This is a genomic window from Geomonas terrae (assembly GCF_004791675.1).
Lineage (GTDB): Bacteria > Desulfobacterota > Desulfuromonadia > Geobacterales > Geobacteraceae > Geomonas > Geomonas edaphica.
The window spans coordinates 863,817-979,159 of sequence record NZ_SRSC01000001.1; the positions used below are offsets into that span (position 1 = coordinate 863,817).

General features: G+C 59.3%; 97 protein-coding genes, 1 tRNA gene and 1 pseudogene (2 of these 99 cut by a window edge). 37 read left to right on the forward strand and 62 right to left on the reverse strand.

The window, feature by feature from the left end; translation table 11 throughout:
• The 3 genes from E4633_RS03615 to E4633_RS03625 form a co-directional block, all read right to left on the reverse strand.
• On the reverse strand, positions 1-210 hold the 5' end (the start) of the coding sequence (locus tag E4633_RS03615; RefSeq protein ID WP_135868890.1) for a GTP-binding protein. The gene continues 378 nt to the left of window position 1, outside the view; the window shows 210 of its 588 coding nt (coding positions 1-210); it begins with the start codon at positions 208-210; the stop codon falls past the left edge of the window.
• Positions 211-236: 26 nt separating this feature from the next.
• On the reverse strand, positions 237-728 hold the full coding sequence (locus E4633_RS03620; RefSeq protein ID WP_135868891.1) for a roadblock/LC7 domain-containing protein: 492 nt from the start codon (positions 726-728) through the stop codon (positions 237-239).
• 95 nt (positions 729-823) lie between these two features.
• Positions 824-2,233: a phosphoglucomutase/phosphomannomutase family protein gene (locus E4633_RS03625; RefSeq protein ID WP_135868892.1), complete on the reverse strand. Its 1,410-nt coding sequence runs from the start codon at positions 2,231-2,233 to the stop codon at positions 824-826.
• Between the two features lie 159 nt (positions 2,234-2,392).
• On the opposite strand from E4633_RS03625, the gene E4633_RS03630 reads away from it, so the two are divergent.
• Positions 2,393-2,974 carry a peptidylprolyl isomerase gene (locus E4633_RS03630; protein ID WP_135868893.1) on the forward strand — a complete coding sequence of 194 codons (582 nt, stop codon included), beginning with the start codon at positions 2,393-2,395 and terminating at the stop codon, positions 2,972-2,974.
• A 34-nt stretch (positions 2,975-3,008) separates the two neighbouring features.
• Here E4633_RS03630 and E4633_RS03635 read toward each other — a convergent pair whose 3' ends face one another.
• From E4633_RS03635 to E4633_RS03740, 23 genes and pseudogenes are all read right to left on the reverse strand, one after another.
• Positions 3,009-3,686: a cytochrome c biogenesis protein ResB gene (locus E4633_RS03635; RefSeq protein WP_135868894.1), complete on the reverse strand. Its 678-nt coding sequence runs from the start codon at positions 3,684-3,686 to the stop codon at positions 3,009-3,011.
• A gap of 47 nt (positions 3,687-3,733) precedes the next feature.
• Positions 3,734-4,450 (reverse strand): cytochrome c biogenesis protein, encoded by a 717-nt coding sequence (locus E4633_RS03640; RefSeq protein WP_135868895.1) that lies wholly within the window; start codon positions 4,448-4,450, stop codon positions 3,734-3,736.
• 68 nt (positions 4,451-4,518) lie between these two features.
• Positions 4,519-5,025, reverse strand: coding sequence for a peptide deformylase (gene def / locus E4633_RS03645; RefSeq protein ID WP_135868896.1), 507 nt, complete (start codon positions 5,023-5,025; stop codon positions 4,519-4,521).
• A 7-nt stretch (positions 5,026-5,032) separates the two neighbouring features.
• On the reverse strand, positions 5,033-5,599 hold the full coding sequence (locus tag E4633_RS03650; RefSeq protein WP_135868897.1) for a glycine cleavage system protein R: 567 nt from the start codon (positions 5,597-5,599) through the stop codon (positions 5,033-5,035).
• Between the two features lie 47 nt (positions 5,600-5,646).
• Positions 5,647-7,968 carry a DNA translocase FtsK gene (locus E4633_RS03655; protein ID WP_135868898.1) on the reverse strand — a complete coding sequence of 774 codons (2,322 nt, stop codon included), beginning with the start codon at positions 7,966-7,968 and terminating at the stop codon, positions 5,647-5,649.
• 197 nt (positions 7,969-8,165) lie between these two features.
• Positions 8,166-9,842, reverse strand: coding sequence for a ribonuclease J (locus E4633_RS03660; protein WP_135868899.1), 1,677 nt, complete (start codon positions 9,840-9,842; stop codon positions 8,166-8,168).
• A 293-nt stretch (positions 9,843-10,135) separates the two neighbouring features.
• Complete coding sequence (locus E4633_RS03665; RefSeq protein ID WP_135868900.1) at positions 10,136-10,552, reverse strand: hypothetical protein; 417 nt, start codon at positions 10,550-10,552, stop codon at positions 10,136-10,138.
• A 26-nt stretch (positions 10,553-10,578) separates the two neighbouring features.
• Positions 10,579-10,761 carry a hypothetical protein gene (locus E4633_RS03670; protein WP_135868901.1) on the reverse strand — a complete coding sequence of 61 codons (183 nt, stop codon included), beginning with the start codon at positions 10,759-10,761 and terminating at the stop codon, positions 10,579-10,581.
• Positions 10,762-11,457 carry a lysophospholipid acyltransferase family protein gene (locus E4633_RS03675; RefSeq protein WP_135868902.1) on the reverse strand — a complete coding sequence of 232 codons (696 nt, stop codon included), beginning with the start codon at positions 11,455-11,457 and terminating at the stop codon, positions 10,762-10,764.
• 500 nt (positions 11,458-11,957) lie between these two features.
• Positions 11,958-14,195 (reverse strand): ATP-binding protein, encoded by a 2,238-nt coding sequence (locus tag E4633_RS03680; RefSeq protein WP_135868903.1) that lies wholly within the window; start codon positions 14,193-14,195, stop codon positions 11,958-11,960.
• Positions 14,192-15,610, reverse strand: coding sequence for an SIR2 family protein (locus E4633_RS03685; RefSeq protein WP_135868904.1), 1,419 nt, complete (start codon positions 15,608-15,610; stop codon positions 14,192-14,194). The genes E4633_RS03680 and E4633_RS03685 overlap by 4 nt, the downstream gene beginning before the upstream one ends.
• A 276-nt stretch (positions 15,611-15,886) precedes the next feature.
• Positions 15,887-16,729, reverse strand: coding sequence for a hypothetical protein (locus tag E4633_RS03690; protein ID WP_135868905.1), 843 nt, complete (start codon positions 16,727-16,729; stop codon positions 15,887-15,889).
• Between the two features lie 95 nt (positions 16,730-16,824).
• Positions 16,825-17,262, reverse strand: a complete 438-nt coding sequence (locus E4633_RS03695; protein ID WP_135868906.1) for a hypothetical protein — start codon at positions 17,260-17,262, stop codon at positions 16,825-16,827.
• A gap of 20 nt (positions 17,263-17,282) precedes the next feature.
• The gene (locus E4633_RS03700; RefSeq protein WP_135868907.1) at positions 17,283-17,858 is read right to left on the reverse strand and encodes a hypothetical protein; all 576 of its coding nucleotides are present in this window, start codon (positions 17,856-17,858) and stop codon (positions 17,283-17,285) included.
• Positions 17,859-18,470: 612 nt separating this feature from the next.
• Positions 18,471-19,223 (reverse strand): metallophosphoesterase, encoded by a 753-nt coding sequence (locus E4633_RS03705; protein ID WP_135868908.1) that lies wholly within the window; start codon positions 19,221-19,223, stop codon positions 18,471-18,473.
• Positions 19,224-19,497: 274 nt separating this feature from the next.
• Entirely contained in the window at positions 19,498-20,868 is a 1,371-nt protein-coding gene (locus E4633_RS03710; RefSeq protein ID WP_246037885.1) for a TnsD family Tn7-like transposition protein, read from the reverse strand.
• Between the two features lie 66 nt (positions 20,869-20,934).
• Positions 20,935-21,444 (reverse strand): annotated as a pseudogene (locus tag E4633_RS20970) (TniQ family protein); the annotation flags it as partial.
• Positions 21,441-22,895 carry an ATP-binding protein gene (locus E4633_RS03715; protein ID WP_135868910.1) on the reverse strand — a complete coding sequence of 485 codons (1,455 nt, stop codon included), beginning with the start codon at positions 22,893-22,895 and terminating at the stop codon, positions 21,441-21,443. The pseudogene E4633_RS20970 and the gene E4633_RS03715, both read right to left, overlap by 4 nt.
• Positions 22,892-25,132 carry a DDE-type integrase/transposase/recombinase gene (locus E4633_RS03720; RefSeq protein ID WP_162604932.1) on the reverse strand — a complete coding sequence of 747 codons (2,241 nt, stop codon included), beginning with the start codon at positions 25,130-25,132 and terminating at the stop codon, positions 22,892-22,894. The genes E4633_RS03715 and E4633_RS03720 overlap by 4 nt, the downstream gene beginning before the upstream one ends.
• Entirely contained in the window at positions 25,125-25,958 is an 834-nt protein-coding gene (locus E4633_RS03725) for a TnsA endonuclease N-terminal domain-containing protein (RefSeq protein WP_135868912.1), read from the reverse strand. Before E4633_RS03725 ends, E4633_RS03720 begins: the two co-directional genes overlap by 8 nt.
• A gap of 148 nt (positions 25,959-26,106) precedes the next feature.
• Positions 26,107-27,798 (reverse strand): chemotaxis protein, encoded by a 1,692-nt coding sequence (locus E4633_RS03730; protein WP_135868913.1) that lies wholly within the window; start codon positions 27,796-27,798, stop codon positions 26,107-26,109.
• Positions 27,795-29,516 (reverse strand): hypothetical protein, encoded by a 1,722-nt coding sequence (locus E4633_RS03735; RefSeq protein ID WP_135868914.1) that lies wholly within the window; start codon positions 29,514-29,516, stop codon positions 27,795-27,797. Before E4633_RS03735 ends, E4633_RS03730 begins: the two co-directional genes overlap by 4 nt.
• Before the next feature lie 57 nt (positions 29,517-29,573).
• A complete protein-coding gene (locus E4633_RS03740) occupies positions 29,574-34,199 on the reverse strand; it encodes a hypothetical protein (protein WP_135868915.1) in 4,626 nt (1,541 codons plus the stop codon).
• A 571-nt stretch (positions 34,200-34,770) separates the two neighbouring features.
• On the opposite strand from E4633_RS03740, the gene E4633_RS03745 reads away from it, so the two are divergent.
• Positions 34,771-35,211, forward strand: a complete 441-nt coding sequence (locus tag E4633_RS03745) for a single-stranded DNA-binding protein (protein ID WP_135868916.1) — start codon at positions 34,771-34,773, stop codon at positions 35,209-35,211.
• 115 nt (positions 35,212-35,326) lie between these two features.
• Here the strand turns inward: E4633_RS03745 and E4633_RS03750 are convergent, their stop codons facing one another.
• The 6 genes from E4633_RS03750 to E4633_RS03775 form a co-directional block, all read right to left on the reverse strand.
• On the reverse strand, positions 35,327-36,922 hold the full coding sequence (locus E4633_RS03750) for an acetyl-CoA hydrolase/transferase C-terminal domain-containing protein (protein ID WP_135868917.1): 1,596 nt from the start codon (positions 36,920-36,922) through the stop codon (positions 35,327-35,329).
• A 55-nt stretch (positions 36,923-36,977) separates the two neighbouring features.
• Complete coding sequence (locus E4633_RS03755) at positions 36,978-38,294, reverse strand: citrate (Si)-synthase (RefSeq protein WP_135868918.1); 1,317 nt, start codon at positions 38,292-38,294, stop codon at positions 36,978-36,980.
• A gap of 66 nt (positions 38,295-38,360) precedes the next feature.
• Positions 38,361-39,821, reverse strand: a complete 1,461-nt coding sequence (locus E4633_RS03760) for a bifunctional 2-methylcitrate dehydratase/aconitate hydratase (protein ID WP_135868919.1) — start codon at positions 39,819-39,821, stop codon at positions 38,361-38,363.
• A complete protein-coding gene (gene prpB, locus E4633_RS03765; RefSeq protein WP_135868920.1) occupies positions 39,808-40,704 on the reverse strand; it encodes a methylisocitrate lyase in 897 nt (298 codons plus the stop codon). The genes E4633_RS03760 and prpB overlap by 14 nt, the downstream gene beginning before the upstream one ends.
• 3 nt (positions 40,705-40,707) lie before the next feature.
• Positions 40,708-41,403 carry a GntR family transcriptional regulator gene (locus tag E4633_RS03770; protein WP_135868921.1) on the reverse strand — a complete coding sequence of 232 codons (696 nt, stop codon included), beginning with the start codon at positions 41,401-41,403 and terminating at the stop codon, positions 40,708-40,710.
• A 276-nt stretch (positions 41,404-41,679) separates the two neighbouring features.
• Positions 41,680-42,978: an ATP-binding protein gene (locus E4633_RS03775; RefSeq protein WP_135868922.1), complete on the reverse strand. Its 1,299-nt coding sequence runs from the start codon at positions 42,976-42,978 to the stop codon at positions 41,680-41,682.
• Between the two features lie 280 nt (positions 42,979-43,258).
• Between E4633_RS03775 and E4633_RS03780 the strand changes: the two genes are divergently transcribed.
• From E4633_RS03780 to E4633_RS03795, 4 genes are all read left to right on the forward strand, one after another.
• A complete protein-coding gene (locus E4633_RS03780) occupies positions 43,259-43,633 on the forward strand; it encodes a hypothetical protein (protein WP_135868923.1) in 375 nt (124 codons plus the stop codon).
• A 104-nt stretch (positions 43,634-43,737) separates the two neighbouring features.
• Positions 43,738-43,992: a GSU3128 family (seleno)protein gene (locus E4633_RS20860; protein ID WP_281275009.1), complete on the forward strand. Its 255-nt coding sequence runs from the start codon at positions 43,738-43,740 to the stop codon at positions 43,990-43,992.
• 67 nt (positions 43,993-44,059) lie between these two features.
• Entirely contained in the window at positions 44,060-45,403 is a 1,344-nt protein-coding gene (locus tag E4633_RS03790) for an MATE family efflux transporter (RefSeq protein WP_135868924.1), read from the forward strand.
• A gap of 3 nt (positions 45,404-45,406) precedes the next feature.
• Complete coding sequence (locus E4633_RS03795) at positions 45,407-46,453, forward strand: methyltransferase domain-containing protein (protein ID WP_135868925.1); 1,047 nt, start codon at positions 45,407-45,409, stop codon at positions 46,451-46,453.
• 84 nt (positions 46,454-46,537) lie between these two features.
• Here the strand turns inward: E4633_RS03795 and E4633_RS03800 are convergent, their stop codons facing one another.
• Both E4633_RS03800 and E4633_RS03805 read right to left on the reverse strand, forming a co-directional pair.
• Complete coding sequence (locus tag E4633_RS03800; RefSeq protein WP_135868926.1) at positions 46,538-47,518, reverse strand: beta-ketoacyl-ACP synthase III; 981 nt, start codon at positions 47,516-47,518, stop codon at positions 46,538-46,540.
• A gap of 78 nt (positions 47,519-47,596) precedes the next feature.
• A complete protein-coding gene (locus E4633_RS03805) occupies positions 47,597-47,911 on the reverse strand; it encodes a hypothetical protein (RefSeq protein ID WP_135868927.1) in 315 nt (104 codons plus the stop codon).
• 140 nt (positions 47,912-48,051) lie between these two features.
• Here E4633_RS03805 and E4633_RS03810 point away from each other — a divergent pair, with 140 nt between their 5' ends.
• The 7 genes from E4633_RS03810 to E4633_RS03840 all read left to right on the forward strand — a co-directional run bounded on the left by E4633_RS03810 (position 48,052) and on the right by E4633_RS03840 (position 55,172).
• A complete protein-coding gene (locus E4633_RS03810) occupies positions 48,052-48,588 on the forward strand; it encodes a HEAT repeat domain-containing protein (RefSeq protein WP_246037888.1) in 537 nt (178 codons plus the stop codon).
• Positions 48,589-48,794: 206 nt separating this feature from the next.
• On the forward strand, positions 48,795-50,156 hold the full coding sequence (gene radA / locus E4633_RS03815) for a DNA repair protein RadA (protein ID WP_135868929.1): 1,362 nt from the start codon (positions 48,795-48,797) through the stop codon (positions 50,154-50,156).
• A gap of 125 nt (positions 50,157-50,281) precedes the next feature.
• Positions 50,282-50,638 (forward strand): RNA polymerase-binding protein DksA, encoded by a 357-nt coding sequence (dksA, locus tag E4633_RS03820; RefSeq protein WP_135868930.1) that lies wholly within the window; start codon positions 50,282-50,284, stop codon positions 50,636-50,638.
• A gap of 34 nt (positions 50,639-50,672) precedes the next feature.
• Complete coding sequence (locus E4633_RS03825; protein ID WP_135868931.1) at positions 50,673-52,976, forward strand: ATP-binding protein; 2,304 nt, start codon at positions 50,673-50,675, stop codon at positions 52,974-52,976.
• Between the two features lie 59 nt (positions 52,977-53,035).
• Positions 53,036-53,111, forward strand: a tRNA-Ala gene (locus E4633_RS03830).
• A 217-nt stretch (positions 53,112-53,328) separates the two neighbouring features.
• On the forward strand, positions 53,329-53,940 hold the full coding sequence (locus tag E4633_RS03835; RefSeq protein WP_135868932.1) for a hypothetical protein: 612 nt from the start codon (positions 53,329-53,331) through the stop codon (positions 53,938-53,940).
• Between the two features lie 584 nt (positions 53,941-54,524).
• Positions 54,525-55,172, forward strand: a complete 648-nt coding sequence (locus tag E4633_RS03840; RefSeq protein WP_135868933.1) for a flavodoxin family protein — start codon at positions 54,525-54,527, stop codon at positions 55,170-55,172.
• Positions 55,173-55,287: 115 nt separating this feature from the next.
• Here the strand turns inward: E4633_RS03840 and E4633_RS03845 are convergent, their stop codons facing one another.
• Complete coding sequence (locus tag E4633_RS03845; protein WP_135868934.1) at positions 55,288-56,370, reverse strand: fibronectin type III domain-containing protein; 1,083 nt, start codon at positions 56,368-56,370, stop codon at positions 55,288-55,290.
• A 281-nt stretch (positions 56,371-56,651) separates the two neighbouring features.
• On the opposite strand from E4633_RS03845, the gene E4633_RS03850 reads away from it, so the two are divergent.
• The 6 genes from E4633_RS03850 to E4633_RS03875 all read left to right on the forward strand — a co-directional run bounded on the left by E4633_RS03850 (position 56,652) and on the right by E4633_RS03875 (position 63,991).
• Positions 56,652-57,080, forward strand: coding sequence for a bacteriohemerythrin (locus E4633_RS03850; protein ID WP_162604933.1), 429 nt, complete (start codon positions 56,652-56,654; stop codon positions 57,078-57,080).
• Positions 57,081-57,338: 258 nt separating this feature from the next.
• Positions 57,339-60,167 (forward strand): response regulator, encoded by a 2,829-nt coding sequence (locus E4633_RS03855; protein ID WP_135868936.1) that lies wholly within the window; start codon positions 57,339-57,341, stop codon positions 60,165-60,167.
• A 1-nt stretch (position 60,168) separates the two neighbouring features.
• A complete protein-coding gene (locus E4633_RS03860) occupies positions 60,169-60,540 on the forward strand; it encodes a response regulator (protein WP_135868937.1) in 372 nt (123 codons plus the stop codon).
• Between the two features lie 185 nt (positions 60,541-60,725).
• Positions 60,726-61,229, forward strand: coding sequence for a thiol peroxidase (tpx, locus tag E4633_RS03865; protein ID WP_135868938.1), 504 nt, complete (start codon positions 60,726-60,728; stop codon positions 61,227-61,229).
• 392 nt (positions 61,230-61,621) lie between these two features.
• On the forward strand, positions 61,622-62,611 hold the full coding sequence (locus E4633_RS03870; RefSeq protein WP_246037891.1) for an AI-2E family transporter: 990 nt from the start codon (positions 61,622-61,624) through the stop codon (positions 62,609-62,611).
• A 45-nt stretch (positions 62,612-62,656) separates the two neighbouring features.
• A complete protein-coding gene (locus E4633_RS03875) occupies positions 62,657-63,991 on the forward strand; it encodes a thioredoxin family protein (protein WP_246037894.1) in 1,335 nt (444 codons plus the stop codon).
• On the opposite strand, the gene E4633_RS03880 is transcribed toward E4633_RS03875, so the two are convergent.
• From E4633_RS03880 to E4633_RS03890, 3 genes are read right to left on the reverse strand one after another with little or no spacing between them, the layout of a single operon-like run.
• On the reverse strand, positions 63,988-66,501 hold the full coding sequence (locus E4633_RS03880) for an ATP-binding protein (RefSeq protein ID WP_135868940.1): 2,514 nt from the start codon (positions 66,499-66,501) through the stop codon (positions 63,988-63,990). The genes E4633_RS03875 and E4633_RS03880 overlap by 4 nt on opposite strands.
• A gap of 2 nt (positions 66,502-66,503) precedes the next feature.
• Positions 66,504-67,529 carry a uroporphyrinogen decarboxylase family protein gene (locus E4633_RS03885; protein WP_135869570.1) on the reverse strand — a complete coding sequence of 342 codons (1,026 nt, stop codon included), beginning with the start codon at positions 67,527-67,529 and terminating at the stop codon, positions 66,504-66,506.
• Between the two features lie 5 nt (positions 67,530-67,534).
• On the reverse strand, positions 67,535-68,203 hold the full coding sequence (locus tag E4633_RS03890; protein WP_135868941.1) for a cobalamin B12-binding domain-containing protein: 669 nt from the start codon (positions 68,201-68,203) through the stop codon (positions 67,535-67,537).
• A 439-nt stretch (positions 68,204-68,642) separates the two neighbouring features.
• On the opposite strand from E4633_RS03890, the gene E4633_RS03895 reads away from it, so the two are divergent.
• On the forward strand, positions 68,643-69,758 hold the full coding sequence (locus tag E4633_RS03895; RefSeq protein ID WP_135868942.1) for a methyl-accepting chemotaxis protein: 1,116 nt from the start codon (positions 68,643-68,645) through the stop codon (positions 69,756-69,758).
• Between the two features lie 222 nt (positions 69,759-69,980).
• On the opposite strand, the gene extS is transcribed toward E4633_RS03895, so the two are convergent.
• The 10 genes from extS to extH form a co-directional block, all read right to left on the reverse strand.
• A complete protein-coding gene (gene extS, locus E4633_RS03900) occupies positions 69,981-70,787 on the reverse strand; it encodes a selenite/tellurite reduction operon c-type cytochrome lipoprotein ExtS (protein WP_135868943.1) in 807 nt (268 codons plus the stop codon).
• A complete protein-coding gene (gene extQ / locus E4633_RS03905) occupies positions 70,763-71,179 on the reverse strand; it encodes a selenite/tellurite reduction operon b-type cytochrome membrane protein ExtQ (protein ID WP_135868944.1) in 417 nt (138 codons plus the stop codon). Before extQ ends, extS begins: the two co-directional genes overlap by 25 nt.
• Entirely contained in the window at positions 71,176-71,796 is a 621-nt protein-coding gene (locus tag E4633_RS03910; RefSeq protein WP_135868945.1) for a cytochrome b N-terminal domain-containing protein, read from the reverse strand. The genes extQ and E4633_RS03910 overlap by 4 nt, the downstream gene beginning before the upstream one ends.
• A gap of 8 nt (positions 71,797-71,804) precedes the next feature.
• Positions 71,805-72,197, reverse strand: a complete 393-nt coding sequence (locus tag E4633_RS03915) for a QcrA and Rieske domain-containing protein (protein ID WP_135868946.1) — start codon at positions 72,195-72,197, stop codon at positions 71,805-71,807.
• Entirely contained in the window at positions 72,152-73,411 is a 1,260-nt protein-coding gene (gene extO, locus E4633_RS03920; RefSeq protein WP_135869571.1) for a selenite/tellurite reduction operon b-type cytochrome iron-sulfur cluster-binding subunit ExtO, read from the reverse strand. The genes E4633_RS03915 and extO overlap by 46 nt, the downstream gene beginning before the upstream one ends.
• Positions 73,365-75,380, reverse strand: coding sequence for a selenite/tellurite reduction operon c-type cytochrome ExtM (gene extM, locus E4633_RS03925; RefSeq protein ID WP_407925445.1), 2,016 nt, complete (start codon positions 75,378-75,380; stop codon positions 73,365-73,367). The genes extO and extM overlap by 47 nt, the downstream gene beginning before the upstream one ends.
• Positions 75,381-75,529: 149 nt before the next feature.
• Positions 75,530-76,882: a multiheme c-type cytochrome (seleno)protein ExtKL gene (extKL, locus tag E4633_RS03935; RefSeq protein WP_281276728.1), complete on the reverse strand. Its 1,353-nt coding sequence runs from the start codon at positions 76,880-76,882 to the stop codon at positions 75,530-75,532.
• 69 nt (positions 76,883-76,951) lie between these two features.
• Entirely contained in the window at positions 76,952-77,272 is a 321-nt protein-coding gene (gene extJ / locus E4633_RS03940) for a selenite/tellurite reduction operon protein ExtJ (RefSeq protein WP_135868949.1), read from the reverse strand.
• A gap of 78 nt (positions 77,273-77,350) precedes the next feature.
• Entirely contained in the window at positions 77,351-78,556 is a 1,206-nt protein-coding gene (extI, locus tag E4633_RS03945; RefSeq protein WP_135868950.1) for a selenite/tellurite reduction operon porin ExtI, read from the reverse strand.
• Positions 78,557-78,613: 57 nt separating this feature from the next.
• Positions 78,614-80,014, reverse strand: a complete 1,401-nt coding sequence (gene extH / locus E4633_RS03950) for a selenite/tellurite reduction operon rhodanese-like protein ExtH (protein ID WP_135868951.1) — start codon at positions 80,012-80,014, stop codon at positions 78,614-78,616.
• A 573-nt stretch (positions 80,015-80,587) separates the two neighbouring features.
• On the opposite strand from extH, the gene E4633_RS03955 reads away from it, so the two are divergent.
• Positions 80,588-81,511, forward strand: a complete 924-nt coding sequence (locus E4633_RS03955; protein WP_135868952.1) for a LysR family transcriptional regulator — start codon at positions 80,588-80,590, stop codon at positions 81,509-81,511.
• Positions 81,512-81,744: 233 nt separating this feature from the next.
• The gene (gene nifJ / locus E4633_RS03960; RefSeq protein WP_135868953.1) at positions 81,745-85,461 is read left to right on the forward strand and encodes a pyruvate:ferredoxin (flavodoxin) oxidoreductase; all 3,717 of its coding nucleotides are present in this window, start codon (positions 81,745-81,747) and stop codon (positions 85,459-85,461) included.
• 158 nt (positions 85,462-85,619) lie between these two features.
• Here nifJ and E4633_RS03965 read toward each other — a convergent pair whose 3' ends face one another.
• The 5 genes from E4633_RS03965 to E4633_RS03985 form a co-directional block, all read right to left on the reverse strand.
• Positions 85,620-86,840: an MFS transporter gene (locus E4633_RS03965; protein WP_135868954.1), complete on the reverse strand. Its 1,221-nt coding sequence runs from the start codon at positions 86,838-86,840 to the stop codon at positions 85,620-85,622.
• 127 nt (positions 86,841-86,967) lie between these two features.
• Positions 86,968-88,764: a flavocytochrome c gene (locus E4633_RS03970; protein WP_135868955.1), complete on the reverse strand. Its 1,797-nt coding sequence runs from the start codon at positions 88,762-88,764 to the stop codon at positions 86,968-86,970.
• Positions 88,765-88,806: 42 nt separating this feature from the next.
• Positions 88,807-90,087 carry a porin gene (locus E4633_RS03975; protein ID WP_135868956.1) on the reverse strand — a complete coding sequence of 427 codons (1,281 nt, stop codon included), beginning with the start codon at positions 90,085-90,087 and terminating at the stop codon, positions 88,807-88,809.
• 263 nt (positions 90,088-90,350) lie between these two features.
• On the reverse strand, positions 90,351-91,754 hold the full coding sequence (locus E4633_RS03980; RefSeq protein WP_135868957.1) for a sigma-54-dependent transcriptional regulator: 1,404 nt from the start codon (positions 91,752-91,754) through the stop codon (positions 90,351-90,353).
• The gene (locus tag E4633_RS03985) at positions 91,744-93,462 is read right to left on the reverse strand and encodes a transporter substrate-binding domain-containing protein (RefSeq protein WP_135868958.1); all 1,719 of its coding nucleotides are present in this window, start codon (positions 93,460-93,462) and stop codon (positions 91,744-91,746) included. The genes E4633_RS03980 and E4633_RS03985 overlap by 11 nt, the downstream gene beginning before the upstream one ends.
• Positions 93,463-93,737: 275 nt before the next feature.
• On the opposite strand from E4633_RS03985, the gene E4633_RS03990 reads away from it, so the two are divergent.
• The 8 genes from E4633_RS03990 (at position 93,738) to E4633_RS04025 (ending at position 99,542) form a co-directional block, all read left to right on the forward strand.
• Positions 93,738-94,118, forward strand: a complete 381-nt coding sequence (locus tag E4633_RS03990; protein WP_135868959.1) for a NifB/NifX family molybdenum-iron cluster-binding protein — start codon at positions 93,738-93,740, stop codon at positions 94,116-94,118.
• Positions 94,119-94,120: 2 nt separating this feature from the next.
• A complete protein-coding gene (locus tag E4633_RS03995; protein WP_135868960.1) occupies positions 94,121-94,447 on the forward strand; it encodes a DUF134 domain-containing protein in 327 nt (108 codons plus the stop codon).
• 10 nt (positions 94,448-94,457) lie between these two features.
• Complete coding sequence (locus E4633_RS04000) at positions 94,458-94,709, forward strand: GSU3529 family protein (protein WP_135868961.1); 252 nt, start codon at positions 94,458-94,460, stop codon at positions 94,707-94,709.
• 86 nt (positions 94,710-94,795) lie between these two features.
• Positions 94,796-95,059, forward strand: a complete 264-nt coding sequence (locus E4633_RS04005) for a hypothetical protein (protein WP_135868962.1) — start codon at positions 94,796-94,798, stop codon at positions 95,057-95,059.
• A 41-nt stretch (positions 95,060-95,100) separates the two neighbouring features.
• On the forward strand, positions 95,101-96,576 hold the full coding sequence (locus E4633_RS04010) for a cytochrome c family protein (RefSeq protein ID WP_135868963.1): 1,476 nt from the start codon (positions 95,101-95,103) through the stop codon (positions 96,574-96,576).
• Positions 96,577-96,924: 348 nt separating this feature from the next.
• Entirely contained in the window at positions 96,925-98,217 is a 1,293-nt protein-coding gene (locus tag E4633_RS04015) for a double-cubane-cluster-containing anaerobic reductase (protein WP_135868964.1), read from the forward strand.
• A 3-nt stretch (positions 98,218-98,220) separates the two neighbouring features.
• A complete protein-coding gene (locus tag E4633_RS04020; RefSeq protein WP_135868965.1) occupies positions 98,221-98,964 on the forward strand; it encodes an acyl-CoA dehydratase activase in 744 nt (247 codons plus the stop codon).
• A gap of 131 nt (positions 98,965-99,095) precedes the next feature.
• The gene (locus E4633_RS04025; protein WP_246037896.1) at positions 99,096-99,542 is read left to right on the forward strand and encodes a rhodanese-like domain-containing protein; all 447 of its coding nucleotides are present in this window, start codon (positions 99,096-99,098) and stop codon (positions 99,540-99,542) included.
• Between the two features lie 431 nt (positions 99,543-99,973).
• Here the strand turns inward: E4633_RS04025 and E4633_RS04030 are convergent, their stop codons facing one another.
• Positions 99,974-102,382, reverse strand: a complete 2,409-nt coding sequence (locus E4633_RS04030) for an ATP-dependent DNA helicase (protein ID WP_135868966.1) — start codon at positions 102,380-102,382, stop codon at positions 99,974-99,976.
• 147 nt (positions 102,383-102,529) lie between these two features.
• Here E4633_RS04030 and E4633_RS04035 point away from each other — a divergent pair, with 147 nt between their 5' ends.
• The 4 genes from E4633_RS04035 to E4633_RS04050 all read left to right on the forward strand — a co-directional run bounded on the left by E4633_RS04035 (position 102,530) and on the right by E4633_RS04050 (position 105,450).
• Complete coding sequence (locus E4633_RS04035) at positions 102,530-102,814, forward strand: cytochrome c7 (RefSeq protein ID WP_135868967.1); 285 nt, start codon at positions 102,530-102,532, stop codon at positions 102,812-102,814.
• 265 nt (positions 102,815-103,079) lie between these two features.
• Positions 103,080-103,502 carry a hypothetical protein gene (locus E4633_RS04040; protein ID WP_135868968.1) on the forward strand — a complete coding sequence of 141 codons (423 nt, stop codon included), beginning with the start codon at positions 103,080-103,082 and terminating at the stop codon, positions 103,500-103,502.
• An 89-nt stretch (positions 103,503-103,591) separates the two neighbouring features.
• Entirely contained in the window at positions 103,592-104,014 is a 423-nt protein-coding gene (locus E4633_RS04045; RefSeq protein WP_135868969.1) for a hypothetical protein, read from the forward strand.
• Positions 104,015-104,040: 26 nt separating this feature from the next.
• Entirely contained in the window at positions 104,041-105,450 is a 1,410-nt protein-coding gene (locus E4633_RS04050) for a radical SAM/SPASM domain-containing protein (protein ID WP_135868970.1), read from the forward strand.
• A gap of 32 nt (positions 105,451-105,482) precedes the next feature.
• On the opposite strand, the gene trhA is transcribed toward E4633_RS04050, so the two are convergent.
• Complete coding sequence (gene trhA / locus E4633_RS04055) at positions 105,483-106,151, reverse strand: PAQR family membrane homeostasis protein TrhA (protein WP_135868971.1); 669 nt, start codon at positions 106,149-106,151, stop codon at positions 105,483-105,485.
• A 167-nt stretch (positions 106,152-106,318) separates the two neighbouring features.
• On the opposite strand from trhA, the gene E4633_RS04060 reads away from it, so the two are divergent.
• The gene (locus E4633_RS04060; RefSeq protein WP_135868972.1) at positions 106,319-107,416 is read left to right on the forward strand and encodes a phosphotransacetylase family protein; all 1,098 of its coding nucleotides are present in this window, start codon (positions 106,319-106,321) and stop codon (positions 107,414-107,416) included.
• A gap of 73 nt (positions 107,417-107,489) precedes the next feature.
• On the opposite strand, the gene E4633_RS04065 is transcribed toward E4633_RS04060, so the two are convergent.
• On the reverse strand, positions 107,490-107,762 hold the full coding sequence (locus tag E4633_RS04065; RefSeq protein ID WP_135868973.1) for a cytochrome c7: 273 nt from the start codon (positions 107,760-107,762) through the stop codon (positions 107,490-107,492).
• A gap of 170 nt (positions 107,763-107,932) precedes the next feature.
• Here E4633_RS04065 and E4633_RS04070 point away from each other — a divergent pair, with 170 nt between their 5' ends.
• Together E4633_RS04070 and E4633_RS04075 are read left to right on the forward strand one after the other, a co-directional pair.
• On the forward strand, positions 107,933-108,847 hold the full coding sequence (locus E4633_RS04070; RefSeq protein WP_135868974.1) for a helix-turn-helix transcriptional regulator: 915 nt from the start codon (positions 107,933-107,935) through the stop codon (positions 108,845-108,847).
• A gap of 194 nt (positions 108,848-109,041) precedes the next feature.
• On the forward strand, positions 109,042-109,551 hold the full coding sequence (locus E4633_RS04075; RefSeq protein ID WP_135868975.1) for a type 1 glutamine amidotransferase domain-containing protein: 510 nt from the start codon (positions 109,042-109,044) through the stop codon (positions 109,549-109,551).
• A 75-nt stretch (positions 109,552-109,626) separates the two neighbouring features.
• On the opposite strand, the gene E4633_RS04080 is transcribed toward E4633_RS04075, so the two are convergent.
• From E4633_RS04080 to mnmG, 6 genes are all read right to left on the reverse strand, one after another.
• Entirely contained in the window at positions 109,627-110,859 is a 1,233-nt protein-coding gene (locus E4633_RS04080; protein WP_135868976.1) for an LL-diaminopimelate aminotransferase, read from the reverse strand.
• 51 nt (positions 110,860-110,910) lie between these two features.
• Complete coding sequence (gene dapB / locus E4633_RS04085; RefSeq protein WP_135868977.1) at positions 110,911-111,714, reverse strand: 4-hydroxy-tetrahydrodipicolinate reductase; 804 nt, start codon at positions 111,712-111,714, stop codon at positions 110,911-110,913.
• A gap of 178 nt (positions 111,715-111,892) precedes the next feature.
• The gene (gene dapA, locus E4633_RS04090) at positions 111,893-112,765 is read right to left on the reverse strand and encodes a 4-hydroxy-tetrahydrodipicolinate synthase (protein WP_135868978.1); all 873 of its coding nucleotides are present in this window, start codon (positions 112,763-112,765) and stop codon (positions 111,893-111,895) included.
• Between the two features lie 41 nt (positions 112,766-112,806).
• Positions 112,807-114,060: a diaminopimelate decarboxylase gene (lysA, locus tag E4633_RS04095; RefSeq protein ID WP_135868979.1), complete on the reverse strand. Its 1,254-nt coding sequence runs from the start codon at positions 114,058-114,060 to the stop codon at positions 112,807-112,809.
• Positions 114,061-114,559: 499 nt separating this feature from the next.
• Positions 114,560-115,213 carry a 16S rRNA (guanine(527)-N(7))-methyltransferase RsmG gene (rsmG, locus tag E4633_RS04100; RefSeq protein ID WP_135868980.1) on the reverse strand — a complete coding sequence of 218 codons (654 nt, stop codon included), beginning with the start codon at positions 115,211-115,213 and terminating at the stop codon, positions 114,560-114,562.
• A protein-coding gene (gene mnmG / locus E4633_RS04105) for a tRNA uridine-5-carboxymethylaminomethyl(34) synthesis enzyme MnmG (RefSeq protein WP_135868981.1) crosses the window boundary here: on the reverse strand, positions 115,210-115,343 show its end. It continues 1,741 nt past the right edge of the window; only the last 134 of its 1,875 coding nucleotides appear in the window; its start codon lies off the right edge, out of view; its stop codon occupies positions 115,210-115,212. Before mnmG ends, rsmG begins: the two co-directional genes overlap by 4 nt.

Consider the following 115,343-nt stretch of genomic DNA (forward strand, 5'->3'; position numbering starts at 1 on the left):
GAAACCGCGGATCTCGCCCAGGGCGAGGGGAAGAAAATCGAAGAAAAGGGTGCGCTCGGTCTCGGTCGCAAGACTGATCATCTTCCCTTTCGCGTCGGCGGCGGTCTTCTGGTAAACGTACTGCAGGTTCGTCGTCTTGCCGCAGAGACCCGGGCCGTAATAGACGATCTTGCAGTTGATTTCTCGAGAAGCGTAGTTGATGAAAGACATCCGGCTTTACCTCTTATAGTTACTGCCTAGCTAAACAGGTTGTCGATATCGTCGTCGGTGATTTCGGCGAAGGGGAACTCGCTGTCGCCGCTCTTCTCCTTCTCCTCGCTCTTCTCCAAAAGCTTGGTGAAGATAGAGGTCAGTTCCTCCGACGCCTTCTTCACCCTCAGCCTGACGAGCCCCAGAGAGGATCTGGTATCGAAGAGCACCACCAGGATCACCCTTCCCGCCACGATGGAGATGTGCAGGTTGTCCTTCTCACCCTCGTGGAAGAGGATGGAGAACTCCTTCTCGCCGATCAGCTTGGCGAGGCCACCGGTCGCCGCTATGTTGCCTGCGGTGAGCGAAGCGAGCGAGGTAGTGTCAAAGCGCTCTGTCTCACCGCAGCCGGTAATCAACTGGCCGTTCTTGTCGACCAGGAAGATGACTTTGGCGTTGGCTTCGCGCAGCAGCTTCTCAAGCACTACGTTTATCTGTTTGAATTCCTCATCGTACATAATCAACTGAGGATTCGACATGAATGGCTCCTTGGTCAGGTACTGTTGATGCGAAGCTTATCTATAACAGAAGCGTTCAGCCATTTCAAGGTAATTGCCTGAGCGATAACCGCCCCTTACACGCTCGCAATACCTTTCGCCGCGTCCAGAAGCAGCGCCACCTTGGCGGGATCACCCGCCTCGCTGTAGAGCCTAAGCACCGGCTCGGTCCCGGAAGGACGGATGAGCAGCCAGGCGCCGTCCTCGAAGATGAACTTGAAACCGTCGCTGAAATTGCGCCCTGCCACGTCGAAACCGGCGATGCTGGTGATCTCTCCCGTCTGCATCTTCTGCAGCAGCGCCTGCTTCGCCGCGGCCTCGATCGGTAGATCGATGCGCGAGTAGTGGAAGTGCCCGATCTCGTTCATCGTCTCCTCGAGGAGCGCACGCAGCCCCTTGCCGCTCATCGCCATCGCCTCGAGCAGCAGAAGCGCCATCAGGATGCCGTCACGCTCCGGTATGTGCCCTTTCACGCCGAGGCCGCCGGACTCCTCGCCCCCCATCAGGATGTCGTTGTCGAGCATCATCTCGCAGATGTGCTTGAAGCCGATCTGGGTTTCGAAGAGCTGCAGGTCGTATTTCCGGGCCAAAAGGTCGATCATCTGCGTCGTGGATACCGTCTTCACCACGCCGCCGCGCAGCCCTTTCCTCTCGTAGAGGTGGCGCAGCAAAACGGTGAAGATGCGGTGCGACGAGAAGAATTCTCCGGTCTCGTCGACGGCGCCGATCCGGTCCGCGTCGCCGTCCAGCGCGAGGCCGACCTGGAAGGCGCCTCCCTGCACCAGCGCGGCCAGTTCGCCCAGGTGCTCGGCGATCGGTTCGGGGGGGTGTCCACCGAAGGAGGGGTTCTCGATGCCGTGGATTTCTTCAACGCCCGGGACGAGGATGGGGAGCACGCCGCATCCCGCGCCGAACATGGGGTCGACCACGGCCTTGATGCCGGAGGAGCGGATCAGTTCCAGGTCGACGTAGCGCCCGAGTTGGACAAGGTAAGGGGCGACGGCATCGAACTGCTCCACCTGTCCCGCAGCCAGCGCCTCGGCAAGCGTCGTTGCCCGCACCGGGCGCGCCGCGGCGAGGTTTTCCGCAACCATCTGTTCCAGAACCTTGGTGGTCGAGGGACGTGCGGAGCCGCCGAACGACTCTTTAACCTTGAAGCCGTTGTAACGCGGGGGATTGTGGCTCGCGGTGATCATGACCCCTACGCCGGCTTTTTTCTCGTGCACGGCCCAGGAAAGTGCGGGGGTGGGTGTGTAGCCTTGGGCAAGCCAGGTCTTGATGCCGTTGCCGGCGGCTATCGCCGCTACGCGCTCGGCAAACTCCCTGGAGAGGAAACGGCGGTCGTAGCCGATCACCAGCCCCTTCTCGGCAAGCCCCTCCCGGTGCATGTAGTCCATGGTCGCCTGCGCCACCAGTGACAGGTTTTCGAAGGTGAAGGTGTCCGCGATCACGCCGCGCCAACCGTCAGTGCCGAATTGTATCTGCAAGAGAATCCTCCCTTTATATTAATGACTGCGCATTTTCCATGGCGCCGCCCGATCTGTCAACATTTAACTTGTCCTAATCAACCGGGAAGGGTTGACCGGCGCCGGTTATTGGCTTATAAGGATGCCACCATTTTCCAATCCCAGAGGAGGTACGAAAACATGCTGAAGAGATTCATCCATGCGTTGGTGCTCGGGCTTTTTCTCGCCGGCGGTGCCATGGCAGCTGAAGCGAAGAACCCCGTAGTGCTCATCGAGACCAACCAGGGGAACGTGAAGGTCGAGCTGTTCCAGAAAGAGGCGCCGATCTCCGTCAAGAACTTCCTCGACTACGCGAAGAGCGGCTTCTACAAGGGGACCATCTTCCACCGCGTCATCCCCGGGTTCATGATCCAGGGGGGCGGCTTCACCCAGGACCTCGAGCAGAAGCAGACCAAGGCGCCGATCAAGAACGAGGCCGCCAACGGGCTCAAGAACGAGCGCGGCACCCTCGCCATGGCGCGCACCAACGTGGTCGATTCGGCCACCGCCCAGTTCTTCATCAACGTGGTGAACAACGACTTCCTGAACCACCGCCCCATGGCCGGCCCGATGGGTTACGGCTACGCCGTCTTCGGCAAGGTCGTCGAGGGGATGGACGTGGTCGACAAGATCGCCGCGACGAGGACCGGAATCGGTTCGAACGGCATGCCGGACGTCCCTGTGCAACCGATGGTGATCAAGGACATGAAGGTGGTCAAGTAATCAAAAGGGGCGCCGCAAGGCGCCCCTTTCCGTTTCATCTCCCCCTGCGCTGCGCGAGCAGCATCAAGTTCCCCACGGTAAAAAGCAAAGCCCCCACGAATGCAGCCAGCGCCCCGGGCTCCCGGTGCACCTCGAAGAGCGCCACCGGCACAGGGCTTAGCGCCACGTCCTTTATGTAGATGCCGTATCCCTTGTGGAAAAGGGGCTGATTCGGCTGCACGCCGTGCACCCCGTCCGCCGTCCGCAGGTCGGCGCGGTAGCCGCTCATCATCCCCATCGGCCCGACCTCGCCGGTGATCCGCTCCACCACGACCCGCTCGCCGTCCGGGAACCCGAAGGAATCCCCCTGGGGGAGCTGCAGCTGTTGCTTGAAACCGCCGTAGGCAGAGAGCAGGTGGGCAAGGACGATGAGCAGGAAGCCCGCGTGCATGAGGTGCGGCGCCACGCTGCGCCCCTTTTTCCTGAGGGCGTCGATGGAGCAGACGAGCGCGTTCACGAAAAGGACCGCGATGCAGGCGATGCAGAGCCAGAGCCACCAGGAGTAGCCAAGCGGTGCCCTCTGCAGCCAGAAAAGAAGCGGCATGTCGTTCAATCCGCCCCCCTCGGAACTCGCCTTCGAGAAGGAGCCTATGGCCAGCGTGACCATGACGCCGGTCATGAGCCAGAGGCCTAAGTTCAGCGAGCAGAAGGTGGCGTAGAGTTTTTTCAGCAAGGCTATTTCCCTCTTTGTCTGACCAGTCCGACTGGTCCGACGTCCGACTAAAAGCTGTGCGAGCTCCGCATGAGCATGCTGACGCCGAGGTAGGTGAAGAGCGTGATGGCGAAGCCCGCGATCCCGAGCCAGGCAAAGCCGCGCTCCCATGCCGGTCCCTTCAGGCGCAGGTGCAGGTAGAGCGAGTAGAACATCCAGAGAATCGAGGTCCAGAGTTCCTTCGCGGTCCAGAGCCAGTAGGTGCCCCAGGCGTAATACCCCCAGATGCCGCCGCAGACCATGGATAGCGAGAAAAAGCTGTACCCGACCAGCGCCGCCCGGTACTGCAGATCGAGCACCGGCCTCCCAGCGCCGCGCAGAAACAGCCCCCCAAGCAGCGCCGCAATGCCGAACAGGGCATAGGCGAAGAAGGCGAGCGCCACGTGCAGCTCAAACCAGTAGGTATCGAGTACGGGGGGAAGCGGCATGTTCAGTGTCGGGAAGGGAAGTGCCAGTACGGCGAAGAGCGCCGCGAGCCCCCCGCATCCCCAGCAAAACCAGCGCACTCCGGAGAGCCGGCGGTCATAGATGAAGGGGAGCGCCATGAGGCCGACCGAGCCGGAGAAGAAGGCAAGGGTGTCCTGCGGCCCGATGAGCGGCAGACGCCCGAGCGCCACGCCGCGCGATGCAAGATAAGCGAGGCTGCAGGCAAGCGCCGCCACGAAGACCGGGCGCCGGACCGACGCGGCGAAGAGCAGCGCCGATGTTATGAGAAGCGGTTTCATAGAAGATCCAGAAGCTGGCCGTTAACATCCCCTCCCCCGGAGGGGGAGGGTTAGGGAGGGGGCGCGCTCTATTTGTAATTCTTGCGTCTGAACAGGCCGGTCTTCAGCGAGGCGATGCGGTCCAGGAACAAAAAGCCGTCCAGGTGATCCATCTCGTGCTGGATGGCGACCGCCTCGAAACCGGAGGCGTCGAATTCGCGCACGTTGCCGTCAGGCTCGGTGAAACGCAAGGTGAGCTCGGTGGCGCGCTCGACGTCGCCGGTGTAGTCCGGGACGCTCATGCACCCTTCCCTCATCACGGCGGCGCCGCTTTTCGCGACGATCTCCGGGTTGATCATCAGCAACAGGCCGTGGTTGTTCTCCTTGCCGTGCCGGTTCTTGGAGACGTCGATCACGCAGACCCGCATCGACACGCCGATCTGCGGCGCGGCGACGCCGACCGAACCGGGTCCGGCGTGCATGGTGTCCACCAGGTCTTCGATGAGCTTTTTGACCTCATCGTCTATGGCCTGCACCGGGGCGCAGACCTGCTTCAGAATGGGATCGGGGTAGGTTACTATCTCTTTGACTGCCATATAAAGATCAGAGGGAGACCGGTGTTATGAGACGGACCGAGATCTCTACGCTCAACTCCTTTTTCAGTTTTTCCAGGAGGGCGGAAGCATCCTCCACCGTGAGCCCCTGCGGGAGCGCGGCCTCGAGCACGAGCACGTAGACCGGGTCCGTGGGCTTGCCGATCAACTTCGTGTTGAGGTCGGTGATGCTCACGCCACGGTCGGCAAGTTCGCGGGTGACGCGGTAGACGATGCCCGTCTTGTCCGAGCCGTAGACCGAGATGAGGCAGAGCTCCCCTTCCGGCCCCTGGTAGCAGACCTCGTCATCCTTCAGCGCGCGGACGAAGGCGGAAAGGCCGGTTCCCGCGGTCTTGAGGGCGAACTCCTCCTCGAGCTTCTTCTTGGAGAAGGGCTTCTCGTGGGCGACGATCAGGATCATGGCAAACTCGCCCCCCAGCATGGTGCAGCTGGAGTCCTCGACATTGCAGCCGAGCTTGTACAACACCTCGGAGGTGTCCGCCACGATGCCGGTGCGGTCCTTGCCGATGATGGTGATGGCGAAATGAGCCAGGTTGGGCTTGCGACAAAGGTTCATTGGGCCTCCTTGTTAGGGGGACAGGCACCTGCGGAGCCGGTCCCCTGCTAAATCTTGTTGATGAAAACTTCGCGGGGCTTGCTGGTGCCGTCGGAGGGGCCGATCACCCCTTCCTGCTCCATCTTCTCGATGATGCGGGCGGCGCGGTTGTAGCCGATCCTCAGGCGGCGCTGGATCATGGAGATCGAGGCCTGCTTCGCCTCGGCCACCAGGGCCAGGGCGTCGTCGTAGCGCTCGTCGATATCCTCGTCCTCGTCGCCCCCTCCCTTCTCGTCGCTAGCCTTCATCTCCAGGATCGACTTCTCGTAGACCGGTTTCCCCTGCTTCTTCAGGAACTCGACCACGCGTTGCACCTCGGCGTCGGAGACGAAGGCGCCGTGGGAGCGGATCATCTTCGAGGTCCCCGGCGGGAGGAAGAGCATGTCGCCCGCGCCCAGAAGCGACTCGGCGCCGTTGCAGTCCAGGATGGTGCGAGAGTCGATCTTGGAGGAGACCTGGAAGGAGATCCTGGCCGGGAAGTTTGCCTTGATGAGGCCGGTGATGACATCGACCGACGGGCGCTGGGTGGCGAGGATCAGGTGGATGCCGGCGGCACGTGCCATCTGGGCCAGACGGGCAATGGACTCCTCGATCTCGCGGCCGGCCACCATCATCAGGTCGGCAAGCTCGTCGACGATGACCACGATGTAGGGGAGGTGGCCGTGTTCCAGCTGCTCTTCCTTGGCCAGGAAAGCCTGGATCGCCGCCTCGCGCGCCTCCATGTCCTCCGGGTCATCCAGGTGATCGGCCTCCTCGATCTCCTCGACCACGACGGTCTCGCGCGCGCGGTTCTCGGCCTCTTCCTTCTCCTGCCGCTCCAGCTCGCGGTTGTAGGAATCGATATTCCTGACCCCCTTGTCCGACATGAGGCGGTAGCGCCGCCCCATCTCCTCGACGGCCCACTTGAGCGCGAGAGCCGCCTTCTTGGGGTTGGTGACCACCGGGAGCAGGAGGTGCGGGATACCCTCGTAGACCGAGAGTTCCAGCATCTTCGGATCGACCATGATGATCCTGACGTCGTTGGGAGTCGAGGTGTACAGAAGCGACAGGATCATGGTGTTGATGGCGACCGATTTACCGGAACCGGTGGCGCCGGCGACCAGGAGGTGCGGCATCTTGGCCAAGTCGGTAACGAGCGGCGTGCCGGCGATGTCCTTGCCGAGCGCCATCGGGAGCTTCATCTTCCCTTTGTGGAACTGCTCCGAGTTGAAGATCTCGCGCAGCGACACCATATCGCGCTCCCGGTTCGGGAGCTCGATGCCGACGACCCCCTTGCCCGGGATCGGGGCCACGATGCGGATAGAGTGCGCCTGCAGCGCCATGGTCAGGTCGTCCTGCAGGCCGGCGATGCGGCTCACCTTGATGCCGGGGCCGGGGGAGAATTCGTACATGGTGATGACCGGGCCGGGGCAGATCTCCACCACCTCCCCTTCCACGCCGAAGTCCTTCAGCTTCTTCTCCATGAGCCGCGCGTTCATGGTGAGGGTTTCCTTGTCCTGGCGCTTCGCCCCCTCGGGCGGAGGATCGAGCAGGGAAAGCGGCGGGGTCTTGAAGTCCCCTTCGGCCTTGATGAAATCGAAGGCCTCCTGCACCGGCTCGCTCTTCTTCTCGTCCCTCTTCTTTTCCTTCTTGGCCACCGGCGCGGGAACCGGCGGCGGCACCACGGCGGGCTTGATGACCGGTGCCGCGTGCTGCCTGGGCTTTTCGTCCTTTTCCTTCTCCGAGGCGAGCTCGCGCGCGAGTGCCCGGCGCTGCTTGCTCTTTTCCCAGCTATCCTTCAGCGCCGTCATCCACCAGTTGGCGAAGAGGACGAAGGAGAAGCGCGAAAGTAACATGGCGCTCGCCGCCAGCATCGGGAGGAGGATGAGGAGCGCGCCGACCGTGCCGAAGGCACGCTTCAAAAGGGCGGTACTCTGGAAGCCGATGAAGCCGCCGGTCGGAACGCGCTGCCCCAGGAACTCGGTGAACTGCAGGTTGAAGGCGAAAAGCCCCGCGACCGAGACCACCAGCAGGACGAAGCCTACGGCCTTGTAGCGCCGCCAGCGGACCGGGTCCGAGGTGAAGGAGCGGTAGGCGAGGTAGATCAGGTTGCAGGGGAAGATGTAGGAGGCAAGGCCGAAGAGCTGCAGGAAGCAGTCCGCCAGCTCGGCCCCGAAGCGCCCCCCGAGGTTCCGGGTCTGGGTGAGCGTGGAGACGCTGTTGAAGGAGAGGTCCTCGCCGTGGTAGGAGGCGAGCGCCACGAACAGGAAGATCCCGGCGGCGCCGAAGGCCATCCCCTTCACTTCCTTGGTAACCTTTTCCTTCTTTTCGATCTTCTCTTCAGTCGTCATAGTCAAAACCTATTTGTCATGGAGGCACGGAGAAAATCGGAGAAACTGTTCACGAAACTACCGGCAGTCTATCCCTTCTCCCCACGGGAGAAGGTGCCCCGAAGGGGCGGATGAGGGAGTTGCCACGAAGGGGTGGCATTGCCCGTGGCGACGCCCTCACCCCTGCCCCTCTCCCAGAGGGCGAGGGGAAAGACTCCTTACATCTCCAGAACAAGCGGCAGGATCACCGGCCGCCTCTCTATGGTCTTGTTGAAGAAACGGCGCAGCACACGGCGCACCTCGAGTTTCACCTCGCTCCAGTCGGTGAGCGCCTCGCTGCTCACCAGGGCGAGCGTGTCCAGCACCACCTTCTTCGCCTCGTCCAGGTACTGCTGGCTCTCATCCTCAAAGATGAAGCCACGCGACACGATGTCCGGGCCGTAGATGATCTCGCCGCTCACCTGGTTGATGCCGACGATGACCACCACCATGCCGTCCTCGGAGAGATGCTTCCTGTCCTTCAAGACCACGTTGCCGACGTCGCCGACCCCCTTGCCGTCCACGAAAACACGGCCCGTGTTCACGTGGTCCACGACCGCCGCCTCGTCACCCGAGAAGAGCACCACGTCGCCGTTCACGGCGAGGATGCAGCGCTCCTCCGGGGTGCCGACCTTTTGGGCCAGCTGGGCGTGCTTCACGAGATGTCGGTACTCGCCGTGCACCGGCACGAAGAAGCGGGGCTTCACCAGGTTGTGCAGAAGCTTCAGCTCCTCCTGGCTTGCGTGCCCCGAGACGTGCACCTCGGAGACCTTCTCGTGGATCACCTCGGCGCCGCGCCGGTACAGGTGGTTCATCAGGTCCGAGATGGTCTTCTCGTTCCCCGGGATGAAGCGCGAGGAGAGGATGACCGTGTCGCCCCGCTCCAGCTTGATCTGCTTGTGGTCGTCCATCGCGATGCGGATGAGCGAGCTCCTTGGCTCCCCCTGGCTCCCGGTGGTGATCATGCAGACCTGCTCCTTAGGGAGCCTCGGGAGCTCCTTCAGATCCATCAGGACGTCGTCGGGGACTCTCAGGTAGCCGAGCTCGCGTGCGATCTGCACGTTGGCGATCATGGAACGGCCGTTCAAAAGCACCTTCCGGCCGCTCTTTCGTGCCGCGTCCACCACCTGCTGCACGCGGTGGATGTTGCTCGAGAAGGCCGCGACGATCACGCGACCCGCGCAGCTCGGGAAGATCTCGTCGAAGGCCTCACCCACCACCCGCTCGGAGAGCGTGTACCCCTCGCGCTCGATGTTGGTGGAGTCGGCGAAGAGGGCCAAGACCCCGGCCTGCCCGTAACGGGCGAAGGTGGGGAGATCGGTCAGCTCGCCATCCACCGGGGTCTGGTCGAGCTTGAAGTCGCCGGTGTGGATCACCACCCCCTCGGGACAGGTAAGGGCCAGGGCGCAGCCGTCCACCGTGGAGTGGGCGACGCGGATGAACTCGACGATGAAATCTCCAAGTTCGATCACGTCCCTGGGCTTCACCACGCGAAGGTCGACCTTCTCGTCCAGCTCGAACTCCTTGAGCTTTTCCTTCACGAAGCCGAGGGTGAGGGCGGTGCCGTAGATGGGGGGATTGATGTCCCTCAGCACGTAGGGGAGCGCGCCGATGTGGTCCTCGTGGCCGTGCGTGAGCAGGATGGCCCGGATGCGGTCGGCCCGCTCCATGAGGTAGCCGATGTCCGGGATGACGACGTCGATCCCCAGCATGTACGGCTCCGGGAACATGAGGCCGCAGTCGACGATGACGATGTCCTCGCCGTACTCGAAGGCCGCCATGTTCAGGCCGATCTCGCCGAGTCCTCCGAGCGCCACGAACTTCAGGCCGGTACTCTCGATACTGGTTGCTTCCAAAGTACTCCCTTGCCGGGGACGCCTGTCCCCGCTGATCCGTCTGCCGTCCGCTGTCCGTTCTTCACGACCGCCCAGCGCCCTTGCAGGGATTGATATCGGAAAGATCTCTTATTCCCGCCCCTCGCGAAGGTTTTTCAGAGCCGGGGAACTTGAGTACATCTGCCACGAAGCGCTGCGTGAGCCCAAACGTCCCCCCCTTTGCGAAGGGGGAGCCTGCCCCCCGTAGCGCTTTTGCGAAGGGGGGACAGGGGGGATTTAGCCGTGGTAGCCGCTTCGGTTACCTAAACCCGTTATTAATTCCCAGAAGGCCCCGGCCGCCCCTTCTGCTGCAGCACGAGGTCCGCGATGCGGGCATCGCAGCGCGCGATCCAGTCCTGTCCCGGAGCGTAGGAGCCGGCCACGGCGTAAAAAGAGCTCCTCAGGGCGCGGTAGGCGATGAGCGCCCGCGCCGTGTCGTGACGTCCCTCGGCCATCTGGCCGAGATCCCACAGTTTCTGCGCGGCACGCGGCACCACCGAGCTTCCCGGGGTGTACATGTGGATGGCCGCCTCGTACCCGGCCACCGCGGCGGTGAAGTCCCCGGCGAGCAGAGCCTTTTCCCCCTTGTCAAACTGCACGTACTGCCGGTACAGGGTGTTCCCCCAGAGGAGGGCAAGGGAGATGGCGACGACTACCGCTACGTTTATTGCTATGGTCTTGACCTTATCCATGTCGTTCCTGTTACGTCCCTATCGCGTCATGCACGGAAGAAGTTCGGGGCCACGGTGAGGAGCGTCCCCAGAAGGAGGAGCGCCACGCCCAAAAGCACGGCCGCCGCCGCGAGGACGTTCAAGGGGGAGCGCAGCCGGTGTGCGGCCGGCAGTCCCCAGAAGATGAGCGCGACGCCGAAGAGGGCCGGTAAGAGGTAAACGATCGACATCTAGTCAACCTCCAGCTTTGCCGCGATCGCCGCGCGCACCCGTTCCAGGAGCTCGGCCTCGGCGACGCCGGCGACCTCGATCGGTGCGCCGAAGCTGACCCTGATGGTGCCGGGGCGCAGCTCGATCCGGTTGCGCGGGTTGATGGCCCTGCTGCCATTGATGGTGAAGGGGACGATGGGAACCCCGGCGCGCACCGCCAGCATGAAGGCGCCGCGTTTGAAGGGAAGGAGCGCACCGTCCTTCGTGCGGGTCCCCTCCGGGAAGATGACAACACTTGCACCCGAGGCGATGCGCTGCGCCGCCTGTTTCATGCTCTTCAGCGCCTTCCTGCCGTCGCTGCGGTCAAGCGGGATGTACCCGGCCCGGCGCATCGCGGCGCCGAAGACCGGCACCCGGAAGAGTTCCTCCTTGGCGACCCAGGAGAACAGGCGCGGGATGGCGCGGGTCAGGGCGAGGATGTCGAAGTTGCCCTGGTGGTTCCCCATGTAGATGACCGGCCCCTCGGTCGGGACCATTTCCAGCCCCTCCACTTCGACCTTGATCCCGGCCATCGGGAGCGAGACCAGGCTCCAGACCCTCGCGCAGGCGTGACCCACCCGGCCGGAAGCATCGAACAGGCCGCCGATCACGGCAGCGAGGCTGCATAACAACGTGTACGGAACGAAGAAAAGAAGGTAGATACGGGCTCTCAGCATGACCGGTTACGTTACTTTTTTTTACGATGAGAGTCAAACAATATCGCTTGCCATGAGGGCGTGATTTCTATACACTTCCCCAATTCAAAACGCAAATGTGAACTGCTAAAAGTTTTTGTCGCTCTGCAGTGTCCAATTTCAATACGTTAGCAAAAGGTAATTTGTTAAAAGTGTTTGTCGCTCTCGGCAACTCACCACGACAGTGACAAACATTTTTCGCAGCGGCAGACTTTTTGGCAACTTTTTACATAGGTAATTTTTATTAAGAAAGCCCCGCTGGGTATCAGACCCGCGGGGCTTTTTTCACAATAGATTGTGTTGCTAATGTCACTCGGAATTCATGGTAAAGGCATTTTGAGCCCCCCGAAATTTTGGACGACTCAATATTCCGCAGGGGGTGGGTCACCCTTGGACGCCGAACTGGAGCAAAATTCGAAACCGATCCACACCGCGTCAGGGCCCCTGAACCATTCACCGCTCTTTTTACTGTCCAAGACCTCTTAACCTCTGCAATTATCGCACTTGTCGGTATTTTGGGTTTTACAACCACAATTAGGACAATCCGAGTAGTCTCCTAAGCACGTCTTGCATATAAAATCGCCCCCCTCAACCTTTTCATAGCTAAAGGAGGCTTCACCTTCAGTAAGGTAGCAATCGCAATGTATACATTTCTTCCTTGTCAACTTTTCTTCTTGCCACTCCGCAGCTACTTCTTTCCAATCTACATTTCTAGGTGGCTTACTTGCCCCTGACCATGTGTCCCAGAAATCTGGATCATCAGAGTGTGGTCGGTGCTTTTGGGGAAGCTCATTCATCTTAACCATCACGGGCAGTTCTGACGCCCAGCCGAGTAGTATGGCATTTTGCGAGGGAAGAGATGGCAATTCGCGCAGCAACCCTTTTAAGTTGTCAGGAACAAAGCGATGCACCAAATCTTGATCCCGGTCATTGCTAATACGGTGTAGGAGGAACGAGTTGCATTGGGAGAGAACGGTCTGAGACAGTTCGGAAGGTCGTTGGGAGGATAATACTAGTCCTAGACCGAATTTCCTTCCCTCACGAGCGATTCGTTCAAAAACCTGGCAGCATACGGATGCTGCATCCTGGCTTTCTGAGTATTCTTTATATTGTTTAATAAAGGTATGGGCTTCTTCCATCACCAAAACTGTTGGCAAGGCAACTCCATTTATCTTGCGATAACGTTGTAACGCCTCAAAAGTCATTCGCGCAATAACTGCAGTTGTAATATGAATAACTTCAGATGGAACAAGTGAAAGATCAATGATTGTGATACAACCATTCTCCGCCTTGTTTGATCCAATATAATTGTTTAACCACTCTACCAAGGTAATGCCAGGATCACCTCCCATAATAGTGCCCATGCGAGTATCCGTAAGCATTGTCCTGATTCTGGCCAAAAAGAAATCGAACCATTGACGATTGCCACTGTTAGTGGCAAGAAAATCAAGATCAATAAGGAAATCATCCTCCGAAAATGGGATCGGAACATCCTCGTTGATATACAAGCAGTTTGTCTTATGTCCTCCTAGTCTTTCTATTTGTTCCTTTACAACCAGTATCACATCCTCTATATCTCCGTACTGAAAAGGCTTATTGTATCCTCTGTCATTTTTACACTTGTTATCGATCAAGTCCTTGACAATATCAGATACCGGAGTGATGAATTCTGACAGTGCTGGTGTTTTGGCGACCAAACCTGCTAATGATCCAGATATACATTTCAACAACTCTAAAAAAGACCAATATTTACCATCTTTTGTTGTAGCAAAGGGCGCATTATTGGCTACTTCCTGGGTCAGCGAGGACTGCACTCCTTGTAAATAGATAACCAAGCTATTATTTGGGGTACTATTGCCTCCTGATGGGGCAGCATTGCGACGCATTCTAAGCGCCTGCTGAAGTACTGGACGCTGAGCTTTCGCGCTAGCTTGAGTAAAGGAGCACCACTCTGAACTGTTCCAAAACCAGAGTGGGACCTGTAATTGAAATTCCCCCTCACTTGGAGAAACCCTGAAAACTCTTGCCTTGATTGTTGGATCAGTAAATGCTCGGGTGTACTCCCCGTTTGGGTCTAAGACAACAAAGCGGGCATTGGGTCTTGAGGCTGCATGGACCTGAGCTTCCTCCAGCGACCACCGGATAAGGCCAGCCACAGAACATGATTTGCCACTGCCAGTGTTCCCGAGGACGGCTAGATGACGCCCGAAAAGCCGATCAGGGTCAATGCGAACTTCTGCATTGCCTGCAAGCGGGCTAGTTCCGATTTTGATGTACCGTTTATCACCAGACTCGACTATCGACCTTAGTTGCTTGTCTGTTGGAAGGAAAACTCCATCACCGATGGTCGGAAAAGCCTCTGCCCCACGCTGAAATTTGTACAGGTCTTTTTTCCCGCGCCTTAAAGTACCGAGAGGATTTAGGCTCATCTTTCGTAACGGATAAGGCAAATCAATAAGGCCGAAATCCTGCAGACCTCTGCGTTTAGGGAACGCAGATCGTTCCACTGTCAGCCACTCGACTTGTCCCACAAGGTATCCAGTGTCATTAGGAATCAGTACATAGCTATTGACACGAGGAAAAGCCCGTGGAGTCCCGGCATTCATGGCCATAGAATCCGGTGTCTCAATGTCCAGCCCAACCTTGATCTCGTCTGGCGAGACGAACTCCACGGAACCGATGCGAAGCCCTTCGGCATTCTCGAAAGGCGTGAGGCTCATGATTTCACCTCAGAAGGCTCCGAATTAGAAGGTTTGCCATCCTTGGGCTCAAAACCATAACGAGATTTAAGAAGATCTGCCATGCGGATGGTTGTTCGGTCAATAGCTGACTTCGGCAGATAATTATCCACTAACGTTTGAAAATCACCAAAGTGAGAGCCGATCAGAAGTGTAATTTGGTCGGGCCTGGACAGCTTATTGTATGTCTTCATAATGCGCCCGAGCGGATCACTACGAGAAATTATTACCAGATGGGTGGATGGAATCGTGAGCATGTCTTCAATTACTCTGTTTATATGCTCATCACCGAAACTGTAGCCGTAAGTTACGACCGTGCTGTTGGGGCGACAAACCGCAACAGCAAAATCCCGGAATAGCTCAACATACGGATATGCAGAGGTTTCCCTATCCTTAGCGGAGTTGGGGTAGATCATCAACTGCATCGGACCAGCCTCGCCCAAACTTGGCACCTTTAGGTATTGTCCAATACCATCGGCTCCAAACGGGACGCCCATGCGACGAATCTCGTTAGCGGCATAGACCCAATCCAATGATCCATGTAACTTGGTGAAACGAGCTACGCCCTCTAAATAACGCGGTTCACCACGTATGCCGGGCGGACAATAGTGCATATCGATGTCCAAGCGGGAAGAACGGAAGATGGGGGTCAGCGATCCGACAAAACGATCCAACAGGTGTAATCCTGCCACATCGGCACCGGCCTCGATAACACGATCATAGTTGGTGGTGAAGATTTGTAGTCTGTCCCGTATACCTGAGCGACTAGCAAAGCTCATTATAAAATTTACCAAATAGCTGAACGCTTTTTCTCGACCGGCCTTATCTACGGTAACCAAGCCCCTTTCACCTTTAAGAATGTCAGCGGCAAATTCGCCCAGGACTTTCGCGATTTCAGCCTTTAGAACAGCCATTGAGGAGCGTAACGCTTCAGCATGCGCCCAAGTAGAACCTTCGGGGCAAAAATGCTCAAGTCCTACCAGCAACTCATTCGCAGTACGGATCTGGTCTTCGATGTTCCAATCATCACGTCCAGCAGCTTCCGCAGACCGCCCGGCAGCCGCCTTAATTTCGTCATTAAATACAGCGAACTCAGCTTCGGCCATTCCAGGAAGAGCTTTGCCCGTAGCGAGATGATGGACAGCGTGCGTCAGACCAGAGCCAATCAGTAAAGAAAAATGTTCAGACTGGAACAAGGCCGTCAGCCACGGTTCGATCCGTGAATGGAACTGATCTATGCCAACTTTGTCAGAGTTTTTCAACCAGGAGCATTTGGACTTGTCAAATAACTGATATGCTTTGCCATCTCCCTCAGCGTCTGCAATCTCTTTGAAATAAAGTGGAACATGATCCTCTCGGCATTTTAAGATTTGGTCTGTTTTGCCAAGCACACTCATTTCTGCCTCCTCTTGCGTAAAACACATAAAACTAGGCCATCACAGCATCAAAGTTTCACTGCTGCAGCAGAGGACATACTCGCCAGCTGTCTGCCCTTAAATTCATACTTATTTCAACTCTTTAGCAAGTCAATCCAGTTATTTCTCGCTGAACTTATGACCTCGGTTGCGAATCTGCGTTCAATATTTACCCACCTCTCAGCCACAGCCTGCTGTTATCACGACATCGAAGGGGCAAATTCCGGATTCCAGATTAAAGTATGTATCCTACCAAGATCAGGCAGCACCAGCGCCTGTAGCGGTGCGACTATGTAGAGGATGCTCAACGTCTAAAGTGTCTGGATTTAGCTGCCAAAAATCGATATTTTTTTCCTCTAAGAGGAGTTGTCTGCCTAACAAATAGACTCGTTCTGCTGCACGATCTGGCCAGAAGATTCCCACTGGACGTGCATTTGGGTAGCAATAGACCTTAACCATTTGAGGTGCTCCACCAACGGTATCATGTCGTTTGCCTGCCCTTAAAATATTACGTAAAACTTCAAAAGGCTCCATATCCAAGCAGCCTTCTTTCAAAATGCGGATATCACCGTATCGGTCTGTCATCAACCGATATAGTTGTTTTTCGGCTTCCCTAGCCCAGTCGCCGGCAAAGGCAATTGATTTGAAAGGACCATGCCAAACACTACATGGCTTTAATTCAAAGAGGTTTACCCCTTTGTTATATATTACACGCCAGATTTTAAAGGATTTCTGCTGCCATGAATATCCTGCCAAAATAAATTCAGTTTTGGGAACATGCTGTCCTTTAACATATGGATCAATTTCCTTGAGCATTTGATTAAAGGTTCGAATTGTGAACCCGGCAATCTTCGTCATGTCTACTGCACGGCTAACGGCTGGAAAATGACCTTCAATTGCTAATGACAACTGAAGCATTAGTGGATATGCAAAATCTGTCTCTCCAGCAAAACAGATAATACTATCATTACGTTTTAAGGGTAAAATTTTAGGGACACAGTCAAAATTACGACCACCACCATTTAATCTGCTATCCGAAACGGTTACGAGCTCATCAACCCCACCTGCGCCCTTTCTAACCCAAGCCATTGCTAATGTCAAACCTAACCCCTTGTCAAATTATTGAGTTTAGCATGATAATGCTACACTGTTATTTCACTAATCAAATAACACGTGGTTCACCTCATATATATTATTCAGATGTCAACATGCTCATATTCTTTTCCTGCAAGCACGGTTTTGGCACAGTAGTATCCGCTGCTTCGTTTCATATCCGCTTCAACCTCTGCTGCAGTAAATCTGTAAAAATGAAAAGTGAAGCTACGACTGCCGGGTCGTAGCCGACTGCGGGGGCCAAGGATGACAATAAGCTCGTCATACTTTTCTGGATCTCCAACGTTAAGGTTTGTGCCCTCGGGAGAGTTATGGACCTTGACCTGGACTCGTCGATTACCAATTAAGCCGTCATAGCCAGGATGCCTACCACTTTGCTCTAGAACTAAACCATAACGTTTTACACACAGCCACTCCCCTATATCACCTAGGAGTTTGTCGGAGCGCACGATGTTTGCTTCATAAAGTTTTTCTGCGCTGTGGAAGAATGCCCTCATCAACGTCTTTTCTGAATCAGTCATAGTTTAGTTCATTCCCTATTCTATTTCCCTTTCTTGTTGATGGCTGAGTCAAACTTATTTTTCAGACATTCGACAACATCCCAGGAAAATTCTTTTGGATCGTGCTGAGGGAACTGGTATCGTTCTCGAAGTGCCTCAGCAATTCCCCAAGCGCGATAGCCGCAAATCCCCAATTGATCAAGACATGCGTCAGGACCGCACTCAGGATCAATGTCGTACGTCCCACCAATAACCTGTTGTGCAAGTGCTAAATCGTTGTGAAAACTCAACACCTTGGTGGAAAGTGATGGATCTAGAACTCGCCAATCAATGTCAGCAGGAAATTGGTCGAGAAGAGGAAGCTTCCTCGATTTTCTTCCGACCTCACCACCAAAGTGACGATACATGTCCATCTCTGCAATATCATCTGCACAACTTATTGCAAATCCTTCTAGAATCACAGCAAGGCGCAGTGCTGAATACCTTGAACAACGGGTGTTAACACCTTTTTCTTTATAGTATTCACGAACCCAATTAATAGCCTGGTTTATGATTGCCGTAATGACGCCAGTTGTTAAAGCTAGTTTTAACAGCGGCCATCCATTTAGGTCTATCAATGGCACTTCCTCCACTCTAAATCCTCAGGCCAACGTGCCCGGAGTTGGCCCGGTAAGGTTTTGAAGCCGGTCCGACTACCATATTTAGGCCTATACAAGCAAATACGTCATCGTTATGAGCATTTACGCACCGAAGGTATAACCTTTTTTAATTGTGGTCAATGGCTAAAATTTCATCTAGCCATATAGTAGGAAGAGGAATTCTCACCTTCTAGGTAGTGCGTCTATTGTGGCTCCCACACTCTAAAATCCCAACTGCGTCACTGTAAAATAGAGCAGTTGCAGTATGGAAAGCGTTCAAACCAGGCGCATAAGAGATGGCAAATATCTCGGTTTTGGTAACAAAATGTGAATCGGATTGCAACATCAACACACCAGTGACATTGGTTTTCACCGCCTGCAGCTCTTAACTGCTTGATATCAAGTTGCAACGGGCAACTTTCGACGCCGACAAGGGTCATTCTTGGAAGCCGATTGACTAAGAAGTTCGGACACTTTCCGCGTAACATTTGTGTGGGGGGGGGCAATAGGCTACTAGTTAATGAAGAATGTAAGGCTTAATTATCTCAAGAAAGGTGCCGGGTTGCTGCAACCGCACGACGGTCCTGTACATTATGTGGAGATTAGTTCGATGAACTCATCATGTCGGGTATCGTAAATCCAATGGCCCTCTATGGCGTTAAGATTAATCCAGGAAACTGGAGGACCGTCCGCAAAGGCAGCGCTAGTTCCTCTCTCTGGATAGGGTACTGGAGTGTGACCAAAAATCTGCCGACCAACTGCAGGACTTGGTTGGGTTTGTTCACCATATGCATCAAACCAGAATATCCCTCCATACTCATCCGTTCCACCACGACATACTGGGATTTTGAACAAAGGCCCGTGCCCATATCGCAGTTCGTCCGGACCATGGATAGGAAGCCGGGTTTGGAGCTCCCTTTTAAACTCCGTGTTGATCCAATCCGCAACGGTTGCCTGGTCGGTTGTCCCTACCTCTTTGACAAGAAAGCGGCCAACCTTTGGTGAGACGCCTGCATGAGTACAAAGCCACCCGTCGATGGAATAGGCTGCCAGGAGGCGGTCCCGGGCCGCGTCGAACTGTTTCTGGAAAGCTACTTCCCCGAAACTACCATAACACTTCCAAGGACGCTCCGGAAGGTAAGCCAAGTCATGATTGCCCCACAAAAGAATAGAGTCAGACTTGAGAAGAAGGTCAAGGCATTCTGCTTCTTTTTCAAAGGAGGGGCGGTGAATTCTGCTATCCACAACGTCCCCTAGGCAGATATGCAACTCAGTTGGCCGGAAGCTGAGGAACAATCTGGCTACAGTGGGGTCACCATGTATGTCAGTCGTGATTATAGCCATATCTTTTGTGCAGGTTTGTACCAACCTTTAGCACTTTCATTATTAGGTAAATGTCTCATTAGGCATGAGAATGTCGATTAACAGCTGCACTAGCTCTCAGAACAGGACAGCACGAGATTCTTTGCAGTGTGCTTCGTCAGGCTGTGAGAGCCCTCGTCGTAACGCTTGGGAGCATTTCGAAAGTGCTGGCTATTTTGTTGAAAATACATGCTATTTTTCCCACTGATTGGCAGTCAATGCTGAAACTGACTGCCTCATTGGTCATCTTTTTAAATCACTGTGAAAAAAATGACCTGCCGTTGATTATGGCACTCAACCCACCGGCGACGTCTATCACCAACTGCTTATGCTTTCTCACAATGTGCGCAGGAACCCCTGCAAGCCTGCGGAGTTTGTTGACAGAAATAGGTTCGGCTTTAGAAGCCATCTGTCCAACCGCCCAAGCAACACGACGTTGCAGAAATTCGGAGTGCCCTTCACAGCGGGTCTGGAGAACCTGTCGTACAAGTTCGAATTTACGTGGGTTATTGTTGTACTTTGATAGTAACTGTGCCTTCTTCAATACTGCTGTCGCTGTCACTTGCACAGGCTTAGCACCTGTTGCCAACATCTGTTCGATAATGTTTTGAACCTCTAACTGTTTCTGGTTATCTAGCGCGTCCCAGTCAACCCTGGCTTTGCAGCACACGGTCCGTGTAACGCTTTTTTTGGGAATGTGCTCAAAAAACCATTCTTTATCATTGGTAACTAATGCGTCATACACCCCCGAAAGGTCTCTCAAGATATCGGACCTCGTCGCCGACGGATGAATTGCAAGGTATTCCCGTAAGCGACGGCGATTCTTTTCTCTAGTTCGCATCCTAGCAGAATTCCAATAGCGGTCGTTGAGCCCGGGCTCATCCAACTCGATCAGGGTCAGGGCCCACTCGCTGCAACCATATCGCCGCATGATGGTTATCTTCTCAATTCCTTGTCGCAGATCCTCTTTTACGGCGATTACGGTTTGATCACCGACCTTCTTCCTAGTCTGCCGTGAAAGAATGACGCGCCAGTGACGTCGACGTGCTTCTTCAACAAGTTTATACACCGGCACGCCGATACGTTTTGAAATTCCCGGCAGACCGCATTCTGCCGACTTCAGTAGACGAAAAAATTCTTCACCCCACGGAGGGTAAGCAGACCCCGAGATGGAGGGTGACGTGAACGTACGTGAAGTAGCACCATAGAGGATGCTTTGCTCAAAGATTTCGACAGATTCGTATAATGCCCCCAAGACAAGCAGGAAATGAATGGACGGGCTTCGTTTCTGACCTTGCAGTTGGCCGTTAAGGAGTCGACGAATCCATACCGCCGGCTGTCCGTCGGTCCACACGGGCACCCCTAACCATTCAAGAGCTTCACGCCCAAAGCGGTTTTCGACTCCGTGCGCAAGCTTTATATGATCCAGCAGGCACCCCCGCCCCCATCCCCGCTCCAATGAAGCCTGACGCAAACTTTCCCTGATATTCCTGCAGGCGGTGCCAGAGGAGTTGACCATGAAAGCACTCTGCTGTGCTAACCAGACGAGGGGTTCCTTTACTACCGGCAGCTTCGTATCTGCACGCAACGGCAATATGCCTTCGTCACAGAGGCATCGGCCGGCCATCAATAAGGGAACTCCTTTAAGCGGATAGAATCCACATCGGCTACATCCTTCTGAGAGCTCTGTTGTGTGCTTCCAACAAACCGCAACGCCTGGCAATTGATGCTCCCGCTTGAACAACGAGAACCCTAGCGCCTGCCTGTCTTCCTCTGCGCAGGTGAGGCAATAACGCGGATGGGGCGCTGAAGCTCGACATTGATTGCGAGATAGCCCAAGTGCCATTGAAAAAGGATGGGATGACATTGAGACACTAAGCCTGACAACACATTCGTCCCGCTCCCTAGCGTCGTCAAAATAAGTAAAATAAGGTAGAGAAGTATGCTCACGAACGATCAGTGTCGCGTCGCGCCAAGGGTGACCATGCGGCATTCTCGATGCTATTTTTGGCAGATACCCCGGAAGAGCCGCCAAGAGTGGAGTGTTACGACGTTGTCCGGTTAGCTCCTGTAACAGTTGGCCGCCAGTAGCGGCCATTCGCGCGTTACACCGACAAAAGAGAGAATAAACTGTTTCACCTTTTGCCGGGTGAGGAAAGAATGGAAACGGCGAAGCGTTGTGGTTGGCAGACCTGTCGTTCATGGAGTCCCATCTTCGAAAAGAGACGTGTAGCAACCAGCTTTATGGAGCGCCTCGTGTATCACCTCTGCGGACACCTTTTTTTTATCCTTCTGAGACCTCACTTTCTTACCGCTCTGTCCAGCCCGATGAAGGCCTGCAGTTAATTCCTCCTGCTTGAGAGTTAGAGCTGAACGGACTCGTTCTAGCCGATTCTGCAGCGGGTCTCTCTTAAACCCCGACATCGCGTCAAAATACAGATCATCATATTGCGCAAGTTCCTCCTCATCATTTCTACTGAGGATTTGAATCATCGGGTGCAGCGGCCGGAAACGGTTCTGATACACGTCCTCAATCATGGCTGGAGTTACAGTCTCCATCCCTTCCTCAATCGCAAATGTCTGCGCAGTGACGAAAAGGTTCAGCATTATTCCCGTGACCCCTTGACTGCATCTGTATAGGACTTCCACCACCTCGTCGTCCAACGGCTGCGGATTTCGCACCCACTGAAACCACCAGACTACATTACACAGCGATCGCCAATCTTTATCCTCATGGCTACTTGGTCTCTTTAACTCGTGAAATCCCCCTTCTACGAGACGCCGGGCTATACTGTCATCTTCCCGTAAGACAGTCGCTGCCCGATACGTCCCTACAAGTATAATAGGCACGCCCAGTTCTTCACGTAGGTTTAGGATCAGGGCAAGAAACTCCTTCTTCCCACCTGACTTGGCGAGGGATATGTTCTGAAACTCGTCAACGACTAATGCTCCGATGTGGTGATTGACGACTATTTTTCTGAGAGCAGAGACATAGTGCGTTCTCGTCATGGACTTGTCTGCAAACATCTTCGCATATAATTTCATGCCGAGCAAATCGTCGGCGCGATCACCAAAACTCTTGCACACCGCCTTCGCGCTGCACTGGTCCGGGACATTTCGCATCATGTACAGTATCTGGCTTTCGCAGAAGGGAGCACCTCTATAGTAGGAGTGCCTGATGACCGGCTTTCCCATTGAGCGCATTACCGCACGAATAAGAGTGGACTTCCCCATTCCTGAAAGACCAGTCAAGAAGGAGATGGTGGCTGGCACCTGCGGAACGAATTGCCCTCGGATGCTAGAATCTAGCGCCTCACGAGCTGGAATCTCCCCATGAAGGAACTGTTGGCCTGTGACCGTAGTCGGATTGCGCCACCGATACCCGCTCATAACCTGACCGTAAATTCTCCCTTGTAACCGGGCATGTTGGGTTGTCGGAAACATGAAATTCAGTAAACGGGCAGGGAGTAACGCTCTGTAGCAAGAAGGGAGGTCTCGTTCGCTCTCGTCAAATTCTGGGATTCGGGAAAGACTACTAATTGCTTCTTCCGAGCAATTGGGTGGCGGCAACAGTGCCTCTACGAGGGGATTACCTTCGAAATCTTTTACTGGCAGTGCATGGTAAACTGGATTTTCGTTTATGAAGCCTGTCATCTCCGACTCCTCCACATTTGCATGGCCAGTTCACCGATTGTAAGGTCAGATTTGTTTACTTCCGGCGGTGGGTGCTGCTGGTCCGGCAGCGGAGCAATCGGAGGCGACATGCCTTCAGCCGCTGGAGTTAGGTCATTGCCCTGGCAGATCTCCTGCAACTCAGAACCTATTTGTACAGGTGTCGCAGGCATCACAGGTGGCACAGGCATCATTAATAGCGGCGTTGGCGCTTTCGCTGCTTCGATTTCCAGTTCAGTGCTGCCCCTCATGTCCTTCCTCCGGGTCGCTTTGGATACTCCCCTTCTGTCCTCCCGAGCCTCCTCCTCTGCTTGCTTCACTATCTGCCTGATGCCCTTATCTCTTTCACTTTTGCGGTGCAGGCTTTCATCCTTTGCGTCTCTACGCAGTCGCTTCACCTCATTTCGGAAGATTTCCAGCTCGAAGAAAGCGGCTTTTCTGCGGATAACCGCCTCATCTTTGTTCAGGGCTTGGACCCACTTTTTCGCTTTTCTGTCGAAAAACCAGATGCGGTCAGCGCGGTGCTCGTCATAGCGAATGTCTACGAGTAATCCGTTTTTCCCGGATGCTCGCTTGTAAGTCACCGCGTTCACCACGGTTGGTGAGACGAAGGTCTGCGATTTGAAGTAGAGGCCCCTCGGCGTCAACGACGCTACCCCTTTCATCATTAGATTTTCATAAATCTCAGTATCGGCCAACTTGCGAGTGTGCCCACAGTAATGCTGAAGCCCCCACCGGTACAGGCCGATGTGCGTAACATCTTCCTCACCATCTTCGATCATCTCAGGAGGTATGTAATCACTAGGGACAGGATCGTGATTCAGACCAATGATTATCTCGACGATAATCTGCTCCAACTCGTAGATTGTTAAAGCAGCAGAATCGGTCCCGTCATTCTCTCTTCGCATGCGCACCTTTGGATGCCGACCGGGCAGGCGATGTGAATGACCGTGCTTCACGTCCTTTATAGCTGACTCAACCTTGCCCTTCCGTTCTGGGCACATAGGTGGCATTATCTCGACCACAATGCCGATTCCAGGAACAAGCCCTGCTTTGTCGCTAACAAACTCACCTCTATCCGCTGCTAGACGGCTAGGAAGATGGTGACAGGGCCAATCGTCACTGGTGTAGTTGAGACCCAGACGATCGAATACCGCTTGTTTATCCGTAAAGCAGTTATGAAGCGCCTGGGACGCTAGGGCCCAGCTCGCGTTGTGAAGTGAAAGAGCATACCCAACTATCGCCCCGGACCAGACGTCGATAATAATGTACAGGGTTGCTTCCTTAAGCACCTTCGCTCGGTTGAAACGCGAGACCAACCTAACCTGCACCTTTGTTGCGTCGATCTCGAACCGGAACCCCGGCCCAGGAACTTGATCGCGGCTCCACCCCCTAAAGTCCCAGTTAGGACGTTTCTGCCGGATCCTGCGCGCCACCTTCCGCACTTTGATTCCCAATTCTTTCTTTAGTTGTTCACAGACGTAGCGAAACTGTCCGAGCGATGGTAACTTCTCTGGTGGAAGAAGATTCTCTTTGATTTTCCCCTTGCTCTCGATGAGGGTTCCCTTCTTGTAGTACATCTTCTTTGTTTCCATGAAGGCTTCCTCCAGAGTTCGAGCTCCCTGCAGGAAGAACATCTTTGCCCCTTTCTCCAACTGTTCACGTACGGCCGGCAAAGGGACCTGGCTTGCCGTCGTTTTATCATTTGCCTTGCGGCCCCTCCTTTTTGAACCAGCTGCTTGCTGTAGTCCGAGACCACCACTTTTGAAATAGCGCGGGACGAGAGCACGATCGCTTTTCCCACCCCAAAGATACAGGTAAAAGAGGCGCCGAACCATACGAGGAGAGACGTTGCACTCCTTTGCCCGCTTCTGGAACAGTTTTCCTCTTAATTCTGAGTCAAAGAGGGCTTCGTCGGTTTCAAAAAGGGGAGCAATGATGCTGACAGCCTTTTCCTTCTTCATTTCTTCCACAGGAGTCAGTTGTTGCGTGGTCGGAACCAACTCAAGCTCGACTTCCTGGCCTAGAAGAATTTCCCCTGCTTCGATTGCTGCTCTGAATTCTGACGACGGAACCGGGAATGGCGCCGTAAGCGGGAAAATATCGAGCCGGATCAGGTAGATATCTCCGGCCGGACCTATTCCAACAACTCGAGCGAATCCCTCTACGAAAGTAGAGGTATCCGGCGCTGCAGATACGATGTCGTTTATCTCAAACAAAATGCGCCTCCCGTCTCTGCGCTCTCGGCACCGGCATATCATGGTGGATTACTCGCGCATCTAGGTCCACGTCCAGAAGCCGCAACCATACTGCCCTTCCAAAAAGATATGAACATTCATCTTTGGAGAGACCGGTTCTTCCAGCAACGCGACTTAAAATGGTGAGAAAAGAGCTGTCATTGCCCCAACTGGAGTTAAACTCCTCCAGAAAAGATTCCATGTGATCGTCCAGCCAATTGAGTTCTGCAGCTACCATGTGCACTCGGAGCCGGTCGAGGTTCTGAGCTCGAACTAAAGGAATTTCCTTCTCCGTAAGTAACTGCCATGGGATTCCTCGTTTCTCCCAGTACACCTTCTCTATAAACAGCTTTTCTCTCGTTCTGCTATTTTTCGGGTTTACAGGGTCTACTTGCGAAAACGGCTTAACACAGACGACTGCCACGCTGGGACGCTTTTCCTTTACTAGGCTTAGAACCAGATCGGATGTCATCACTGTAGGTGTGGCGGTTCCCGGGTAGATTGGATGACGGATGCCGAAGCGATCGGCAATTTCCTGCGTCTCCTCCCACTCTAACAAAGCAAACTGTTCGCGTATGCCTGCGACCGAAGGCTCATACTCCGCAAGAAGATGGCAGGCATATTCGAGGTCGGACAGATAGTGGTGAACGCGGCCGGTCTTCAATCCGAGCACCATGCGTGAACGGCCGCGGGAAGGGACGTCCCTGACATAGAAAAATGGGCGATAAAGGGATCCTTCCCCCTGTCCCAACCCCTGAGCAATCCATCTTTGGACATCTTGCATTGTCACATTTTTTCTTTTCTTCAAGCGTCTTCCTCCCGGACGCCAGCAAGAAACCTGCTGTTTTCACCCACCCCTCGATGATGGCGTTTCCCCGTCAATGGGAGTATCTGAAAGGTTTGTGATGCACTCGATGCTGGTCGCATGTCAAATCGCGGCATGTTCAAAACCACCGCTAACGGTTCTGTGGAATCAGCGACTCAATCCAGAACCCAGGTGGAACCGGTAGCTGGTGATGCCGGCAGGCCACGAGCAGGATGGGCCAGAAGTTAGTTTTGATGGGTGACAGGTCCTTGAACCCTGTGCTCTTGCGAGCACCTTCCGATATTGTGGCAAGTAGTTGTGCCCCCCCTTCGGCCAAAGGTATATCCGAAAGAGCGCAGCCATGGATATTGTCCCCGAGGTACAATTGCGATTCTGAGGAGGCATCTGGCGTCCAAAGCTGCAGCGTACAGTGCGCCAAATCCTCCCGGATGAGAGTACTCAACGCCTCGACGGTGTCTCCGTGGCCAAGAGCTTGCAACCAAGCTGCGATCAGCGGGATAAGTGTGCTGCCAGCGGTCGCTTCTTTGAAGTATTCGTCTGATCGATCACGCGGGTGATCCACAAGTTCGCGATAATCAGAGGATGACGTGGGGTAGCGACCACGTATGTGGATGGTGAAGATAAGTCGGCCCGCCATCTCCTGAAGCCACGACGATATTCCCACCGGATCCAGCTCGCTTGCTAGCCAAAGCTGAAGGAAAAGGGCGACGTCGGTTGCCTGCCGATCGCATACAGGCAGGAACATGGACGGGTTATTGTTGATCAACGCCAGTCCCGCTTGAATAAGGTGCACCACCCGAGCATGGGCAGCGTCCTTGTTCATTTGGTCTCCGTGCTGGCCGAGCCAGTAAATCCAGAGCCCCGTCAGGCTGATTCGGCCCAACGCCTCAAAGAGGGCAAGGTTTACATCCAGTGAAGCCTGTGTGCGAATCGACATTGAGAAGCCGTGGCGAACCTGGGCATACGGCAGGACCTTCCGCTCTAGAAATTCCGATGAAATGTTAAGGTGTAATTCGATCAACTGTTGAAGGACGGTGTTGAGGGCTTTTGCTTCATGGTTTTTGCGGTCAATTGTGGGGCGTAGAAGCTCCCATACGTTGAGCAACACTAACTCGCTTGCGCGGTATGGCGCTTCCAGGTTGTCGATGTCACGAGCCCAAACGAATAGAATCCACAGGCAGATGTTAAGTTGCCGAGCTGCACGGACCCGTGCCTTGCCTGATGTTTCACCAAATTCACGTAGGTCGTGGGTTAACCGGGCGAAGTGTTGGTATGCAATGTCAGGCTCATCGATCATAGCAACTGCTTTCTGGAAGCTGCTGCGCATTGGTTTTGGAAGAATCTCCTCGCGGAGAATTCCCTTCAGGAGCAATCCAGCGATCTTGTCGCCATTCCATTCATCAAAGGATATTCTTTCCGTGGTGTTCTCGGCGATGTAGCCGGTAAGGGATTCTCGTACTTGTTCGTGGACATCGCCGCCAAAAGCGAGGCAGATGACAACCTTCAGGTCTTTGTACTTCACAGGGATCCTGTTTCTGACGTATACATCCCGGATCTCATTGAGTGAAGACCGTAGTGCCTGCGGAGTCCCATCCCAGTCCTGCCTAGTAAGATCCCCCTGCTTTACAGAAAAAAGGAATATCTTTCGATCACCGTCGTTGTCCTCACCGACAGCAGCAATGTCGACACCACGTTGCAGGGTACCCCGTCGTGGTCGGGAATAAACAGTGAAGCCAAGTTCGCTCAGGAGGTCGGGGAGAATGGCATCAAGTTCTTCACGTTCTTTGAGTGAGGCGAGATAATCACGTATGAGCAGTTTCATGACGACAGCCTTTCGCCTCGGAAGACCCGGATGGTGTAATCAAGACCTACCGGGTCAACTATGTCCATACGAGGCATCTCAAAAGAAATGCTATAGGGCTTCAGGTCCATCTCAAATGGTCTAAGAGTATCGCTCCCATCATTTAAGAAACTGAGGGAACGGTTGCCATATAGAAGTACGGAACGTTTTATCATACTCAATAGCGGAGACTGGCTTTCCGCTGCCTTCTGGGCGTCTCGCATCTGGTCGAAAGTGCGTAGCCTTTGGATGCTTCGTTTGTGTTCAGAGGGACCAAGCTCCTTTATAAGAGGAAGATCCTGTATTGCTGCGAGGTAGCGATCATTCTCAGTCAGGCAGTTATCCACGCGACTTTTTGCAGCATCTTCAGCCGTGAGGTTTCCAAGATAGTCTCGTACGCCTACGTAATTAATCAGGAGCGGGTCGGTTAAGAGCTTCTGTACCTGGACAGCAGTCTCTTCCTCGCAAACTCTTAGCACAGAGACCACAATTGACGCGGCAGTGATCGGTTTAAAGAAGAACCATCCGATCGCTTTTCTGCATAGAAAGATCTGTGCAGCAGAAGTAATTGCCAGATCGCCAGAGCGGATCTCAAGAACTGGGCCAGCCATCCCACCAGTCTTTAGTGAATTAAGAAGACCATTGCAAAGGCTTCGGGTGCCAAGCAAAAGCCACTTGACTACAGCACGACTGAGACGCTCTTTCGGCCCTGAGAGCAAGGTGTTCATGAAACTTTGGAGTTCATCGAGCTGAAGGTGGTTATCTTCTCGGGAAAGTAAATCCGTAACATAATTGATGGGGGCATCGTCATACCCGTGTTCGAGCAATGACTGCAACCCTAGATCCAGGTCATTTATTACGGCTTCGCTTGCAGGTTGGAGATGGGCTAACCCCTTTAGTAGACATTCAACAATCTCCGGGATAAGAGCTTTTGGGTAGGCCGAGAGTATATAAGCTGACTGTTGCATCGTAAACGTGCCCGCACCTTCAACCAAACGGGTGATCAAGGCTATTGCCTCAGAGGGGGCGACATCGGTGCCGCGCTCAAGAATGGCTGCCGTGGCATTGAGCATCATTGCACGCTGCTTATCGTCAGGCTTGGATTCTGTTAACTCGCTAAAAACGGCAAGGGTCGCGGCGCGGGAGGCATCGTCTTTGTCATCAATGCGCCCGAGCGCTGTGATAGCTGAAAGGCGGCGCTCATCACAGTATTCGAGCGCGATCTCACGGGCTTCCGCGAAAGCCTTTGTCGCTTCCAAGGCGAAGGTGAGATGGTGAACGGCGAGTTGATCACCGGCACGCGCTGCGGCAATAACGCTGCAGGCTCGTTCAGGCATTTTTTCACACCAGGCGCGGAAAGCTGCGTTTGGTTGGTTTGCCGCCAGATCCTTGCCGCCGCGAGCCACCAAGGCATTGATGCACGCCATCATGCGTGCTGGTGTTGTTTCAAGCTCTGGAATTATATGGCAATAGAAGTTACTCGCGCTGAAGAAATGGTGACCTTCTAACCCCAAGAGGGAATCGCCTTCTATAAGCTGTAGCAGGTCGATCGTGCCAGCATTGTGCAACGCAGCACAACGGCCTTCGACCACTTCGAGATTTGCCTTATCCGTTAAGCCAAACCTCCGCGCCATTTCAAGTGCCAGAGTCCCTTCGTGGAAAGAAGCAACCAGCTCTTCAGATGTTGGTACCGTGTCCATTGCTACCTCACGTCAATTACCTCAGAAGCTTTCCGAAATTTTCTTTACCCGGCCAACCTACCTCACCCAAGGACCAAGATTATCGGTGATATCGCGCTTCAAGAATTTTTTGTCAAAGCCGTCCTCATGCTTTTTCATCCATCTCTCAACCTTGCGCTTGTTCAGCGTGGCGTGCTTCATCTTTAGCTGAAAAAGATCACTCCCATCGTCTGCCGCGGCTACGTCAGCGCCTAGCCAGATCCAAGCACGCCTATCAGCTGATCGCAGAAACAATACCCATGCAGCATAGCCGTCGGTCGCGGTGGAACTACTTAAGTACTTTTTCCACCAATGGTGTGAAGAGCCTTCCCGGGAACGCTGACAGCATGAGTCGTGGTAAAGGCCTTCGTGCCCCGTCTTCAGCTCGTAGTCGGGCCATGCATCAGGAATCGGCAGATCATTGTGAGCTGTAAATCCTTCCAATACTACGCCCCGCTTTCGGCGCCAGGGTAAACGTGAGGATTTATCCTCTGCAATGAGGTTGGATAGCCATTCGCCTTTTCCATTGCATGTCGCTGCAATTGCAATCTCCAACAACTCCTTGTCCGTTGAACATTCCTTAATTATTTCCTTACGGAGTTCCGAAATTTCCGGTTTGTCGGGTGCCCGAAAAGCCATATGGACAAGGTCATCGATATCAGCCCGGCCCACGTACCGGGTTCTTAGAGCCTGCCGCAGGCTTCTCCAAAGCGTAACCCCGCGAACTGTGTCATGCTTGAGTAACGCTTCACAAAGCGAAAGATATACAGATTCCGCTAGCAGAACCCGCCGCCTAAAATCAGTGGTAAAGGTTTCCGATCCCTCCAGCCATCCCTCCAAAAATTCCGGGATATGAACCACTACAGCTTCGAGATCTTCTACATGAACGTTAGTGAGATACAGCTTTGCTCCATTTGCTCGTGCGGACCGTATTCGCTCAATCGCGGTCTTGGCTGCCCGCTGGAGCGCGTTCATTTGAGCTTCGTGTTCGAATGCTTGAAGTAAGGCAGTAATTGAATCCGCGGTCGATTCTTTAGCCATTACGGATAGGGAAAGCTGCCCATCTTCACCTTCAGGACGGTCGGCTACAACAGTCACGCCGGGATCAGGAACTTCCGCATGCTCTGTCCTAAGGATCTCGCCAAGAATGGTCGCGGCCAGCCGCAGTTCCGCTATGTGGCTTCCACGTCGGCACGCTGCTTCAAGAAGACGCCAAGGTGCCAGTCGTGGGGCCACTTGATCGAACGGAACGGCTATCGTTCCTGCTATGAGGGCACCACTCCCGTAGTGGTTTATCCAAAACTCTGTACTAGGAGACCATGTCCAGTCACGCAGAAAGAGCTCGTTGCCAAACCGGGCTGAGTCCATGTTTCGCAAAGCAAAATACGCAAGCCCTTGGAGGCTGACGTCACTGCCGAATGCAATTTGGGTCAGCCAGGCCCACGCTGTGTCACTGTTGGTTATGCGAGTATGGGAAAGTAAGGTGAGAAGAGCTCGCCGTTCAGCTTCTGATCCATTGCTAAAACGGCAGATGAGTGCGTCAGTTTCGTCGGCATGAGATTTCTGAAAAATCTCTAAAAGGTCAGTATAGAGGTGTTCCAAATCAGCTTCGATAATAACTTCGATCTGGCGAGTGAAACTTTTGTTGTGAAGTTCTATGATGAGTAAGTTCGTAACTGCCGTCAGTTCATTGCGCTCCGACTCCAATGTTGCACTGGATCGGAGTATTCTGGCAGCTTCGCTTTCGGCATCACCTGCGATGAGAAGGGATTCGGGGGCATGGATTGCAGCCCAGTAGCGAGATTCTGGAGGACAAGCTCGAAGGCTTTGCATCTTACGTCGAATGAGATCTGTGAGAAGATTGGGATCGCATCTAGCGAGGACAGGCTCTAAATCCTCGAACTCAAGATCCTCAGCTGTTTTTGTGGTACGCGTCCCCACACATTCAACGGCAAATTGCAGGGCATATTCTCGAACTTCATTTATGAATGCTGCAGGTGGCTCGAAATGGGGATCTAACCAGAATTCCCGAGTCCGCTGGATCCGCACGCGAATCGGCACCTCAATATTATGGAGAACAGCTTCAACGTGACGGCGTTCCAATCGAAACCAGCTCCGGCACGGATCGGGAAGGTAATCTTTTTGGTAAAATAGGTGGCGATCAAGGCCTGAATCAATAGCGGCGGCTTCGCTCTCGTCAACTTCTTCACCAGTCATCCACAGCAGGAGGGCTGCCGCGCGTGCAGGTAAGCCTTGGTGCACTCCAGGTTCGGGGTGCCGTTTAAGCACCGCACCAGATACTGCACGTAAGGCATCTGTCGTCTCAAGAGGATCGACCTCGTTCAGCAGGCAAAGCCACTTCAGTCTATCCCACATACTTCCGCTTTGCCACTTAATAGCCATAACAACAGCAGCAGTTTCGAAGATACTCACGGCTGGTGCTAGTGGAAAACCCTCCAGAATTGAGGGTAGAGTCGCGCCAAGCGCCCGGCTATCGTGGTCAACAAATCGAAGGTCGAGACCAAGGACGCGAATTGGGCCAGAAGCATCGACACCAATGCGGGCGGCAAAGTGCTCAGAACGTCTTTTTTCAATCTCTGAATTGGACTCGTTCGGCTCAACCTCACGTGAGACTACGGAGAGCCACTGGCATGCCCGTCCTACAATTGCCGCCAGGGCGGTAAAATCTGTCCGGGGGATTGCGCGCAAAGCATTAACGGACCAGCCACGTGCAGAGGCGTTTGCATATTCCGTAGAGTGCTCTATGCAACATAGCAGTGGTTCACAGAGCTCTGTTGCTAGCGCGACTACTTCAAGCCGGTGCTCGTCTGGAACATTCTGGGTTTGTAGCCATGCTGTTACTAGAACGCCGGCAACAGGGGAGGTGGCTACGCCACGTTCGACAATAATTGATACGGCAGCCCGCAATACGTCCGCTCGCTGCTCCAGACCTCCTAGTGGATCTAACCAACGTGTGAGCTCGTTGTTGACGGAATCAAAAGACGGCGACGCAATCCCCTCCAATTCAGCAACTAATGCTACTCCTAACGCATGAGCCACGATATCGGGGGTCAGCCGTATGTTGCCCGAAGTGTCACGTATGGCGAAGCGGCCATCGATGATGTCACTGAGTCGGGCATATATTTCTTTTCCTGATAAATCTGCCCGAGCAGCCGTGTCGCTAAGCTCCTTCAGTGAAAACGACTGTATTCCATCCCGATAGAGACCTGCAATCTCTTGTAACCACTCCAGCCATTCCGCTTCGCTGAAAGACTTACCGTCGCGGTATCCAAGAGTATCCCGTCCATATTCCCAAAGCAGGCGATGGATAGTGACTTGCCCGGCTTCGACAAGGCGGTCCTTCAGGTGCATGACTAAACGAAAAAGGCGCGGATTCTGCGCAAGGCGAAGGACTCCAGGATGGAGATCGGCTTGGGTAAGCCCCTCAAATGCTAGGAGTCGGTCGAGTTCACCGCCAGGCTGCCTATCAAAGGGACCAACGGCAACTTGGACAGCAGTTACCACAAGACCTCGCAACCCGTGGAGTCGGTCTCCAAAATGATGGGGTCGGGTGCTTATGAGGACTCGGACGCGGCCCTGAAATGCCTCCCCCTGCAAAGTCTTGAGCAACTGGACCCAAGGCACTGACGGCTCTTGATTCAGCCCGTCGAGCAAAAGAGTGAGAACCGGACCTTCATCGGCTGGTCGTCGCAGTAGATTATTCAGACGGCGCAACCAGTGCTGACTGTCGCGAAGTCCCGTGATCTCATACAGGCAATTTGCAAGAAAGCACTTAAGCTCCGTCTCGGCTCCAGATCTTAGGACGGCTGCAGCTGAAGAGGGGATAACCATCACAGCCGGCAGTACTTCATGACTATCCACCAACCAATCCAGCGTTGCCCATGTTTTACCAACGCCGTCCCACCCGATGACGGCTGCAGGTGCATCATCGTGGGCAGCGCCATGCCACCAGACATCGAGCGCATCATGAACCTGGCGCCGGCGAATTTTCTTACTCTCTGCGCCGCCAGCTGCGTTTTGCCCGAGAGCGGCGTTAGAGGCACGAGGAGATTCCCAAATGCTCAGGATCTTTTTCCAGCAGAGCGACTTCAGAGATTCAAAGCCCAAGCACCATGACTGAAGATCACGCTGGAGGCGCTCGGTTGTTTCCGCTGAGATCGGTCCAATCCTGCGTGCAAGTTCTCCAGCTTTCGCAGAAAAAATATGCTCGACGATATCAGGAGCATGGGCACACAGGGCGGCCAATGCAGGCACTCCGTCCTTTTTCCAATCCAGTATGACTACCGGCACTCCAATACTTTCACCCTTCAGGTTCAGGCTCTGCTCAAGCTGTTCCGGAACTTCGCGTGTCGCAACAAGGATCCATGCTTCAAGGGCGGGGTCGCGTGACAAGGCATGATCTATTTCCCCTAAAAGTTCCCGATCACTCAATGGCGTCTTGTCACCATACCTCTTGCACTCAATGCGGAAGTGCCTGCCTTGGCGCCCGCTGGGTCCAGCGTCCCCTCCATGTTGGAACCCACTTTTGGCTACTGCTATGGTGAGGCCTAGCAACTGTCCGAGGAGCGCCGCAGCTAGCCTCTCCAACGTTCCAGGCTCTGCCTCATTTTGTAGGAGAGCTTTTAGCATCGCCAATTCTTGCATCCATTACTCCAAGAAAGGTACGGGTTCCCTCACGTAGCATCAGGCGATGATGGCACACTGCGCCACCATGGCGCCGCGCGCGAACGAGCATCCGTTGAAAGGCCCAAGAGAAGCAGAACCCGCTGGGAAGAACTAATTTAATAGGAACCCTCTGCGTGCTCAGGAGCGCACGAATGTTATCACAAGTCATTATTAATATGAAGCTGGTAGTGTGAGGATTTTAAGCCGCTATCCCCAAGTGTGGGGGAGGCGAAGAGAGGTGGCTCATAGTTTCCTCGGGATAGACGCTCTGGAAAGAGGAGGTGCGTAAAAAAATCCAACGATGGAGTAGGTAGCATGGCGAAAACGCCTTCTTCCACTTATATCCCCATTTGTATTGCGCGTGGTAGGTCTTCGTGTTATTTTCGAGCCTAAACTCTACACTTTTGGGCGCTGAAGTACGTTGGTCCCTCGAGGCATTTACGGCAGTGACAAAGTCTTTCATCAAGTGACAAACTCTTTTCACTTATGACAAAGTCTTTTAGCTAGTGCCAAAAACTTTTAACATTCCACACAAAAGGAGAACACCCCCATGGCAAGTCTGAACAAGGTGATGCTCATAGGCAACCTGGGCAAGGACCCCGAGGTCCGTTACACCGCCGGCGGCACCGCCGTAGCCTCCTTCTCCCTGGCCACCACCGACCGGATCAAGGGCAAGGACGGCAACTGGGAAGACAAGACCGAATGGCACAACGTCACCCTCTGGGCGCGTCTCGCCGAGATCGCCGGCGAGTACCTCGCCAAGGGGAAGACGGTATATATCGAGGGACGCCTGCAGACCCGCAAGTGGACCGACAAGGAAGGCAAGGACCGCTACACCACCGAGATCGTGGGTGAGAAGATGCAGATGCTCTCCGCGAAGGGTGAGGGTGGCGCACCGCGCCAGGGCGGCGGCCGTCCCCAGCAGGACTACAACCAGGGCGGCGGTTACGAGGAGCCGGTATTCAACCCGGACGACGAGATCCCGTTCTAGTCGGACCCCACACCTCATCGTGAACGAAAACGCCGTAGATCTCCTGATCTACGGCGTTTTTCTTTTTTCACGTCTTGACTGATGCTTCCGTCCCCAAAGGGGGGACATGTTGCTCCTATGCGCAGAGATCGATCTTTATGTCCCAGTTCTTTATCTTCATGGTCCCGTTCTGGGCGAGGTTCAGCTGCATCTTGAAGGCACGGTCCCACATCTGGGGCTCGTGCCCAACCTTCCGGGCAAGACACTCCTTGCTCGCCATCTCCAGGTACTCGGTGAGGATCGGCTTGTAGTCCGGATGGGCGCATTTCTCGATGATCTTCTTCGCGCGTTCCTTCGGAGCAAGCCCCCTCAGGTCCGCGAGCCCCTGCTCGGTGACCACGCAATCGAGGTCGTGCTCGGTATGGTCGATGTGCGAGCAATGCGGCACGACGCAGGTGATGCCGGTCGGGTCGGTCTTCGAGGGGCGGCTCGACGGCGTGTGCATGATCTTCAGGAAGCCGTTACGCAGGAAATCGCCGGAACCGCCGATCCCGTTGATCATGCGGGTCCCCCCGACGAGGGTCGAGTTTGCGTGGGCGTAGATGTCGATCTCGACCGGCGTGTTCATCGCGATCACCCCGAGGCGCCGGATCGGTTCCGGGGCGTTCGAGATGGATAGCGGACGCAGCAGGATCTTGTCGGAGTACTTGTCCATGTTCGCAAAGAAGCGCGGGAACCCTTCATCCTTCGAAAGCGACAGGGAGCAGGACGACGCGCAGTTCAGCTTGCCGGAATCGATCAGGTCGAGCATGGTGTCCTGCAGGACCTCGGTGTAGACGCTCAGGTCGCTGAAGGGCCCCTTGGCGAGCCCGCCGATGACCGCGTTGGCGATGGAACCGACCCCGGACTGCAGCGGCAGGAGGTTTTTCGGAAGGCGCCCCGCCTTCACCTCGTGGCTAAAGAAGTCGATGATGTTCTGCGCGATCGCCTCGGAGGTCTCGTCCTGTTCGGAGAAGGCCCTGCCGTTGTCGCGATGACGCGACTCGACGACGGCGACGATCTTCGCGGGGTCGCACGGAACGTACGTGGTCCCGATCCTCGAATCGGCGCGGGTGATGTCGAGGCTCTGCCGATTGGGAGGGTTCATGCAGGAGATGTTGTCGTGCATCCCCTCGAAGGAAGGCTGCCCCACGTTCACCTCGACGATGATCTTGTCGCACACCATGAGGATCTCAGGGATGACTCCGCACGACGAGGTGGGAACGAGGCCGCCGTCCTCGGTGATCGCCGACACCTCGATGATGGCGATGTCTAGCCTGCCGGTCGCAGTGTCCTTGGTGTAAAAGCCGTAACCCAGGTCCTGGGCGAAGAGGGATAGGTGCTTGTCACCCATCCTTATCCTCCCCTCGTTTATGCCGGCCGCGATGTTCTTTCCGGTCTGGTAGGGCCAGCGGCGATCCAGCATGTCGAGGCTCGCCCAGCGGTCCTCGGTCTCGGCTCCGACGGAGGCGCCGGTGAAAAGGTTGAAACGCATCTTCCCCTGGAGGTTGTTCTTCTCCACGTGATCGGCCAGGGCGATCGGCACCGCCTTCGGGTAGCCGGCCGGGGTGAAGCCCGACCAGCCGAGGTTCATACCGGGCTTGAAAAACTGGATGGTCTGCTCCGGCGTCATCACCTTTTTTAAGAGCGACTTGCAGCGGACGCGGTCCTGCAGGGTTCCATATTCAGACATGACGTTTTCTCCTTGTTTTATTTTGTCGTATACGTTGGCACGTTAAAAAAAAGGGCTAACTGCGGCCGCCTTCCGCGGCCCACTTCTCAAGCATCGAGGTGGTCACCGACTTCGGCCGCTCTATGGCGTATCCGAGCCCGCGATCCCAGGTGAGGTTGGCCATGCACCCGAGCGCGCGCCCTACTCCGAAGAGCACGGTATAGAAGTCCCACTCCTTCACCCCGTAATGCCACTGGATGACGCCGGACTGTGCGTCCACGTTGGGCCAGGGGTTCTTGGTCTTGCCGTGCTCGGCGAGCACGCCCGGGGCCACCTCGAAGATCATGGAAACCAGTTTGAAAAGCGGGTCGCCCGGGAGGTGTTTCTGGCAGAACTCCCGCTGCGAGGTGTAGCGCGGGTCGGTTTTTCTGAGCACCGCGTGGCCGTACCCCGGGATGACCTGGCCGGAGTTCAGGGTGTCCCAGAGCGCCTTGGTGATGAGCTCGCGGGTCGGCTCCTCGTTGCTGCAGTATTTCTTTTGGAACTTCAGGGTCCAGTCGAGCACCTCCTGGTTGGCGCGGCCGTGGAGCGGACCTGCCAGTCCGTTCAGCCCGGCGGCATAGGAGAGGTACGGGTCGGAGAGCGCCGAGTGCACGAGATGGGTGGCATGAGCGGAGACGTTGCCGGACTCGTGGTCGGAGTGGAGGATGAAGTACATGCGTGCCACATCCATATACTCGTCACCCTGGCCGATCATGCGGGCGAAGTTCGCACCCATGTCGAGCGCCGGGTCGATCGCGAGCGGTGCGTCGTCACGGTACTTCAGGTTGTAGATGAAGGCAGCCAGCACCGGGATGCGGGCCACGATGTCGCAGGCGTCCTCGTAGACGTACTCCCACGCGCCGAGCTTGTTGAAACTCCCCGAGGTGTAGTAGGCGGCGAACTTCGATTCCCGCTGCATGGCACCGATACCGGTGGAAAGCATGGTCATCGGGTGGCTGTCGCGCGGCATGGCCCTGATGATGTCGAAGACGTAACCCGGCACCTCCTGGCGCTTCTTCCAATCCACGAGCACCTCGTCCACCTGTGCCTGCGTCGGCACCTCGCCGGTCAGCAGGAAGTACCAAAACGATTCCACCGTCGGGTACTCGGAACCGGGGGCCTTGGGGAGGGCCGCGAAGGTCTCCGGAATGGTCTTGCCGCGGAAACGGATCCCTTCCTGCGGGTCGAGATATGAAATGTCGGTTACCAGGCAGCGGATGTCCCGCGCCCCGCCGATGCACTGTTCGATGGTCACTTCATCGATCTTCACCTTGCCGTACTCTTTCGCCAGCCGGGTAGTCCTCGGCCTGAACTCGTCGAGCTTTCGCCTGACGGCTTCCTTTAGAGCCATGTTCATCTCCTTGTGGTTGTTGTTAAGCTGCGGACGAGTGCAAGCGCTTGCGGTTTCTGCAGCTGGTCAAACGGTAAAAAGTGACATGAAGTCGTTGACTGGGGTCTCCTCGAGGCGCTGCCGGTCGCGGCCGAGCTCCATGATGCGTGTCGCCCCTTCCACGGAAAGGGTGGCGAGGTTCTCACCGAGTTTTTTGAAGATGAGCGGCAGGGCTTCGGCGCGCCGGCGCCGGTGACCGAGGGGGTACTCGACTTCCACCTCCTCGCTTTGCCCTCCCCCACCATAAAAGATCTGCACCGAGCTCGCGATCGAGCGCTTGTCCGGGTCCAGATAGTCGAGGCTGTAACGCTCCTCCTCGGTGACCGCCATCTTCCGCCTGAGGTCGTCGATGCGAGGATCGGCGGCCCTTTCGTCCAGGTAGTCGGTCGCCGTGAGTCCGCCGAAGATGAGGCCGACCGCGGTGATGTACTGGAGGCAGTGGTCTCGGTCGGCGGGGTTATGCAGCTCTCCCGTCTTGCTGATGATCCGGAGCGCCGCGCGATGGGTGCGGATCTCCACCCGCTCGATCTCGGAGAGCCGCCCCTTCACCTCAGGGTGCAGCCTGATCGCCGCCTCGAGCGCGCTCTGGGCATGGAACTCCGCGGGGTAGGCCACCTTGAAAAGGACGTTTTCCATCACGTAGCTTTCGTACGGGCGTTGGAAACGGAAAGGTTCTCCTTGGAAACATACGTCGTAGAAGCCCCACCCCTTGGCGGAGAGCGCCCCCGGGTACCCGGCTTCACCCCGCATGGTCAGCAGCGCGAGCCACACGCCGCGGCTCGTTGCGTCCCCCGCCCCCCAGGATTTGCGCGATCCCGTGTTGGGCGCCTGGCGGTAGATCCTGAGGCTCTGGCCGTCCACCCACGCCTGGGAAACCGCGTCTACCACCTGTTCGAGCGTTCCTCCCAAGAGATCGGTCACCACCGCGGCGGTCGCCACCTTCACGAGCGCCACGTGGTCGAGCCCGACGGCGTTCAAGCTGTTTTCCAGCGCGAGGCACCCCTGGATTTCATGCGCCTTGATCATCGCGGTCAAGACGTCGCGCATGGTGAGGGGGGCCATCCCTTCGGCTACCCTTCTCCGGCTCAGGTGATCGGCGACGGCCAGGATTCCTCCGAGGTTGTCGGACGGATGCCCCCATTCAGCGGCAAGCCAGGTGTCGTTGTAGTCGAGCCACCTGATCAAGGTACCGATGTTGAAGGCGCCGGTCACGGGATCGAGTTCGAAGCGGGTTCCCGGCACACGGCATCCATGCGGCACCACCGTATCCGGCACCACCGGCCCGAGGAGCTTCGTGCCGTCGGAGAACTTCGACGCGAGGACGGCGCACCCCATGGCGTCCATCAGGCTCAGGGCCGCGGTCCGGTAGGCGTCCTCGCTGGTGACGGTCGCCTCTTTGACGTAGCGGGCGATGGCGATCATTTCCAGGTCGGCGGAAGGCCGTACATTGATCTCAGCGGTGCCGTTGGTTCCCTCAGTTGCCGTCATCTCCCCTCCCCTTCATGAGCCGGTCCAACCTCTCCTCGTACTCCCGGTATCCGAGGACCCGGTACAGCTCATCGCGCGACTGCATCAACCCCAACAGATCACGCTGGGTACCGGTGCACTGGATGGTCTCGTAGACCAGCGAGGCTACTTTGCTCATGGCCCGGAAGGCACTGAGGGGGTAGAGAACCATGGCGATACCGACCGCCGAGAGTTCCTTCGCCGTGAAGAGCGGCGTCCGCCCTCCCTCGGTGATGTTGGCGAGAATGGGCACCGGCACCGCTTCGGTGAACCTCCGGTACTGTTCCAGATCGGTCGCCGCCTCGGCGAAGATCGCGTCCGCGCCTGCCTCCACGTAAAAGGAGGCGCGCTCGATGGCTGAATCGATCCCCTCGCAGGCCAGGGCGTCGGTACGCGCCATGATGATGAAGGAAGCGTCCGTTCGGGCATCCGCCGCCGCCTTGATCCGGTCGGCCATCTTTTCCCTTTCGACCACGCTCTTGTTGGGACGGTGTCCGCAGCGTTTGGGGAAGACCTGGTCCTCGATATGAATTGCGGCGACGCCCGCCCGGGTCATCTCTCTTACCGCGCGAGCTATCGTGAAGGACGACCCCCACCCCGTGTCGATGTCCACCAGCAGCGGGAGTTCGCAGGCGCCGGTGATGCGGCGGGCGTCTTCCAGGACATCATCGAGGCAGGTTATTCCCAGATCGGGACAGCCGTAGGAGGCGTTGGCGACGCCTGCCCCGGAGAGGTAGAGGGCCCGGTGCCCCGCCGCCTCGGCGAGCATGGCGCAGTAGGCGTTGATGGTGCCGACGATCTGCAGCGGCCGCTCCCGCTCTATGGCCGCTCGAAGCTTCGTTCCCGCGGTGACGGATGCCTCCATCAGTTACCCCTTCTGCTCCAGTGACTGTCGGCGCCTTTCTTCGATACTTTTGCGCGCCGCACTGATGTGGCGTCTCATCAGGAGGTCGGCAAGCTCGGCGTCCCGTTCAGCGAGCGCCTCCACGATCCGGCGGTGTTCCTTGAGGGCCAGGAGGGGACGCGGGCTCGACGTGCTGAATTGGTAGCGATACATCCGCATCAATTGGTAAAGCCCCCCTTCGAGGATGCTGATCACCTTGCGGTTGCGGCTCCCGAGGAGAATGCGGTAATGGAAGTCGAACTCCCCCTCCTGCTGGTAGTAGGAAAGCCCCTGGTCTTCCCGGATGCTCTTTTCGTGGTCGTCCAGCAGCCGCCCGAGGTCGGCAATCTCCTCGTCGGTCATGTTCACCGCCGCCAGCCCGCAGGCCATCCCCCCCAGCGCCTCGCGGACCTGGTAGATGTCGATCAGCTCCTCGTACGACAGGGTCACCACCCGAGCCCCCAGGTTCGGAGACCGGACCACCAGGTACCTTTCCTCCAGCCTGCTGAGCGCCTCCCGCAGGGTCCCCCGGCTTATCCCGAACGTCTTTGCCAGTTCCGGTTCCGAAATCTTGCTCCCGGCGGGGATCGCCCCCTTCACGATGGCGGTCTGCAGTTGCTCGAAAATTCGATCCGATAACGAAAGCGACGAAGTTTCCACTTCGGTCAGAGTTTCATTCATTGTCGACACCTTTCATGCTAATGATCCTTGCACGTGTCAAAATACGCCGATTGCTACTCATGTCAACACAAAAGTGTCGACACTTTTCCCGAAGAGTTTCCTCCAAGCGAGCGCGTTACGATGCCGCTACGTGAAACTCCTCAGCCACTTTGAGTCCCACCAGAGCTCCGTCGGGCGAAGTGCGATCGCCGGATCGCTAAAAAAAGCGGCCGCTGTCCAAGGACAACGGCCGCTTCATTTACCAATCACCGCATCACCGGTTAAAGACCCGACACCTCAAACCACCAAGCGGAACCTCGCACCACCCTCGGTATTCTCGACGGTGAGCGTCCCCTTCATGTTTCTCTCGATGATCATCTTCGCCATGTAAAGCCCGATCCCCGCCCCCTGCGGCCCTTTCGTGGTGAAGTAAGGATCGAATACCTTGTCGAGGATCTCCTCCGGCACCCCACCGGCGTTGTCGGAGACGGTCACCACCGAGCGCCCGTTTTCTTCGCCCACGTGGATCCGGATCGTCGGTTGGGGCGGCTTCGCCGCGATGAAGGCGTCCCGCGCGTTGATGAGAAGGTTCAAGAGCACCTGGGCGTACTCGTTTGGGTACCCGTCGATCTGCGGCTGCGCCGAGGAGGTAACCTCGATCCTGATCTGCACCTCGTGCAGACTGATATCCACCAGGGAAACGGTCTTCTCCACCGCCCCCAGCACGGAGAAACTGGACTTTTCCGTCGCGGGGGTGAAAAAGCTCCTGAACTTGTCGATGGTCTGCGACATATGCACGATGGCATCCATCATCTTCTCCACCTTCGTGTCCAGGTATTCCTCAGTCAGCTCACCAAGCCGCAGGGTGATAGGGAGGTCCTGGGCCAGAAGGGCGAGCACGTTCAGCGGCTGGCGCCACTGGTGCGCGATGTTGCTGATCAACTCTCCCATGGCCGCCAGCCGCCCCTGCTGGATCAGCATGCGATCCATCTGCCTCAGCCGCTCCACGGCCTGCAACCGCTCCGCACTTTCCCGCTCCAGCTTCTCGTAGGCGGTACAGAGTTCGCCGTTTCTCTCCTTCATCTGCCGCTCGGCCAGGCGCCTGGTCACGACCTCCGACCTCAGCTGGATTTCCGTCATCACGGCTGCGGCCAGATCCTCCACCACGGAGATCTGCTCTCCGGTCCACTCTCTGGGCTTCCCGTCGATGACACAGAAAGAGCCGAGGATGTAGCCGTCCGCGCTGGCGAGGGGGATGGCGAGGTTGTCCTTGAAAAGCGGATGCTCCCGCGCGTCCTTAATGACGAGTGGGGTCTTGGCGATGCGGTTGTACTGGCAGAAGGAATGGGAAAGCGGGGTCTCACGCCGTGACTGCCACGGCTCGGGAAGTCCCAGACAGCTTTTGAAGAACTGCCGGTCCGAGTCGATCAGGGAGACGAGTGCCGTCGGGGCGCTGGTGAAGCGTGCCGCGAGCCGGGTCAGCCTGTCAAACGCCTCCTCCGCGGGTGTGTCGAGCAGGGCGACGGCGCGCAAGGCCGCGAGCCTCGTGGGGTCCGCTACATGTTCCAGAACTTCCCTCGCTTCTTTACCGTTCATCGTTCCCTCTTCCATAAAGGCCGTACACCGGCCGCCTTGGTCACCTCGGACACAAGGGGATAAAGTATCAGATTTTCCGACACTTTCAAGCCGTCCCCGCCGGCGCCACGGCTTGGACACCACTGCACGATTCGTGAGTTTTTCCTTTTCATTTAGGCGTTTACACGACTGGCGCAAATAAAATAAGATATCAATGCCTCGCTGACAGAAACGTCAACCGATGCGGCTTGAAGGAATGGGGTTCGTCGCCCCTCGTGAAACACGTGCTGAAGGAACAGGTATGGCCAAGATCATTTCGTTCGAGAAGATGCAGCTGGCGATCAGGAAAAGAAGAGAAGCGGAAGCACACCTGCAGAGCACCGAAGATGACATCACCGCGATCCTCAACGACTACTCCCTCACCCCGGCTAACCGCCGCTGGAAACTGGAAAACATGCTGATGGACGTAGACGAGCAGCTGGAACAGTACCGCAAGGAGCTCGAAGCTGCGGAAAGGAAGCTGAACGCGCTGGTGGCGAGCGCCGAGGGGGAGATTGCCCGCGCTTACGGCGAGTTCGAGGCGAAGGTGCGCGGCATGACGGTCGCGGTGCACAAGCTGACCGGCGGCGGCACCGCCTGCATGGCAGCGGGAGGCGCAACGCACGGCGAACCCTGAGCGTCCGCCCTTCCTTCTTTTTTCAGGTTATGGTTTTCAGCACCACCTGTTTGTGCTAGTTATGTAGACGTTCAACGTCACAGCACCGCACAGGGGGGTTGACCATGAAGATCCGCAAGAAGATTCTCGATTTCGAGTACGAGGAAGTCCTCGAGGAGAAGTACCGCGAGCTGATCCGCGTGGCATGCGCCGTAGCGGTCGGCTGCCCGGACTGACTGAAGAAGCATTTCGCGGTCGCGAAAAACGCAGGTGCCACCGAGGCGGAGCTGAACGAGGCCATGGCCTACGGCATCATCGCCCCTTCCGGAAGGGCGAAGAACTTCGTGCGCAGCCAGGAAGAAGCCCTGAAGGAACTGTAACCTCCACCCATCCTCGCCGGGACCGTACTGGTCCCGGCTTTTGTCTTTTTAAGGAACACCTGCGGTCTTGAAACGTCTTCTTTCTTCCAAAAACAGCAAGCGCATCTCGATCCGTCGTGATGTCGCCGCCCTCTCCATGCCGGTGCTTTTGTCCTCGCTTTTCCAGCGCCTGGTCTCCATCGTGGACATCTTCATGGTGGGGGGGCTCGGTGCCGCGGCGATTGCCGCCACCGGTCTCGGACAGCTCCTCATCTTCGTCACCATGACGGTCTTCTGGGGGCTTTCCACGGGAACGAACGTGGTGACCGCACACCTCTGGGGCGCGGGAAGGCGCGTCGAGGCGAAGAGAGCCGCCTTCGCGTCGCTTCTCTTCTGCGTCCTTCTCGCCGTTGCGGCGAGTCTCCTCGGCATGTCCTTCGGCAAGGAGATCGCCGTCTTCATGGGGGCGCAGCCCGAGGTGCTCTCCTACGCCTCCGAGTACATCCGCCTCGTCTTTTTATACTTCGGCTTCACCGCCGGGCTGAACATCCTCTCCGCCATCATGCAGGGAACCGGCAACACGCGCACCCCGATGGAGGGGATACTCCTGGTGAACGTCCTGCACGTGGCGATCGCCTACCCCCTCATCTACGGCCACTTCGGCTTCCCCCGCTTCGGCGTCGTCGGCGCGGCCTACGCCATCAACCTCTCCGAGGCGGCGGGCTTTTGCTACCTCCTCGTCCAGGCGTTCCGCGGTGGTTACCTGAAGGTCGGGAAACCGGACCTGGTGCTGCTGAAGAAGGTGCTCGGCATCGGCTACCCGGTCGCCCTTGAGCGCATCGCCCAGCAGTCTGGCCAGCTCTTCTATTCCAAGTTCATCATAGGCTTTGGTACCGCCGCGTACGCCGCGCACCAGATCGGTCTCTCCATCGAGTCGCTCTCCTTCATGCCCGGCGCCGGGATGGGCATCGCTGCGGCGACCCTCATGGGGCAGGCGCTCGGGGCGAGGAAGCTGAGGCGGGCCCACATGAGCCACACCGAGGCGCTCAGGCTCGCCGTCCTGGTCATGGCCTTCATGGCGCTGCTCTTTTTCTTCCTGCCGCACCAGTTGATCGCCCTCTTCACCTCCGACCCGGACGTCATCGAGAAAGGGAGCGTCTTCCTTAGACTGGTCGCCTTCGCTCAGGTACCGCTCGCGCTATCCTTTGTCTATGCCGGGAGCCTGCGCGGCACCGGCGACACCCACTTCGTCTTCCTGGTCACCCTCGCCTCCATGTGGGGAATCCGGGTGCTCCTCTCCTACATCGCCGCCGTCCCGCTCAAGCTCTCGCTTTATGCGGTCTGGAGCGTCTTCGTCATCGACTGGATCGTCCGCGCCGGTGCCTTCTGGTGGCGCTACCAGCGACGTGACCTGCACCAGGTGATCATCTAGCCGATGCGGCTTTCATTCACACCAACCACAGAGCCATACGAGATCCGGGAGCGCCTGGGGCGGCTTCTTGCGCCCGGCTCCCTCCTCGACGACCGGCTCGAACGGCGTATCGCGCGCCTGGGAGATCGCTTCGTAAGTTACGCGGCAAGCTATCCCCTACCCCTTTGGGCACCCGGCCTCGAGATCACCCCCGAGATGCGCGGCATGACCGAGGCGCTCTTTCCGCTCGCCGAACCGCGCGCCCTGTTCGAAAAGGTGCTGCGGCGCGGCTGCCGGTTCGCCCCATTGCTCTCCGGCACCTACCTTGAAAGCTCAGCGAGCTGGCTCGACCTGCTGCAGAGGCTCTCGCCGCAGCTTCCCTGCGCCGATCCCACGCCGTCCCTGCGCCGGCTCGCCTGCGACGACGCCGCACGCACCGCGTTTCTTTTCGCGCTCATGCTTCCGCAGCATTTCGGCGGCGGCTTCGACCGCTATCCGCGTCAGCTCTCGTGGATTTCGATGTGGATGAAAGGGTCGCGCCGTGCAGACGGCATACGCGTGCTGGACGCCGCCTGCGGCAGCGGTGAAGGGACCTACCAGGTGGCGCAACTCCTAGTAGAGGCCGGGATGGGTAAGGGAAGCGCCGTGCACGGCTCCACGCTGGAACCGATCGAGCTCTTCGCCGGCGCCCACATGTACTTCCCGCACGCCTCAGAACGCGAACGGGAGTACCGTAACCGGGCGGGGTCGCTCCTCGGGCCGGGTGCCAACGCCCCGGCGCTGGAATTCTACCTGGACCGCGTCGACGCCCCGCCGCAGCGCGAGCCTTACGACCTGGTCCTTTGCAACGGGCTTCTGGGCGGTCCCTTGCTGCACGACCCGGCTGAGCTCGCCTCCGCCTTCGCCGGGCTTTCCGCGCGGCTTGCCCCCGGCGGGTTGTTGCTCGCCGCCGACCGTTTCCACGCCGGTTGGCGTCAACGCGTTCCCGAGGAATATCTTATCGCCCTGATGCGGGCCCACGGCCTCACCCCGGTCGAGGTCCCCGAAGGGATCGCGGGGAAAAAGGGATAGCACTCATCAACCAGCAAAGAAAAAGGGGACGGAGCCTTATGGCCCCATCCCCTTTCTTATTGCCCCACCATGCCGAACAGGCTTTTACGCCTTCAGCAGCACCCCGCCCCAGGAAAGCCCGCCGCCAAAGCCCATCATGAGCACCAGCTCGCCCGGCTTGATCTTTCCGTTTCTGCGATTCTCGTCCAAGGCAAGCCCCACCGAGCCCGCCGCCGTGTTGCCATAGCGGTCCAGGTTGAGCAGGAACTTCTCCTTGGGGATACCGGTCTTCTTGGAGATGAAGTCGATGATACGCACGTTCGCCTGGTGCGGGATGATGTGGTCGATCTCCTCGGGACGCACACCGCCGCGCTCGGCGAGATCGGTGATGATGCGCGGAATGACGTCCACCGCGAAGGTGAAGACGCTTTTACCGGCCATCTTGAAGGTGTTTTCCTTTGCCGCGATGCTCTCGGCGCTGACCGGCTTTCTCGAACCGGAAGACGGGACCTGGATCAGCTCCCATCCGCTGCCGTCGCTCTGCATCATGCTGTGCAGGATGCCCTTGCCGGAAACCCCGGCCCCGAGGATCACCGCTCCGGCGCCGTCGCCGAACAGAGGCGCGGTCCCGCGGTCGTCAAAGTCGAGGATCTTCGAATAGGTGTCGGCCCCGATCAGGAGCACCTTCTTGTACTTCCCCGACCGGATCAGGTTGTCCGCCAGCTCCATGCCGTAGATGTAGCTGCTGCAGACGGCGTTCATATCGAAGGCGAAGGCCCTCGTGGCGCCGATGTTCTTCTGCACCATGCACGCCGTGGCGGGGAGAATCATGTCGGGTGTGGAGGTGGCGACGATGATGCAGTCGATATCTAGAGGGTCTACGTCCCCGTTTTCGAGGGCGAGGAGGGCGGCGCTGGTGGCGAGGTCAGAGGTTGCCTCTTCCGCTGCCGAGAAACGCCGTTCACGGATGCCGGTGCGGGAATGGATCCAGTGATCCGCGTCATCCACGAGGTAGTTGAAATAGGCATTGGGGACAACACGAGCCGGAACGTAGCCACCGGTCCCCAGGATTTCCGAACGTATCATGTAGAGAGCGCCTCCTGGCTTCCCGCGTGGACACAGCAGGAAGCACTCTCTGTATATCTCATAATAAAATACTGTTTGTCAATCGTTCCCTTTATAAAAAACGGCATCCACCACGCCGTAGGCCCAAACGATCATGAATCCACCCAAAAGGTATTTTGCGTAAGGGGCATCCACCTGGATCGCCGACACCACCTGCTCCGGCGTGAGGCCCCCTTCGCGCCCGGCCACCATGAGCTTGCCTGCGCTTCTCAGTGCTACGAACAGCGCGCCGAGGATGAAGATGTTATCCAGCAGGATCATCACCCCACCCTTTAGGCGGCTTCCACGGTAGAGTTGTCCCAGCCCGGGAAGCACCAGGGCGGAAAGTGCCACGGATTTGATCCGGTTCGTCATCGGTTCGTTCTCCTTGTCGGCCACCTGAATGGTGAACCGGTTTTAAGTAATCTGTTGTTTTGTGTTGTACAGCCGACGGTTTTTTGTTAGTTTTCGTCGCTATGGACCGAGCCGAACGCACCAAAAGACGCGACGCCATCATGCCGCTACTAAAGGACCCCGATCCGGAGGTACGACAGGCTGCTTCGCGCGCCCTGGAAGCGCTGGAAGCGGCGGAGAGCCTCGAGGAGGTCTTCGACCGCTTGAAGCGGGGTGACCGGGCCACCAAGGTAGCCGCTATCTACGCTTTGGGGCGGATCCCCGACGACCGCGTGCTGCAGATACTGAACTACTGCGCCGCAAGGCCCGAGGAGGACATCCGGTGCGCCGCGGTCAGCGTTCTCGGCGAACTGGCGCGCCCCGAGGCGCTCCCCACGCTGGTCGAGAAACTTGATGACCCTTCCACCCCGGTGCGCGCCCTTGCCATCGCCGCGCTCTCCCGCTACCGTGATCGCTCGCTCGTCTCGAAGCTCGTGCCGTTTCTGGAGGCGAACGACGGCTTCCTCGACGCCGAGGCTGCCCTCACCTTGGGGCGGATCGGTGACGCCTCGCTGGCCGAAGCCATCACCGGGCTGCTTAGCTCCCCCCACGACAAAACCCGCGCCGCAGCGGCCACCGCACTGGCGCAGCTTCCCTAGCCACCCGCACCGTCTCCCCTCCCACGCAATTCTCCTTTGTTCGGGACGCATCGGACCGAAAACGAGCGACCGATTCTATCTTAGCCAAGGAAAGCTTGTCAAACGCATACCGTGCCGTGCCGGTAAACGCGCCGTTGTTGACACTCTTTGGCAAAAAGCTTAGTATTACGTAGTTTTTCGGCCCGCCGCTGCGCGTCTGGAGTTATATGGCAAAAGTAAAGGTAAAGACCGGGTTCGTCTGCTCCGACTGCGGTGCGACCTACCCGAAATGGCAGGGGCACTGCTCCGCCTGCGACGCCTGGAGCACCATCAAGGAAGTACGCCTGGGGCCGGAACCACGCTCCGGGCGGCGCGACGGTTTCGCCGGGACCACCTCGCCGGTCACCCTCCTTAAAGATGTGCAATTCACCGATGAGCATCGCTTTTCAAGCGGCAGCGAAGAGTTCGACCGGGTGCTCGGGGGAGGCTTCGTCCCCGGCTCGGTGATCCTGATCGGCGGAGACCCCGGCGCGGGGAAAAGCACCATCCTGCTGCAGACCATGTGTCACGCGGCTGCGAGCAGAGAGGTCCTCTACGTCTCCGGCGAAGAGTCCCTGCAACAGATCGCCGGGCGGGCCAGGAGGCTGCAGCTTCCCCTCGACCGGGTCAAGATGCTCGCGGAAAGCTCCGTGGAACGGGTGCTGCAAGCCGCCGAGAGCGAACGCCCCGAGGTGGTGGTGATCGACTCGATCCAGGTGATGCAGTCCGCCGTTGTCGACGCGGCGCCGGGCGGCGTCTCCCAGGTAAGGGAATCGGCCGCCGCCTTCACCTGCTTCGCCAAGACTTCCGGAGTGGTCCTCATCATGGTAGGGCACGTCACCAAAGACCAGTCCCTCGCCGGTCCGATGACGCTCTCCCACATGGTGGACACCCAGGTGATGCTCTCCTCGACCGAGGACGCGCGCTACCGGCTCATGCGCACCACTAAAAACCGCTTCGGCCCGGTTAACGAGCTCGGCGTCTTCGCCATGACCGAGAAGGGGCTGCGGGAGGTGAAGAACCCCTCCGCGATCTTCCTCTCGCGCACCGAGAACGCCGCCCCCGGGAGCCTCATCAGCGTCCTTTGGGAAGGAACGAGGCCGCTTCTGGTGGAGATCCAGTCGCTCGTGGTCTCCGCTCAATACGGCTCCCCCCGGCGCCTCGGGATCGGACTCGACCAGAACCGCATCGCCATGGTCCTCGCCGTCATCAACAAGCACGGCGGCCTCGTGCTCGCGGACCAGGATGTCTTCGTCAACGTCGTCGGCGGCATCCGTGTGCTGGAAACCAGCGCCGACTTGGCGGTAGCCCTCGCCATCGTCTCGAGCTTCAGGAACACGGTCCTGCCGCAGGACCTCCTGGTTTTCGGAGAAGTCGGGCTTTCCGGCGAGATAAGGCCGGTTTCCAACGGTGAATCCAGGCTCAAGGAAGGGGTGAAGCACGGCTTTACCCGTGCCATCGTGCCGAAGGGCAACGCCCCCAAGAAGGAGATACCGGACATGAAGGTGGTGGGAGTGACCTCGCTCTCCGAAGCCCTCGACGCCATCTAAGCGGATAGTAGAGCCCCGGCGGCTGAGATTTCGTCTTACGGATCTTTGGTTAACAGGAAAATTTCACTTTACTAATTTAGAAAAATCCTCTTTAATGTCGTATTGATTAGAAAGGGTAGGTGTTCATGAATTCGGAAAAGCTCGAGTACTTCAGAGGAATCCTGCAGGAAGAGAAACGAACGCTCCTGGAAGAAGCTGGCCGGACCGTTATGGAGATGAACTCCGACACGACCAACTTCCCCGACCCGACCGACCGCGCCACCCAGGAGTCGGACCGCACCTTCGAACTGCGCATCCGTGACCGCGAGCGCAAGCTCATCAACAAGATCCAAGAGGCGCTCAACCGTATCGACAACGGCACCTTCGGGATCTGCGAGGTCTGTGAGGAGGACATCAGCGAAGCGCGCCTGAAGGCCCGCCCGGTGACCACCCTCTGCATCGACTGCAAGATGGAGCAGGAAAAGAAAGAAAGATTCCGCTAGATCTACAATTCACCGCTCGTCTCTCGGAGTTCGCATGGCTGCCCGGAAGGTAGACAACCTGCTGGAGCAAGCGTTGGTCATTGCCCAGTCATCCGGTCGCTCCCACCAGGCCCGACTCGGCAGCTTGCTTCGCCTGGCGGCCCGCTCCCTCGGCCTCGCCTCCGCCTCACTTTTTGTCCCCGACCCCTCGGAACCGATTCTCACTCAGCGTTACCTGGCCGGCGCCTCCGGCATCGCGCAGCGTTGCGCCATTCCTTTCGATATAGGTTGTGCCGGTCGCGCCGCGTCACAGCGGACCGACGTCTTCTGCACCCATGCTGATCTCCATCCAGAGGAACGCGGCGGCGCCGAAGCGATAGGCTATCATTCCCTTCCCGTCCTCGACGGCGACCGACTGGTCGGCGTGCTCGTGCTGGGGAGCGCCGACGCCTCCCTTTCTCCTGCAAGCCTAGCCCTTTGCAGAAAGTTGCTCCCCGTTTTCAGCCTGACGCTCGCCGCCCTCGCCGCCGCCGAACAGGCACAGGCCTCAGGGCGCATCATGTCGCTCCTCTCCGGTCTGGGGCACCTGCTCGGATCCCCCACCGCCGCCGGCACCCTGCTTCCCAAGATCGTCAGGCTCTGCACCGGCTCTGGTTTGGCAGGGTTCGCCGTGATCCGCCTGACCCCAAACGGCAGGAGCAGGGGCAGGGTTTTCAAGAGCTGCCAAAGCAGCTTCCGACAGGATCTCGAGGCATTCCTCGATGTGGAGCAAAAGCTTTCCGCCTGCGCCCTCGCTGCCGGTGCCACCCGCACCGAGCAGGTTGTTCTCGCCGGGTCAGGTTACCGTGCGCTGAGCGCCCCATTGGGCAGCAACGGCAGCACCATGGGTGCGCTCACCCTCTTCGGCGGTCCGGAACTCCTCTCACCTGAGCATATCGATGCGGCGGAGGCGCTCGCCCGCCTTCTCTCCGGCACCCTTGCCGAAGCCATCTGCAAGGAAAGGGTCGCGAGTCTCGACAGCGAAAACGAGAAGAAGCTGAAGGAACTCTCGCTGTTGTACCGGCTCAGCAACACCATGCTTTCCACCATCAAGCTGAACAAGCTGATTCACCTAACACTTACCGCGCTCACCTCCGGCCCGACCCCGTTCTTCGACCGCGCCATGCTCTTTCTAACCAACGAGCGATCCGGTTCGCTGGTCGGCATGCTCGGCGTCACCTCCGAGACGTCCCCTCCCCTCTCGATCCCGCAGGGAGGAAGCGAGGATATCCTTTCCAGCCGTTGGGACATCACCGAAGGTGAGATGGTGGCACAGCGCGACTCCGACTTTTGCCGGAAGGTGCAAGGGAAGCGACTCCAGTTGGACGGCACCCTCAACATCGCCTCCCAGGCCGTCCTGGAAAAGCGCCTGATCTACATTCCAGACGAAGCCGTGATCGGCGCCGATCCCGCCACCGCGCCGCGCACCGCCCTCGCCGCCTCGCCTCTCATCGCCCACGGCCAGACCGTCGGGGTGGTACTCGTCGACAACGCGCTCACCCAGTCACCGATCGCCCAGGAGCACCTCCGCTTTCTGCAACTTTTCACCAACCAGGCAGGCATGGCGATCGAAAACTCGATGCTCTACAACAAGATCGAGGATGCCAACCGCCAGTTGAGCGAGGCGCAGGAGAGCCTGCTCCAGAAGGAGCGTCTGGCCGCCATAGGCGAGATGGCCGCCGGTATCGCCCACGAGCTCAAGGGGCCGCTCGTCTCCATCGGCGGCTTCGCCGGGCGCCTCGCACGTAAACTCCCGAAGGAAAGCACGGAATGGGCCCACGCCGACCTGATTGTGCGCGAGGTGGTTCGCCTGGAAGGTATCCTCTCCGAGATCCTGCTCTTTTCCAAGAAGACGACCATCTGCTATACACGCTGCAACATGGTCGATGTCGTCAAGGAAACGCTGGCGGTGGTCACGCCGCCGCTTGAAGAGAAGCAAATCCGCATCAGCACCAAGTTTCCGCGCCAGAAGCAGGTGCTTCTAGGTGACAGCCAGCAACTGAAGCAGGTGTTTATCAATATCATCCTGAACTCCCTGGACGCCATGGGGACCGGTGGGGAATTGATGATTCAGGTTCTTCCCTGCGATCTCGACGGCAAGGACGCCGTCACGGTGAAGATAGCCGACACCGGTGGCGGCATCCCGCTCGAGCAACTGAACAGTATCTTCACCCCCTTTTTCACCACCAAGGGGAGCGGTACTGGACTCGGGCTTCCCATCGCCAACCGGATCATCACGAACCACGGCGGCAAGATTCAGATCACGAACCAGCCCGGCCAGGGAGTCGAGTTCCGCATCATCCTGCCCAAACACTGGTGAGTGGGTTATAGACAAAATCACCGCCCGCCACATGCGAGCGATCGTTCCTGCGCGATAATGGGGGTGTAGCTCAGCTGGGAGAGCGATGCGTTCGCAACGCATAGGTCGTCGGTTCGATCCCGATCATCTGCACCAATAAGAACAGGCACTTGTGATTTCATCACAGGTGCCTGTTTGGTTTATGCCCGGCGGAATTTGCAGTCTGTCTGCGAACGGCGCGATGGTCGTCGCGCCTCACCACCCAATCGCCTTGCTTTCTCGCCGCCCTCCAGCTCAAAATTTTGTCGGTTGAAGTTTGCGCCACGTACGGGTAGTCTTTGGCAGGCTTAAAAAACTTTAAGGAGGTGCCGCGATGCCGTATGACGACACGAACGATCCCGACTTAATCACCCTGTCTGAAGCAGTGCTGCAGGCGTTCACCCCGGAGATGTACAACCACATGATTTCCCTCTTCCCCACCCCCGAAATCTACGCTGCGACTCACGGCCAGTTCGCCAACGGATATCCCGCTTATTTGAAAGGAGACCCCGACGGAATCAAAGCCTTCGAAGAGGCCCGCAACACCATCAAGCAATTCCTCACGATGCTTTCCGGTTTGTCCAAAACTGCTGCCATCAAAGATCCGACTGTCCCCCAAAGACTGCCTTTGCCTCAAACGCATGCAAAGAGCACCGGCAGCAACACCGCTCTAGACGCCTCCCGCGACCTCAAAGTATATTTTGATCGCCAGGGCAACATGTACGTGACATTCACCAGAATTCCTGGAGCGAAGGGGTATCAGGTATGGGTTTGCGATGGTGACCCCAATGTGGAAAGCAACTGGAGGTTGGCATCATCGTCAAATAACAGCAGGAAAATAGGTATTGGGGGGCTGGATCGATCGAAAAACAACTGGATAAGGGTAAGGGCCATGCGTGGCTCTGAGATAGGGCCTTGGTCTAACTTGGTCTTGATAACCCCTTAACATCTCAATCGGCGGCCCTCCGGGTAACCACGGGGGGCCACCATCTACCGTATCTCCATCGTTAATGCCCCTCTTACTCCTCTTTTGTTAGATTTCTGCGCCTCACCGGGCGAACCGCCCCTCCAATAGGCTAAAAGTTGAACTCCGCCACTTCGGTTCCATGCCTCACGCAGGACGTTTTCTGTTCGGATCCCGAAACCAGCACTTCGCGTGACGAAACTACCACTTCGTTCAACGAAACTACCACTTCGTTCAACGAAACTATCACTTCGCGTAACGAACCTACCACTTCGCGTAACGAACCTACCACTTCGTTCAACGAACCTGCCACTTCGCTTCACGAACCTACCGTTTCGTGCTTCGAACCTGCCACTTCGGATTCGAAACGTATCTCAGGCGCGAAAGTGTTCCCGGCTAAGGACGTCATCTTCCGCATATGCTGAAGCCCTAGGTTTCTTCGCGGGTACTATGGCACCAAAATGTTCGTACTATCCAAGAAAGCCTCCATGTTCTATGCTGCCGGAACCGCTGCCGCGATTACGGCACGCGGTGACTAGCAATCATTTTATGGACAGGAGGCCTTCGTGAAAGTTATCGCAATCAACGGCAGCCCGAGGAAGAACTTCAATACCGCACAGGTGCTGCAAAAGGCGCTGGACGGGGCGGCTGCAAAAGGGGCGGAGACGGAACTGATTCACCTGTACGACCTCGACTTCAAGGGGTGCACGAGCTGCTTTGCCTGCAAGCTGAAAGACGGGAAGAGCTACGGGAAGTGCGCCATGAGGGACGGGCTTACGCCGGTTTTTGAGAGGATCGCACAGGCGGATGCCCTGGTGCTCGGCTCGCCGATCTACTTCGGAAGGGTCACCGGGGAGATGAGCTCTTTCATGGAAAGGCTCCTCTTCCAATACTTCGTTTATTCGCAGCCGCCGGCGTCCCTGTTCGGCAGGAAGATCCGCACCGGGTTCATCTACACCATGAACGTCCCGGAGGAGCTCATGCAGCAGTGGAACTACCAGGTCCACATGTCGGGAAATGAGAACTACCTGCGTGCCATCTTCGGCGAGTGCGAGTCGCTTTGCTGTAACGAGACGCTGCAGTTGGAGGACTACAGCAAATACGTCTTCAGCTACTACGACCCCGAACAGCGGCGGGAAAGGCACAGCGTGCTCTTCCCGGAGAACTGCCGCAAGGCGTTCGAGATGGGAGAGCGGCTGGTAACAAAAGCATAAGAGATTGCCCCCTCCCCCACTCCCACTTCCCGCAAGTCTCCATTAAAAAAAGAAAGGCGTCGGCATTGCCGACGCCTTTCTTTTTCGATGCAGCATGACCTGCGACCGACGCTCGCTAGGGTATCCTCGACGCGAAGGAGACGCCATCGACAAGAAGCGTTTTGTTGTCGTCTGAGACAGCAATACTGCCCGTTCCCGAGTTGACGCCCCAGTCACCGTTGGTATCGACGGTAGCGTTTGTCGTTATGACATGGGTCGCAGGGTTCCAGGTGTAGGTACCGCTCTCCATGCCGGGCCAACCGCCGCCATCTGGCGTCCCGTCGTGGGCGAGCATGAAGGTCGTGTCGTTGATGAGGGTGATGGCGATGGAGCCACCCGGGCCGGGGCGATACCATCCACCGACAAGCGCATTGGTGCCGGAGGGAAGGACGCGGGTCGCGAAGTTCTGCCCGTTTACCTTCAGGGTGTTGTTGTCGGTGGACAACGCGAGGGTGAGCGGTCCCGAGTCGGAGAAGCCCCACTGCCCGTTGGTATCCGCCGTAACCGTGGCGGCGAAGGCACCGGTGGTCTCATTCCAGGTGTAGGTGCCGGACTCCATCCCCGGCGTCCCTGACGGATCGGCTTGCACGTCGCCGTCATGAGCCATCATGAACCTCTGACCGTCGACGAAGTTGATGACGATGGGCCCCTTCGCCTGCCCCCCGTTGGGATATGCGACGTACCAGCTCCCCACGAGCTTCGAGGTGGCGGTGCCGAATTCGGTGACGGCGGTGGCCGTGGCGGTAGCAGGCGACTGGTTCCCGAAGGCGTCATACGCGACCACGGTATAGCTGTACTTGGAACCCGCAGCGAGCCCGGTGTCTGTGAAAGTCGTCCCGGTCACCGTACCGACCTGCGAAGCGCCACGGAAGATTTTGTACGCCGTCACGCCCACGTCGTCGGTCGCGGCGGTCCAGGTGAGTTTTATCTGGGTGGTCGAGGAGGCGATCGCGCTCAGGTTAGTGGGGGCAGTCGGCGGAACGGCATCGGGTGTGACTTTGAGAAATGCATTTATGACGCTCTGAAGTTCAGTGATCGAGACCTCCCCGTCCAGGTTCAGGTCGCCGGGAAGAGCCGGCGCCGCGCTCACCGGAAAGGGCATCAACATGGCCGCCGCAACGGCGGTGAACAGACTTCTCCTCAGATTCTCCTTCAACATGATCCCCTCCCCAGGAACATCATTGCATATGTCTTATTGACCGCCACAAAGAAAACAACCTGCTGATACACTGTTTCAATTCTCATGTCAACACGAATCAAGCCGTTTTTTCAAAGACATAGAGGCGGCAGGAGGGTCCGAACGTATGCCATCCGCCTCCCTTCATAGGTACTTATCCACCCTGACCTTACGCTTTTTCCCTCCGTGTTTACTTAAAGTTTAGCTCCTTAGCTCCCGATGAATGGATCTGCTAGATGTGCAACTGGAAAAAGGGAGGAACCATGCCGATTGTAACCTGGGACGGAAGCTTGGCGGTCGGGCACGAAATGATCGATGAACACCATGAACACCTCGTTGAACTGCTCAATAAAGCGTATGACGAGTTCTGTGAAAAGAAAGCCGCTCAACACATCGCAGCTATACTTGACGAACTGGCGGACTATGCGACGTATCACTTTGCCCAGGAGGAGCTCCTCATGGAGGAGACGGACTACCCCCGCAAGGACGAACACCTGCTTGATCACGCCTATTTCGTTAGAAGGATCGGCGAGATCCAGAGGGATTTTGCCGTCGGCGGGGTGCCCATCTCTCTGGAGATCATCTCATTCCTCAGGGGATGGCTCGTAAGACACATATCGCACAGCGATGCAGATCTCGGGGCACACGCGGCTAAGGTCAACAAAAACCCCGTCATAATCGACCTTCAATAAATATGGCAGCGGCAAGGCATTGGGCACCGCGCGTCCATGCCTTGCCAGAACCATGTCCCACCCCCCTCCCTCACAGCCCCTCTAGAACCGTTTAAGTTCTGCCATATAAAACCGATACCTACGCATAGCGGGCGCCGTTTGTCCAACAAAGCCATCTGAAATGGATATTCACATTTACGACTGTCGATTATATAGTGCGCGTCTAAGTACAGCTCACTCAAGGCAGTCAGAGGATCATTGAATGAAAAGGACGAAACGATGCGCCGGACTCTGATCAACCGGTTGCCGATACGTAAAAAGATGATGCTGATCCTGATGATTACCAGCGGGTTCACGCTCATTCTCGCCTCGCTCACCTTCGTAGCGGGGACCTTCATATGGTCGCGCATAGCGATGCGGCAAGAGCTCACTGCGCTCGCCTCGATCGTCGGGCACAACAGCTCGGCGGCGCTGGCCTTCAGTGACCGGACCGACGCACGGCGCACTCTGCAGTTTCTCGAGGACAGGAAGTACATCCTGGAGGCCCACATCCTCTCAGAGGACTTCCAGCCCTTCGCATCGTACCGCGCTGCCGGGGTGCAATCATCCACGAGGTCAGGAAGGGATCTGGTCAAGGAAGCAGCGCAAGATGGCTTCTGGGATATGAACGGGGACATGGTGGTGGCCCGCAGGATCTCCCTTGAGGGGCAGCCGCTGGGAACCGTGGTGATCAGGGCAGACTACCGGGAACTGAACGCGCAGTTGACCTGGTTCTTTGGCTCCGTCCTCCTCGTGATGCTCGGAAGCCTCGCCTGCTCGTACTTCGTGTCGCTGCGGCTGCAGAGCGTCATCTCGGCCCCCATAGGGGGGCTCGCCCTCACCATGGCGTCGGTCTCCCGGGACCAGAACTACGCGGTCCGCGTGGAGAAGGGGAGCGACGACGAGATCGGGGCGCTCATGGACGGCTTCAACGAGATGCTAGGGCAGATCCAGGGAAGGGACGAGGAGCTTGCCAGCTACCGCAACGAGCTCGAACAGAAGGTCGCCCAGCGCACCAGGGAACTCGACCTCACAGTGGCAGAACTCCAGCACGCCATGGAGGCGGCCCAAGCGGCCAGCCGCGCGAAATCGCAGTTTCTCGCCAACATGAGCCACGAGATCCGTACCCCCATGAACGGGATGCTAGGGATGACCGAGCTCCTCATGGCGACCAAGCTGGACGAGCAGCAGAAACGTTTCGTCTCCTCGGTACGCCGCTCCGGGGAGGCGCTCCTCGCCATCATCAACGACATCCTGGACTTCTCGAAGATCGAGGCCGGAAAGCTCGAGCTCGAGGAGACCACCTTCAGCCTGCAAGATACCATGTCCGACGTGGTCGAGCTCCTTGCGGAGGGGGCGCACCGGAAGGGGTTGGAGATCGCGGCCCTGGTCGAGAAGGACGTCCCAAGCTTGCTTTTGGGAGACCAGGTAAGGGTGCACCAGATCCTCATGAACCTCGTAGGGAACGCGGTGAAGTTCACCGACCGGGGGGAGGTTGTCATCTCCGGCACGCTCCTGGAGGAGAACGGCGACGAGGTGACCGTGCTCGTGAAGGTCACCGACACCGGCATCGGCATCCCCGATGAGGTGAAGGAGCGCATCTTCAGCGGCTTCTCCCAGGCGGACAACTCGACGACACGCAAGTACGGCGGCACCGGTCTCGGGCTCACCATCGCCCGGCAGCTGGTGGAGCTCATGAGGGGAGAAATCGGCGTCGAGAGCGTCCCCGGACGCGGCTCCACCTTCTGGTTCACGCTAAAGCTGCGCACGGAGCCCACAGTACGAAACGGCGCGACCGAACAGAACCCGCTGGCCGGCTACCATGCGCTCATCGTGGACGACAACTCGATCAACCTGAGCATCATGCACCACGAGCTGGCCGGATGGGGGATGACCGCGGACATGGCGGACAACGCCGGGACCGCCCTCGACCTCATGCGTAGCGCGGTCGACGCCGGAGCCCCCTATCAACTCGCGATCCTGGACATGCAGATGCCCGGCATGAACGGGATCCAGTTGGCGCGCGCCATCAAGTCGGAACCCGCCCTGGAGGCGACGCCGCTTCTCATGGTCACCTCGGTCGGGCAGTACGGTGACGAGGAGGAGGCTATCAGGGCCGGAATCGGATGTTATATCAGCAAGCCGGTGCGCCAGTCGCGCCTTTTCAATGCGATCGTAGATCTTCTGGGAGTGGGGATGAGCAGCGCGGCACAGCCGATGCTGACGGCGCAGCCGAGTCCGGCGCAGTTTGGTGCGAGGATACTCCTGGTCGAGGACAACCCTGTGAACCAGGACGTCGCCACCGCGATGCTGGAAAGCTGCGGCTGCCTGGTGAGCGTGGCCAACAACGGCTCCGAAGCGCTCCACGTCGTCGCCCGCGAGGAGTTCGACCTCATCTTCATGGACTGCCAGATGCCGATCATGGACGGCTATGCCGCGACCAGGGTGATCAGGGATAAGGAGCGGGAGGCGGGCCCGGACAGGAAGCGGCGTACCATCATCGCGCTGACCGCACACGCCATGCGCGGCGACCGCGAGCAGTGCTTCGCCGCCGGCATGGACGACTACCTGACCAAACCGTTCACGCAGGCGCAACTGGCGGCGATGCTGCTGCGCTGGCTACCGGAGGCTCAAGTGGTGGCGCCCGGAGTTGCGGAAGCGCCGCAGCGCTCTGGCGACTGGTTCGACCGTTCCGCGCTCGAAGAGATCCGAGCCTTGCAGCAGCCTGGGAAGCCAAGCCTGCTGTGGAAGGTGGTCGGCTCCTTTGAGAAATCGAGCCCGCTGCTCGTCGAGGCCATGCGCGAGGGGCTGCACTGCGACGACCCACAGGAGGTGCACCGTGCGGCACACACGCTTAAATCGAGCAGCGCCTCGCTGGGCTTTATCGCCCTCTCCGATTCCTGTCGCCGCATGGAGGCACTGACGATGGAAGGGGGAGACGCCGACACCGACACCGACGCCGAGGCGCTGCTCCGGCAGATAGAAACACAGCACCGGCAGGCGCTGGAATTTCTCGCAGCACTCAGGGAGGAAGAGGCCCCTCAGCCCTCCACCGAACCAAGGAGCTAACATGGAAAAACAGAGAATCCTTGTCATAGACGACGATGAAACGATCACCACGCTGCTGCAGGGGATCCTGGAATGGGCAGGCTTCGAGGTGTGCATCGCCGGCAACGCGGCCGAGGCAAACCGGCACATATGGGAGGGGGCCAAGCCGTCGCTCATCGTCCTCGACCTCATGATGCCCTTTCTCTCCGGCGACAAGGTGGCGGGGATCTACAAGGGGAACGAGGCGACCCGCGACATCCCGATCCTCTACATCTCCGGCAAGCCCGAAAGCGAGCTGCAGACGATCGTGAGTGAAACGGGCGCCGCCGGGTACCTGCAAAAGCCTTTCGGCGCCTCCAAGGTCGTCGAAGCGGTGCGCGCAGTCCTCGGGTAAACGGTCAGGATCGGCGGGCATGGAACGCAGGTCGAAGCCGTGGTACCTGACCAGGCGCGCCTGCTGGCGGAGGGGCTTGCCATGCCCAGCGCACGGCCGGCCCGATCCCCAGACGCGTCTCTCTCTTGCAATCCGGTCAAAATGTCTTACCCTTACCCCTGAATTCTACTTGCTCAGGAGGAACTATGCCTAAGGTTACATTCAAGGGAAACCCGGTGACATTGGTCGGGCCGGAACTTAAGGTGGGAGACGCTGCTCCCAATTTCGCGGTGGTAGACAACGCTCTCAGCCAGGCAACGCTTGCAACCTATGAGGGTAAGGTGAAGATCATCAGCGCGGTGCCGTCGCTGGATACGCCGGTCTGTGACACGGAAACGAGGCGCTTCAACCAGGAAGCCGCATCGCTTCCAGGGGACGTGGTGGTTCTCACCATCAGCGCCGATCTCCCGTTCGCGCAGAAGAGATGGTGCGGTGCCGCCGGTATCGACAAGGTCGTAACGCTCTCCGACTACCGTGATCGCTCCTTCGGCCTGGCCTACGGCGTCCTCATCGAGGAGCTGAAGCTTCTCTCCCGCTCCATCTTCGTCATCGATAAAAAGAACGTCATCCGCTACATCCAGCACGTCCCCGAGGTGACCCAGGAGCCGGATTACGCGGCGGTGATCGCCGCGGCGCGCGAGCTCGCCTGAGTAGAGATAACTTGATGAAAAAAAAGGCGCCTGCGGGATCTCCGCGGGCGCCTTTTTTATTCTTCGGTAGGCCAAGGGAAGGCCCCCCCCCCTGGCTCCCCTTCGCAAAGGGGAGAACGCCAGGTCAGCTACGACAAGCGGGATGGGCGACGGCAAGGGACAGGACTAAAAGGAGGGGTATCAGGAATGGGCGACGCCGCACCGGCACAAGGACAGGCATAATGGCAGAAATCATCGTTTCCCCCTTTTTGAGGCGACCGCTGAAACCCGTGCCATTAAACAACTACATTCCCGCACAATCGACGTGAAAATGTCGAATCGGTGTGAGGTCCCGTTTTTTCTGGACGAAGAGGCCGTCTGATAGTAAAAATGGTCGCATGGAAGAGAGGATCATGCCCAAAACACAGTTGGCAAGCTACCTGCTCGCGGCACTCGCCGTAGTAACCGTGCTCCATTTCCACCTGATCCCCGCGGTCTTCGCCGGTCTCGCCGTGTACGCGCTCACGGCAAAGCTCGCGCTGCGCCTCCCGGCGAGCTGGGGCGCCCTGACCCAGAAGGTGGCCCTCGCCGGGATCATCCTCTTCGTCATCGCGCTCGTGTCAGGGATCTGCCTCGGGCTCTGGTCGTTTCTGCGCGGGCATCACGGCATGGCGAACCTTTTGGACATGACGGCGGAGACGCTCGACAACCTGAAGAGAAACCTCCCGGAAGAGTTGACCGCGGCGCTGCCGGACACGGTGGACGAGCTGCGTGAACAGATCGTCACCATGCTGCGCGAGCACGGCAAGAACATCTCCTCGGTGGGGATGTCGGGGGTGAAGACATTCGCGCACCTGATCCTCGGCATGGTGGTGGGAAGCCTCGCCGTGCTGCACCGCTTCAACCTGGAGGAGGGCTTTCCCCTGCTCGCCTACCACCTGCACGCCCGGCTATTGAACCTGGCCGACGCCTTCGACAAGGTGGTCTTCGCCCAGGTGAAGATCTCGGCGCTGAACACCGTCCTCACCGCGCTCTACCTTGCCGTGGTCCTTCCGCTCCTGGGGGTCCACCTCCCCATGGTGACCCTGCTGATCCTGCTCACCTTCGTGGCCGGGCTTTTGCCGGTGGTGGGAAACCTCATCTCCAACTTCACCATCGTGCTGATCAGCCTCGGCGTGTCGCCCATGGTGGGCGTGGCCTCCCTCGTCTTCCTGGTGCTGATCCATAAGCTCGAGTACTTCACCAACGCCCGTATCGTCGGGGGCGAGGTGAAGGCGAACGTCTGGGAGCTTTTAACCGCCATGCTGGTCATGGAGGCGATCTTCGGCATCGCCGGCCTGGTCGCCTCCCCGGTGGTCTACGCCTGGCTGAAATCGGAGCTTCGCGCCTACCGTCTTGTCTGATTCATGAATCCTGCGCAACGCGTATTTTCATAGTAGAATGTGCGCATGGCCGCCACCATGCCGACATCCGCTCCCGTTTCTGCGCGCCCCCTTACTCGCCGGGGGCTCCCCTACCCCCTTGGCAACATCCCACCCCTGCCCTCGCGCACCTTGGCGCTTTCGTTCGCGCTGTTCCTCCTGGTGTTTTTTACCTGCCGCTTCGCCTGGGCCGCTCCCGAAGCCACGCTCTACTACTTCTGGGGGGTCGGATGCCCGCACTGCGAGCAGGCGAAGCCTTTTATCGAGGAGCTGAAGCGCAAGTACCCAGACCTGAAGGTCGAGGCGACCGAGGTGCTGCAGCATCGGGAGAACATCCCGCGCCTCATGCTCATGGCGAAGGAAAGGGGCCGGGAAGCGACCGGGGTGCCGGTCTTCATCATCGGACCGCACTACCTGAGCGGCTTTTCGGAACAGACCCGCGCGCAGCTTGAAAACGCGGTCCGCGATGCTCTCATCCCCGCTGGGGGAGCATCGTCCAAAGCACCACCGGCCGCCGCGCCGCAGCCGCCGGTTGCCGTCCCGGGACTTGGTGAGCTCGACCCGCAGCGCTACTCGCTTCCCGTATTCACCCTGGTGATCGCAGCGCTCGACAGCTTCAACCCCTGCGCCTTCTTCGTCCTCTTCTTCCTCTTGAGTCTCCTGATCCACGCCCGGTCGCGGCGTCGCATGCTCCTCATCGGGGGGGTCTTCGTCGTCGCGTCAGGAGTCCTCTACTTCCTTTTCCTCGCGGCCTGGCTGAACCTCTTCCTGATCGTCGGCTCGCTTCCGGCCATCACCGCTGCCGCAGGGCTCCTCGCGCTCTTCATCGCCCTCGTCAACATCAAGGATTTCTTCCTTTTCCACAAGGGGATCTCCCTTTCCATCCCCGAGGACAAAAAGCCCAGGCTCTTTGCCCGCATGAGGCGGCTTTTGAAGGCGGAATCGCTCCCATCCCTGCTCGCCGGAAGCACCGTGCTCGCCGTGGCGGCGAACAGCTACGAGCTTCTGTGCACGGCTGGGTTCCCCATGGTCTTCACCCGCGCGCTCACGCTGCACGAGATGGGCAAGATCGCGTATTACGGTTACCTCGCCCTGTACTGCGCCGTCTATATCGTGCCTCTGGCGGTGATCGTCGTGATCTTCACGGTGACGCTCGGGGGGAGGAAGCTGAGCGAATGGCAGGGGAGAGTGCTGAAGCTGGTATCGGGGGTGATGATGCTCGGGCTTGGGGGGGTTCTCCTCACGCGGCCTGCGCTTTTGAACGACCCGGCGACCTCGCTGCTCCTTCTGCTGGCAACCCTGGCGCTCGCCGGGGGGGTCGCCTGGATGTTCCGCGAGGCGGAGGGAGAGGACCGGGACTAGCCTGTCGCGAAGCTTTCGGAGAGTACGGATTTTATCGTCGCGTTGAGACTCGCCATGTCGAAAGGCTTCTGCAGGAAGTTGACCCGCGCACGGTCCACCCCTTTTTCGCGCAGGGTCTCCGCCGCGTAACCGGACATGTAGATGATCTTAAGCCCCGGACGCAGCGTGAGGATCCTTTCCACCGCCTCCCTGCCGCTCGCCCCGGGGAGCATCACGTCGGAGAGCACCAGGTCGATTGCGGTCTCGCGGTCGCGGCAGAGCTCGATCGCCTGAGCCGAGTTCTCCGCCATAAGCACGCGATACCCCATGTGCTCAAGCATCTTCTCCGTCATTCTCCCCACGATCTCGTCATCCTCGATCACCAGCACGGTCCCCGAGCCATGCGCCGCCGGGAGCGCCCGGTGTTCAGCCACACGGTCCACGTGGCTTGGGAGGTAGATCCTGAAGGTCGTGCCCGCCTCGGGCGCGCTGGTAACGGTCACGAAGCCGCCGTTTTGGGTGACCATGCCGTAGACGGTGGCGAGCCCCAACCCGCTGCCGCTCCCTACCTCGCGCGTGGTGAAAAAGGGTTCGAAGATATGCCGGCAGGTCTCGGCATCCATGCCGTGGCCGGTGTCGGCGATGGCAAGCTCGGCGTAGTCCCCGGGGAGGGCGTCGAGATGGCTGCTGCAGTCATCCTCGCCGAGGGTCACGTTGCGCGTGATGATGGTGAGATCCCCTCCGTCCGGCATGGCCGCGGCGGCGTTGCGCACGATGTTCGATACCACCTGCTCCATCTGGGCCGGGTCGATCTTCACCTTCCACAGGCTCTCGTCCAGGGATAGGGAGACCCGGATCCCTGCGCCCCACATGGTGGACCAGCGGGCCGCCAGCGCGGACACCGCATCGTTTATGTCCAGGGTCTTGGGCGAGATCAGCTGCTGTCGCGAAAAGGAGAGGAGTTGTGCGGTGACGTCGCGGGAATGCTCCGCCGCCTTGCAGATCTCGCGCAGGCACTCCGTGATGCGCCGGTTGCCGTGGAATTCCATGAGGAGCAGCTCGGTGTACCCGATGATCACCGAGAGCATGTTGTTGTAGTCGTGCGCCACCCCCCCCGCCAGGCGTCCCACCGACTCCATCTTCACGGACTCCCTGAGCTTGTCCTCGAGAAGCTTCTGCTTCGTGATGTCGTTGATGATCAGGCCGCAGTAACCCGGCTTCGCCCTAAAGAGCCAGACCTGGCAGCACCGCGCGTCTATCGAGTAACGCTCCAAAGCGATCGGCGTCCCCTCCAGCACCAGCCGACCGAGAGTCTCCAACTGCACCGTGTCGAACCCGGGGAGCACGTCCAACAGGGTGCGCCCCACCAGTTCCTGCGCCTTCTGCCCGGTGAAGGACTCGAAGGCGGGGTTCACCTCCACGAAACGGAAATCCGCGGCCATCCCCTCTGGTCCCAGGAGCATCTGCAAGAGCGCGAAGCCGTTGCCCATGTTCTCGAAGAGCAGACGGTACTTCTCCTCGCGCTCCTTCAGGTCCCGGTGCACCGACCGGGCCGAGGAGATGGCCATGGCGCACACATCGGCCGCCGTGACGGCGAGGTTCAGGTAGCTGCGGGTATGCTCCGGTGTCGCGAAACCGCCGAACCAGAGCCAGCCGACGACGTCGTCGTGAGAAAGACGCACCATGAAGCAGCGGGCGGCCTCCTCGATGTGGAAGCCGGCATCCATACGCTGCGCCAATGCGCGCAGGGTTTCCTCCCCGGTCGCTTGCACCCCGTAACGCCTGAGCGCTTTACCACTGGCCGCGGGTATGTAGGCGAGTTCTTCGGCCCCGAAGAGCAGCGAGAAGAAGGCCAGCATGTCGTCTACGACCCGCTCCTCGCCGTCCGACTTGGCGACGCGGGAAAGCATGTCGAGAAGGAGCGCGTAGTCCGAGGCGGGGGCGGTCCCCCTACCCTCAGTCTCCAGCCGCTGAAGTTCTCCCCGCGCCTTCTCCAGCTGCAGGGCGAGAAGCTCCGGGGGCACAGGCAGTACCTCTACAGGGCGCTGCACGAAGGTACCGAACTCCCGGACCGCCTCTTCCCCCTCAGGGTTGCTTCCGGTATCGAGGAGGGTTATTCCGGCGCAGCTTTCGGCGAAGAAATCGACGGCCGTGGCGCGGTCGAAGCCCCACCCGTCGAGGAAGCCGCGCCAGTTCGCGACCCACCCGGAGGTAACCACGAAACTCCCGGCAGTGGTGAGGCGCTCGAAGGTGCGCTCGCCGCAGACAACTGCGGCACAGTGCTGCTTTTTGAGGACAAGGACCCGGTGCATGTCGTCCGGAACGGAGCCAAGGGAGGCAAGGCACTCGCCGCCGACGAGGATGGCGGGTTGGCCGTCGCAGATGCGCCGGACGTCTTCCCAGTTGAGCGGGGGACGGCCGCAGCAGCCGTGGAAGGTCCGGCAGTCGAACCCGGCGATGCGCCCCTGCACGATGGCGCCTTTCACCTCGGGTCCGAGGGTTTCGCAGCAGCATATCAACATCGGCTCCATGCTCACCCCCTTCCGCCTTGGAGCGGGTAGCGCCCGTACTCCCGCGCCGCCAGTGCTACCTGCTCCAGGGTCCGTTCCGGCACCTGCCAAGGGATCTCTCCGTGCTGGTCCGACAGGATGAAGCCCCCACCTTGCGCCGCGGCGTCGATGGCACCCTTCACCTCGGCTATCGCAGCCGCTTCGTCCCAGGAGCGCATGGTGATGCCGTTCAGGTTCCCGAAAACGGTCAGCCTGCCGCAGCAGCGTCTCTTGACCGCGGCGAGGTCCTCCTCCCCGCCAACGCCTACCATCGCGGTGCCGCTACCCGCGAGGTCCTCCACCACGCCGAGGCATGGCCCGGACGCGAGGTGGGTGGCGGTGGGGCCCTTGATGGCATTGAGGGCCCTGCGCGCTGCAGGCCAGCCGAAGCGACGATAAAGGGAGGGTTCAATCATCTTGGGTGAGGCGAGGGGATCGAAATAACAGATGGCGTGGGCCCCGGCGGCGAGCTGTGCGTTACCCCATTCGGCGCAAAAGGCGGCGTTCACCTCCATGAGACGCTGCATGAGATCGGGGCGGTCGAACATGATGTCCAGGTACGCGTCGAAACCGAGTTGCATGACCGGGAGGGAGAACGGTGACATGACGACCCCGATGATCGGTACGGAATCCCCCACCGCCTGCCTCAATCCGCGCTGCGCCTCGAGGACCCGGACGAGACCCGTGGCAGCGGTCACCCGCGGCGGGGCGAGCGACGCGATGGCGTCCACCTTCAGCGGAGGGGCGCCCGCGTTGGGCGGTCCGTCGTCCCTGAAAATGGTGCTCCCCCCCCAGGCTTCCGCCTCGAGCGAGGCATGGAAGAAGGCATAGATGCAGTCGTGTCCGTAACGCCGGAGCATGGCAAGCTGCCCGCGCACCACGTTTTCCGAGCTGGAGAAGTACTCCTCGATGGAGAGCCCAAGCTCCCTGGCGCCATGCAGGGTGAGGAGCAAAAAGAGCGGGACCCGGTCCGGTTCCCGGTGCGACAGGGCGGTAAGGACGCGTTCCATGCTGGTCACGGCTCACCTCCGGATGCCAGTTTGAGTGCCAGGAGCACCTGGGAAGCGCTGGCGCAGCAGAAATCTGCACCGACCTCGTCGCAAAGCGACGGGTCGAGCCGGAAAGGTGCCCCTCCGACGATGATACGGCAGGGGACTCCTGCCTGGTCCAGCTTGTCGCGCACCTCGCGAACCTTGAGGGCCGAGGGGAGCATGAGCGCCGAGATGAGGAGTACCCGGACCGAGTCATCCTGCACCCGCTGCACCAGTTCCGCGGCGGTCACCGTACCGTAGTCAAGGTACTCGACGCCGCCCCCCCTGAGCACGAACCCTACGAGACGCTTGCCGAGGAGGTGGTAGTCCTCCAAAACCGCGAGAGCGACGCGGTCCTCACTTGCACGACTCGAGGGGGCGCCACGGAAGGATTGTTCCATGAAATCTTCGCACAGCCGCCCGCTCATGTACACGTGGGACAGCGAGAGCTCGCCGCGATCCCATTTCTCGCCGATGCCGGCGAGGGCCGGGGTGATGAATTGTTCGCAGAAAAAAAGGGGGGTAAGACCGGAGGCTGAGTAGATGCGCTGCAGGGCAAGCCGGTCCATGTTGACCAGGGCAAGCTCAAGGAGGTCAGCGGATGGGCCGGCTGATACGTCAGATAGGTGCCCGGTGGGGTACGACACAATCATGTATCACTCCGGATAGCAAATTGCGCAGTAAGAACTCAGTCAACATCTGTCAGAACGTAGGAAGAACGGAAGGTGGTGTGGGATTTTGTAACAAGGTACACCCGCCTCTACCAATAGTCCATCTAAAAATCGTCCAATGTTCCACCTGTCGCCAGTGTTTATCGTGTCACTGCCACTTTTTTTCATTTCCTGTGAGTGGAATCACGATTCTGAGACAGTGACTTCGGGCCGAGACCTCACATTCAGGTCGCGTCGAAGCAGAGAGAAGGGCAGAACCATAGGTAGAAATTCACCCTCGGGTTGCGGGAAAACCTATCCAAAACATTAAAGATAACCGTGCAATGTCCGATAGGGAAAAGGACAGGCGCCGGTTTGGTCATTCCTTGCGGGCGCACCAACTGAAGCGGCGTCGGTTCCCGGCGCGAACGGAGCTTATCACATGAAACTCTTCGGCAACTCCTGCAAGACGCAGGTCGACGATCAGGCTGAAATCGCGAAGCTCACACAGATGCTCGACAACGTCGACAACATCGTCATGCTCTGCGACACCACCAACGACAACAACATCATCTACATGAACCGGCAGGCCCGCGCCCTCATGCAGCAGCATCGCGGTGCGCTGAACGCAGGGCTGCGCGGGGCCGACGTCGCCAACGCGGAGGGGAAGAGTATCCACCAGTACCACAAGGACCCGGGGCGCATCCGCAACATCTTCGGCAACGCCCGCGCCAAGATGCCGCACAAGGCGGAGATCCCCATCGGGGACGTGACGCTGCGCACCACGACCTACCCCATCTGGGACAGCAAGGACCCCTCGAAGGTGCTCTGTTTCATGGCGTGCTGGAACGACATCACCGCGGAGAAGGCGGTGGAGCAGCACCAGCGCGATTCCATAGAGCGCAAGGAGTACCTGGAAAACAGGGTGACCCAGATCGCCACCGCCATGGAGGAGATGAGCATGACGGTGAACGAGGTGGCGCGCAGCACGGTCGACGCCGCCGATTCGGCCACCAAAGTGTTGACTAACGCGCGGGAGGGGCAGGACGTGGTGAACCGTGCCGTCACCGAGATGCGCAAGGTGGCGGAGATCGTCCGGAGTTCGGCGGGGATCGTGGGGAATCTGGGGGACAAGTCGGCGCGCATCGGCGAGTTCGTCGCGGTGATCAACGACATCGCGGACCAGACGAACCTCCTTGCGCTGAACGCCGCCATCGAGGCCGCGCGCGCCGGCGAACAGGGGCGCGGCTTCGCGGTGGTGGCCGACGAGGTGCGCAGCCTCGCCGACCGCACCGTCGCCTCGACTAAGCAGATCCGGCTCATGGTCGACGAGATACAGAAGGAGACCGCCCTGGCGGTCGAGTCGATCGAGAAGGGTAAGAACGAGGCGGAGGTGAGCGAGGCGCTCTCGCACCAGGTGGACGCCTCGCTGTCGAACATCGTGCTTTCCATCGAGGAGATCGAACACGTCATCGCGCAGATCGCGACGGCGTCCGAGGAGCAGGCAGCCACCTCCACCACCATCGCCAGCAACCTCGAGGAGATCGTGCACGGCTAGAACCCACTCCCGCCTCTAACCTCCTTGAGACGGGCTTGGGGAAACCCCGCCGGACCCGGTATCCGGCGGGGTTTCTTTGTCTTTTTTTCTCATCCTTAGCCGGCAGAGACCTTAGGCAAAAGCAAATCCCCCCCGTCCCCCCTTCGCAAAAGGGGGGAGCGCTTGGGCACCTGCGACGCTTCGTGGCAACAGACACCTGGCTTCAAGCGGCAGCAAACTTCCTTACCGCGGGGTGTCGCGCAAAAGGGTGAGAAGCCGCTCCAGATCTGCGGGTTCAAGGGGCACCGGGCGCATCGGGGTGAAGGGACGCTCCCGCCTCGGGTTCTCGATCCATTTTTTCAGCGACCGCTCATCCCAGGCCGCACCGCCTGGGGCCGTCTTCGGGTAGTAACGGGTGAAAAGCCCGGAGAGGTTCGGCGCCACGCTGCCACGCCCCAGTCCCCCACGGGTCGCGGTGAGGGCTCGGTGGCAGGGGCCGCAACGCTTGCCGAAGACGTCATCCTCTTCACGCTCCCGCTTGAAATGCACTACCTGGGGCGGCTCTCCCCTCTTTGCTCCATTTCCCCTCGTCTGGCGCGCTCCCGCGAGTATCGCACTCACCAAGGCCGCTCTCTGCGCCTCATCGAACTGAAACTGCGGCATCATGAGCGCCGGCACCCTAACCGCCTCGGAGATCTCCTGCGCCGTGGTCCCTTCGGGGAGCCGGTCCAGGTTGCTGGCCAGGCGGTTCCCGTCTCCCGCCGAGGTATGACAGCGCCGGCAGGCGAAGGTGTCCATGAGCCGCCGCCCCTTTTCCAGCGGAGCGGAGCCCGGCACGGCGAACCAGGCGAACCGTCCCTCGACCAGGCCGTGGTGCGCGATGCGCGCGCGGTCCGAACGGGGGTCGCCACGGTGACAGTCGACGCATTTACCCAGCTTTTGGTAGTGGGGACGATGGCACTTGAGGCAGGAGATCCCCGCACCTTGGGCAACACCGCTCAGGCACAGAAGAAGTGCGAGCGTGATCAGAAGGGGACGACGAACTGCCAATTGGCACCTCGGAAGTACATGGCGACCGCGGTAAGCACGAGAACTGCGGCAAAGACGGCAAGGGCGAGGATATCGAGGGGGCGCCGATTTTTTGCAAACCACGTGGCTCCCTCAGGCGGTGCGCCGGGCGCGAGCCAGGGAAGGGCAACGAACGAGGCGGCAAGGAGCACCACGAGGTAGATCATGTATTTCGAGTAGCTGACCAGTTCCTGAATCCAGAGGAGAAACCAGGCGGACTTCACCGGATTGGGGACCCGGGCGAGGTTCGCCTGCTCCTGGAGGGGAGCCGGCACCAGAAAGGCAAGCGCCAGGAGGAGCAGGACGGTGAGCGCGAAGGCGACCTTGACCGGCCTGAAAAAATGCGGGGATGACTTTAGGTAGCCTCGTTTCATAGGTAGGGGAGCACCCCCTTGTTTTTCCTGATCCGGTAGAAGTGCAGGGCGCTCAAAAGGAGCAGCGCGCCCGGGATCATGAGGATGTGCAGCACGTAAAAGCGCAAAAGCGACATGGCCTCCCCCACCCCGTCCGGGACCAACACCGAGCGAAGCGCACCTCCAAGTGGCATGATGTGCAAAAGCTCCATTCCGGTCTGGGTGGCCCAGAGGGCGAGCTGGTCCATCGGGAGGAGGTACCCCGTGTACCCCTCGAACACCGCCAGGAAAAAGAGCGCGCAGCCGATCACCCAGTTCATCTGGCGCGGCTTTTCGTAGGCGCCGGTGAGGACGACGCGCAGCGTGTGCAGCATGATGAGCACCAAAAAGGTGTGGCTCGCAAGGCGGTGCAGGCTCCTCAGGTAGCGCCCTCCCCAGACGGACGACTCCAGGAGGAGGATGGAGGGGTAGGCCGCGGGCGGCGTCGGCTGGTAATAGAACAGAAGAAGCCCTCCCGAGCCGACCAGCAGGATGAGGCAGGTGAAGGCGAGCCCTCCCAGGCAAAAGGTGTAGGAAAGGGTCAGGTTCCTCTCAAGCACCGCACGCGGGAATAGATGTTTTAGAAATTCCTTGATCACTTCCCCCCCTACACCTGGACGTGGTAGCTCTCTCCCACTTGCGTCACCTCGTAGCGCTTGAGCGCCCGGTCGGCGGGCCCCTTCAGCACCCTACCCTCCCGGTCGAAGGCCGAGCCGTGGCAGGGACAGACGAGCCTGGTGGGAGTCACGTTGACCGTGCACCCGAGATGGGTGCAGACGAGATCCAGCGCGTAGACCCTCTCGCCGTCGCGCATCACCGCGATACGTGCCTCGCGGTACACGAGTGCTCCGTCCTGCGGCAGCTCTTCCCGCGCCACGGTGAGGATGGTCTTTTTGCGCTTCGCCCGCGGGGTGAGGAACCTCGCGAGGCCCCATCCCCCAACGGCGAGCGCGATCAGGGCGCCGAGGAAGTTTCGACGTGATTGACGAGGCTCTGCCATTTCTCCAGGTATCCCCTTTGGTACGCGGTCGTCTTCCTGCTCATCTCCCGGTAGCGCGCCTGCGGATAGAAGGCGCCGTTTGCCACCTCTTGTCCCGTCGCATCCCAGAAGGAGGGGAGCGTCATCCCCTCGGCGGCCGGGCGGTAGATCCGCTCCTCCTCGCGCTCGAGCATGAAACGGCGCGGGTTGTCGTGGCACCCCTCGCACATGACGCTCCCGCGCCGCACGGTGTGCGGGAAAAACGCCTTCCACTGCGCCGCGAGAAGGCGGTTTTCATCCCAGACGGCCCGGTCGTGCCTGATATCGGTGAAGTACGCGATGAACTGCGGTCGGATGGGGCTCACCCTACCCTGCCGGTTAAGCCCAAGCGGCGGCGCGTCCTGCCTTCTCAGGTAGGCGCTCTTCACGTACTCCTCGGCGGCCTGATCCCGGCGCACCCGGTACCACTCCTTCGAGGGGCTGTCGCCGTCGAAGCGCAGGTAAAAGGTGCCGTACTCCTGGGGCGCCCAGGCGGAGTGGCAGGCGTAACACTCCATTTTCTCCAGGTGGGCCGCGATGCGGTGCTCCGGGATGCTCCGCTTCGGCTCGTGACACTCCCGGCATCCCTTGGCGCTCTTCTTACCGGCGGCGAGGCTCGCCATGGTGTGACAGGCGGCGCAGGCAAGGCCCGCCTCGGCGTGCACGTCCGGGGTCATCTTCAGGTACGCCTCGCCGTAGGCCACCTCGCCGCGCTGGTAGCGCATGCTGTCCTCGCGCGGGGCCATGCCGTAGTAGTCGGTCCCCACGAAGTACCCCTTGTGGCAGGTAAAGCAGTCGCGATCCTTCGGCTTCGCGATCTCGTGCCCCCTGGCGCCGTGGCAGTCGGTGCACCCTTTCAGGTGGCAGGCGTTGCAGTTCTTGTCGAAGAAATCCGGGTCGGCCTTGCCCCAGCTCCGGGCGACGAAGTCGTGCTCCTCCTTGCGGCTCCCCATGGCCTGATCGAAGAGCGCTGCGTATCCCTTGTGGCAGCCGACGCAGCCTGCGGCACCGCTCTCGCGGGAGGCGGGGTCGGCAAGGGTCTTCGCCTCGTCCAGGTGACAGGAGAGGCAGGGAAGACCGCGGTGCGCCCCTTTCACCGTCTTCTTGTGGCAGACGGTGCAGTTCTCGGCAGCGACCGCGGGGAAGGCGCTAAGGAGCAGAGATAAGGCGACGATGCAGCGCATCATGAAGCGCACCATGGTCCAGCTCCTTTCGATAGATGGGATCGGCCGCCTTGTCGTGGCAGACGAGGCAGAGGTTCACCGCCAGGGCGCGCCGCACCTCGGCGCCGTTCAGGGGGCGGGAGCGCTCCCGGGTGATCGCCGAGTAGGCACGCACCTTGCCGTCCTGCAGCGTGAGAAAGCCATCCAGCGGCTTGTCCGCCGACTGCTCGCAGATCATGGTCCCCTCGATGCTGCGGCCCGAGACGACGTGCTGGCCGAAACCGAGGAAGGCGGGGTTGCCGTGGCACTCGCCGCAACGGATCGCTTTCTTGCCGGTGTTGTGGGAGTAGAAGGGGGCGAAGCGGAGCTGCTGCTTTCCCTTGAAGCGCGCCACGTACTCGTTCTTGGAGATGCTGCCGTCCGGCTCCACCACCGATACGAAGGTCTGGCACCCCGGCGTCACCGTCGAGATCTTGCCGCGCTGGTTCAGGGCGAGCGGGAAGGGGTAAAGCATCCGGTAGTCCTCTTTCTCGCTGAAGCGCCCCTGGGTTTCGACCCCCTTCACGAAATCCATGCCGGTCTTGGACTTGTCGTAGGTCGTGTGGCACCCGTAGCACTGGACCACGGTGCGGGAGTGACACGAGTAGCACTCAAGCCGCCCGTGCCCGACGACGGTATGCTCCGGCGTCCCGGTGATGACCCGGCTCTTGAACAGCTTGCCGCTGCGCTTGCCGAGCACCCATACCGCGCCGTCGCGGTAGAAGACGTTCGAGTAGCTCCTCCCCTTCGCGGTGACGATCATCTTCATCCCGGGGCGCATCTGCATCCGGTACCCGGCCGACTCGCGTAGCGCCTCGTCGTGCTCCGAGACGATCTCGCGGTAGCGCGGCGGTTTCGCACCGCCGTGGCAGTCCTCGCAGGCGATCTCGGTCTGCAGGTACATGTTGCGGTAGGAGTAGCCGTCCCCCATCAGGTCGCGCGAGGTGTGGCAGTCGATGCAGTCCATCCCCGCCGTGAAATGCACGTCCTCTGCGATGTGGGTCAGGTTCCTGTTGCCGCTCGCCATTACCGGGCCGGGGCGCCCCCCCCTGGTCGGCACGAGCGAATTGTTGCCGTCGTTCACCCCCTGGTAGGAATAGGCGATGCGGCCGCTGCGGTTGTGGCAGCGCGAGCAGACCTCGTTGCCGGGAAGGCGCTCCATGGCGTGACTCGCCGCGTAAGGTCCCCTACCCTGCACCGTGGCGTCCTTCCCTTCGTACTGCGCCCGCTCGTTGTACGGGAAGTGGCAGGCGGCGCATCCCGAGGCGTGGCTCGCGCCGTAGACCTCGCCGCTCTCCCGGGCCACGTGGCACTGGGAGCAGAACTTCCGGTAGAGCTCGCCGGAGACGTGGTCCAGCTCGGCCACCGGCTTCAGGCGCTGCGCCTTTCCTTCCGGGTCGTAGACCTCGCCGCCGCGGCTGCTGAAGAGTTCCCCGTCCGGTCCTTCCCAGGTGAGGTTTATGTTCCGGATCATCCCGGTGGTCGTGTACATGAGGTTCGACTTGACCCGGTCGAGCTGGTAGAGGTGACAGGAGCCGCAGGTCTTGTCCCAGTGCTCCGGCGCGGAGGGGTTGCCGCGTCCGTGCATGCCGCGGTGCGCCGCCTCCTTGGTCCGGGCGAGCGGGTCGCCGCCGTGACACGGGACGCAATCGGGGTGCGTGGCGGAGACATGCTCGATCTTCGCGTGGCAGGAGAGGCAGTTGTTCGCCGGTGCCCCTTTCCCGGCGCAGCCGGCAAGGGCGAGAAGAATGAGTGGGATGAAGATACGAAACCTTCCGCCGTATCCGTCCACATCCCCTCTCCCCCTGGGAGAGGGCAGGGTGAGGGCGCCGTCAGATGCGACGCCCCCTCTTCGTGGCAACGCCCTCACCCGCCCTTCGGGCACCCTCTCCCGGCGGGAGATGGGAATAACCCTCCCCGACCCCGCCGGGGTCCGATATGTGTCGCTGCCGGTAACCTTCATCTCACCTGCTGTTTCTTCCCTTGAAGTCCCGCGCATTATAGTCAAATCGTGTGAGTTAGCCAAAACCTTTTCATGAGTCGGAGGACAAAAAAAGCCGGCATCGCGGGGATGCCGGCAATCACAACCAGGATCTTTTTAACCACCCTCCCCTATTTGCCGCTCTGGCTGATGCTCACCCTTTTGGTGAACTCTTTCCAGACGAAGGGATCGCTGTTCGGGGTGCCGAACGGGAGGTAGGTCAGTTTCACTTCCACATCGAGGTCGTAGGCGGACGGTTTCTCGACCGTCTTGCCGTTCACTTCAACCTCTTCGAGCGGATAGAAGATTTCGAAGCGCTCCTTCACGAGTTTCCCCGGCGGGAGGCCGGTATCCTCGATGAGACCGCTCTTCTCGTAGGGGCCGCGCCCCATCCTGTCGCCGCGCGCCAGCTGCTGCGGGACCGGCATGTAGATCTTTTCCTGATTGAACACTTCCTTGCCGTCTTTCGTCTTACCGATTACCGACAGAACCAGTCGGTTGGGGGTCGGTCAGCCGTCGGGTATGGAGTGGCCGGCCTTGTTCACCATCTCGACCTTCACGACGGCCCTCGGCCTGATCTTCGCGCCGTCGCGCCAGTAGTAGCCGAACGCCTCGGCCTTGAACTCCACCGCCTTGTCGGTCATGGCGGCATCACGGTACCCCTGGATGTTGTGCCCGAGCTTGGAGTTCTTCATGTGGCAATCCTGGCAGTTTTCCTGCCCGACCTCCGCCTTGTAGGCCCAGAGGTAGCTGCCGTAAGAGGTGCAGCACTGGGTCGGCTCGTCGAGCTCGAGGTTCGGCCCGAGACCGTGGCACTGGCCGCACTGGATCGCCTGGTCCATGATGGGCGAAACCGCCATCTTCGGAAACTTCTGCGAGTCGTGCGCCCCTTCCTTGGAGCCGTACACCACACCAGCCTTCGGATAGCCGTCCTGCCACTTGTGGGTGATGGCGTTACGGTTGTGACAGATAAGACAGTTGATGGAGACGCTTTTCAGCTTTTCCTCCAGTTTCTTGGCAGTCTCCTTGTCTTTCTTCTTGAGGGCGTCCTTCCAGCCGTAAAGGGTGTCGACCAGCTCCTGCGCCACCGAGTCCTCGGCGTCGGCAAGCTGCGGGAGGTGGCACTTGGCGCACCCCATCAGGTGCTCGACCTTCACGTCCTTCCTGCTTTTTACCCCGGAATAAGGTTCCTCCATGAGGCCGTTCTCGATGGTGGTCATTATGGTCATCGCCGTGCGCGCCGTACCGAAGACGGAGCGCGAGTGAATTGATTTCTGAGCCTGGTCGTGCTGCTCCTGGTGGCACTCAACGCAGGAACTCGAGTCGTACATCTTGGCCAGCTCGGCCATGGTCTTAGCCTTGCCCGATTTGGCAGCTATGGTGTCCTGCCAGCCGATCCCCGCCTTCCCAGCGAACGCCGGCACCGCCAGCACTCCGAGGAGCAGGGCAGCCGCCAGGCTTCCTTGCACTGTCAGTCTGTTCATGATTTCCTCTGTGGTTTCCGGTTAACGATACATGGGGGCGCCCCGCCTGGGCGGGGCACCCCTCCCACATCAGCAGCCCTGCAGCTCGTCACCCTCGCACTCGGAGAGGGAGATGGGGGAGTCGACCTTGATCTTCTCCGCCTTGGCCTTACCGAACTTCAGCGTCACCTCGTTACCCTGGACGGCAAGCACCTTCGGGTTTCCCCCAAGCGAGTTCACCATGGCCCCCTTTTTCACGAAGGCAGGAGGAGCGGCTTCGAGGGTCACCGTTACCTGCTCACCTTCCACCTTGGTTACTTTCCCTTTGGCAGGACCGGCCGCGAAGGCCGTCGCAGCAAGGGCGATCGTCATCACGGCCGCAGCCGCGATCTTCATAGCTTTACGAAACATCTTCATCCTCCTTTGTAGTTTCCTTGATTAAGCCCCTCTCTGAAGGAGAAGGGGCTATCAGGTTGCGGCTTTGCGGGGTTAGAAGATGACCTGCAGCTGGGTCACGTAGGTCATGAAATCCTCGGTCTTGTCGGTCGAAGTCCCGGTCCCTTTGTTGAAGGAAGTGGAGTTCGCCTCGAAGGTGAGCTTCAGGTTCTGGTCGCGCAGGTAGTAGTTCACACCGCCGCCGTACCAGTCGATTTTCTGGTTGTAGATGCCGTTCAGGTTGGCGAACTTCCACTTCTCATAGCGCACGAAGAACTGCAGCGGCATATTGGGAAGCATGTAGCCCCCCTTGAAGTAGTAGCCGTTCTTCTGACCGTTGATCCCGACCACGTCCGCGTCCGGGTTGTCCCCCAGGTACGCGTCGTCCAGATCGATCTTCTCGTAGGCACCGGAAGCGGTGAAGGTGCCGAGCCCTTCCACAGGGTACTCGAAGAAGCCGTCGAAGGTGTACGCCTTGTAATCCTTCGCGTCGGTCTTAAGGAGCGTGTTGCCATAGGCGACGTCGGGCTCGAACTGGTAGGCGGCGCCGATGGTAGCGACCTTCTTCTTGCCTAAGTAGGTTCCCTTGTAGCCGTAGTCATTTTCCGGGTCGAGCAGCGTCACGTGGGCGCGTGCTGAGTAGCGGAACTTGGAGCCTGGCGTAGTGTCGCCGGAGAGGGCCTTGCGTCCTTCCATGGCGTCCAGGCGGTACTGGAACATGTCGTTGAAGAGGTTACCCCAGACGGCGACACCGGTATCACGGGTCGTGGTGAAGGGGGCACGGATGAAGAGCGAGCGGTCCAGGGTGAGCGGCATCTCGCACGCCTCAAGGTTCTCACGGGAGAGGTTGTACTTGAACTTGCCGACGTTGACCCGGAAGGCGTTGTCGAGCTTGAAGCGCACCACCGCATCCAGGAGCTGGAAGTTCGAACCCTGGTTCTCGGCGGCGACATCCAGCGGCGTCAGGTTCTGATCATCGGTGTACTCGGTCTGCACGTAGATCGACATCATGTCGCCGTACTTGCCCATGAGGGCGAGACGGTTGCGGCGGAAGTTGAAGTTCGCCGTGGTGTCATCGTTGTTGTCGCCCGAGCCGGTGTCGCGGAAGGTCATCTGGAACTGTCCCTTATAGTCCAGCTGCAGCGCCCCTTCGTCGTTAGGGCCAAAGGTCATTCTCGGGCCGGCGAAGGCGGTGCCGGCCATCAGTACGGTACCCAGGGTCAGGACGGAGAGGGTCGGTATCTTGAGCATTTTCAGCATAAGTTCACTCCTTTTCGTTGTAGGTCAGCCCCCGCAAGGGCGCGAAGCGTGTCCCGGCTAGCAACCGCCGCCACCGGCGGAGCCGCCGCCGCTCGTGCCGCTTACTGCGCTGCGGTACGCCTTGTCCTCGGTCTCGATCTGGTTTCCTTCCGCAAAGGAAGGCTCGACACCGTAGACACGCGAGGCGTAGTTGACGATGGTGCGCTGGGCGAGGTTGGTGGCGCTGACCGTACGGCTCACGTTCCAGGTGAGGTTGTCCATGAGAGAGGTGGTGTCCCAGATGGAACCGACCGCCAGCTTGCCGCCTGCGTTGACCGTAGCGCCGGTGGTATCGAGCGCGGTGTGATCCGAGCTTGCCAGGAGGTTCCACTGCCCGAGCGAGCCGTCGTACCACTTCACGTCCACGGTGGGGTCGTCGTAGTAGGCGATGCCGTCGAGCGCGAAGAAGCCGACCGAGGCGTAGTTGCCTGCGCGGCAGAAGGAGATGAAGGTCTTGGTGGCGTTGCGGGTGTCGTCACCCATCGGGGTGGTGCCGTCGGTGCCGAGCGCAGCGCTCAGATCTGCCTTGATCGTGGCAGCATCCTTGAAGTAGAGGGTGGAAGCCGGCGAGGTCATGCTGGTGGCCACGTAGGAGTATGACCCCTTGATGGCGCCGTCGAACGGGGTGTAACCGGTTGCGAGCAGGTCGGTGGTCGAGGAGATATTGGAAGCACCGCGCACGGTGTCGACCAGGGTCACCTTGTCGAGGTTGCCCGCCTTGATCTTAGTCACGTAGGCGATCATCTCCGGAAGCGAGACGCGCATCTCCGTGTTGACGTTGCTCTTCCCGTTCTGGGCCACACCGTAGGTGGACTTTTTGACGGTCGGCGCCACGGTGGTCAGGTCGTAGGCGAGGTCCCAGGCTGCGTTGCCGCCGTTTAGCACCTTGAGGCGGTTTTTCGGGAAGCCCCAGTAGCGGAAGGTCGTGTAAGCGCGCGTCACGTTGACAAAGCCGGCAGAATTCGCGCTGGTAAGGACGATGGTGGTGTTCTGGTCGATGCCTGCGTTCTGGACGATGGCATCGATGGTGGCACCGTTGCAGACCATGCTGCCGGTGACGCTGAAGGGACCTTCAGGGCGCGTGTTATCCATGAAGGCGCCCGAGCCGCCGGAGATCAGCTGCGCTCCCGGGATGTGCCCCACCGTGTTGTACTTGTTGGAGCCGTCGGTTTCGTTCGCGTTGACGTCGAGGATGACCACGCGGTCGTATCCCCCCTGCTTGTTGACCAGACCGGCATCCATCCAGCCTTTCAGTTCGGCCGCCGTGACGAGAGCGCTCGTAGTCTTAGTCGTCACCGCCTTCTCGACCGGGGTATCGTAGGTGGTCGACCCGCAGCCCCAGATGGTGAGGACCGTGAGGGCAATGCTAAGCAGCCCCACCAGCATCAGTTTGCTTTTCTTCATCATCTTTTCCGACATACAACCTCCTTTGGCTGGTTAGTTTGCAATACAACAACGCTTAGTATCTACCAATCCTCCTTTCTACATAGTTAGCTCGCACATATATTTTCACCGACTAAATTAAAATATTTTTTTGGGTTGTCAAGAATGTGACTTCCTGACATGGAGGGCCACTGAGATTGGAACACAAGGAGGCTCAAGCTCTGAAAGAGAAGTGGCAACAGCTGTGACAAGTCTTGTATTGGCATGATACTTAAGGAAATTTCCTTCATACAACAATTTGACACGCTGAATAGTCGCAATGGATTCCTCTTTCGGAGGCTGGGGTGAATTACTCAAGTGAAAGATACTCATAGCGCCATGCGCAACACGCATGGTAATTAACACACACCAACATTATCGCGTTGAACCGGACTGTCACAGGGAGGCTCCATGGGCGGCAAACCATGCAACCTATGATTTTTAAATCATATGTTTCAGCTAATCCATTTCGTTGTTGCAATGTATAAATGTTTTTTGCAATATGCACAAACGACATATTCTCACACAGTCTATGCGTTTTTCGCATAGCACACGGTACGCGAGTCTTACATGGATTTCGTCACTCTAAAAACCCTCATCGCGTCAGTTGAGTGCGGCAGCTTTTCCAAAGCGGCCGAGATTCTCTGTGTGACGCAGTCAGCGGTATCAAGAAGGATCAAGCTCCTCGAGGACCACTATGAGCAGTTGCTCCTGGACCGGTCCGGAATGTCGTTGCGCCCTACCGCGGCCGGGCAGTTGCTCCTTGACAGGGCCCGCCAGGTCCTGAAGATCGAACAGGACTTCCTGCACGACCTCGAGGTTCTTGCCAGCAAGCGGAAGATCTCCTTCTGCTGTACGCCCCCCTTCGGCATGTCGTACCTTCCCGACGTTTTCACCCGCTTCATGTCCCGTAACTCCGGCACCAGCGACCTGAGCTTCGTGTTCGATATGCCGGAGGGTGCGCTCAAAGGGTTGAGGGGAAACGTCTACGACCTGGTGCTGATCGAGTTCTGCGAGGACCTGAACCTCGACGACTTCGACACCTACGTTCTTCCAGACGACGAGATGGTCTTCGTGAGCGCCCCCGGATTCGGCATAGAGGACAAGGTGGTGGGAATTGAGAGGGTCTTGAGCGAACGGCTTTACTGCAAGAAGAGCGGCTGCTGCGCACGCCGCTTCCTTGAAAAGAGTATGACCGACCTCGGCAGGGATGCCGCTGAATTCAACAACACGATATTTTTCGACGATATTCCCTTCATCATCAGGGCGGTCATGTCAGGAGAGGGCATCACTTTCATCTCGCGCAGCCTGGTGGCCGAGCACCTCGCCAACGGCTCCCTCATCAGTCACCACGTCGAAGGATTCGCGGCAGCGCGCCCACGACGCCTGGTCTTGCAGAAAAACAAGAACCTCGACCCGTCCATGTTCGACCTGATCGCGGGTATCTTCCTCAGGTTCTCCATCACCCCTCCCGCGTCCCTCTTCATCCGTTAGAATCCACACGCCATAGGGGCTCCGCCGTTCCCCTTTCCGCGAGCCCCCATATTTCCTTTCTTCGTTTCTGCTCCACTTGCCTCCCGCGTCAAAAGCACCTCCCGCTCCTTCCCTTCAAACGAAACGATGGTAGCATATTAAACTTCGTTAATACCACCTACCCTCGGCTCACATTGGTACGGGCGGTGCCGACGGGCGCGGGTTTCCATCTCTTTACAAGGGGGACTGTTCACATGAGCGGATCCAGGAAAACGATGGACGGCAACACGGCTGCGGCGCACGTCGCCTACGCGCTGAGCGAGACGGCGGCGATCTACCCCATCACCCCTTCCTCGACGATGGGGGAAGTGGCCGACGAATGGGCCGCGCAGGGGCGCAAGAACATCTTCGGGCAGGTGCTGAACATCAAGGAGCTGCAGTCCGAGGCGGGTGCCGCCGGGGCCGTACACGGCTCGCTCGTGGCGGGGGCCCTCACCACCACCTTCACTGCCTCCCAGGGGCTTTTGCTCATGCTCCCCAACATGTACAAGATCGCGGGCGAGCAGCTCCCCGGCGTGTTTCACGTCTCGGCACGCGCCATCGCAACGCATGCCCTCTCCATCTTCGGCGACCACCAAGATGTCATGGCGGCCCGGCCGACCGGCTTCGCCATGCTCTGCTCCTCCTCGGTGCAGGAGGTGATGGACCTGGCCCTCGTGGCTCATTTGGCGGCCCTGGAGGGGAGCATCCCCTTCCTGCACTTCTTCGATGGCTTCCGGACCTCGCACGAGGTGCAGAAGATCGAGGTGATCCCCTACGATGAGATGGCGCGCCTGGTGAACTACGAAAAGCTCGCCAGCTTCCGCAGGAAGGCGATGAACCCCGAGCATCCTGACCTGCGCGGCACGGCGCAAAACCCCGACATCTACTTCCAGGGACGCGAGCGGGCGAACCCCTTCTACCAGGCCTTCCCCGAGATCGTCACCGCCACCATGGAACGGGTCGGCGTACTCACCGGGCGCCATTACCGGCTCTTCGACTACGTGGGGCACGCCGAGGCGGACAGGATCGTCATCACCATGGGTTCTTCCTGCGAGTGCGCCGAGGAGGTGGTGCGCCACCTGAACGGCTCGGGGGAAAGGGTGGGGCTTGTTAAAGTACGCCTGTACCGCCCCTTCGACGCCGGGGCCCTGCTGGGCGTCATCCCTGAGACCGCTCAAAAGATCACCGTGCTCGACCGCACCAAGGAGCCCGGCGCCCAGGGGGACCCGCTCTACCAGGATGTCTGCACCGCATTCATGGAGCGCGGCGGAAGCGTTCCCGAACTCTACGCCGGGCGCTACGGCCTGGGCTCGAAGGAGTTTCGCCCGGTGCACGTGAAGAGCGTCTTCGACAACATGAACGGCAACCCCGGCAAGCGCCATTTCACCGTCGGCATCGAAGACGACGTGACCGGCAGCTCGCTTCCGGCGCAGGGGACCCTCTTAACGACGCCCGAGGGGACCATCCAGTGCCGTTTCTGGGGGATGGGGGCGGACGGCACCGTCGGGGCGAACAAGGCGGCGATAAAGATCATCGGCGACAACACCGACCTCTACGTCCAGGCCTACTTCTCCTACGATTCGAAGAAATCCGGGGGGATCACCGTCTCGCACCTGCGCTTCGGCGAAAGCCCGATCCAGTCCACCTATCTCGTCGACGCGGCCGACTTCATCTCCTGCCAAAAGGCGCCTTACGTGCAGATATACGACCTTTTGGAGGGGATCAAAGAGGGTGGGACCTTCCTCCTGAACTCACCGTGGAACACGGCCGAGGCGATGGAAGAGCACCTGCCGGCGACGATGCGCCGGGCCATCGCGGCGAAGAAGATCCGTTTCTACAACGTCGATGCGATCAGCATCGCGCAGTCGGCAGGGCTTGGCGGGCGCATCAACATGATCATGCAGACCGCCTTCTTCAAGCTCTCCGGGGTGCTTCCCTTCGAGCGGGCCGTGGAACTTCTGAAGGACTCGATCCGCAAGGAGTACGGCAGGAAGGGAGAGCAGGTGGTGGAGATGAACCTCGCCGCGGTGGATCTGGCGGTGCAAAGCCTCGTGGAGATCGGTTATCCTGAATCCTGGCGCGACGCCGACGACGAGCGCGGCACCGACTTCCGGCTGCATCAAGAGATGCCCGGCTACATGCGCGACATGGTCTTCCCGATCCTGCGCCAGAAGGGGGACGAGCTGCCGGTCTCCTCGTTCGCGCCGGACGGCGTCTTCCCCTTCTCCACCGCGCGCTACGAAAAGCGGGGCGTCGCGATCAACGTACCGGAGTGGATCAAGGAGAACTGCATCCAGTGCAACCAGTGCTCCTACATCTGCCCGCACGCAACGATCCGCCCCTTCCTCGCCACCGACGAGGAGATGGCGGGGGCGCCGGAAAGCTACGAGACGATTCCCGCCCAGGCCCGCGAGGTGAAGGGGCACCGCTTCCGCATCCAGGTCTACACCATGGACTGCATGGGGTGCGGCAACTGCGCCGACATCTGCCCGGCCAAGGTCCCGGCCCTCGTCATGAAACCGATCGACACCCAGTCCGCGGTGCAGGAGGAGAACCGCAAGTTCGCCGAGACCCACGCGCCGAAGGGGCACCTGGTGAAGCGCAATACGGTGATCGGAAGCCAGTTCCAAAAACCGCATCTCGAGTTCTCCGGGGCCTGCTCCGGCTGCGGCGAGACGCCGTACGCAAGGATCATCACCCAGCTCTTCGGCGAACGGATGATGATCGCCAACGCAACCGGCTGCAGCTCGATCTGGGGCGCCTCGGCGCCGGTTTCCCCTTACTGCGCCAACGCCGACGGGCACGGGCCGGCCTGGAACAACTCGCTTTTCGAGGACGCCGCCGAGTTCGGCTTCGGCTACCACATGGCGGTCACGCAGAGAAGGGAACTTCTGGCCGACCAGGTGCGCCACGCCGTGCAGAGCCTTCCGGAAGGGGAGTTGAGAAGCGAGCTCGACGCTTGGCTTTCCGGGATGATGGATCCCGAGCTCTCGCGGCGCCACGGCGACCGGCTGAGGGAGCTTTTGCCGAAAGCCGGCAACAACGAGCTTTTGCAGCAGATCGCCGGTTGCGCAGATCTCTTCACCAAGAAGTCGATCTGGATCTACGGCGGTGACGGCTGGGCCTACGACATAGGTTTTGGCGGCCTGGACCACGTAATCGCCGCGGGGGAGGACGTGAACCTCCTCGTTATGGACACGGAGCTCTACTCGAACACCGGGGGGCAGTGCTCCAAGGCGACCCAGTTAGGCGCCATCGCGCGCTTCGCCGCCGCAGGAAAGCGGACCTCGAAGAAGGACCTCGGGCGCATGGCGATGACCTACGGCTACGTCTACGTCGCCTCGGTCGCCATCGGGGCCGACAAGAACCAGACCATGAGGGCGATCGCCGAGGCGGAGGCGTACCCGGGGCCGTCGCTCATCATCGCCTACTCAACCTGCATCAACCAGGGGATCAGGAAGGGGATGGGTAAATCGATCGAGGAGAGCCAGCTGGCGGTCAAATCCGGCTACTGGCCGCTTTACCGCTACAACCCGCTGTTGAAGCGGGAAGGGAAGAACCCGTTCATACTGGAGTCGAAGAAGCCGGACGGCTCGCTCGCCGAGTTCCTCTCCGGCGAGGTCCGTTTCCAGGCCCTCGAGAAGCAGAACCCGGAGGTGGCGAAGATGTTGCGCGAGCAGATGGAACAGGAGGCGCTGGAGCGCTTCCGCACCCTGCGCGACATGGCCGACTGGCAGCCTACCAAGGGGGATGTGCCGAAGGACGGGGGGAGAAACCGCGACCACGTCCCGGCCGCCGCTGGCGCCGTCGAGGAGCCGTCACCGGTCTGCGTGAGTGCCACCAGCGACCCGCGCTACAGCCGCCCCGGTGAACCCGAGGAGGAATGCGACGACGGCCGTGCTGGGATCGACAAGAAGATAGAGGAGTGAGGAAAACCAGGAATCCCGTCCTGCAAAGAGTGCTTAGGGGACAAAAGCAAATCCCCCCTGTCCCCCCTTCGCAAAGGGGGGGACGTGAGGGGACCTGCGACGCTTCGTGGCCACGGTTTTCCGGTGCTCCCAGGAACTTACTGAAAGAGAGGCGGGCTTTAGACTACGGCAACATCCTGGCTGGAGGTCGCCGGTTGGCGCGCATCGGCCCTCTCGCGCACCAAGGCGCTTGCCGCGAAGAGTCCTGCTGCAGCCAAGCCGATCCAGCCCGCGGCGTAGAAGACGGAAGTAAGCCCGAAACGACTCTGCAGCCATCCCCCGAAGAGCGGCCCCACCAGGAAACCTAAGTTCAACGCCGAATTGAAGACCCCGACGGCAAGACCCGTCCCGTGACGCTCCCCCTGCTCAAGGAGAAGGGCGGTGCTGGCAGGCTGCGAAAGTACGCTGCATAGCCCGATCCCGCCGCCCAGCACGAGTACCTGCTGGAACCCCTGAGCCACGGGTATCAGGAAGTAGAGAAGCGACACCGAGATCCCACCCAGGAGCACCAGGGATTTCCGCGAGTGGCAGTCGGAGAGCCTGCCGACCGGACGCAGAAGCGTCGTGATGACAAGCGTGCTTGAGGCGAGCACCAGGCCGGTCTGGGTGCCGGTGAGCCCCAACCGCGCGTTCAGGAGGATGGGAAGAAATCCCGCCAACAGCGAAATCCCGCACCCCCGGCCAAAGATGAAGAACAGGAGCCCACCCATGGTACCGTGGCGCGCCACCTTGAGGGCCGCTGGGAGCGTGAGGCAGACCTTTTCTTGTTTGCACGAGGTTCTTTCGCCCGAGTGGGCAGGGATGCTCCGCAGCGCGACGGCGAGTGAGAGGAGGCATAAAGAGGCAAGGCTTGCGAAGATGCCGTAAAAGCCCCAGAAGTCGTGCAGTACCCCACCCAGGACCGGCCCGACGCCGATGGCAAGATAGAAAGAGATGTCGAAGGTCCCGACCGCCCGCCCCTCCCCGTTGGTGCCGCTCGCCGCACCGACGAGGGAGAGCATCACCGGCCGGAACATCGCGCAGGCCACCCCCTGGACCAGGCGCAGCGCCATGATGAGGGTGAGGTCGGAACTGAAGAGGTAACCAAGGGAAACGAGAAGATAGAGGGTAAGACTGAAGGTCACCGCGCCCCTAGCGCCGAAGCGATCGACGCAGGCACCCATCACCGGGCTGAAGAGGATCTTCGAGAGGGAGAAAAGGAGCAGCGGCAGCCCGAGCAGGATGCCGCGCCCACCGAGGCTGAAGAGGTAGGTGGAGAAGAAGGCGTCGGCGATCCCGAAGCCCAGGCTCGTTGCGAAGTTGATCAGAAACAGCGACTTGAAAAGTTTTCCGTTCTTCATGCCGGGTTCCTTGCGGGCTCGCCCTTTCGGCTGTTTCTGCCTGCGCCGGAGGCGTAGGCCATGCTTCAGAGCTGAGCGCCCCGCGTCTTTCCCGACGCGGGGCGCTCGTTTTGTTCCAGGTGCAGCCTTACTTCGCGTCCTTCACGAAACGCGCCGCGTTGGCGCCGGCGATCCGGCCGAAGACGACCGTGTCGGTGATGGCGTTGCCGCCCAGACGGTTCCAGCCATGCACCCCGCCGGTGACTTCGCCGGCCGCGTAGAAGCCGGTCATCGCTTTGCCGTCCTTACCGATGACCTGTGCCTCGGTGTTGATCTTCACGCCACCCATGGTGTGATGGCGCCCCGGTTTCACCCAGATGGAGTAGTACTTCGGCCCGTTCACCGGCCTCGGGATGTCCTGGCGCTGGAACTCGGGGTCTTTCTTGGCCGCGAAGGCCTTGTTGTAGCTCTCCACGGTGGCGGTCAGCGCATCGGCGGGGACGCCCATCTTGGCGGCAAGCTCGGCCACGCTGTCGGCCTGCTGCACCAGACCGAGCACGATGTAGCCGTCGATCTGGACGTTGCTCTTGCGGATATCCTCGCCCAGCACCAGGAAGGCGGATTTTTCAGGCTGGGCCAGGATGGCGGCGGAGGCCTTGTCGCGGGTGGTCAGCTCGTTCACGAAGCGCTTGCCGGCGTGGTTCACCAGGATGGCCCCGCTGCCGCGTACCGTCTCGGAGATGAGGACCTTGGTCTCTCCCCCCATGGTCGGATGGATCTGGATCTGCTCCATGTCGATCACGTTAGCACCGATCTTCTGCGCCAGTGCGACACCCTCGCCGGTAGCGCCCGGCTGGTTCGATGAGGCGGTCTCCTTGAACTGCGGCTTATAGAAGCCGACCAGCTCGTTGTTGGCCGCGAAGCCGCCGGCCGTATCGATCACCGCCTTGGCCTTGATGGTGTAGAGCCCGCTGTGCTTTCCCCTGACCTGGACGCCGGTAACGCGCCCGTTGCCGTCGGAGAGGATCTGCACTACCTCGGAGTTCACCCGGACGTCGAGGTTACGCTTGGCGGCGTTCTCACGGTACACCTTTATGAGATGCGGACCTACCGCCGCGCCGCCTACCGGGCGATGGGTACGGTCCACGGCAACGCCGCCGGAGCGCACCAGGTCGGTCATGTCGGCGCCCAGGGAGACCAGGAAATCGACCGCGTCAGCAGATTTGTACGCCAGCACCTTCACGAGTTCAGGATCGTTCTTGTCCCTCCCCCCCTTCATGGTCTCCTTCACCATATCGGCCGGGTCGTCGTGCATCCCGAGCCTCTCCTGGTAGCGGGTCCTGGCCGCGTTGATCCCGCCGGCCGCCAGCATGCTGTTGCCACCGGTTATGGGCATCTTCTCCAGGAGGATCACCTTCGCCCCCGCGTCATGGGCGGTGATGGAAGCCACGTAGCCCGAACCCCCTGCACCGATCACCACGACATCGGCAGATTCGGTCCGCGCAGACTTCTGATCCTTTGCCCCCTTGGAGGTTTCCTGCACCCACTTCTTGTCGCTCGACTCTTTTTCCGTTCCCATGGCCGGGATCTTCATGGCGAAGCTGTGGCAGTAGTTGCAGTATGCCTTGGAGGCGACATGCCCCTTGTGGCAGGCGGTACAGTTGGTCTCGCCCAGGTGCGATTTGTGCGGGTTGATGTGCTCCTTGGTTTTCGTCGCCAGATCGGCGAAGCCGCCATGGCACCCTTTGCAGTTCTTGTTCAGCGCCGTCTCGTTGTCATCAACCGCGATGGATTTCCCGTGACAATCGGCACAGCTCACGTTGTTCTTCTTGTGCACCCCCGAAAGGAATGCGCTCTTGGAGGAGTCCGCTCCCCAGGCCAGGGAGGCCGCCACCAGCAGGACCGCCGACATCATCAGCGCGAGTATCGTTCTTTTGTTTCTCATTTTTCTCTCCTGTAACTCCGTCGTCCTTGTCATCGCTACCCCTTAGAAGAGGAGCTGTACCTGTGCGCGCGCCACGAGGTCGTCGGTCTTATCCTTGTAGGTGTGGCGGTTGCCGACGTCGCCCTGGATCTTCAGGTTGTTGCCGTAGAGGAAATAGTTCACCGCCCCCTGGATTTCAGAGATGGAATCGTTGGAAATCGCGCGGTTCGGGTCCATCCAGGCGTAGCGCAGCGCAAGCTCAAGACGCTTCGGGATCACGAAGTAACCGGCCTGCAGGTACCCGCCCCTGGCGATCAGCTCCTTGTCCGAGATGTCGCCCTCCGCTTTGCCCCAGAAGTACTCGCCCTGCATCGAGGCGCCCAGCCATTTGAACGCGAAGTCCGCTTCCCAGGAGTCGACGCTGATCTCTTCGGCAGCCGCAGTTCCGAAGTATTTCCCCTTCACCGCTTTGCCGAGCCAGCCGTTGGTGTCGGTCACGAAGTTCGAGTTGTTGTTGTCGATGGCCGAGGTCGCCGTGGTGCCGGTGCCGGAAACGGTCTTCCTCAAGGTGTTCAGGTAGTAGCTGCTCCCAAGCGATACCAGGGGTTTCTCGGAATACTCGAGGTCACCCTCGCCGTACTTCATGTCGCCCAGGGGATTGACCGCCACCCTGAAGTTGTACGCGTTGTCGTTGGTCTTGTTCTTCGTGTTCTGGCCGGCGCCTCCGAAAAGGCCCGCGTCGTACTTCACTACGCCGGACCAGAGGTCGCCGTGCAGGTTGATGCCGGTGTCGTACCCCTGCATGAAGGCGTTCCGCACGAAGGAGCCGTCCACGAACTGCTGGGCGGTGTTGGAGGTGATCCACTGCCTCGAATACTGGATCTTCTCCTGTCCCAGCATGATCTGCAGCTCGTCGGCAACGCGGTACTTCAGGTTCACCTCTTCCATCGCCTTGGTGTTCTCCTTCACCACGTTGGCCCAGTTGTAGGTCGCCTTGTAGGTGAGGTCCTTGGTGAACGCGTAACCGCTGAGAAGGGTCTTCACGCGCCGCAGGTTGAACTGGCTCACGTCCTGTTTGCTGGCCAGGTCATAGTCGTCGAACTCGTACTGCGCCTGAATCTGCCCGCCGATCTGCAACTGGAACTTCTGGTCCGGCGAGGTGAGGACGAACCCTTTGCCGAGCTTGTAGTCATAAGGCTTGGCTTTGGACGCTTCCTTGAACTCCGCCTCAGTGATGACACCTTTCTCCTTCAGAATGTCTTCAAGGCTCTTCGCCTGGACATCATGTCCCACAGCCATCACCGCCAGAAAACCTGCCAATACCACCGCCGTCTGCTGTTTCATGATCCTCTCCTTCAGAGTGTTAGGGCTCAGGGCCCCATGATTGCTTTTGGCTTTAATAAGAGCAGGATCGATACCAAATGTTGGCAAAGGGGATAAGTTGTCTGATTTGCTGGGTTATTTGACGCAAACTGCCGAAACGAAGGAGTGAATCGCTATAGCCGCAGGCTATTGGAGTTTTAAGGCGGGCTTTAAAAGGGTTGTAGATACGGCAGGTTAGGCAGGTATTGCCGGAATCTATAGCTATAGACTCCGGCAATAGGGGTTCAGCCGCGGGCCGATTTGAGGCGCTTCCAGAGCGAGGGTTGGGATATGCCAAGGAGCCGTGCCGCCAGGGTCTGGTTGCCGCCGGCACGGTTCATCGCTTCGTCGAGGAGGTAGTTCGCCGCGTTGGCGAAGGTAGGGAGCGGTTCCAAGCCGGCAAAGGGATTCTGGTCCGGCACCCGCTCGGAAACTCCCCCACCGGCGCTGACCGCCTTTACGAAGCTGTCCATCGAGAGCATGCGTTCTTTATGGGTGCTGACGGCATCGGACACCATCGCCTTCAGCTCCCTGACGTTCCCCGGGAAGCTGTAGGTGGACAAAAGCTGCACGAGCCCGGGGGGCGGAGTCGGCTTTTTCTTCCCCATCATGCCGGCGGCCTCCTCGAGGAACAGGTCGAGCAGGTACGGTATGTCCCCCTTGCGGCTTCGCAGTGGCGGCACCTCGACGTGGTGGGTGCGCAGCCGGTAGAACAGGTCGCACCGGAAGCTCCCCTGCGCCACCTTGGCTTCGAGGTTCTGGTGCGTTGCCACCACGACGCGCGCCTTCAGACGCCTCGGCTGGTCGCAGCCGAGCGGAAAATATTCCCCCTCCTGCAACAGCCGCAAGAGTTTCACCTGCGAAGCGATGCTCAGGTCCCCGATCTCGTCGAGGAAAAGGGTGCCGTTGGCGGCCGCCTCGATCATGCCGCGGCGCACCCCTTCCGCGCCGGTGAAGGCGCCCCGCACGTGCCCGAAAAGGGTGTCGGAGAAGACGGTATCGTCGAGCCCCGCGACGTTGACGGCCACCAGCTCGCCCCGGCAGCCGCTCAGCCGGTGCGTGGCCTGGGCGAGGAGCTCCTTGCCGGACCCGCTTTCGCCGGTGATCAGCAGGGGAAGCGGGCTTACCGCCACCGCCTCTATATAGGCGAAGATCGCCTGCATGGCGCGGTCGGCGGTACAGATGGCGGAGAAGGCCTCGGGGTGCTGCAACTCGCAGGAAACGAAGCGCCGGGTCATCTCCTTGTTGTCGCGCTGCAGCTCCAGGTGCTTGATGGCGCGCTGCACGCCGCAGACGATGCGCTCCTCGTCGTCGGTCTTCACGTAGTAGTCATAGGCGCCAAGCTTCATGCAGTTGACGACCTTCCCCACCTGGTTCAGCCCGCTGACCACGATGACCGCCACCCCCGGATGGCGCTCCGCGATCTGGACCAGGAGGTCTTCGCCCGAGACGTGAGGCATGGTGAGGTCCAGCAGTACCAGCCCTACTTCCCCCTGCGCCATGATATCCAGCACCTTGCGGCTGTCGCTGCAAAGCTCCACGTTGGTGATGCCGCAGCTGCTCTCGAGGGCCAGCGACAGCGAGCGCAGCCAGGCCGGTTCATCGTCCACCAGGAGGACCTTGAAAGACGGGTAGAGCTCACTGTCCATTTTTTCTCCCTGCCACGGCTGCCGGCAAAGCGAGGGTGACCGTGGTCCCCTCTCCTACCCCTGAATCGAAGGCGATTTCGCCGCCGTGGTCCTTGATGATGTTCGCGGATATGGAGAGCCCAAGTCCGGTCCCCCCGTTCTCGCGCTTGGTGGTGAAGAATGGGTCCGTGAGGTGCTTCAGGTGCTCCGGCGAGATCCCGGTCCCCTCGTCATGCACGGACAGCATCACCCTGCCGGTCGCGACATCGTGCCAGGTCCGCAGGGCTATGGCTTTGCTCGGGTCGGGCAGGGCCTGCCCCGCATTCATGACGAGGTTCACCACCACCTGCTCGAGGCGCTGCTCATTGCCGAATACCAGAGGGAGCCCGTCACCATAGGTGGCGCTGAACGCGTTGGTGAATTTGCGGGTCGCCACGTCCACAAGGCGTACCGCCGTCCGCACTACATTGTTGAAATCCAGCATCTCCTTGTGGGCCTCGTCGTCTTTCCTCGCGAAATTCTTCAGGTCCTCCACCGTTTTCTTGATGCGCTGGGCGCCATCCTGTATCTCGTCCAGGATGAGCGGCACCTCCTGGCGCACCCTCTGGTACCGAATCCCTCCAAGGGTGAACTCGCCTTCTTCCTCCTGATAACGGTCGAGGATCCGCTCCGCGTCCCGGAATATCTTCTTCAGGGTGGGCATGTTCATCAGGATGATGCCGGTGGGGTTGTTGATCTCATGGGCCACCCCGGAGACCAGGATGCCGAGCGCGGCCATCTTGTCGGCCTGCACCAGTTGCTGCTGGTTTCTCTGCAGCTCCGCCAGCGCGTTCGAGAGCGATTCGGTGCGCTGCGCCACCTGCCTGCGCAGCGAGTAGGACCAGAGCACGGTGCCCATCAGGACGAGGGAGAGCGGGATGACGACAAGCGCCGCGTACTTCGCCACCACAAGCCATGAGGTGCGCTGCGGTTCGAGGACGCCGATCCATTTATCGTAGATCTGGTTGAACTCCCCGGTCTTTTTGAGGATGGAAAGCCCTTCGTTCATCTGGGCCACCAGCTCGGCGTTACCTTTTTTGGCCGCGTAGCAGTAGTAGCGCTGCGGGGCCACGTTGGTGGCAACCGGCACAAGGTTCGCGAGCTTTTCTTCCCGGATGATGTACATCGCGGGTAGCAGGGCCACTACGGCGTAATCGCAGCGCCCGGCTGCCAGCTCCTGCAGGGTTTCCCGCGGGCTGTCGGTCAGCACGAGATCCGCATCGTAATGCTTTTCCTGCAGGTAGCCGTGCATGCCGCCGCCACGGTGCACCAGCACCTTTTTTCCCCTGAGCTGTTCCAGGCTCTTGACCGCCGGGGTCCCTTTCCGGGCGAAGATGGCCTGCACGATGATGGAGTGCGGCGTTGAAAACTCGTACTCGCGGGCCCTAGCCTCGGAATAGGAGAGCCCTTCCAGGATGTCGATGTCGCCGCTGTCCAGCCCCTTGAGGATCTGCCCGAAATCGTCAAGCTTGATCTCGACCTTCAACCCCATCACCCGGGCGATGGCCCTGGTGAGGTCGACGATATAGCCGGCCGGCCGGCCGTTTTTGTCCAGGAACTGGTATGGAGGGTAGTTGCTGTTACCGCCCACGACGATGACGCTCAGGTCGCGGCCCGCTACCGGTTCGGCGTTTACCTCCGACACGGTCAGGCTCAGGGCAAGCAACAGCAAAAGGAATCTGGTAAGCATGATGGAGGCTCCTAAACACAACATGTCGGTGTATTGTCAGGAAGGAGCACAGGGAGTTAGGGAGTTCGCGGCACTTATAGCACCTGCGGCAAGCCCGCGTCAAAGCAAAACATCCTTCCCCCCCTTCGTGTGCGCTCTCTCCGGCCGTTTCCCGGCCACATTCCCGCACTGGCTGTGCGAGAAAATGGCATCTTTCCTTTAAAACCTGTTGACATATTGTTTTCTGAATGTTAGTTGTGCCGTGTGCATATACACAATATCACCCGGAGGTAAGGATGAAGATCTGTTTCCCTGTTGAATGCAACGAAGGTCTTTCCAGTGCAGTTTTCGGTCATTTCGGCTCCGCTCCCGGGTTTCTCGTGATAGACAGCAACACCGACGAGTGCACCGCCATCAACAACGGCGACCGCGTGCACCAGCACGGCGCCTGCAACCCGGTGGCCGGGCTTGGCGGGCACGAGGTCGACGCGATCGTGGTAGGAGGAATCGGCGGCGGCGCGCTCTACAAGCTGAACGCGGCCGGCATGCGCGTGTTCCAGGCCCGCCCGGGAACGGTGGCTGAAAACATGGCCCTTTTCAAGGCGAACGAGCTGCCGGAGTACCTTCCCGGCCACACCTGCGGCGGGCACGGTCACAGCCACGGCTGCTCCCACTGATCATGCCGCGTCCCCGCAAGCCGAGAACCTGTGTCTGCCCGCACCGCGCAGGTTTCGCCGCGGTCTTCAAGCCGGCCGGCACACCGCTCAAGGATCTTGAAATGCTGCGGCTCGCCCACGACGAGCTGGACGCCCTCCACCTGTGCGACGGGCAGGGTAAGACCCAGGAAGAGGCCGGAGAGTGCATGGGGATATCGCGCGGCACGGTGCAGCGTCTGCTGGCCTCGGCGCGCGCCAAGGTGGCGGAAGCGCTGGTGCACCAGAAGGCGCTCGCCATCGCCGGCGCCACCGCAGACCTGGCCCCCCTCCCCTGCGGAGACCTTTCGTAGAGGAGCCAGCATGGAACTGTTGGATAAACTGGCTGAGACGGCACGGCGGCAGCACGAGGAGGCCGACCTCCCCGCGTCGCTTCTGAAAGAGATCCTGGAGATCGCGAGCGATCCGGCCCTTGGGCGCGACGGGAAGCTGGTAGAACTCCTGCTGGAGCAGATCGAGGCGTTTGACAGCTACGCCGGGGCGGGATGCTTCGGTGACGCCGTGAGCGCCACCACCATCCAGGCGACGCTCGACCGGATGCGCGGCAAAGGTTGACCGGTCACTCCCCGTCGCCGTGCGGCGGGTGGGCCATTTATACTGCTACCCTGCAATTTGATGATATTTGATCGTTGAGGTGAGTCATGGCGTGTGAACTCGTCGAGTGCTGTCAGTTCTTCAAGGACAACATGAAGGACCTTCCAAAGGCGGCGGAGTACATCCAGAGCAAGCTCTGCTTTGGAGACTACCAAAACTGCAACCGGTACCGGATCTACAAGGAAAGCGGCGGGGAAAACGTTCCCTTCGCGCTTTACCCCGACGACCAGGAAGCGGTCAGGAAGGTGAAGCAGTGCATGCTCAAGAAACAGAAGTGTCAGGAAGAAGCGCCCGACGAAACAGAAGAGTGATTCGGCAGCACCACTGATATGAACAACTCACTGGAGGCACCATGCAGCTCAAAGGGAAGTTAGCACTGATCCTTGCCGCAGCCGCTACGTTCGCCACGCTGGCCGGCTCCGCCATGGCCGCGTCACCGGTCTTCGACGTCGACCGCGAGTTCTACCCCTACTACCCCTCGCTCATCAAATGGAACAAGTCCACCCTCGATTTCACCCCGCCGACCGTCTGCCAGGGTTGCCATGAGAAACAGTACAAGGAGTGGAGCGCCTCGGTGCACCAGCTCGCCTTCCAGGACCCTGTCTACCAGGGGGAACTTAACAAGGCGGTGAAGGCGGTCGGTCACGAGATCTCGCGTCAGTGCGAGGGGTGCCATTCCCCCGCGGGCGTGGTCACCGGCGAGATAAAGGGTCCCGGCAACGCGGGACTGAGCGAGATGGCGCTGGCCGGTGTCTCCTGCGACATCTGCCACTCGGTGAGCGGCGTTACGCACTGGCAGACACCGTCCCACGAGCCTGAGAACGGCTCCTTCATCCTCACCCCCGGTGTGGAGACCAAGGACGGCCCAAGGTTCGTCAAGCGCGGCCCCTTCAAGCCGAGCGAGGAGTGCGGTGGTGGCTTCCACGACTGCGCCGAGAGCTCGCTGCACCTGCAGGCCGACCTCTGTGCATCCTGTCACCAGGTCTACCATTACGACGCGCACTTCCCGCTCGAGGCGACCTACCTCGAGTGGAAGCACGGCCCGTACGCCCAGAAAAACGTCCTCTGCCAGGACTGCCACATGGTCGACACCGCCTCCTTCAAGAAGACGGCGGACCAGTTCATCAAGCCCGACCGCAAGGAGTACCGGCACTACTTCAACGGCGCCAACTACCTGTTGAGCTACCTGGCCGCCGGTGCCGCGAAGAAGGCGGGCAACCAGGAGCAGGCCGATCTTTTCATGAAGCAGTACCAGATGGCCGTCGACCGGCTGAAGTCCGCCGCCGACATCGAGATCACCCCGAGCTACCAGAAGGGGGAGCTGAAAGAGCTTCAGGTCCGGGTAAAAAACGTGCGCGCCGGGCACAACCTCCCCACCTCGCTCACGAACGTGCGCCAGATGTGGCTTGAGATCGTGGCGAAGGACGAGGCGGGCAAGACGGTCCTTACCAGCGGACAGGTCGGTGCAGACGGCTCACTCCCCGCTGATGCCCGGCTCTTCAACTCCGACGGCATGGGGGACAACTTCCATTTCGCCATCGATCCATGGGTGGTGACCTCGTTCTCGCGACACGACACCATCCCTCCCCGGGGGTACAAGGACGTGTACTACGGCGTCCCGGTCCTGAAGGGGATGAAGAAGTTGAACGTCGAGGTGAAACTGCGCTACCGGCAGGCGGACCAGAAGGTCGCCGAGGCGCTGCTGAAGGCGGTACCCAAAGACATCGACCTCGAAAAGATTTACGGCCTGAAGGCCGTCCCACCGCTGCCGGTCGTCGACATGGCGCTTAAGAAGGCGTCGATCTCCACCCGTCAGGCCGCACGCTAATCCCGCATCAACCTCTCCGTAAGTCTCTTGCCCCCGCACTCCGGGGGCTTTTTTTTGTGGATCTCCGCGGAAAGTACCCAAAGCAAATCCCCCCTGTCCCGCCTTTGCAAAAGTCGCTACGGTGGGCGGCTCTGTAAGGCCACCTTTTTCTGCTTCGTAGAACGCAACTTGCTCTTGGAAATAGCCGTGAACACTCGAAAAGAGTGGAACCTAAAGACTCCACGCTTACCCATTGTAATTACCGATAGTGTCGACGATTTGTATCGAAACTATCGGTTTGACATATTCCCTGTCTGAACATATACAGATATCCATACTTTTGTCTTTTTCTAATCGGGAGGGGATGCGATGAGTGATGAATTTGTGGTGAAATCCGACCCGGAGCTCTGGGAAAAACTCGGCATGGATGTGGCGCGGTTTTCCGGGATGCCTCCCATGCTGACCAACGCCTACCGCAACATCTTCCTTTCGCAGCAAAACCGACCGGAGCGGATGGCCTACTTCGACGACATGGTCGCCAACATCCACACCGGACGCATCCAGGAGATCTACGACGCCAAGGAGGGTGGAAAGCCGGTCATCGGCACTTTCTGCGTCTACGTCCCCGAGGAGCTGGTGGTGGCGGCTGGCGGCATCTGTATCGGCCTTTGCGGCGGGGCCCAGGGGTCCATCGCGGACGCCGAGAAGATCCTGCCCCGTAACATCTGTCCGATGGTGAAATCAGCCTTCGGCTTCAAGGTCGGCAAGATCTGCCCCTATTTCCAGGTAGTAGACCTCGTCTACGGCGAGACGACCTGCGATGCTAAGAAAAAGACATGGGAGCTTCTGGACCGCTACGTCCCGACGCACGTCATGGAAATCCCCCAGATGAAGCGGGAGCGCGACAAGCGGCTCTGGGTGGAAGAGGTGAAGGACTTCAAGGTCGCCGTGGATCGCATCACGGGCAACGAGACCGATTTCGAGGCTGTCGCAGGCGGCATCCGGACCATCAACGCGAAACGTGCCGCGCTGCAGCGTCTAAACGCCTTGAGACACCACACCCCCTCCCCCATCAGCGGCAGGGACATGCTGATCATCCAACAGATCGCCTTTTACGACGAGCCGGTGCGCTTCACCGAGAAAGTTCACGAATTGTGCGACGAGCTGGAGAAGCGGGTGCAGGATGGCGTCGCGATTGCTCCGAAGGAGACCCCGCGCATCCTGGTCTCAGGCACGCCGATGGCGCTTCCCAACTGGAAGCTGCACTACATCATCGAGAGCGCCGGGGCCGTCGTCGTTAACGAGGAGAGCTGCATCGGCACCCGCTACTACAAGGACCTGATCGACGAGGGGGCCGCCGACATGGACCAGCAACTGGAGCGCCTCACCGAGCGCTACATGAAGATCGACTGCTCCTGCTTCACCCCGAACGACGACCGGATCGATCAGGTAATCAGGGAGTTCGAGGCGTCCGGCGCGGAGGGGATCATCGACTACTGCCTGCAGTTCTGCCACACCTACAACATCGAAGCGGTCAAGCTCCGCGAGGCATGCGAGGCGCGCGGCATCCCCTTCATGGCGATAGAAACGGATTACTCGCCCGATGACATGGGGCAGCTGCAGACGCGCGTCGAGGCGTTCATCGAGCAGATCAAGGGATAGGCCATGCTGGTAGGGATAGATCTCGGCTCGCGCACCATCAAGACCGTCGCACTCAAAGGGGGGACCGTCCTTCACCGCCGCGTCGTGGAGAGCGGGTTCGAGCCGCACCGTCAGGCGCTGCAGATGCTTGGCGAGCATCCCGGGGCACGTGCCGTGGCGACTGGGTACGGGCGGCACCTCATGCAGCAGCAGGCAGGTCTGGACATCATCACGGAAATAAAGGCGCACGCCCTCGGCGCCAGGTACCTTTTCCCCTACTGCAGGGCGATCCTCGACGTGGGGGGGCAGGACAGCAAGGTCATCCACCTGAGCGCAGATGGGCGCATCGTAAACTTCCAGATGAACGACAAATGCGCCGCGGGCACCGGGCGCTTTCTCGAGATGATGGCGGTCTCGCTTGGGTACGACCTGCAGGCGTTCGGTAAAGCAGCAGCCGCGGCCGAAGGGACGAGCCCCATCAACAGCATGTGCGCCGTGTTCGCAGAGTCCGAGGTGGTATCGCTGAAAAACCGCGGGGTGCCGCCGGAGGAGATCGCACGCTCGGTGCACCTCGCCGTCGCTTCCCGTCTGGCTGCGATGGTTTCGAAGACCTGCCAGTGCCCGCACCTCGTCTTTACCGGCGGGGTCGCCAATAACAAGACGCTCGTGTCGCTTTTAGAGACGACACTTGGGGTACCGGTACTGGTTCCTGAGGATCCCTCGATCACGGGTGCTCTCGGCGCCGCGCTGCACGCCGGGAGTTCCTGACGCCCACCCATCCGCGGGCTGGCATATTCGCGAGGCATGGCGTCCTTTCTTCGGTCATTGATACGCAGTAAAGAAACCGCAAGCTTCAGTTGAAGCTGCCCATATCAACATTTGAAACAGGAGAAGTTAGCATGAAGATGAAGAGAATCATCCCCCTGGTCCTTGCACTGGTGACCATACTCGCCGCGTCGGTGGCCTTGGCCGCCCCCTTTTTCGGCGGCAACTACCAGTATGTGGCTCCCGAGGACTTCAAGAAGTGGCTTGAGACGGGCAAGAAAGTGCAGATCGTCGACATCCAGGTGCCGGCCGAGTTCCAGCAGCACCATTTCAAGGGAGCGCTGCAGACGAACGCTTTCCCGGTGAAATCCGCCGAGGAGAAGTCGAAGCTGGACCGGGTGCTTCCGCAACTGACGGCAACCCGCGAGGAGATCGTCATCATCTGCCCGCGCGGTGGCGGCGGCGCCAAGAACACCTACGATCACCTGAAGAGCAAGGGGATCGCCGAGGCGCGCCTGCACATCCTGGAGGACGGCATGCAGGGCTGGCCTTACCAGGCGCTGGTGGTGCAGGGGAAATAAACAAGAGGATGGCTAATCACGAAGCCGCTTCTCTCGATAAGGGGGGAGCGGCTTTTTTATCGAAGTGATTGGTGGAATTGCGACAATCGCGTTCATTTACCACCGCGCGTGAACAAGGACTCCCCCCTTTGCGAAGGGGGGACGGGGGGGATTTGCTTTTGTCACACGGCTCCAGTCGGATGACTGGGATTGCAGAAGGGCTTTCAGACTGCCCGATGGTTATTTAGCATCTGTCATTTATCTAGCGCGGTGTGCGCGATGGCCGCGTCAGCAGGTGCTTGTATGGTCAGACCAAGGCAAATCCCCCCTGTCCCCCCTTCGCAAAGGGGGGAACGTTCGGGCTCATGCGCGCTTCGTGGGTAGCTGTACTCCATGGTCCCCTGCATTTGAAAGACCTTCCCGATGGAGGTAAAGGGGCTTACTTTTCCGTTTTATTCGCACTCCTGCGGCTGTGCCCAGAACTCGCCGATATCCTTCAATATGGCTCCTGAAACGAGCTCCGTCGCCTGCGTTTCGAACCAGTCGGCAGGCATGGCGGCGCTGTACTCGTTCTCCAGGAAGCGGTCGTCCATCAGGACGATGACGCCGCGGTCGGTTTCCGAGCGAATCACCCTTCCCGCCGACTGGATCGCCTTCGCCATGGCCGGTATGGTGTAGGCGTACTCGAACCCCTTGCCGTAGTGACGCTGGTAGTAGGCCCGCATCTCCTCACGCTCGAGATCGAAGTTCGGCAGCGGCGGACCGATCACGAAGGCACCGATCACCATCTCCCCCGCGTAGTCGACCCCTTCGGAAAGCGATCCCCCCTGCACCGCGAAGACCACGGTCGGCGCCCCCCCCTGGCGGAGGTGTTCGAGCATTTCCGCGGTGCGCGCTCCCTTCATGTTGCGCTCCTGCTGCAACACCTCGAAACCCTCCGGCGCTCGGAACAGTTCAGCCACCCGCTCCAGGAAGACGAAGCTCGGGAAGAAGGCCAGGTAGTTGCCACGGCGCAGCGCCACGATGCGGGCGAGCGCATCGGCGATCCTCGCGTAGTTCCGCTCGCGCTTGGAATACCGGGTCGACACCTGCGGGATGATGAGGAGTTTGCGCCGCTCTTGCGGGAAGGGGCTCTGGAACTCGGCGGTGTGCACCTCCTGCGGGTCGAGACCGGAAAGCCGGGCGTAGTACTCAAAGGGTTTCAGCGTCGCCGAGAAGCCGACCACCTGCTGATATTCCGCGTACCGCTCAGCGATGAGGTCGGAGGCGTCGCAGCAGGTGACCTTGATACTCCCACCGCCCCCCAGCGGCTGGTACAAGGTGAAGAATTCCTGCCGCTGCGAACGCACCGCCAGCTCCAGCATCTCCGTGAAACCGGTCCAGTAGTAGCAAAGACGCAGCACCGGGTCTTCCTGCCGGATTTCGACGTCAGCCTCAAGGTAACGCGACAAAAGGGAACGCAGCTGTCCGTCCAGCTCCAGAAACGCTGCCATCGGAGGCTCGATCCGCGCGGCGCTCTCCCCCTTTCCCGCACGGCAGGAAAGTACCGCCGCCACGCAGTCGTCCAGAAGGGAGGCGGCCTCGCGCCTGAAAAGATGCGGCACGTTCGCGAGCTCCTCGCGCATCCCCTCCAGCACGTGGCTCGAGAGGCTCGGCGAGTAGTAGTCCATGGCGCGCGAGGGGAGGTTGTGGGCCTCATCTATCACGAGGTTCGGCTTGCCGCTTTGCTCCACGGCGAGCCCCGCCGCCCGCCCCAGCGCCGAGCGGGGCGCGAAGACGTAGTTGTAGTCGCAGATAACGACATCGGCGAGCTTCGCGCAGTCGATCTGCAGCTCGAAGGGGCAGACCTCGTACTTTTCGCCGAACTCGCGGAAGGTCCTCGCCTTCAGCGTCTTCTTCCTCTCCAGAAGCTCCACGACGCCATGGCGGGCGAGCTTGCCGTAGTAGTCCTTCGCGTAGTCGCAGTACTCCGGCGTGCAGATTGGCTCGTTCTGGAAGCAGATCCTCCCCTTGGCAGTGACGGTGAGGGAACGAAGCTTCGCCCCCGCCTCGCGAAACCTCGCCACGGCATCCTCGGCCACTTCGTGCTGGCTGTTCTTCGGGGTCACGTAGCACACCGTCTGGCCCCGCGAGAGCCCCTCTTTCAGTACCGGGTGCAGCACCCCCACCGTCTTGCCGAGCCCGGTCGGCGCCTGGATCAGCATGCGTCGGCCAAGGGCCATCCCCTGCTCGATCTCCGCCATCAGCTCAACCTGCCCGCTGCGCGGCTTGGTGAAGGGGAAGGGGAAATCCGCCGCCGTCGCGCGCCTGCGCACTGCACGCTTTTTGGCGCGGCTCGCCTCCGCAACCAGTTCTTCCAGCCTCGCCTCGAGCCAAGTCTCGTAGCGTTCCACGTCGAGGCTGATCTCAAGGTCCGCCGAGTGGCCGTTTCGGGATGAAACCAGGTGGAAGGTGAGGCGCGGCGCCCGACCGTGTTCAAGCCAGTGGAAGTAACCGTAGGTGAGAAGCTGCAGGCAGTAAGGCTCCAGGAAGGGGTCGCCCGCTAGGCGGCGCTTCAGCTCGCCCAGGGCGAAGCAGCTCTTGATCTCCTCGATGCAGGCGTAGTCGCCGCCCGAGATGCCGTCCATACGCCCGTTGATCTGGAAGAGGAAGCCTCCCCGTTCGAGCAGGCGCCCCACAGGCACCTCCGCGCGGTAAGACGGATCCACTTCGGCATGCCTTTTCTGCACGCGCTGGTGGATCTCGCGGCCGTCGGCGGTGGAACGGTCATAGCCTGAGCGGGGCTCGATGTGCCCGGAGCGCGGGACCGGGAGGGCGAAGTAGCCGACCGGAACGTTGATGATGTCATTTGCAGGTTTCATGTGGCCTTAGTCCGTTGATTCTCTGCCACTTTCTAATGACTGCTTCTTCTTTGTCAAGCTAAGAATCCCTATCGCGTTGCAATGCCTCGCATAACCGGTATCCTCTTGTCTGTGTTTTTTCATTACATGCATAAAGGAGAAGAGAACATGAGAAGAGTCGTAGCTGCCGCGGTACTGTCCCTTTTCTGTGCCGGTTTCGCCTATGCCGCTGATGAGGCCGTGGTCGTACTCCCGGCGAAGAACGGCAACGTCACCTTCCCGCACAAACAGCACAAAGACATGCCGGAGATGAAGTGCACCAACTGCCACGAAACGGACAAAGGCGGGAAGATCGCCGACCTCGGCAAGGACTGGGCGCACAAGACCTGCAAAGGGTGCCACACCGAGAAGGGTAAAGGCCCCGCCAAATGCAACGAGTGCCACAAGAAGTAGTGACCGCCGCACCTCACCTGCCGGCGGAGGCAGCCGCCTCCGCCTTTTTCGCCACACCCTCCCGACATTAGCCAATCCAATTAAAGCCTCACGCACAAGATTGACTTTTTTTAATTTCCAGCAATAATGAAGTCGGCACCTCGCCCCCGCTTATCTTTCGCGCGGCTCGAAGTCCCCGTATCCACGATGTGTTAGCTGTTCGATAGAGGCGGAGAATCGTTCTCTCCTATTCAAAATTAAAGGACCGGGGCAAGGAGATTCACACATGAGGGACCCTTTCCACGACCTGCACCACCACGAGACGGGAAGCACCTCGCACATAAGGCTTATCTCCGAGGGAGGTGGAACGCAGGCCCGCAGTCCCGAGATGGTCTGCATCGATTCACTTCAGGCCACCCACCCGTGCGCCACTGAGGCCCAGCACGCGGTGTATCGCCCCACCACCAGCACCGTCGCTCCCGGAAACGCCCTTTGTTCCATTCCAGCCGAGCACTCCACGGAACTGGACCGGGAATCATTGCCCGGACTCTTGCGCCAACGGCTGCAACTCGTCGGCGTCGAACTCGGTCCCACGGCTAGCCTCACCGTCTCCGAAGCCGGAAAGTTTTGGCATCTCCAGGACGGAACGAATTGCTATGCCGTCAGGAGGGTCGCGGCGCGTATCGCCGTCTTTTGCGAATCATGTTGAACCTGTTATGCGAACTCACCTTGTTACCGGACCGGACCCGCGCGTGCTGCGTGTCCCGTACGGATGTCATTTCCTGAAAGGAGAGCGCAATGGCCGAAAAGAAAATGGAGGGGGAAGACAATGGCAGCATGCATGTGAAGCTCGTCTCTGAAGGGGGGGGAGAGGCCGAGGCGCAGCGGGCTCAGTGCTGGTCTCCCGACCAGATCGTGGCGAGCTGCATAACGCCGCAGCAGATGGAGAACTTCAGGGCCTACAACAACGTCTGCATGACCCTCCCAACCAACGACATGTACGTGTTCTCGCTCCCCCTTGAACACGCAGGGGAACTGGACCAGGGGGTGATCCCCCCCGCAGTTCACCGGGAATTCGAGGCGCAGGGGGCAGCGCTCTCCATGGCGGCGCGCCTTACCGTCCAGCATTCCGGACGCGTCTGGTTCATCATCGATTTGGACCGGAAGTACTCCGTCCGCATGGTACCCACCGGGCTCCTCGTCTACAGCGAAAGGCTGTAGGCAGAGCATTTTCCAGGGATCCAGTCATGACCGACTATCACACCTTCGAGCAGGCCGGTGAACACTACCTCTTCTTCACCCGCTCCGCGAGGCTCTACCAGATCAGCCGGCTTGCCTTCGGGATGCTTGCGGAGTTCTTCCCGCCGACTTGTGCTCCTGAGGCCTTCCCGCCCGACCCGCCTCGCCCGCTTCCTGCAGAAGAGAGCTCCCTTTACGATGAGCTGCGCGATCTAGTCACCCGGGAGCTCAGGGCACCTGTTCCCGCCCCGCAGGCACAGCACGAAATCCTTCAGGGCAACAGCTACCAGACCTTCTCCATCTACCTCGCCCAGACCTGCAACATGGCCTGCTGCTACTGCTGGAACCGCGGTGGTACCTTCGGAAAACAGGGACATCTCATGGGGTGGGACACGGCACAGCGCGCCACCCGCCTGATCCTCTCCCTTGTCGAGCGCTCCAGCGCCGACAAGGTCTTTATCAACTTCTACGGCGGCGAGCCGCTGCTCGACTTCCCGGTGCTGCAGCAGGTCACCCAGGAACTATTGCAACACGAGGCACGGCTTGAAAAGAACTTCTACCTCACCTTGGACACGAACGGCACCATGCTCGACGGGCCTGCCGCCCAGTTTCTCGCGCGCTACTTCACGCAGGTCGGCGTAAGCCTCGACGGCAGCCAGAGAATCCACGACCTGCAGCGACCCGGGAAGTACGGGGAGGAGACCTGGCAGCGAATCGCGAACAACATCAAGGCCTTCCCGAACCAGAAGCTTTTGGGCATCCGCGCCACGCTCACCACCTTTTCCGACAGCTACCTGGAGACCTTCCGTCACCTCACCACCCTCGGCATCAAGAGGATCCAGCTCGAGTACTGCCATGAACCGGGCTACCACCAAAACCCCATCTATGAGAAGCTGATCGTTCCCCCTGAGCGGCAGCTCGCCGAATTGCGCGAGTTCGTCGACTACTACGTCGATTACATCAGCGAGTACAACGACACCCGGGATGTCCCCTTCGTCTCAAACGTTCTGGACAACATCACCCGGATCCGGCGCGGCAGCCGTTTCACCAGGCCCTGCGGCGCCGGCGCCAACACCCTCGCCATCAACAGCCACGGCACGGTATTTCCCTGTATCGCCTTCGTCGAACGCGACGAGTTCGCCATGGGGCAGGTCGATGACTCGCAGCGCTTGAACCTGCACCAAAGCCTCGAAGGGTTCGAGGTGGACGACCAGCATCAGTGCCAGGCCTGCTGGCTGCGCTACGACTGCGCCGGAGGCTGCTACGCCACCCATTACGACATGACCGGCCATCCGAGACGACCCCACCCCGAATACTGCCAAAACATGCAGGGACGCGCCGAGGTGTATTTCTACGCCCTCACGAGGATGCTGAACAAGTGTCCCTGGCACCTGGAAAAGGTCCACGCTCCGGTCTAAGAAAACCGACCACTGGAGCAAGGTTTCCTGCTTTAGGAATTACGGGCGGTCACGTAATAGAAGATTGCGGCGTAGTGGCAGGCGCTGCCCGCCAGCACGAAGAGATGCCAGATGGCGTGGTTGTAAGGCAGGCGGTCCCAGAGGTAGAAGACGACACCGAGGGTGTAGGCAGCCCCGCCGGCGAAGAGGAGCACCAGACCGTTCAGGGCCAGTCCCGCGGCGAGAGGTTTTATGACTATGACCACCAGCCACCCGAGCCCCAGGTACAGCAGCGGGCCGATGTAAGGGAGGCGGTGCGTCGTGAAGAGCTTCATGAAGGCGCCGACCATCCCGAGCCCCCAAACAGTGACCAGCAGCCAGTACCCCCATGCCCCCTTCAGCGTCACCATGGCGAAGGGGGTGTAACTTCCGGCGATGACGAAATATACGCAGGCATGGTCGAGTATGCGGAAGAAGTAGCGCAGGCGCGGCCTGCGGACCGTGTGGTATATGGTCGAGATGCAGTAGAAGATGACCAGGGTGGCGGTGTAGATCGCAGCCGAGACGATGCGCGAGGTGTCCCCCATCCGCACGGCGAGGTTCACCAGCGCAAACGCTCCCGCCGCGCTCAGCAGGATGCCCGGAGCATGGGTCCAGCGGTTCGCCAGCTCTTCCGCCTCGGTATAATGGAACAGTCGCTGTTGCAGATCGTCGTCATCCATCGTTATCGCTCCGCCTGGCTGGAAAACACCTGCTTAAGATACACCCCCGCCACCTGCCCCGCAACGTGCCGCTTACCTCCCCTTTCGGCTTGACAAGCCGCCTCTTCGATACGATCATGTGGACCTCGTATACATCATTGTCATGCATGTCTCAGCGGAGGACACCCTTGGCAAGAAAAATCTTTGTAGCCGCATCGGGGCAGAACATAGGGAAGACCACCATCAGCGTTTCCTTGCTGCACCTGGCGCAGAAGAAGTACGGCCGGGTGGGTTTCATGAAACCATTGGGGCCCAAGCCGACGGTCCTGCGCGGGATCCCGGTCGACAAGGACGCCGCGTTGATCGCCCAGGTCTTCGGACTCACCAAGGACCTGCGTTACATGTCCCCGGTGGTGGTGTATCCGGACACGACGAAACAGGCGATCGACGGAAAGATCGACCTTCCCGAACTGGGCGAGCGCATACGGACCAGCTTCGCCGAGCTCGAAAAGCACTGCGACTTCATCGTGATCGAGGGTTCCGGGCATCCCGGCGTCGGCACCGTCTTGAACCTCTCTAACGCCCATATCGCCAAGATGCTCGACGCGCCGGTGTTGATGCTGAGCGGCGGCGGCATCGGGAACGTCATCGACACGCTCGCCATGAACACCGCGCTGTTCAAGCTGGAAAAGGCCGACGTGCGCGGCGTTCTGGTGAACAAGCTCTTTGCCGAAAAACGCGACGTCACCCTCGACTACCTCTCCCGTGCCTTCGCCGGCCAGCCTTTTTCCATCCTCGGCGGCTTCGATTATAAGCCCGTGCTGGCCAACCCTTCCCTGGGACGTGTGGCGCGCCTGCTCGATCTTCCCTTGAACGGCAACCGCCGCGAGGTGAAGAGAATCATCCATCACGTGCAGATCGGTGCAGCTTCCACGCAGAGGGTCACCGAGATGCTGCGCGATTCCTCGCTCCTGTTGGTGACGAGCAGCCGGGACGAACTGCTGGTTACCATCGCCAACCTGTACCAGATGCCAGAGTTTCACCCGCTCATCGCCGGGTTGGTCATCTCGGGGGTCGCCCCCGTCAGCAGCATCACCCAGCGCATCATCGATAGGAGCAGGATTCCCTACTTCCGCGCCGACCAGACCACGACCGATCTCTATAAGATGATCACCGAAGATGTTTCAAAGATCACCGCGAAGGACACGGAGAAGCTCGCCCTGATCCGGTCCCTGGCCGAGGAGCGCCTCGACTTCGACGCCGTCGACGAGCTTTTCGCACAGTAAATAAAAAAGGCGGCCTCCTCTCGGATGGCCGCCTGTGCGTTCCCTGCTTCGGAACGGCGCGTCTTCTGCTTCCCTACTTCTTGTGGCAGTCGGCACACTTGGTCGGGCCTGCGCCCTTGTCCCCGTGGCATCCCTTGCAGGTCTTGTGCGCCCAGTCCTTGCCGAACCCTTCGATCTTGCCGGGGCCCTTTTCGTGGCACACCTTACAGTCCTTCAGGGTCTCCTGGTGTTTCTTGTGGTTGAAGGTCACGTTGCCGTTTTTGGCCTGGAGGGTGATGACATCGGCGGCCAGTACCGCTCCTGCGCTGAAGACGACGAGGGCTGCTGCGACGATTACCTTTTTCATGGATCTGCTCCTTTTCTTCTTGGTTTTTTGCTGCGGAACTGTGGTAAAAATAGCACCTGTCCTGCGGTTCCGTAACCGACATCTATAGCGATGCGACCCGATGTCGGGTCCTTTTTCGCCCATGTCGGGTCCCGATCGCCCTTTTTTTTCCCCCTCGGAGTGTACTGGAGATGGTGGACAGCACCGATAAAACGGAGAAGGGAGCTTCTGCCAGCATCGCCATCGACGGCACCAGGGCGAGGAACGTCCGGGAGGCGAAGAAGCTCACCCAGCTCTACGTAGCAAACGTGGTTGGTGTCACCACCGACACCATTTCACGCTGGGAAAACAACCGCTACCCCTCCATAAAGAGGGACAACGCCCAGAAACTCGCCGACGCACTCGAAGTCACCCTCGAAGAGATCCTGCGCGCGGAGGACCCGGAAGAACCGGACACGCAACCGGTTACCGCACAAGTCCCTTCCCGCAAGAGGGTGCTATTGCCGCTTTCCGTCCTCGCACTGCTGCTTCTCGGCACCCTGCTCTATTTTATACTGCGTCAACCCGCTCCTGCTCCGCGCGCCATACGCTGGGCACCACGCTTTGCCGCCCCGGGCGAGGTGATTCCGGTCCAGGTGAAGGTCGCCCGCCAGCCCGCCTCTCCTTTCGGTTTCATCCTCAGAGAACGGCTTCCCGCTGGGGCGCGTCTTGTCTCTGCCCTGCCCATTACCTCTTCGACCGAGTCCGAGGGTAAATGGCTCGTTCCTACCGGCGGCACCCCTGCCACCGTCTCCTATTCCCTGAAGGTCCCCTCCAACTTCCCAGCCGGCAAGGACGCCGCGTTCAAAGGGGAGCTCGTGGTCCACGGCGGCGAGGCATCCAACCGCACCGAAAGCGTCGGCGGCAGCACCTCGGTCCACATCGGCGCCTACCACTGGGCCGACAGCAACGGCGACGGACGCATCGACGACGACGAGATCATGCCGGCCTACTACATCTGCGAAGAGATGAAAGGGCTCGGCCTGGACTGGAAGACCATCGAGGCGATCTGGAGCGGCAAGGGGTACCGCTGGGATACCAAGAGCGGATACACCGTCCTCAAGTAATAGCCGCATCCCCTTCCTGATTTCACCTCCCGTCTCATAAACATCCCGCCGCCATCTTATTATTAGTTTTTTCTTTTCGTCCACATGCGCCGCATAAAAGGCATGGTAAACTGGAGTGCGTCGATTTCACAGAGGTTTACAACCTATAGACTCGGCGATGCGACGCCTTATTAATCATCGTGATGGGAGGAATCATGAAAGCATTGATCCTTAGCGCAGACAACTTCGAAGATAGCGAACTGCTCGTCCCCCTGTATCGCTTGCGTGAGGTCGGCTACTCCGTCGTAGTCGCCTCAGATAAAAGCGGCTCCATCCACGGCAAACACGGCTACGAGGTACCGGTGGACCGGGTCTTCACCGACCTGAACCCCGCCGACTATGCGGTACTCGTGCTACCGGGCGGAAAGGCCCCTGCCGCCATCAGAAACACCCCCGCAGTCCAGGAGATCGTCCGCGCCTTCATGTCGTCCAACAAGCCGGTCGCCGCAATATGCCACGGTCCCCAGATACTCATTTCCGCCGGGCTCCTCAAGGGGCGCAAGGCCACCTGCTACGAGTCGGTAGCCCCGGAACTGCGCGACGCCGGCGCGTCCTACGAGGACATCGAGGTACTGGTGGACGGCAACCTGATCACTTCCAGAAAGCCCGACGATCTCCCGGCTTTCTGCCGCGAGCTCACCAGGATGCTCAAAGCGCAGGGATAGAAGTTCTTTAAAGACGCAAAAAAAAGGCGGCTCCCGATCGGGGGCCGCCTTTTTTGTCGACGCTTGATGCTGCTGTTACTTGAGGTTCTTCTTGATCCGCTCCACCGCTTCGATGACGTTGTCGCGGTTGCCGAAGGCGGAGAGACGGAAGTACCCTTCGCCGGAGGGACCAAAGCCGCTACCCGGAGTACCTACCACGTTGCACTCGGTGAGGAGCTTGTCGAAGAAGTCCCAGGAGGAGAGCCCGGCCGGGGTCTTGAGCCAGATGTAGGGGGCGTTCACGCCGCCGTACACGGTGAGACCGGCGTCGGCCAGACCTTCGCGGATGATGCGGGCGTTCTCCATGTAGTAGTCGATGATTTCCTTGTTCTGCTTCCACCCCTCCTCGGAGTAGACCGCGGCAGCGGCCTTCTGGACCGGGTAGGAGGCGCCGTTGAACTTGGTGGTGGTGCGGCGCAGCCAGAGCTTGTTGAAGGAGTACCTTTCACCGATTGTCGTGGTCCCCATCACCTCTTCCGGCACGACCACGAGGCCGCAACGCACGCCGGTGAAGCCGGCGGTCTTGGAGAAGGAGCGGAACTCGATGGCGCACTTCTTCGCCCCTTCCACCTCGTAGATGGAGTGCGGGATGGACGGATCGGTGATGAAGGCCTCGTAAGCCGCATCGTAGAAGATGACGGCGTCGTTGGCGAGGGCGTAATCGACCCACTTCTTCAGCTCGGCCTTGCTTGCCACGGTACCGGTCGGGTTGTTCGGGAAGCAGAGGTATATGATGTCGACCTTCCCGGTCGGGAGGGACGGGATGAAGCCGTTTTCCTCGGTGCAGGGAAGGTAGACGATCCCCTTGTAATAACCCTTCTCGTCCGCCTCGCCGGTGCGCCCGATCATGACGTTGGTGTCGTTGTAGACCGGGTAGACGGGGTCGCCGATGGCGACGACGTTGTCGAGGGCGAAGATGTCGAGGATGTTGGCGCAGTCGCACTTGGAGCCGTCGGAGACGAACATCTCCTCGGTCTTCAGGTCAACGCCGAGCGGCTTGTAGGACTTCTCGATGATGGCGTTGATGAGCCAGTCATACCCCTGCTCGGGGCCGTAGCCTGCGAAGTTTTCCACGGTCGCGAGGTCGTCCACCGCCTCGTGGAACGCCTTGATGACGGCCGGGGCCAGGGGACGGGTCACGTCGCCGATCCCGAGACGGATCACCTTCGCCTCCGGGTTGGCGGCGGCGAAGGCGCGCACGCGGCGCCCGATCTCCGGGAAAAGGTAACCTGCTTTCAGTTTCAGGTAGTTATCATTTATCTTTGCCACGTATTTCCTCCAGAAATAAACTCTAAGGCGGCCGGTGGGTCGCCTGAATCTTTATCTAAGTCCGAGCACGTCCTGCATGTCCCAGACGCCGGGCTTCGCGGTCACGACCCACTTGGCGGCACGCACGGAGCCGCGGGAGAACATGTCGCGGGTGTGGGCGCGGTGGGTAAGCTCGATGCGCTCGCCCATGCCGATGAAGTACACGGTGTGCTCGCCGACGATATCGCCGCCGCGTACGGTCTGCATGCCGATCTCGTCGTGGGTGCGCTCGCCGCAGATCCCCTCGCGGTGGTAGTTGGCGACTTTGTTGTAGTCGCGCCCAAGGGCGTCGGCCACGACTTCGCCCATCCTCACGGCAGTCCCGGACGGGGAGTCCTTCTTCAGGCGGTGATGCGCCTCGACGATCTCCACGTCGAAGTCCTCACCGAGGATCTTGGCTACATCGGAGAGCACCTTGAAGCAGACGTTCACGCCAACAGACATGTTCGGCGCGATGATCACCGGGATCTCGCGTGCGAGTTCCGCGGCGAGGGCTCGCTCTTCCGGGGTGAAGCCGGTCGACCCGATGACGATGGATTTCTTGTAGAGGGCGCAGACTTCGAGGTTTTTCAGGGACACCTTAGGCGCGGTGAAGTCGATCAGTACGTCGCACCCCTGCACCACGGCGTTCAGGTCGTCGTTGATGGTAACGCCGATGGCGCCGAGCCCCGCGTTGTAACCGGCATCCTGCCCGACCATCGGGTGCCCGGGCCGCTCCAGAGCGCCGGAGAGCTCCACTCCTTCCGTTTCCTTGATGGCGGCGATGATGCGGCCACCCATGCGGCCGGCAGCCCCGCAAACAGCTATTTTAACCATTGGTTTCTCCATTTTGGTGATGTTACATGGCCGCGTAAGCGCGCGCAGGTTCGGGCGAATGATTATTCGCCCCTACAGAAGCACGTGCTTTTACACCAATAGGCCGACACAGCGCGGAGCATTAACGTAGGGGCGAATAATCATTCGCCCCTTCAGGCATTGCCCGCCATTCACGCCACTAGATGAGCTTGTATTCCTTCATGATGGAAATGAGCTTCGCCTTGTTGGCCTCCATGAGCGGGGCGAGCGGCAGGCGTACTTCGTCGCTGCACTTGCCCATCAGGGAAACCGCGGTCTTTACCGGCACCGGGTTGCTCTCGATGAACATAGCATTGGAGATCTTCAGCAGGTACAGGTGCAGCCTCCTCGCCTCTTCCATGTTCCCGGCGTTGAAGGCATCGACCAGCGCGGAGACTTCCTTCGGCATGATGTTGGCGGTCACCGAGATGACCCCCTTGGCGCCTGCGGCCATCATGGGGAGGGTGATGAAGTCGTCACCGGAGAGCACGTCGAGCTTGTCGCCGCAAAGTGCGAGCACCTCGGAGGCCTGCTGCAGCGAACCGGTTGCCTCCTTGATGGCGACGATGTTGGAGTGCTCGGCAAGGCGTGCAACGGTCTCCGGGAGGAGGTTCACACCGGTACGTCCCGGTACGTTGTAAAGGATCTGCGGCAGTGCCACGGCGTCGGCCACCGCTTTGTAGTGGCGGTAGAGACCTTCCTGGGAAGGCTTATTGTAGTAAGGGGTTACCAGCAGCGCACCATCGGCGCCCAGTTCTTTGGCGTGCTTGGTGATCTCGATGGCTTCGTGGGTGGAATTGGATCCGGTGCCGGCGATGACCGGGACCCTCTTGTTCACCTGCTCCACGACTATCTGGATGACCCTGTCGTGCTCTTCATAGCTCAGGGTGGAGGACTCGCCGGTGGTGCCGCAGGGCACGATGGCGTCGGTTCCGTTGGCAATCTGGAACTCGACCAGTTCCCTCAGTTTTTCTTCGTCCACCGCGTGGTTGTTGAACGGTGTTACGATCGCTACGATACTTCCGTGAAACATGGGCTACCTCCTTATGGTAACTATCCGATTGATTTAGTAATTTAAAGGAAAGTGGGGACGCTCTCGCCCTTGACCAAGTCAGCCAGGGTCTCGCGCTCTCGCACCACTTCGAATCTCTTTCCGTCGACCATCACTTCGGCCACCCGCGGGCGGCTGTTGTAGTTGCTGCTCATGGTGAAGCCGTAAGCGCCGGCAGACATGAACGCGATCAGGTCACCGGGCTGGAAATTCGGGATCTCCCGGTCCTTGACCAGGAAGTCGCCGGATTCGCAGATCGGACCGACGATGTCACCTTCGATGACCCCGCTTTGGTTTCTCACCACCGGACGGACCCCGTGGAAGGAACCGTACAGCGCAGGTCGGGCCAGGTCATTCATCCCCGCGTCGACGATGACGAAGTTCTTTTCTTCGCCCTGTTTAGTGTAGAGGCATCTGCCGACAAGAATGCCGGCGTTGCCTACTAGGTTCCTCCCTGGCTCGAAGAGCAGATGCAACCCGAGGTCTTTGGTCTCCTCGATAATCGAGGAGCCGTAGTCGGCGGGAAGCGGCGGCGCTTCATCGTTGTACTGGATGCCGAGGCCGCCACCCAGGTCAAGGTACTTCACGTCGATGCCCATGTCCCTGACGCCTTCTAAAAGGCGCTTCAGCTTCTTGATGGCGTCGACAAAAGGAGAAACCTTGGTGAGCTGGCTGCCGATGTGACAGTCGATGCCCAGGATCTCCAGGTTATTCATGCTCTCGGCGCGCTGGTACTGCCCGAGGGCGCGCTCGATGTTGATACCGAACTTGGCCTTCTTCAGTCCCGTGGTGATGTAGGGGTGGGTTTCCGGGTCGACGTCCGGATTGACGCGGATGGCGATGCCGGCCTTTTTGTTCAGGCGCCCCGCCACCTCGTTGATCCGGTCGAGTTCCTGCTCCGACTCCACGTTGAACATCAGGATGCCGGTTTTCAAAGCGTAGGCGATCTCGTCGTCTCTTTTCCCCACGCCGGAATAAACCACTTTTTTAGGATCTACGCCGACGGCCAGCGCCCGGTACAGTTCCCCGCCCGAGACGATGTCCACACCGCCGCCGAGATTTACGAAGGTCTTGAGAACGGCAAGATTGGAGTTGGCCTTCACCGAGTAGCAGATAGTGTGAGGCGCACCGGCAAAGGCGTCGTCCATCGCCTTGAAATGACGCTCCAGAGTTGCCCTGGAGTAGATGTAGACAGGACTACCTACTTCAGCAACGATATCTTTGATCGCGACCTCTTCTGCGAAGAGCTCGTCACCTTTGTACTGAAAGTGATGCATAAGTCATCCCCCTTCTGTTGAGGTGAAGTTGCCGTCGTAAACAAAAAAAGTTTTTATTTCTAACATATAAACCGTCAAAAAGTCAAAATAATGCTTTGCCGTATTCCCTTGTTGTCAGTGGGTCTTTTTGTCGGTTTAGTCGAGCGGACATTGGTTCGACGAGATCATACCTTCTTCAAAAGGACTCTCTCACCATTCCCTCTCCGGTTCCTCACTCCCTACTCTTGTGTTCCTCTTCTCTCACAACACTCACCACCACTATGTGAATTTATCCTAATTATGGGATTACGGTCTGCAGACCCGGACGGACTCGAGGTGAAGATTCGCAATCGGCACCTCGGATGTCGCCGGTTCCGATCAATTTGCACAAAATTTAGGCTTTAAATTTGGTACCAAAAACAGGCGATCTCGCCACACGACAAACACTGACCTTCTTTCACAAGCACAACCCCTAAAAAACCCCTTTATGCTCGCGTACAAAGAAATCCGTAAAAATTAACTATTTCTTAACTATTATCACCAGCGATCTGGCGTCTCCAGAGCAAGGGAGATTGAAATCGAGCACCGACTCGACCCTGGCTCCAAGTTTCTGCAGTTCCTCTTCAGCGGCCGACACCTCTTCGGCTGCGTTCTTTCCCTTCATGGCGACGATGCGTCCTTCCGGCTTCAGGACCGGCAGCGCCATGGCAACGAAGGAAGGTATATCCGAAAAGGCGCGGGAGACAACCCAGTCGAAATATTCGGGGTAGTCGGCGGCGAGCGTTTCCGCCCGGACATGCAGCGCATCGAAAGATTGGAAGCCCAGCAGACGCACCGCCTGTTTCTGAAAGCTGATCTTTTTCACCACTGCATCAACGGAGACGATGGCCAGATCGGGCTGCACCACCTTCACCGGGATACCAGGAAATCCTCCGCCGGAGCCGATATCAAGCATACGTGCCGGTCCGCGCACCACCTTCAAAAGGCTGAGCGAGTCTACAAGATGCTTCACCGCAATCCCTTCGTCATCGGTTATCGCGGTCAGGTTGATCTTGCGATTCCACTTTTTCAGCTCCTCGGCGAAAAGGTCCAGGCTCTTCAACTGCGCAGCAGTGAGCTCGATACCCAGTTCCGCGGCCCCTTTTTTCAGAAAATCCCTGGCGCGCTCGTTCATCGGCCGTACCTCGCCTTCAAAGCGATGGAAAGGATGGTGATGCCCGCAGGAGTGATGCCGGGGATGCGGGAAGCCTGGCCCAGGGTGTCCGGACGGAACTTCACCAGCTTCTCCCGCACCTCGGTGGAGA

Excerpts from the sequence above, each read along its gene's own strand:
- E4633_RS03620 (WP_135868891.1), bottom strand. The coding sequence starts at position 728 with ATGTCGAATCCTCAGTTGATTATGTACGATGAGGAATTCAAACAGATA.
- E4633_RS03630 (WP_135868893.1), top strand. The coding sequence starts at position 2,393 with ATGCTGAAGAGATTCATCCATGCGTTGGTGCTCGGGCTTTTTCTCGCC.
- E4633_RS03640 (WP_135868895.1), bottom strand. The coding sequence starts at position 4,450 with ATGAAACCGCTTCTCATAACATCGGCGCTGCTCTTCGCCGCGTCGGTC.
- def (WP_135868896.1), bottom strand. The coding sequence starts at position 5,025 with ATGGCAGTCAAAGAGATAGTAACCTACCCCGATCCCATTCTGAAGCAG.
- E4633_RS03650 (WP_135868897.1), bottom strand. The coding sequence starts at position 5,599 with ATGAACCTTTGTCGCAAGCCCAACCTGGCTCATTTCGCCATCACCATC.
- E4633_RS03655 (WP_135868898.1), bottom strand. The coding sequence starts at position 7,968 with ATGACGACTGAAGAGAAGATCGAAAAGAAGGAAAAGGTTACCAAGGAA.
- E4633_RS03665 (WP_135868900.1), bottom strand. The coding sequence starts at position 10,552 with ATGGATAAGGTCAAGACCATAGCAATAAACGTAGCGGTAGTCGTCGCC.
- E4633_RS03670 (WP_135868901.1), bottom strand. The coding sequence starts at position 10,761 with ATGTCGATCGTTTACCTCTTACCGGCCCTCTTCGGCGTCGCGCTCATC.
- E4633_RS03675 (WP_135868902.1), bottom strand. The coding sequence starts at position 11,457 with ATGCTGAGAGCCCGTATCTACCTTCTTTTCTTCGTTCCGTACACGTTG.
- E4633_RS03680 (WP_135868903.1), bottom strand. The coding sequence starts at position 14,195 with ATGAGCCTCACGCCTTTCGAGAATGCCGAAGGGCTTCGCATCGGTTCC.
- E4633_RS03685 (WP_135868904.1), bottom strand. The coding sequence starts at position 15,610 with ATGAGTGTGCTTGGCAAAACAGACCAAATCTTAAAATGCCGAGAGGAT.
- E4633_RS03695 (WP_135868906.1), bottom strand. The coding sequence starts at position 17,262 with ATGACTGATTCAGAAAAGACGTTGATGAGGGCATTCTTCCACAGCGCA.
- E4633_RS03705 (WP_135868908.1), bottom strand. The coding sequence starts at position 19,223 with ATGGCTATAATCACGACTGACATACATGGTGACCCCACTGTAGCCAGA.
- E4633_RS03710 (WP_246037885.1), bottom strand. The coding sequence starts at position 20,868 with ATGGCCGGCCGATGCCTCTGTGACGAAGGCATATTGCCGTTGCGTGCA.
- E4633_RS03715 (WP_135868910.1), bottom strand. The coding sequence starts at position 22,895 with ATGACAGGCTTCATAAACGAAAATCCAGTTTACCATGCACTGCCAGTA.
- E4633_RS03730 (WP_135868913.1), bottom strand. The coding sequence starts at position 27,798 with ATGAAACTGCTCATACGTGATTATCTCGCCTCACTCAAAGAACGTGAA.
- E4633_RS03735 (WP_135868914.1), bottom strand. The coding sequence starts at position 29,516 with ATGGACACGGTACCAACATCTGAAGAGCTGGTTGCTTCTTTCCACGAA.
- E4633_RS03740 (WP_135868915.1), bottom strand. The coding sequence starts at position 34,199 with ATGCAAGAATTGGCGATGCTAAAAGCTCTCCTACAAAATGAGGCAGAG.
- E4633_RS03745 (WP_135868916.1), top strand. The coding sequence starts at position 34,771 with ATGGCAAGTCTGAACAAGGTGATGCTCATAGGCAACCTGGGCAAGGAC.
- E4633_RS03750 (WP_135868917.1), bottom strand. The coding sequence starts at position 36,922 with ATGTCTGAATATGGAACCCTGCAGGACCGCGTCCGCTGCAAGTCGCTC.
- E4633_RS03755 (WP_135868918.1), bottom strand. The coding sequence starts at position 38,294 with ATGGCTCTAAAGGAAGCCGTCAGGCGAAAGCTCGACGAGTTCAGGCCG.
- E4633_RS03760 (WP_135868919.1), bottom strand. The coding sequence starts at position 39,821 with ATGACGGCAACTGAGGGAACCAACGGCACCGCTGAGATCAATGTACGG.
- prpB (WP_135868920.1), bottom strand. The coding sequence starts at position 40,704 with ATGGAGGCATCCGTCACCGCGGGAACGAAGCTTCGAGCGGCCATAGAG.
- E4633_RS03770 (WP_135868921.1), bottom strand. The coding sequence starts at position 41,403 with ATGAATGAAACTCTGACCGAAGTGGAAACTTCGTCGCTTTCGTTATCG.
- E4633_RS03775 (WP_135868922.1), bottom strand. The coding sequence starts at position 42,978 with ATGAACGGTAAAGAAGCGAGGGAAGTTCTGGAACATGTAGCGGACCCC.
- E4633_RS03780 (WP_135868923.1), top strand. The coding sequence starts at position 43,259 with ATGGCCAAGATCATTTCGTTCGAGAAGATGCAGCTGGCGATCAGGAAA.
- E4633_RS03795 (WP_135868925.1), top strand. The coding sequence starts at position 45,407 with ATGCGGCTTTCATTCACACCAACCACAGAGCCATACGAGATCCGGGAG.
- E4633_RS03800 (WP_135868926.1), bottom strand. The coding sequence starts at position 47,518 with ATGATACGTTCGGAAATCCTGGGGACCGGTGGCTACGTTCCGGCTCGT.
- E4633_RS03805 (WP_135868927.1), bottom strand. The coding sequence starts at position 47,911 with ATGACGAACCGGATCAAATCCGTGGCACTTTCCGCCCTGGTGCTTCCC.
- E4633_RS03810 (WP_246037888.1), top strand. The coding sequence starts at position 48,052 with ATGCCGCTACTAAAGGACCCCGATCCGGAGGTACGACAGGCTGCTTCG.
- radA (WP_135868929.1), top strand. The coding sequence starts at position 48,795 with ATGGCAAAAGTAAAGGTAAAGACCGGGTTCGTCTGCTCCGACTGCGGT.
- dksA (WP_135868930.1), top strand. The coding sequence starts at position 50,282 with ATGAATTCGGAAAAGCTCGAGTACTTCAGAGGAATCCTGCAGGAAGAG.
- E4633_RS03825 (WP_135868931.1), top strand. The coding sequence starts at position 50,673 with ATGGCTGCCCGGAAGGTAGACAACCTGCTGGAGCAAGCGTTGGTCATT.
- E4633_RS03835 (WP_135868932.1), top strand. The coding sequence starts at position 53,329 with ATGCCGTATGACGACACGAACGATCCCGACTTAATCACCCTGTCTGAA.
- E4633_RS03845 (WP_135868934.1), bottom strand. The coding sequence starts at position 56,370 with ATGTTGAAGGAGAATCTGAGGAGAAGTCTGTTCACCGCCGTTGCGGCG.
- E4633_RS03850 (WP_162604933.1), top strand. The coding sequence starts at position 56,652 with ATGCCGATTGTAACCTGGGACGGAAGCTTGGCGGTCGGGCACGAAATG.
- E4633_RS03855 (WP_135868936.1), top strand. The coding sequence starts at position 57,339 with ATGCGCCGGACTCTGATCAACCGGTTGCCGATACGTAAAAAGATGATG.
- E4633_RS03860 (WP_135868937.1), top strand. The coding sequence starts at position 60,169 with ATGGAAAAACAGAGAATCCTTGTCATAGACGACGATGAAACGATCACC.
- tpx (WP_135868938.1), top strand. The coding sequence starts at position 60,726 with ATGCCTAAGGTTACATTCAAGGGAAACCCGGTGACATTGGTCGGGCCG.
- E4633_RS03870 (WP_246037891.1), top strand. The coding sequence starts at position 61,622 with ATGCCCAAAACACAGTTGGCAAGCTACCTGCTCGCGGCACTCGCCGTA.
- E4633_RS03875 (WP_246037894.1), top strand. The coding sequence starts at position 62,657 with ATGGCCGCCACCATGCCGACATCCGCTCCCGTTTCTGCGCGCCCCCTT.
- E4633_RS03880 (WP_135868940.1), bottom strand. The coding sequence starts at position 66,501 with ATGGAGCCGATGTTGATATGCTGCTGCGAAACCCTCGGACCCGAGGTG.
- E4633_RS03885 (WP_135869570.1), bottom strand. The coding sequence starts at position 67,529 with ATGGAACGCGTCCTTACCGCCCTGTCGCACCGGGAACCGGACCGGGTC.
- E4633_RS03890 (WP_135868941.1), bottom strand. The coding sequence starts at position 68,203 with ATGATTGTGTCGTACCCCACCGGGCACCTATCTGACGTATCAGCCGGC.
- E4633_RS03895 (WP_135868942.1), top strand. The coding sequence starts at position 68,643 with ATGAAACTCTTCGGCAACTCCTGCAAGACGCAGGTCGACGATCAGGCT.
- extQ (WP_135868944.1), bottom strand. The coding sequence starts at position 71,179 with ATGAAACGAGGCTACCTAAAGTCATCCCCGCATTTTTTCAGGCCGGTC.
- E4633_RS03915 (WP_135868946.1), bottom strand. The coding sequence starts at position 72,197 with ATGGCAGAGCCTCGTCAATCACGTCGAAACTTCCTCGGCGCCCTGATC.
- extM (WP_407925445.1), bottom strand. The coding sequence starts at position 75,380 with ATGAAGGTTACCGGCAGCGACACATATCGGACCCCGGCGGGGTCGGGG.
- extJ (WP_135868949.1), bottom strand. The coding sequence starts at position 77,272 with ATGTTTCGTAAAGCTATGAAGATCGCGGCTGCGGCCGTGATGACGATC.
- extI (WP_135868950.1), bottom strand. The coding sequence starts at position 78,556 with ATGCTGAAAATGCTCAAGATACCGACCCTCTCCGTCCTGACCCTGGGT.
- extH (WP_135868951.1), bottom strand. The coding sequence starts at position 80,014 with ATGTCGGAAAAGATGATGAAGAAAAGCAAACTGATGCTGGTGGGGCTG.
- E4633_RS03955 (WP_135868952.1), top strand. The coding sequence starts at position 80,588 with ATGGATTTCGTCACTCTAAAAACCCTCATCGCGTCAGTTGAGTGCGGC.
- nifJ (WP_135868953.1), top strand. The coding sequence starts at position 81,745 with ATGAGCGGATCCAGGAAAACGATGGACGGCAACACGGCTGCGGCGCAC.
- E4633_RS03965 (WP_135868954.1), bottom strand. The coding sequence starts at position 86,840 with ATGAAGAACGGAAAACTTTTCAAGTCGCTGTTTCTGATCAACTTCGCA.
- E4633_RS03970 (WP_135868955.1), bottom strand. The coding sequence starts at position 88,764 with ATGAGAAACAAAAGAACGATACTCGCGCTGATGATGTCGGCGGTCCTG.
- E4633_RS03975 (WP_135868956.1), bottom strand. The coding sequence starts at position 90,087 with ATGAAACAGCAGACGGCGGTGGTATTGGCAGGTTTTCTGGCGGTGATG.
- E4633_RS03980 (WP_135868957.1), bottom strand. The coding sequence starts at position 91,754 with ATGGACAGTGAGCTCTACCCGTCTTTCAAGGTCCTCCTGGTGGACGAT.
- E4633_RS03985 (WP_135868958.1), bottom strand. The coding sequence starts at position 93,462 with ATGCTTACCAGATTCCTTTTGCTGTTGCTTGCCCTGAGCCTGACCGTG.
- E4633_RS03990 (WP_135868959.1), top strand. The coding sequence starts at position 93,738 with ATGAAGATCTGTTTCCCTGTTGAATGCAACGAAGGTCTTTCCAGTGCA.
- E4633_RS03995 (WP_135868960.1), top strand. The coding sequence starts at position 94,121 with ATGCCGCGTCCCCGCAAGCCGAGAACCTGTGTCTGCCCGCACCGCGCA.
- E4633_RS04000 (WP_135868961.1), top strand. The coding sequence starts at position 94,458 with ATGGAACTGTTGGATAAACTGGCTGAGACGGCACGGCGGCAGCACGAG.
- E4633_RS04005 (WP_135868962.1), top strand. The coding sequence starts at position 94,796 with ATGGCGTGTGAACTCGTCGAGTGCTGTCAGTTCTTCAAGGACAACATG.
- E4633_RS04010 (WP_135868963.1), top strand. The coding sequence starts at position 95,101 with ATGCAGCTCAAAGGGAAGTTAGCACTGATCCTTGCCGCAGCCGCTACG.
- E4633_RS04015 (WP_135868964.1), top strand. The coding sequence starts at position 96,925 with ATGAGTGATGAATTTGTGGTGAAATCCGACCCGGAGCTCTGGGAAAAA.
- E4633_RS04020 (WP_135868965.1), top strand. The coding sequence starts at position 98,221 with ATGCTGGTAGGGATAGATCTCGGCTCGCGCACCATCAAGACCGTCGCA.
- E4633_RS04025 (WP_246037896.1), top strand. The coding sequence starts at position 99,096 with ATGAAGATGAAGAGAATCATCCCCCTGGTCCTTGCACTGGTGACCATA.
- E4633_RS04030 (WP_135868966.1), bottom strand. The coding sequence starts at position 102,382 with ATGAAACCTGCAAATGACATCATCAACGTTCCGGTCGGCTACTTCGCC.
- E4633_RS04035 (WP_135868967.1), top strand. The coding sequence starts at position 102,530 with ATGAGAAGAGTCGTAGCTGCCGCGGTACTGTCCCTTTTCTGTGCCGGT.
- E4633_RS04040 (WP_135868968.1), top strand. The coding sequence starts at position 103,080 with ATGAGGGACCCTTTCCACGACCTGCACCACCACGAGACGGGAAGCACC.
- E4633_RS04045 (WP_135868969.1), top strand. The coding sequence starts at position 103,592 with ATGGCCGAAAAGAAAATGGAGGGGGAAGACAATGGCAGCATGCATGTG.
- E4633_RS04050 (WP_135868970.1), top strand. The coding sequence starts at position 104,041 with ATGACCGACTATCACACCTTCGAGCAGGCCGGTGAACACTACCTCTTC.
- trhA (WP_135868971.1), bottom strand. The coding sequence starts at position 106,151 with ATGGATGACGACGATCTGCAACAGCGACTGTTCCATTATACCGAGGCG.
- E4633_RS04065 (WP_135868973.1), bottom strand. The coding sequence starts at position 107,762 with ATGAAAAAGGTAATCGTCGCAGCAGCCCTCGTCGTCTTCAGCGCAGGA.
- E4633_RS04070 (WP_135868974.1), top strand. The coding sequence starts at position 107,933 with ATGGTGGACAGCACCGATAAAACGGAGAAGGGAGCTTCTGCCAGCATC.
- E4633_RS04075 (WP_135868975.1), top strand. The coding sequence starts at position 109,042 with ATGAAAGCATTGATCCTTAGCGCAGACAACTTCGAAGATAGCGAACTG.
- dapB (WP_135868977.1), bottom strand. The coding sequence starts at position 111,714 with ATGGTTAAAATAGCTGTTTGCGGGGCTGCCGGCCGCATGGGTGGCCGC.
- dapA (WP_135868978.1), bottom strand. The coding sequence starts at position 112,765 with ATGTTTCACGGAAGTATCGTAGCGATCGTAACACCGTTCAACAACCAC.
- lysA (WP_135868979.1), bottom strand. The coding sequence starts at position 114,060 with ATGCATCACTTTCAGTACAAAGGTGACGAGCTCTTCGCAGAAGAGGTC.
- rsmG (WP_135868980.1), bottom strand. The coding sequence starts at position 115,213 with ATGAACGAGCGCGCCAGGGATTTTCTGAAAAAAGGGGCCGCGGAACTG.